This is a genomic window from Rhizobium sp. C4, assembly GCF_021026315.1.
Classification (GTDB): Bacteria; Pseudomonadota; Alphaproteobacteria; order Rhizobiales; family Rhizobiaceae; genus Ensifer_A.
In genome coordinates this window covers 1-114,449 of the sequence record NZ_JAJNCX010000004.1, presented here as the reverse complement: position 1 = coordinate 114,449, position 114,449 = coordinate 1, and the positions used below count along the sequence as shown (strand labels likewise).

Annotated in this window: 103 protein-coding genes and 1 other RNA gene; 30 read left to right on the top strand and 74 right to left on the bottom strand. The window is 61.5% G+C overall.

All coding sequences use genetic code 11. The features are described from left to right. Window positions 1-63 precede the first annotated feature (63 nt). The 4 genes from LQK84_RS09200 to LQK84_RS09185 all read right to left on the bottom strand — a co-directional run bounded on the left by LQK84_RS09200 (window position 64) and on the right by LQK84_RS09185 (window position 2,682). Window positions 64-1,059, bottom strand: coding sequence for a L,D-transpeptidase (locus LQK84_RS09200; RefSeq protein ID WP_230828411.1), 996 nt, complete (start codon window positions 1,057-1,059; stop codon window positions 64-66). 70 nt (window positions 1,060-1,129) lie between these two features. After that, entirely contained in the window at window positions 1,130-1,324 is a 195-nt protein-coding gene (locus tag LQK84_RS09195; RefSeq protein ID WP_230828410.1) for a hypothetical protein, read from the bottom strand. 110 nt (window positions 1,325-1,434) lie between these two features. Beyond that, window positions 1,435-2,028 carry a TMEM175 family protein gene (locus tag LQK84_RS09190; RefSeq protein WP_230828409.1) on the bottom strand — a complete coding sequence of 198 codons (594 nt, stop codon included), beginning with the start codon at window positions 2,026-2,028 and terminating at the stop codon, window positions 1,435-1,437. 75 nt (window positions 2,029-2,103) lie between these two features. Continuing rightward, on the bottom strand, window positions 2,104-2,682 hold the full coding sequence (locus LQK84_RS09185; RefSeq protein WP_230828408.1) for a TMEM175 family protein: 579 nt from the start codon (window positions 2,680-2,682) through the stop codon (window positions 2,104-2,106). A gap of 146 nt (window positions 2,683-2,828) precedes the next feature. Here LQK84_RS09185 and LQK84_RS09180 point away from each other — a divergent pair, with 146 nt between their 5' ends. Next, entirely contained in the window at window positions 2,829-3,320 is a 492-nt protein-coding gene (locus LQK84_RS09180) for a CreA family protein (protein ID WP_442966944.1), read from the top strand. Between the two features lie 111 nt (window positions 3,321-3,431). On the opposite strand, the gene LQK84_RS09175 is transcribed toward LQK84_RS09180, so the two are convergent. Next, on the bottom strand, window positions 3,432-3,896 hold the full coding sequence (locus LQK84_RS09175; RefSeq protein ID WP_230828406.1) for a chemotaxis protein CheW: 465 nt from the start codon (window positions 3,894-3,896) through the stop codon (window positions 3,432-3,434). Between the two features lies 1 nt (window position 3,897). Then, window positions 3,898-5,958 (bottom strand): methyl-accepting chemotaxis protein, encoded by a 2,061-nt coding sequence (locus tag LQK84_RS09170; protein ID WP_230828405.1) that lies wholly within the window; start codon window positions 5,956-5,958, stop codon window positions 3,898-3,900. Window positions 5,959-6,174: 216 nt separating this feature from the next. On the opposite strand from LQK84_RS09170, the gene LQK84_RS09165 reads away from it, so the two are divergent. Beyond that, on the top strand, window positions 6,175-6,774 hold the full coding sequence (locus tag LQK84_RS09165; protein WP_230828404.1) for an SCO family protein: 600 nt from the start codon (window positions 6,175-6,177) through the stop codon (window positions 6,772-6,774). A gap of 44 nt (window positions 6,775-6,818) precedes the next feature. Then, window positions 6,819-7,703: a 50S ribosomal protein L11 methyltransferase gene (locus tag LQK84_RS09160; RefSeq protein WP_230828403.1), complete on the top strand. Its 885-nt coding sequence runs from the start codon at window positions 6,819-6,821 to the stop codon at window positions 7,701-7,703. Between the two features lie 282 nt (window positions 7,704-7,985). Here the strand turns inward: LQK84_RS09160 and LQK84_RS09155 are convergent, their stop codons facing one another. Continuing rightward, window positions 7,986-8,138, bottom strand: coding sequence for a hypothetical protein (locus tag LQK84_RS09155; protein ID WP_230828402.1), 153 nt, complete (start codon window positions 8,136-8,138; stop codon window positions 7,986-7,988). 219 nt (window positions 8,139-8,357) lie between these two features. On the opposite strand from LQK84_RS09155, the gene LQK84_RS09150 reads away from it, so the two are divergent. Further along, a complete protein-coding gene (locus LQK84_RS09150) occupies window positions 8,358-10,190 on the top strand; it encodes an aminopeptidase P family protein (protein WP_230828401.1) in 1,833 nt (610 codons plus the stop codon). 48 nt (window positions 10,191-10,238) lie between these two features. Here the strand turns inward: LQK84_RS09150 and LQK84_RS09145 are convergent, their stop codons facing one another. The 30 genes from LQK84_RS09145 to mraZ form a co-directional block, all read right to left on the bottom strand. Next, a complete protein-coding gene (locus LQK84_RS09145; RefSeq protein ID WP_230828400.1) occupies window positions 10,239-10,550 on the bottom strand; it encodes an AzlD family protein in 312 nt (103 codons plus the stop codon). A 2-nt stretch (window positions 10,551-10,552) separates the two neighbouring features. Next, entirely contained in the window at window positions 10,553-11,260 is a 708-nt protein-coding gene (locus tag LQK84_RS09140) for an AzlC family ABC transporter permease (protein WP_230828399.1), read from the bottom strand. 92 nt (window positions 11,261-11,352) lie between these two features. Further along, window positions 11,353-12,426, bottom strand: coding sequence for a sensor histidine kinase (locus LQK84_RS09135; RefSeq protein ID WP_230828398.1), 1,074 nt, complete (start codon window positions 12,424-12,426; stop codon window positions 11,353-11,355). Then, window positions 12,423-12,869, bottom strand: a complete 447-nt coding sequence (locus tag LQK84_RS09130; RefSeq protein ID WP_230828397.1) for a response regulator — start codon at window positions 12,867-12,869, stop codon at window positions 12,423-12,425. Before LQK84_RS09130 ends, LQK84_RS09135 begins: the two co-directional genes overlap by 4 nt. A 10-nt stretch (window positions 12,870-12,879) precedes the next feature. Then, on the bottom strand, window positions 12,880-14,964 hold the full coding sequence (locus LQK84_RS09125; RefSeq protein WP_230828396.1) for a sensor histidine kinase: 2,085 nt from the start codon (window positions 14,962-14,964) through the stop codon (window positions 12,880-12,882). A 218-nt stretch (window positions 14,965-15,182) separates the two neighbouring features. Then, window positions 15,183-17,339, bottom strand: a complete 2,157-nt coding sequence (gene ligA, locus LQK84_RS09120) for an NAD-dependent DNA ligase LigA (RefSeq protein WP_230828395.1) — start codon at window positions 17,337-17,339, stop codon at window positions 15,183-15,185. Window positions 17,340-17,476: 137 nt separating this feature from the next. Continuing rightward, window positions 17,477-18,289 carry an endonuclease/exonuclease/phosphatase family protein gene (locus LQK84_RS09115; RefSeq protein ID WP_230828394.1) on the bottom strand — a complete coding sequence of 271 codons (813 nt, stop codon included), beginning with the start codon at window positions 18,287-18,289 and terminating at the stop codon, window positions 17,477-17,479. A gap of 18 nt (window positions 18,290-18,307) precedes the next feature. Further along, complete coding sequence (gene cls, locus LQK84_RS09110) at window positions 18,308-19,750, bottom strand: cardiolipin synthase (protein ID WP_230828393.1); 1,443 nt, start codon at window positions 19,748-19,750, stop codon at window positions 18,308-18,310. A 46-nt stretch (window positions 19,751-19,796) separates the two neighbouring features. Beyond that, complete coding sequence (locus LQK84_RS09105) at window positions 19,797-20,150, bottom strand: DUF2442 domain-containing protein (RefSeq protein ID WP_230828392.1); 354 nt, start codon at window positions 20,148-20,150, stop codon at window positions 19,797-19,799. A gap of 43 nt (window positions 20,151-20,193) precedes the next feature. Then, window positions 20,194-21,858: a DNA repair protein RecN gene (recN, locus tag LQK84_RS09100; protein ID WP_230828391.1), complete on the bottom strand. Its 1,665-nt coding sequence runs from the start codon at window positions 21,856-21,858 to the stop codon at window positions 20,194-20,196. Window positions 21,859-21,863: 5 nt separating this feature from the next. Next, window positions 21,864-22,736: an outer membrane protein assembly factor BamD gene (locus tag LQK84_RS09095; RefSeq protein ID WP_230828390.1), complete on the bottom strand. Its 873-nt coding sequence runs from the start codon at window positions 22,734-22,736 to the stop codon at window positions 21,864-21,866. 243 nt (window positions 22,737-22,979) lie between these two features. Beyond that, the gene (lpxC, locus tag LQK84_RS09090; protein ID WP_230828389.1) at window positions 22,980-23,936 is read right to left on the bottom strand and encodes a UDP-3-O-acyl-N-acetylglucosamine deacetylase; all 957 of its coding nucleotides are present in this window, start codon (window positions 23,934-23,936) and stop codon (window positions 22,980-22,982) included. Window positions 23,937-24,206: 270 nt separating this feature from the next. After that, window positions 24,207-26,060, bottom strand: a complete 1,854-nt coding sequence (ftsZ, locus tag LQK84_RS09085) for a cell division protein FtsZ (RefSeq protein ID WP_230828388.1) — start codon at window positions 26,058-26,060, stop codon at window positions 24,207-24,209. Between the two features lie 78 nt (window positions 26,061-26,138). Continuing rightward, entirely contained in the window at window positions 26,139-27,467 is a 1,329-nt protein-coding gene (ftsA, locus tag LQK84_RS09080) for a cell division protein FtsA (RefSeq protein ID WP_230828387.1), read from the bottom strand. Then, complete coding sequence (locus LQK84_RS09075) at window positions 27,464-28,396, bottom strand: cell division protein FtsQ/DivIB (protein WP_230828386.1); 933 nt, start codon at window positions 28,394-28,396, stop codon at window positions 27,464-27,466. The genes ftsA and LQK84_RS09075 overlap by 4 nt, the downstream gene beginning before the upstream one ends. Next, window positions 28,384-29,310, bottom strand: coding sequence for a D-alanine--D-alanine ligase (locus LQK84_RS09070; RefSeq protein WP_230828385.1), 927 nt, complete (start codon window positions 29,308-29,310; stop codon window positions 28,384-28,386). Before LQK84_RS09070 ends, LQK84_RS09075 begins: the two co-directional genes overlap by 13 nt. A 270-nt stretch (window positions 29,311-29,580) precedes the next feature. Then, on the bottom strand, window positions 29,581-29,865 hold the full coding sequence (locus LQK84_RS09065; RefSeq protein WP_230828384.1) for a MoaD/ThiS family protein: 285 nt from the start codon (window positions 29,863-29,865) through the stop codon (window positions 29,581-29,583). Further along, on the bottom strand, window positions 29,858-30,940 hold the full coding sequence (locus LQK84_RS09060) for a WD40/YVTN/BNR-like repeat-containing protein (RefSeq protein ID WP_230828383.1): 1,083 nt from the start codon (window positions 30,938-30,940) through the stop codon (window positions 29,858-29,860). Before LQK84_RS09060 ends, LQK84_RS09065 begins: the two co-directional genes overlap by 8 nt. A 112-nt stretch (window positions 30,941-31,052) precedes the next feature. After that, the gene (gene murB, locus LQK84_RS09055; RefSeq protein ID WP_230828382.1) at window positions 31,053-32,027 is read right to left on the bottom strand and encodes a UDP-N-acetylmuramate dehydrogenase; all 975 of its coding nucleotides are present in this window, start codon (window positions 32,025-32,027) and stop codon (window positions 31,053-31,055) included. 5 nt (window positions 32,028-32,032) lie between these two features. After that, on the bottom strand, window positions 32,033-33,439 hold the full coding sequence (murC, locus tag LQK84_RS09050; protein WP_230828381.1) for a UDP-N-acetylmuramate--L-alanine ligase: 1,407 nt from the start codon (window positions 33,437-33,439) through the stop codon (window positions 32,033-32,035). Continuing rightward, on the bottom strand, window positions 33,436-34,560 hold the full coding sequence (gene murG, locus LQK84_RS09045) for an undecaprenyldiphospho-muramoylpentapeptide beta-N-acetylglucosaminyltransferase (RefSeq protein ID WP_230828380.1): 1,125 nt from the start codon (window positions 34,558-34,560) through the stop codon (window positions 33,436-33,438). The genes murC and murG overlap by 4 nt, the downstream gene beginning before the upstream one ends. A gap of 6 nt (window positions 34,561-34,566) precedes the next feature. Continuing rightward, window positions 34,567-35,721, bottom strand: a complete 1,155-nt coding sequence (gene ftsW / locus LQK84_RS09040; protein ID WP_230828379.1) for a putative lipid II flippase FtsW — start codon at window positions 35,719-35,721, stop codon at window positions 34,567-34,569. A gap of 21 nt (window positions 35,722-35,742) precedes the next feature. Further along, on the bottom strand, window positions 35,743-37,134 hold the full coding sequence (murD, locus tag LQK84_RS09035; protein WP_230828378.1) for a UDP-N-acetylmuramoyl-L-alanine--D-glutamate ligase: 1,392 nt from the start codon (window positions 37,132-37,134) through the stop codon (window positions 35,743-35,745). 6 nt (window positions 37,135-37,140) lie between these two features. After that, the gene (mraY, locus tag LQK84_RS09030; RefSeq protein ID WP_230828377.1) at window positions 37,141-38,241 is read right to left on the bottom strand and encodes a phospho-N-acetylmuramoyl-pentapeptide-transferase; all 1,101 of its coding nucleotides are present in this window, start codon (window positions 38,239-38,241) and stop codon (window positions 37,141-37,143) included. A gap of 24 nt (window positions 38,242-38,265) precedes the next feature. Next, window positions 38,266-39,699, bottom strand: a complete 1,434-nt coding sequence (locus tag LQK84_RS09025; RefSeq protein ID WP_230828376.1) for a UDP-N-acetylmuramoylalanyl-D-glutamyl-2,6-diaminopimelate--D-alanyl-D-alanine ligase — start codon at window positions 39,697-39,699, stop codon at window positions 38,266-38,268. Further along, complete coding sequence (locus LQK84_RS09020) at window positions 39,696-41,159, bottom strand: UDP-N-acetylmuramoyl-L-alanyl-D-glutamate--2,6-diaminopimelate ligase (protein WP_230828375.1); 1,464 nt, start codon at window positions 41,157-41,159, stop codon at window positions 39,696-39,698. The genes LQK84_RS09025 and LQK84_RS09020 overlap by 4 nt, the downstream gene beginning before the upstream one ends. Before the next feature lie 61 nt (window positions 41,160-41,220). After that, entirely contained in the window at window positions 41,221-42,975 is a 1,755-nt protein-coding gene (locus LQK84_RS09015) for a peptidoglycan D,D-transpeptidase FtsI family protein (protein WP_230828374.1), read from the bottom strand. Continuing rightward, entirely contained in the window at window positions 42,975-43,415 is a 441-nt protein-coding gene (ftsL, locus tag LQK84_RS09010) for a cell division protein FtsL (protein ID WP_230828373.1), read from the bottom strand. Before ftsL ends, LQK84_RS09015 begins: the two co-directional genes overlap by 1 nt. A gap of 6 nt (window positions 43,416-43,421) precedes the next feature. Beyond that, complete coding sequence (gene rsmH / locus LQK84_RS09005; protein WP_230828372.1) at window positions 43,422-44,438, bottom strand: 16S rRNA (cytosine(1402)-N(4))-methyltransferase RsmH; 1,017 nt, start codon at window positions 44,436-44,438, stop codon at window positions 43,422-43,424. A gap of 38 nt (window positions 44,439-44,476) precedes the next feature. Beyond that, complete coding sequence (gene mraZ / locus LQK84_RS09000) at window positions 44,477-44,899, bottom strand: division/cell wall cluster transcriptional repressor MraZ (RefSeq protein ID WP_230828371.1); 423 nt, start codon at window positions 44,897-44,899, stop codon at window positions 44,477-44,479. Window positions 44,900-45,289: 390 nt separating this feature from the next. Here mraZ and LQK84_RS08995 point away from each other — a divergent pair, with 390 nt between their 5' ends. Both LQK84_RS08995 and LQK84_RS08990 read left to right on the top strand, forming a co-directional pair. Beyond that, window positions 45,290-45,571 (top strand): toxin-antitoxin system TumE family protein, encoded by a 282-nt coding sequence (locus LQK84_RS08995; protein WP_230828370.1) that lies wholly within the window; start codon window positions 45,290-45,292, stop codon window positions 45,569-45,571. Next, a complete protein-coding gene (locus LQK84_RS08990) occupies window positions 45,568-45,933 on the top strand; it encodes an HVO_A0114 family putative DNA-binding protein (protein ID WP_230828369.1) in 366 nt (121 codons plus the stop codon). Before LQK84_RS08995 ends, LQK84_RS08990 begins: the two co-directional genes overlap by 4 nt. A gap of 56 nt (window positions 45,934-45,989) precedes the next feature. Here LQK84_RS08990 and rnpB read toward each other — a convergent pair. After that, an RNA gene (gene rnpB, locus LQK84_RS08985) (RNase P RNA component class A) lies at window positions 45,990-46,382 on the bottom strand. A gap of 155 nt (window positions 46,383-46,537) precedes the next feature. Beyond that, entirely contained in the window at window positions 46,538-46,792 is a 255-nt protein-coding gene (locus LQK84_RS08980; protein ID WP_230828368.1) for a hypothetical protein, read from the bottom strand. Window positions 46,793-46,902: 110 nt separating this feature from the next. Here LQK84_RS08980 and LQK84_RS08975 point away from each other — a divergent pair, with 110 nt between their 5' ends. Then, entirely contained in the window at window positions 46,903-47,847 is a 945-nt protein-coding gene (locus LQK84_RS08975; RefSeq protein WP_230828367.1) for a LysR family transcriptional regulator, read from the top strand. On the opposite strand, the gene LQK84_RS08970 is transcribed toward LQK84_RS08975, so the two are convergent. Next, entirely contained in the window at window positions 47,833-49,011 is a 1,179-nt protein-coding gene (locus LQK84_RS08970; RefSeq protein ID WP_230828366.1) for an NAD(P)/FAD-dependent oxidoreductase, read from the bottom strand. The two genes, LQK84_RS08975 and LQK84_RS08970, sit on opposite strands and share 15 nt — an antisense overlap. Between LQK84_RS08970 and LQK84_RS08965 the strand changes: the two genes are divergently transcribed. After that, window positions 49,010-49,180, top strand: a complete 171-nt coding sequence (locus LQK84_RS08965; RefSeq protein WP_230828365.1) for a hypothetical protein — start codon at window positions 49,010-49,012, stop codon at window positions 49,178-49,180. The genes LQK84_RS08970 and LQK84_RS08965 overlap by 2 nt on opposite strands. A 13-nt stretch (window positions 49,181-49,193) precedes the next feature. On the opposite strand, the gene LQK84_RS08960 is transcribed toward LQK84_RS08965, so the two are convergent. The 3 genes from LQK84_RS08960 to LQK84_RS08950 form a co-directional block, all read right to left on the bottom strand. Continuing rightward, window positions 49,194-49,976: a glycoside hydrolase family 25 protein gene (locus LQK84_RS08960; protein ID WP_230828364.1), complete on the bottom strand. Its 783-nt coding sequence runs from the start codon at window positions 49,974-49,976 to the stop codon at window positions 49,194-49,196. 111 nt (window positions 49,977-50,087) lie between these two features. Continuing rightward, entirely contained in the window at window positions 50,088-50,753 is a 666-nt protein-coding gene (locus tag LQK84_RS08955) for a class I SAM-dependent methyltransferase (RefSeq protein ID WP_442966936.1), read from the bottom strand. After that, window positions 50,750-51,997, bottom strand: a complete 1,248-nt coding sequence (locus LQK84_RS08950) for a DUF3419 family protein (protein WP_230828363.1) — start codon at window positions 51,995-51,997, stop codon at window positions 50,750-50,752. Before LQK84_RS08950 ends, LQK84_RS08955 begins: the two co-directional genes overlap by 4 nt. 228 nt (window positions 51,998-52,225) lie before the next feature. Here LQK84_RS08950 and LQK84_RS08945 point away from each other — a divergent pair, with 228 nt between their 5' ends. Both LQK84_RS08945 and LQK84_RS08940 read left to right on the top strand, forming a co-directional pair. After that, entirely contained in the window at window positions 52,226-53,722 is a 1,497-nt protein-coding gene (locus LQK84_RS08945; protein WP_230828362.1) for a putative bifunctional diguanylate cyclase/phosphodiesterase, read from the top strand. Window positions 53,723-53,851: 129 nt separating this feature from the next. Beyond that, a complete protein-coding gene (locus LQK84_RS08940) occupies window positions 53,852-55,222 on the top strand; it encodes a serine hydrolase domain-containing protein (protein WP_230828361.1) in 1,371 nt (456 codons plus the stop codon). Window positions 55,223-55,321: 99 nt separating this feature from the next. Here LQK84_RS08940 and LQK84_RS08935 read toward each other — a convergent pair whose 3' ends face one another. The 4 genes from LQK84_RS08935 to LQK84_RS08920 all read right to left on the bottom strand — a co-directional run bounded on the left by LQK84_RS08935 (window position 55,322) and on the right by LQK84_RS08920 (window position 60,725). After that, window positions 55,322-56,293 (bottom strand): lytic transglycosylase domain-containing protein, encoded by a 972-nt coding sequence (locus LQK84_RS08935; protein ID WP_230828360.1) that lies wholly within the window; start codon window positions 56,291-56,293, stop codon window positions 55,322-55,324. A 132-nt stretch (window positions 56,294-56,425) separates the two neighbouring features. Further along, window positions 56,426-57,058, bottom strand: a complete 633-nt coding sequence (locus tag LQK84_RS08930; protein WP_230828359.1) for a LysE family translocator — start codon at window positions 57,056-57,058, stop codon at window positions 56,426-56,428. Between the two features lie 179 nt (window positions 57,059-57,237). After that, entirely contained in the window at window positions 57,238-59,334 is a 2,097-nt protein-coding gene (locus LQK84_RS08925; protein WP_230828358.1) for a methyl-accepting chemotaxis protein, read from the bottom strand. A 179-nt stretch (window positions 59,335-59,513) separates the two neighbouring features. Continuing rightward, window positions 59,514-60,725 (bottom strand): pyrophosphate--fructose-6-phosphate 1-phosphotransferase, encoded by a 1,212-nt coding sequence (locus LQK84_RS08920; protein ID WP_230828357.1) that lies wholly within the window; start codon window positions 60,723-60,725, stop codon window positions 59,514-59,516. Window positions 60,726-61,016: 291 nt separating this feature from the next. Between LQK84_RS08920 and LQK84_RS08915 the strand changes: the two genes are divergently transcribed. The 3 genes from LQK84_RS08915 to LQK84_RS08905 all read left to right on the top strand — a co-directional run bounded on the left by LQK84_RS08915 (window position 61,017) and on the right by LQK84_RS08905 (window position 63,925). Further along, window positions 61,017-61,754, top strand: coding sequence for a J domain-containing protein (locus tag LQK84_RS08915; RefSeq protein WP_230828356.1), 738 nt, complete (start codon window positions 61,017-61,019; stop codon window positions 61,752-61,754). Beyond that, a complete protein-coding gene (locus LQK84_RS08910) occupies window positions 61,751-62,530 on the top strand; it encodes an N-acetylmuramoyl-L-alanine amidase (RefSeq protein ID WP_230828355.1) in 780 nt (259 codons plus the stop codon). Before LQK84_RS08915 ends, LQK84_RS08910 begins: the two co-directional genes overlap by 4 nt. Before the next feature lie 249 nt (window positions 62,531-62,779). Beyond that, window positions 62,780-63,925, top strand: a complete 1,146-nt coding sequence (locus LQK84_RS08905; protein WP_230828623.1) for a lytic murein transglycosylase — start codon at window positions 62,780-62,782, stop codon at window positions 63,923-63,925. Window positions 63,926-63,934: 9 nt separating this feature from the next. Here the strand turns inward: LQK84_RS08905 and LQK84_RS08900 are convergent, their stop codons facing one another. The 6 genes from LQK84_RS08900 to ettA form a co-directional block, all read right to left on the bottom strand. Beyond that, window positions 63,935-65,221 (bottom strand): cation:proton antiporter, encoded by a 1,287-nt coding sequence (locus tag LQK84_RS08900; RefSeq protein ID WP_230828354.1) that lies wholly within the window; start codon window positions 65,219-65,221, stop codon window positions 63,935-63,937. A 716-nt stretch (window positions 65,222-65,937) separates the two neighbouring features. Beyond that, complete coding sequence (gene metF / locus LQK84_RS08895) at window positions 65,938-66,852, bottom strand: methylenetetrahydrofolate reductase [NAD(P)H] (protein WP_230828353.1); 915 nt, start codon at window positions 66,850-66,852, stop codon at window positions 65,938-65,940. Then, a complete protein-coding gene (locus LQK84_RS08890; RefSeq protein WP_230828352.1) occupies window positions 66,853-67,854 on the bottom strand; it encodes an ArsR/SmtB family transcription factor in 1,002 nt (333 codons plus the stop codon). Between the two features lie 158 nt (window positions 67,855-68,012). After that, complete coding sequence (locus LQK84_RS08885; RefSeq protein WP_442966935.1) at window positions 68,013-70,244, bottom strand: methyl-accepting chemotaxis protein; 2,232 nt, start codon at window positions 70,242-70,244, stop codon at window positions 68,013-68,015. A gap of 164 nt (window positions 70,245-70,408) precedes the next feature. Continuing rightward, window positions 70,409-72,598, bottom strand: coding sequence for a methyl-accepting chemotaxis protein (locus LQK84_RS08880; RefSeq protein WP_230828350.1), 2,190 nt, complete (start codon window positions 72,596-72,598; stop codon window positions 70,409-70,411). A gap of 356 nt (window positions 72,599-72,954) precedes the next feature. After that, a complete protein-coding gene (ettA, locus tag LQK84_RS08875) occupies window positions 72,955-74,604 on the bottom strand; it encodes an energy-dependent translational throttle protein EttA (RefSeq protein WP_230828349.1) in 1,650 nt (549 codons plus the stop codon). Window positions 74,605-74,757: 153 nt separating this feature from the next. Here ettA and LQK84_RS08870 point away from each other — a divergent pair, with 153 nt between their 5' ends. Both LQK84_RS08870 and LQK84_RS08865 read left to right on the top strand, forming a co-directional pair. After that, window positions 74,758-75,690 carry an alpha/beta fold hydrolase gene (locus tag LQK84_RS08870; RefSeq protein WP_230828348.1) on the top strand — a complete coding sequence of 311 codons (933 nt, stop codon included), beginning with the start codon at window positions 74,758-74,760 and terminating at the stop codon, window positions 75,688-75,690. Between the two features lie 96 nt (window positions 75,691-75,786). Then, window positions 75,787-77,433, top strand: coding sequence for a thiamine pyrophosphate-binding protein (locus tag LQK84_RS08865; protein ID WP_230828347.1), 1,647 nt, complete (start codon window positions 75,787-75,789; stop codon window positions 77,431-77,433). Here LQK84_RS08865 and LQK84_RS08860 read toward each other — a convergent pair. The 6 genes from LQK84_RS08860 to LQK84_RS08835 all read right to left on the bottom strand — a co-directional run bounded on the left by LQK84_RS08860 (window position 77,420) and on the right by LQK84_RS08835 (window position 81,416). Further along, complete coding sequence (locus tag LQK84_RS08860; protein ID WP_230828346.1) at window positions 77,420-77,776, bottom strand: phosphoribosyl-ATP pyrophosphohydrolase; 357 nt, start codon at window positions 77,774-77,776, stop codon at window positions 77,420-77,422. The two genes, LQK84_RS08865 and LQK84_RS08860, sit on opposite strands and share 14 nt — an antisense overlap. A 95-nt stretch (window positions 77,777-77,871) precedes the next feature. Then, window positions 77,872-78,861, bottom strand: a complete 990-nt coding sequence (locus LQK84_RS08855; protein WP_230828622.1) for a sensor histidine kinase — start codon at window positions 78,859-78,861, stop codon at window positions 77,872-77,874. A 152-nt stretch (window positions 78,862-79,013) separates the two neighbouring features. Next, entirely contained in the window at window positions 79,014-79,547 is a 534-nt protein-coding gene (locus tag LQK84_RS08850) for a hypothetical protein (RefSeq protein ID WP_230828345.1), read from the bottom strand. A gap of 165 nt (window positions 79,548-79,712) precedes the next feature. Next, the gene (locus tag LQK84_RS08845) at window positions 79,713-80,051 is read right to left on the bottom strand and encodes a TIGR01244 family sulfur transferase (protein WP_230828344.1); all 339 of its coding nucleotides are present in this window, start codon (window positions 80,049-80,051) and stop codon (window positions 79,713-79,715) included. Between the two features lie 102 nt (window positions 80,052-80,153). Continuing rightward, window positions 80,154-80,495 carry a RidA family protein gene (locus tag LQK84_RS08840; protein WP_230828343.1) on the bottom strand — a complete coding sequence of 114 codons (342 nt, stop codon included), beginning with the start codon at window positions 80,493-80,495 and terminating at the stop codon, window positions 80,154-80,156. An 87-nt stretch (window positions 80,496-80,582) separates the two neighbouring features. Continuing rightward, entirely contained in the window at window positions 80,583-81,416 is an 834-nt protein-coding gene (locus tag LQK84_RS08835) for a DUF4432 family protein (protein ID WP_230828342.1), read from the bottom strand. Window positions 81,417-81,539: 123 nt separating this feature from the next. On the opposite strand from LQK84_RS08835, the gene LQK84_RS08830 reads away from it, so the two are divergent. Then, window positions 81,540-83,024, top strand: coding sequence for a L,D-transpeptidase (locus tag LQK84_RS08830; RefSeq protein WP_230828341.1), 1,485 nt, complete (start codon window positions 81,540-81,542; stop codon window positions 83,022-83,024). Window positions 83,025-83,138: 114 nt separating this feature from the next. On the opposite strand, the gene LQK84_RS08825 is transcribed toward LQK84_RS08830, so the two are convergent. The 8 genes from LQK84_RS08825 to LQK84_RS08790 all read right to left on the bottom strand — a co-directional run bounded on the left by LQK84_RS08825 (window position 83,139) and on the right by LQK84_RS08790 (window position 91,527). Beyond that, window positions 83,139-83,855 (bottom strand): ParA family protein, encoded by a 717-nt coding sequence (locus tag LQK84_RS08825; protein ID WP_230828340.1) that lies wholly within the window; start codon window positions 83,853-83,855, stop codon window positions 83,139-83,141. Window positions 83,856-84,169: 314 nt separating this feature from the next. Then, complete coding sequence (locus tag LQK84_RS08820; RefSeq protein ID WP_230828339.1) at window positions 84,170-85,315, bottom strand: iron-containing alcohol dehydrogenase; 1,146 nt, start codon at window positions 85,313-85,315, stop codon at window positions 84,170-84,172. A gap of 1 nt (window position 85,316) precedes the next feature. Next, window positions 85,317-86,699 (bottom strand): aldehyde dehydrogenase family protein, encoded by a 1,383-nt coding sequence (locus LQK84_RS08815; protein ID WP_230828338.1) that lies wholly within the window; start codon window positions 86,697-86,699, stop codon window positions 85,317-85,319. A 15-nt stretch (window positions 86,700-86,714) separates the two neighbouring features. Further along, window positions 86,715-87,137 carry a type II toxin-antitoxin system VapC family toxin gene (locus tag LQK84_RS08810; protein ID WP_230828337.1) on the bottom strand — a complete coding sequence of 141 codons (423 nt, stop codon included), beginning with the start codon at window positions 87,135-87,137 and terminating at the stop codon, window positions 86,715-86,717. After that, the gene (locus tag LQK84_RS08805; RefSeq protein WP_230828336.1) at window positions 87,124-87,555 is read right to left on the bottom strand and encodes a helix-turn-helix domain-containing protein; all 432 of its coding nucleotides are present in this window, start codon (window positions 87,553-87,555) and stop codon (window positions 87,124-87,126) included. The genes LQK84_RS08810 and LQK84_RS08805 overlap by 14 nt, the downstream gene beginning before the upstream one ends. A 77-nt stretch (window positions 87,556-87,632) precedes the next feature. Then, window positions 87,633-89,000 (bottom strand): glutamine synthetase family protein, encoded by a 1,368-nt coding sequence (locus LQK84_RS08800; RefSeq protein ID WP_230828335.1) that lies wholly within the window; start codon window positions 88,998-89,000, stop codon window positions 87,633-87,635. Window positions 89,001-89,112: 112 nt separating this feature from the next. Next, on the bottom strand, window positions 89,113-90,663 hold the full coding sequence (locus LQK84_RS08795) for an amino acid permease (RefSeq protein ID WP_230828334.1): 1,551 nt from the start codon (window positions 90,661-90,663) through the stop codon (window positions 89,113-89,115). Between the two features lie 48 nt (window positions 90,664-90,711). Beyond that, window positions 90,712-91,527: an N-formylglutamate amidohydrolase gene (locus tag LQK84_RS08790; RefSeq protein WP_230828333.1), complete on the bottom strand. Its 816-nt coding sequence runs from the start codon at window positions 91,525-91,527 to the stop codon at window positions 90,712-90,714. Window positions 91,528-91,792: 265 nt separating this feature from the next. On the opposite strand from LQK84_RS08790, the gene LQK84_RS08785 reads away from it, so the two are divergent. From LQK84_RS08785 to LQK84_RS08765, 5 genes are all read left to right on the top strand, one after another. Next, window positions 91,793-92,695 carry a MurR/RpiR family transcriptional regulator gene (locus LQK84_RS08785; protein WP_230828332.1) on the top strand — a complete coding sequence of 301 codons (903 nt, stop codon included), beginning with the start codon at window positions 91,793-91,795 and terminating at the stop codon, window positions 92,693-92,695. Between the two features lie 305 nt (window positions 92,696-93,000). Next, window positions 93,001-94,104, top strand: a complete 1,104-nt coding sequence (locus LQK84_RS08780) for an ABC transporter substrate-binding protein (protein ID WP_230828331.1) — start codon at window positions 93,001-93,003, stop codon at window positions 94,102-94,104. A 94-nt stretch (window positions 94,105-94,198) separates the two neighbouring features. Continuing rightward, window positions 94,199-95,071, top strand: coding sequence for an ABC transporter permease (locus LQK84_RS08775; protein WP_230828330.1), 873 nt, complete (start codon window positions 94,199-94,201; stop codon window positions 95,069-95,071). Next, window positions 95,068-95,856, top strand: coding sequence for an ABC transporter permease (locus LQK84_RS08770; protein ID WP_230828329.1), 789 nt, complete (start codon window positions 95,068-95,070; stop codon window positions 95,854-95,856). The genes LQK84_RS08775 and LQK84_RS08770 overlap by 4 nt, the downstream gene beginning before the upstream one ends. A 7-nt stretch (window positions 95,857-95,863) precedes the next feature. Further along, on the top strand, window positions 95,864-96,928 hold the full coding sequence (locus LQK84_RS08765; protein ID WP_230828328.1) for an ABC transporter ATP-binding protein: 1,065 nt from the start codon (window positions 95,864-95,866) through the stop codon (window positions 96,926-96,928). A gap of 53 nt (window positions 96,929-96,981) precedes the next feature. Here the strand turns inward: LQK84_RS08765 and LQK84_RS08760 are convergent, their stop codons facing one another. Together LQK84_RS08760 and LQK84_RS08755 are read right to left on the bottom strand one after the other, a co-directional pair. Continuing rightward, window positions 96,982-97,872 (bottom strand): mechanosensitive ion channel family protein, encoded by an 891-nt coding sequence (locus LQK84_RS08760; protein ID WP_230828327.1) that lies wholly within the window; start codon window positions 97,870-97,872, stop codon window positions 96,982-96,984. 89 nt (window positions 97,873-97,961) lie between these two features. Next, complete coding sequence (locus tag LQK84_RS08755; protein ID WP_230828326.1) at window positions 97,962-99,734, bottom strand: chloride channel protein; 1,773 nt, start codon at window positions 99,732-99,734, stop codon at window positions 97,962-97,964. A gap of 238 nt (window positions 99,735-99,972) precedes the next feature. Between LQK84_RS08755 and LQK84_RS08750 the strand changes: the two genes are divergently transcribed. From LQK84_RS08750 to LQK84_RS08735, 4 genes are read left to right on the top strand one after another with little or no spacing between them, the layout of a single operon-like run. After that, window positions 99,973-101,004, top strand: coding sequence for a sulfate ABC transporter substrate-binding protein (locus LQK84_RS08750; protein WP_230828325.1), 1,032 nt, complete (start codon window positions 99,973-99,975; stop codon window positions 101,002-101,004). Window positions 101,005-101,007: 3 nt separating this feature from the next. Next, window positions 101,008-101,865 carry a sulfate ABC transporter permease subunit CysT gene (cysT, locus tag LQK84_RS08745; protein WP_230828324.1) on the top strand — a complete coding sequence of 286 codons (858 nt, stop codon included), beginning with the start codon at window positions 101,008-101,010 and terminating at the stop codon, window positions 101,863-101,865. Beyond that, window positions 101,858-102,727, top strand: a complete 870-nt coding sequence (gene cysW / locus LQK84_RS08740) for a sulfate ABC transporter permease subunit CysW (protein WP_230828323.1) — start codon at window positions 101,858-101,860, stop codon at window positions 102,725-102,727. The genes cysT and cysW overlap by 8 nt, the downstream gene beginning before the upstream one ends. 10 nt (window positions 102,728-102,737) lie before the next feature. Beyond that, window positions 102,738-103,769, top strand: a complete 1,032-nt coding sequence (locus LQK84_RS08735; RefSeq protein WP_230828322.1) for a sulfate/molybdate ABC transporter ATP-binding protein — start codon at window positions 102,738-102,740, stop codon at window positions 103,767-103,769. A 69-nt stretch (window positions 103,770-103,838) separates the two neighbouring features. Here the strand turns inward: LQK84_RS08735 and LQK84_RS08730 are convergent, their stop codons facing one another. Then, the gene (locus tag LQK84_RS08730; protein ID WP_230828321.1) at window positions 103,839-104,297 is read right to left on the bottom strand and encodes an RrF2 family transcriptional regulator; all 459 of its coding nucleotides are present in this window, start codon (window positions 104,295-104,297) and stop codon (window positions 103,839-103,841) included. A 343-nt stretch (window positions 104,298-104,640) separates the two neighbouring features. Here LQK84_RS08730 and LQK84_RS08725 point away from each other — a divergent pair, with 343 nt between their 5' ends. After that, on the top strand, window positions 104,641-106,860 hold the full coding sequence (locus LQK84_RS08725) for a caspase family protein (RefSeq protein WP_442966932.1): 2,220 nt from the start codon (window positions 104,641-104,643) through the stop codon (window positions 106,858-106,860). 303 nt (window positions 106,861-107,163) lie between these two features. Beyond that, window positions 107,164-107,991, top strand: coding sequence for a HEAT repeat domain-containing protein (locus tag LQK84_RS08720; RefSeq protein ID WP_230828320.1), 828 nt, complete (start codon window positions 107,164-107,166; stop codon window positions 107,989-107,991). Window positions 107,992-108,102: 111 nt separating this feature from the next. Here the strand turns inward: LQK84_RS08720 and LQK84_RS08715 are convergent, their stop codons facing one another. The 3 genes from LQK84_RS08715 to LQK84_RS08705 form a co-directional block, all read right to left on the bottom strand. Further along, window positions 108,103-108,786, bottom strand: a complete 684-nt coding sequence (locus LQK84_RS08715; RefSeq protein WP_230828319.1) for a DUF4852 domain-containing protein — start codon at window positions 108,784-108,786, stop codon at window positions 108,103-108,105. Between the two features lie 51 nt (window positions 108,787-108,837). Next, window positions 108,838-109,365, bottom strand: a complete 528-nt coding sequence (locus LQK84_RS08710) for a hypothetical protein (RefSeq protein ID WP_230828318.1) — start codon at window positions 109,363-109,365, stop codon at window positions 108,838-108,840. Window positions 109,366-109,524: 159 nt separating this feature from the next. Further along, window positions 109,525-110,253: a helix-turn-helix transcriptional regulator gene (locus LQK84_RS08705; protein ID WP_230828317.1), complete on the bottom strand. Its 729-nt coding sequence runs from the start codon at window positions 110,251-110,253 to the stop codon at window positions 109,525-109,527. A gap of 343 nt (window positions 110,254-110,596) precedes the next feature. Between LQK84_RS08705 and LQK84_RS08700 the strand changes: the two genes are divergently transcribed. From LQK84_RS08700 to LQK84_RS08690, 3 genes are all read left to right on the top strand, one after another. After that, complete coding sequence (locus LQK84_RS08700) at window positions 110,597-111,460, top strand: hypothetical protein (RefSeq protein ID WP_230828316.1); 864 nt, start codon at window positions 110,597-110,599, stop codon at window positions 111,458-111,460. A gap of 17 nt (window positions 111,461-111,477) precedes the next feature. Next, window positions 111,478-111,927 (top strand): hypothetical protein, encoded by a 450-nt coding sequence (locus tag LQK84_RS08695; protein WP_230828315.1) that lies wholly within the window; start codon window positions 111,478-111,480, stop codon window positions 111,925-111,927. 184 nt (window positions 111,928-112,111) lie between these two features. Then, window positions 112,112-113,191 carry a flagellin N-terminal helical domain-containing protein gene (locus tag LQK84_RS08690; protein WP_269071911.1) on the top strand — a complete coding sequence of 360 codons (1,080 nt, stop codon included), beginning with the start codon at window positions 112,112-112,114 and terminating at the stop codon, window positions 113,189-113,191. A 37-nt stretch (window positions 113,192-113,228) separates the two neighbouring features. Here LQK84_RS08690 and LQK84_RS08685 read toward each other — a convergent pair whose 3' ends face one another. Beyond that, a complete protein-coding gene (locus LQK84_RS08685; RefSeq protein ID WP_230828313.1) occupies window positions 113,229-114,290 on the bottom strand; it encodes a plasmid recombination protein in 1,062 nt (353 codons plus the stop codon). Window positions 114,291-114,449: the final 159 nt, after the last annotated feature.

Sequence of the window (114,449 nt, the reverse complement as noted above, 5' to 3'; positions counted from 1 at the left end):
GAGGATTTTATGAAAATCGATTCGGTGTCTCTGACCTGGGTCAGTTCCGCCGATAGATGAGGTCTACATCACCACGATGACAGCGCCGTCGCGCACCCGGTTATACAGATCGACGACATCCTGATTGTACATGCGCACGCAACCGGACGAGACCTGCTTGCCGATCGACTGCCAGTCAGGCGTCCCGTGGACGCGGTAGAGCGTGTCCTTGCCGTCCTTGTAGATATAGAGCGCCCTCGCCCCAAGCGGATTGTCGATGCCGGCGACCATGCCACCGCGAACCTTGATATTGTTGATATCCGTCGAGGCCTCGGCCATGCCGTCGGTCGGCGTCCAGCGCGGCCATTGCTGCTTGTAGCGGATGACGCCGCGGCCGGACCAGGCATAGCCCTGCCGCCCGAGACCGACGCCATAGCGCAGCGCCCGGCCGTTGCCCTCCACCAGGTAGAGGAACCGTGCGCGGGTATCGACCACCAGCGTCCCCGGCTTCTCCGTCGTCGGATAATCGACCTTCTGACGCAGCAGGTCGGGACCCACGCGCTCGATCGGAATGGCGGGCAGAAGATGCCCGGAATCATCCATCGGCCCGTAGCGGTTCCAGACATCCGCGTCGAGTTTTGCAACCTTCGTCTGCGGCTCGGGATCGGAGAGGCTTGGCTTGACGGAAGACTGTTCGCCGAGCGACGACGGCGCGGCGGGGTAATAGGCCGGTTGGCCCCTCACCCGCGACGGATCAAGCTTCGTCGACGTGGCCGGCGACTGATAGGTCGTCTGCGGCGGCTGCGATCCCTGCGGCTGAAGCGCATAGGGCGTGCCGGTCGGGCGCATGAAGACCGGGAAGGTCTGGTCGCCGAAGCGCTCCGCGTTCATCGACCCGGTATCGGGGAAGAACGGGATCTTCGACGGGTTGCGGGCATCGCCGACAATCGGCCTGCCATCATCGAAATCGACCGGACGTCCATCCGCACCGACACAGGCCGAAAGCGAAAGCGCCAGACCGGCAGCCACGAACAGCCTCGGCAGGGCAATTCCAAGCTTTGCGGTCACATGCTCGATCATGGGCGGTCTCCGGACAATCATCGTCGTCCGGCTTTATGCACCGCCCGGCTGGCGCGTGGCTTTCTTCGCGTCAGGCATTGCGCGTCAACGCGAAGACATGCCTGCCGACAAGCCAGGCAACCGGCAGCGCGATCACGGCACCGGCAAGCGCCGAAAGCGCGATGTCCGATCGCCCGAAATGGCCGAGCGACAGAACCGCCGTCACCGCAACCCCTGCAAAAACAGTGGCGACAAGCACGTAGAGAATGGCAATGAGCCGAAACATGGAAGCATCCCTTTCCTCTTGAAAACAGGGAAAAGGCTACGCCGTGGCACCCCTTCTGCGTTGATCCATCTCAACTAAAATATGATAATTCTAATGTGTCTTGTCGGCCGTCAAGTTTCGGGCGCCGAAGCGATGGAAAACCCCTCTTCGAAACGCTTGTCCGGAATGAACCACATCGCCGCAACCAGCACGAAGATGCCGAGCGAAAGCAGTGGAGAGATGAAAGCCGCCGGCACCGCGACGAGATAGGCCGCCGTCGACAGGTTGCCCTTCCAGTCTCCGCCGAAGGCCTTCGCAAAATCGGAATCACGGCCATGGATGGCAATGAGGCGATGCGCCAAGATGTAATAGGCGAACGCGGCCATCAGCATGACAACGCCGTGGATAGCGACCGGGATCGTCGAGAAGTAGCTCTCCCCCATCCACTCGGTGGTTGCAGGCACAAGGGAGAGCCAGAAAAGCAGATGCAGGTTCGCCCAGAGCGCGCGGCCCGTGATGCGCTTCACCGCATGCAGCATGTTATGGTGATTGCTCCAGTAGATCCCGAGATGCACAAAGCTCAGCACATAGGCGAGAAAGACCGGCCCGAGCGGCTCCAGATCCTGCAACGTGTATCCATGTGGCATCTTCAAATCCAGCACCATGATCGTGATGATGATCGCGATCACGGCGTCGGAAAATGCTTCCAGCCTGCCTTTCGTCATGTGCCGCCCCCAGCTCTTTGCAACCCAATGTAGCAGCAAGCGGAGTACGTGCAAGACGCATGCGGGAACGGCGCGTCAGGACGACGAAAGCGCCCGCTCGAAGCGCCGATCCGGGATGAGCCATACGGCGGCGACCGCGATATAGATGGCAATCGAGATATACGGACTGACGAAGGCGGCCGGGATCGCCAGAATATAGACGATCGCCGAAAACGTCCCCTTGCGGTCGCTACCCAGCGCCCGCGCAAACTCGGATTCACGGCCATGAATGGCGATGAGATGATGCGTCAGGATGTAATAGGCAAAAGCCGCCATCACCATCACGAAGCCATAGACCGCGACCGGCGTCTCGGCAAAATGGGTCTCGCCCATCCACTCCGTCGTCACCGGCACCAGTGAAAGCCAGAACAGCAGATAGAGATTGGCCCAAAGCGTGCCCCCGGTCACCCGCTTGACGGCATGGATCATGTGGTGATGGTTGCTCCAGTAAATCCCGATATGCAAGAAGCTCAGCACATAGGCAAAGCCGACCGGCCAATAGGGCACGAGATCCTGCAATGTCTCGCCATGCGGCACTTTCAACTCCAGCACCATGATCGTGATGATGATCGCGATCACGCCATCGGAAAATGCTTCCAGCCTGCCTTTTGTCATTTCCAGCCCCCAAAACCCCTGCAAACGACTGTAGCAGCAAGCTTTTCCCATGCAAGACGGATTGAAAGCGGCGTCCCCGCTTTCTATGTCTGATGCGAAGGCGACGCTTCGTCGCGACTATCGAGGAAGGAAAATCCATGAAGCGCATGGCACAAGTTGCGGCAGCAATGGCTGCGACAGTCGTTCTGTTCAGCCCTGAGGCCCGCGCCGAAGTCGTCGGCCAGGTCGGCGTCGACTGGATGGGCAACGATATCATGATCGACGCGCTGACCGATCCGAAGGTCAAGGGCGTGACCTGCCATGTCACCTATTTCGACCGCTCCGTCGTCGACCGCCTGAAGAACGGCAAATGGTTCGAGGATCCGTCGAACAACTCGATCGCCTGCCGCCAGACCGGCCCGATCGAGATCGGCGATATCGACCTCGGCAAGGGCGGCGAGGAAGTGTTCAAGTCGGGTCTCTCGCTGATCTGGAAGAAGCTGGTCGTCAACCGCATCTACGACAAGCAGAACGACACGCTGATCTATCTCGTCCACTCACGCCAGATCATCGACGGCTCGGCCAAGATGTCGATCTCGACCATCCCGCTCTATAACCAGAACGTCACCTGGGAAAAGGGCAAGCCCGTCGCCAAGTGACGGCACCCGCCTCGCCTTTGGCCTGAACCACAAATGGCAAACCCGCCCCCGGCGCCGACCAGGCGCTGGGAACGGGTCATCAGTTCAACCGATCTTCCTGACGGCGGCTGCTCAGGCCGCCATCGACAGTTCGTCGGCAATGACGGTGTCGAGGTTGAGGAAGCAGACCATGTTCTTTTCGAGCGCGACGATGCCGCGGCAGAAGGCGCGCTGGGCTTCCGGAATGATTTCCGGTGCCGGCTGCAGGTCTTCGGACTTGATCGACATCATGTCGGACACCTGCTCGACCAGAAGGCCGACGAGCTTGCCCTTGATGTCAGTGACGATGATGGCGGAGCGTTCCGACGGTTCCGTCATCGGCATGCCAAGACGGCAGGCCATGTCGATGACCGGGATCACCGCACCGCGCAGGTTGATGAGGCCGAGCACGTAGCGCGGCGTATGCGGCATCGGCGTCACCGGAGCCCAGCCGCGGATTTCGCGGATCGCCATGATGTCGATGCAGAATTCCTGTTCTCCGAGATGGAAGGAGACGATTTCCAGATAGGCTCCGGACTGTTTGATAACGTTGGACATTTCAGAACTCTTCCCATTGATCGGTTGAAGGAGAAGCTTGCGCGCTGACGCGCTGGCCGGAAGACTGGAGGGTCGACGACTTGGCCGGCGCCGGCGATCCGCCGAAGGCGTTTTCGAGACGACCCATGAGCTTTTGCGCCGGCGACGTGCGCGGCCGCTGCCCGGGCTGGGCCGGTGCGATCGCGGGCTTGAAGCCGGTGGAGACGACCGGCGCGCGCGGCGGGATCGGCGTGTTGGTATGCATGGAAGACCGTTCGGCCCGTGCCTGCGGCGCCATGCCGAGTTTGGTGCGGAACTGCGAGATGACGCTTTCCAGCCGTGTCGTGTCTTCGTTCAGCGTCTGGCAGGCAGCGTTGGTCTGCTCGACCATGGCCGCGTTCTGCTGCGTCACATGATCCATCTGGCCGATGGCCGTGTTGATTTCGGCAAGGCCGGCATTCTGTTCGCGCGCGGCATTGACGATCGAGATCATGTGTTCGTTGATCTTGACGACGTCCGCGCCGATGTCGCGCAGCGCCTGTCCCGTTGCGGTGACAAGCTCCGCACCCGTCTGCACTTCTGCACTGGAGCGGGCAACGAGCTGCTTGATGTCCTTGGCGGCAGTCGCCGCCCGGTTGGCAAGCTCGCGCACTTCCTGGGCAACGACCGCAAAGCCCTTGCCGGCATCACCGGCACGCGCGGCTTCCACGCCGGCATTCAACGCCAGAAGGTTGGTCTGGAAGGCGATCTCGTCGATGACGTTGATGATCTTGCCGATTTCGGCAGAGGCGCTTTCGATGCGCTCCATGGCCTGCATCGCTTCGCGAACGACGGCGGTCGACTTCTCGGCCTGAACCTTGGTGCCGCCCACCATCGCGCCGGCCTCTTCGGCCTTGCTGGTCGAGCCGCGCATGGTGATGGTGATCTGCTCCAGCGCCGAGGAGGTTTCCTCGAGCGAGGCCGCCTGCTGTTCGGTTCGCTTGGCAAGATCGTCCGCCGCCATGCGGATCTGGACGCTGCTCGAATGGATGGAGGAGGACTGGTCGGTAACATTGCCGATGACGGTGCTGAGACGCGTGACGGCGGCATTGTAATCCTGGCGCAGGCGTTCGAGATCTGCGCGGAACGGATCCTCGATCTGCTGCGTCAGGTCGCCTTCGGCAAGACGGGCCAGACCGCCAGCCAGAATGGTAACGCAACGGCGGATTTCTTCCTCGTCTCGCTGACGCTCGGTTTCGTTCTCGCTGCGCTCGCGGTCGACGCTGAGACGTTCAGACTGCGCTGCGGCTTCCACCCTCTCCTTCTCGACCGTCGCCTTGCGAAGGATATCGGCAACGCGGGCAATCTCGCCGATTTCATCGGCGCGCGTCGTCCCATCGACGGTGGAAGCGATATCGCCCTCGGCGATACGGTTCATGCTGCGCCGAACGGCGTTCAGGCCCTTCAGGATATTGCGGGACTGCCAGGCAATCAGGCTGCCCGCCAGGATGACGGCAATGACGCCGATCAGCAGCTGAATGAGCGCCGACTGCTGCGCCTGGTCCATGGCGACAGACACCTCGCGCTGCTGAGCCTTGCCGGTCGCTGCAGAGACGACATCTAGAACGGCCTGAATGCGGCTTCCCGTCGAGTCGATAACGTCATCAATCTTGTCGAATTCAGCATCCGGCGCTCCGCCGGTCACCAGCGCCGGCAACTGCTCTCCAGCCGCCTTCACAATAATATCCACGTCCGCATTCAGCGCACTTGCATCGATAGCAAGACCCTCTGACTTCGCGAAAGATGCGACTGTCGCTGAACCGCCCTTGAGCACCTTGATGCTCGTTTCAAGCATGGCTTTGCGCTCAGCGCTGACCTGCCGCTCGGCACGGTCGATAATGATGTCCATCGAGGCCAGCCGCAGCTCCTCGTTGGCAAAGCGCAGGTCCGTGACCTGCCGGTCGATCCCGTCGATGATCTGAGAATGCGCAAGCGCCCCCGAAACGGTGCTGCTGGAATACCAGCCGACCACGACAAGAGAGCCGATGCCGATGAACGCCGCAACACCAGACACCCACAATCTCTGGCTGACAGAAAGTTTCATATGAACGTCCTTAGCAATAGAGCCGCCCCGAGGCTCTGGATGTATCGACACTGACAAACAACTTTTAAAGATTTGCTAACTCAAACGCCCAGTTTTCCGACGTTGCAACGCAGGGGCGTACCAATTGCCCGCTGTGACAAAGTGGCTGTTTACCGCCGCCTGAAGGCGCACTAAAACGGCCTCTCAAGAAACCGAAGAAAACGGGAGAGCCGCGACATGAAAAAGGCCAGCCTCATCATCTGGATCGCGATCATCGCGCTTGCGGGCTTCCTTGGGTGGTTCACGCTGGAATATACGAAGGACAAGCAGCAGGTTGCCGACGGCCCCTATGGCGTCCCCTTCCAGCTCGTCGACCAGACCGGCAAGCCGATCACCGAAGCCGCATTCCGCGACAAGCCGGCAGCCGTCTTCTTCGGCTATACCCATTGCCCGGATGTCTGCCCCACCACCCTCTTCGAAATGGACGGCTGGCTGCAGAAGGTCGATCCGGATGGCACGAAGATGCATGCCTATTTCGTCACCGTCGATCCCGAGCGGGATACGCCGCAGATCATGAACGACTATGTGTCGAATGTTTCGAAGCGGATCACCGGCATCTCCGGCGACCCGGCAAGGATTGCCGAAGTCGTGAAGGGCTTCCGCATCTATGCCAAGAAAGTGCCGATCGATCCCGCCAAGCCCGACGGCGACTACACGATGGATCACACGGCCTCCGTCTTCCTGCTGAACAACGGCGGTCGCTTCAAGGGAACCATTGCCTATGGCGAGGATGCCGACGTGGCGGTGAAAAAGCTGGAAAACCTGATCAAGGGCTAGTAGAGCCTACCCCCGATAACCACCCGCAACATTGGGGGAATGCCGTGAGCGAAGTCCGTCTTTACATCAACGCCAGCGAGAACGACTGCGCCATCATCCTCGACCGCCTGGGCGCGATCTTCGAAGACGGCGAATATGCCGTGACGACGATGGAAATCGACGAGGCGAACGATGTGTGGGAAACCGCCGTCTACACGATGCAGGGCGACGAGGACGGCGCCAGAGCCGCCTTCGAACAGGCCCTGACCTCCGGCTACGAACATCTGGAAATCCAGCGCGAACTGCTGCCCGATACCGACTGGGTGGCAAAGTCGCTGGAAGGCCTGCAGCCCGTCCGCGCCGGCCGCTTCCTGGTCCATGGCTCCCATGACCGCGACCGCGTGATGCCGGGCGATGTGGCAATCGAAATCGATGCCGGCCAGGCCTTCGGCACCGGCCATCACGGCACGACCGCAGGCTGCCTCGAAATGCTCGACTGGGTTCTGCGCTCGCGCAAGATCAAGAACGCGCTCGATCTCGGCACCGGCAGCGGCGTGCTGGCAATCGCCGCCCGCAAGATCCAGCCGATCCCGGTTCTGGCGACCGACATCGACCCGATCGCAACCCGCGTGGCGCGCGAAAACGCCCGCAAGAACGGCGTCGGCGCCGGCCTTCGCTTCGAGACCGCTCCAGGCTTCCACCACGGCGCCTTCCGGCTGAACGGCCCGTTCGACCTGATCATCGCCAACATCCTGGCAAAGCCGCTGATGAAGATGGCGCCGGACCTCGTCCGCAACCTCGTACCCGGCGGGACGGTGATTCTGTCCGGCATTCTCGCCAGCCAGCGCCTCAAGGTGCTCGCAGCCTATAACGGCCAGCGCCTCGCCCATCGCCGCACCATCTGGCGCAACGGCTGGGTGACCATCGTGCTGGAACGCGGCGCGAAATAATAAAGCAATTCAACTTAGTTATGCGCATCAGGCATGCCATTTGGCGGGCCCGCAATCCTCTTGCGGGCCTGTTGCGGGCTAGCGATTTGCTGCAATGCACAAGACGATAGGCAAAGAAAAAGGGCGATGCCGGGAGGAGGTGGCATCGCCCTTGGATCAGCTAGGCTGATCGCGTCCCGGCATTGGGAGGAGGAGGTGCCGGGAACAAACCAGTTTCGGCATGTTGCGAGAGATCTTGGGAGGAGGAGCGATCTCTGGCTACCGAAACAGGAACTTAAACTGTCAGAACGGGCCCATCCGCAGGCCTTCGCGCGACTTGCCGAGGGAATTGAGGGCGATGTCGTCCATGCCGGCGAGAACACGAGCAACAGAACGCTGAGCATGACGCTCGCGCGATGCGATCATGGTCTTCTTCACCGTCCAAAGCGTGGACATTTTCACTTCCCTTCGTTTCCGCAGCACTTCTGCTTCGTTCGTGATTTTTTTATAGCTCGAATTATTGCGCCGCAACACAGTCGATTGCTCATGGGAGCTATGCGTTTTTTGCATGATTTTAACTATCTGGTCAAAAATCGCCGTCGAACCCTGCCCTTGGCGTCGAGCGCCCGAATAAGATAAACCTCATGGCCACATCAAAAGTCGATCGGTTGCATCATGTTCCAGAGCTTTGAAACCACCGCCAGCCCAGCCAATGGCGCCCCCCGCGTCCGCGCCCTGCGCGAACATCTTGCAAGCCTCGGCGTCGATGGTTTCCTCGTGCCGCGCGCTGACGAGTTCCAGGGCGAATACGTGCCGGCCTCTGCCGAGCGCCTTTCCTGGCTCACCGGCTTCACGGGCTCGGCGGGTGCGGCACTCGTAGCCCCCGGCATCGCGGTCGTCTTTGTCGACGGTCGCTATGTCACGCAGCTTGCCCAGCAGACAGACCCGGCCGTCTTCACCCCCGGCGATCTCATCAAGGAGCCGCCGGCGGACTGGATCGCCAACAATGCGGGTCAGGGCTTCCGCCTCGGCATCGATCCGTGGCTGCACACCGTCTCGGAAGTTCGCAAGCTGAAGACCGCGCTGGAAAGCAAGGGCGGTGCGCTGGTCCTGCTGGCCGATAACCCGCTCGATACGCTCTGGACCGATCGCCCGGCCGAACCGCTCGGCCGCGTCACCATCCAGAAGCACCAGCATTCGGGCACGCTCGCCCGTGACAAGATCGCCGCCATCGCCGAAGGTCTGAGAGTGCGCGGCGCCGATGCCGTCCTGATCGCCGACCCGTCCTCCGTCGCCTGGGCCTTCAACATCCGCGGTTCGGACGTGCCGCACACCCCTCACCCGCTTGCCCGCGCGATCATCCATGCCGACGGGCTCGCCGAAATCTTCCTCGACGCCCGCAAGACCGGGATCGAGGAAAAGGCCTATCTCACCCAGATCTGCGAAATTCGCGAGCCGGCAGAGCTGGCCGAAACGCTGGGTGCCCTGGGCGCGCGCGGCGCGACTGTCGAAGTGGACGCCGGCATCGTTTCCTATGAACTCGTTCGCCTCATCGAGGCGGCGGGCGGCACGGTGTGCGAAGCGACCGACCCCTGCGCCCTGCCCCGCGCCACCAAGAACGAGGCAGAGCTTGCCGGCACCCGCACCGCCCATGTCCAGGACGGCGTGGCCATGGTCGAATTTCTCGCCTGGCTCGATGACGCGGAACCCGGTGCGATCACCGAGATCAAAGCCGTCGAAAGACTGGAAGCCTGCCGCCGCCGCGTTGGCGAGCGCATGCAGAACCCGCTGGCGGACATTTCCTTCGACACGATTTCCGGCGCCGGCCCGAACGGCGCCATCATTCATTATCGCGTGACAGGCGAAACGAACCGGCAGCTGGCGCCCGGCGAACTCTTCCTGGTCGATTCCGGCGGCCAGTATCGCAACGGCACCACCGACATCACCCGCACGGTCGCCATCGGCGCGGTCGGCGAGACGGAGAAGCGCTTCTTCACCCTCGTCCTGAAAGGCATGATCGGCATATCGACAGCCCGCTTCCCGGCCGGCTCCCGCGGCGTCGATCTCGATCCGCTCGCCCGCATCGCGCTCTGGAAGGCGGGCGCCGACTATGGTCACGGCACCGGCCACGGCGTCGGCTCCTATCTGTCGGTGCATGAGGGGCCACAGCGGATTTCCCGCGCCGCCATGCAGGAACTGCTGCCCGGCATGATCCTCTCCAACGAGCCCGGCTATTACAGGCCCGGCGCCTTCGGCATCCGCATCGAAAACCTGATTGTTGTCGAGGCCGCCACGGACATTGCCGGCGGCGACCGGCCGATGCTCGGCTTCGAGACGATTACATGGTGCCCGATCGACCGGCGGCTCATCCTGCCCGCGCTGATGACGCGCGAGGAACTGGACTGGCTCAACGCCTATCATGCGAGCACGCGGGAAAAGCTGATGCCGCTGATCGAGGATGAAAAGGTCCGCGGCTGGCTGGCCCGGGCAACCGCTCCGATTGCCTGATAACGTCAGGATCGGATCATCCGAAAAGAGAGATATCCGGCATTCGAATCAAAGAACGAAATGCCGGATGCCCATTGCCACGGCCCAGCCGATGGCAATCAGCGTCAACCCCGAAAAGCGCAGTCCCGCGAGGAGCGAAACGATAAGGGCAACGGCCGTCTCCGGCCCGCCCGTCAGCGCGGCAGGCGCCACCAGCGTCGTCAGCACGGCCGCCGGCACGGCGTTCAACCCCGCCTCCACGCGCGGCGGAATGGTCTTGAAGCGCTTGATCAGCAGATAGCCGCCGATGCGGGTGAGATAAGTCGCAACTGCGCCACCAAGGATGATCAACAGCATTTCGGGCCGGAACATCGTCTCCATGGTCAGCCCTCCTCGATTTCGGAATGCGTGCCCGGCGGCAGCGGCATCAGCGCGGCAACGATGATGCCGGCAACGGCGCCGATGCTGACATGCCAGGGCGAACCGACGAACTTGACCGCAGCCATGGAGGCAAGCGAACTCGCAATCACCACCGGCAGCCAGTTGGCACGCTTGCGGAAACCCATGACGAGGCCGAGGAAATAGATCGGCAGCAGCACATCGAGCCCGATCGACTTGGGGTCGCCGATGAAGGCGCCAAGCACGCAGCCGGCATAGGTCAGGGCGAGCCACGGCAGATAGAGCCCGATCCCGAGCCCCATGACCCAGCCGAAGGTGATCGGCTCGCCGGAATGCGCCTGACGCTCGATCTCGGCATAATGCGGGTCGGTCAGCAGGAAGAAATTGGCCGCCTTCTGCCACGGCGACAGCAGCTCGATATGTCGTGCAATCGCCGCCGAATAGAGGATATGCCGGAAATTGACGGCCAGGATCGATAGGATCACCACCCAGGCCGGCAGATGCTGGTCAAAGAGATTGACGCCGACGAGCTGGCTGGCCCCCGCATAGATCACGGCGCTCATCAGCACCGCTTCACCGGTGCTCATGCCATGCTGAATGGCCACCGCTCCGAAGAGCACGCCGAATGGAGAGGCCGAGACGATGATCGGCGCAATCCGCCTGAGCCCGGCCTTGAAGTCATCGATGAACATGCCGCCACCTTGCTGGAAAGTGTTCTTAAGACAACCCATCCAACGCGCGTACAAGTCAATTCGCTTGATGAACGCTCAAATTTTTTTGAGCATCAGGCGGCGCTGAGCGTGAAACGGAAGATGCTGCCGCCGGAAGGCCGACCCTCGCACCAGATCCGCCCGCCATGGCGCTCGACGATCTTGCGGCAGATCGCGAGCCCCAGCCCCGTCCCCTCGATCTCCGACTGCCGATGCAGCCGGCTGAACGGCTGGAAGATCATGTGTTGCTGCGCCGGCGGCACACCGATCCCGTTGTCGGCGATCGACACGGTGATCATCTCGCCGTCGGTTTCCGCCGCAATCGAAACCTCGGGCCGCGCTGCCCCGCAATATTTGAGACTGTTGCCGACGAGGTTCTGGAAGAGTTGTGTGAGCAGCGAAAGGTTTCCCCGCGCCAGCGGCAGGCGCCCGCAGGTGATTTCGGCATCCCGCGCCGCGATCTCGCCGGCGAGGTTGGAAAGGCAGCCCTCCACGGCGCCGTCCAGCGGGATGACCGACACCTCGATCGGCTTGTCGCTCATCGTATAGTGCTGCAGCGTGTTGATCAGGTCTTCCATCCGCCGGGCCGTCGCCAGCAAGCGGTCGCGATTGACGCTCAGCTGCTCGCGATTGTCCTCGTCCAGATCGCGTTCGATGAACTGGAGGAGATAGCGGATCTGGTGGATCGGCGTCTTGAGGTCATGCGCGAGAACTTGGCCGAAGCGCTCAAGCTCCTCGCGCTGATCGGCAACGATCCGTTCCAGCTCGGCCTTGCGCAGCGCGTTCTGGATCACATGCGCCAGATAACTCTCCGAGAGTTGCGATTTCGGCACGTAATCGGCCGCCCCGAGCTTGATCGCCTCGCTGGCGATCAGCTCGTCCCCCTGCCCGGTCACCATGATGATCGGCAGGTGCGGGTGCTGATCCCGCAGCGCAACGATCCCCTTGAGCCCATTGCCGCCCGGCATGCGGTAATCGATGATGGCGCAGTCATAAAGGTGCGCAGCGCAGGCCGCCTCCGCCTCCTTCAGGTCCATCGCGTCGTCGATCTCGCAGACCAGCCCGCAGGCGCGGATCAGCCGCCGCAACTGCATGCGGTCGCCATCGTCGTCGTCGGCGATGAGGAGCCGAAGCTTTCCACTATTCATGTCGGCAGTTCCACGATCTTCCAGAAGCTGTCGATCATGCCGACGAGGTTCAGGAAATCGACGCCCGCGTTCTGCTTCACGATATAGCCGGCGACATTGAGGTCGTAGGCCGCCGCCATGTCTTCCTCGCGCTTCGAGGTGGTGAGCAGGAAGGCCACGGTGCGGCGCAGATCCGGATCCGCGCGCAGGGCCCGGATGAATTCGATGCCGTTCATTCGCGGCATGTTGAGATCGACCAGAAGCAGGATCGGCGGACGCGGCTGCGTGCTCTTGCCCTCGCCCTTCAGATAGGCCAGCGCCTCCACGCCGTCCTGCGCGCGAATGATAGGATTGCCGATATTGGCCTTGGCGAAGGCGCGGATCAGTGCCTTGGCATCGCCGTCATCATCCTCGACAAGGAGGATCTTGACGTCGGTCGTGCCCGATCGTGCATAAAGTGCCATAGCGCCTCCCCTATGCCTCGTCCCGAACGGACCGGGGATAGGTGAAGGCAAAAATGCTCCCCCTCTCGCCAGCCCGCTCGACAGAGAGGCTCATTCCCAGGACATCAATATGCTTGCGGACGATGGCCAGGCCCATGCCGCTGCCCTCGACGCGGTCGCGCGGGCGCAGGGTCTGGAACATCTTGAAAATCTGTTCGCGATACTCATCCGGGATGCCGGGTCCGTCGTCAATCACCGAGATCAGGTATGTGTCTTCTCGGGTCTGCGCCTTGACATGAATCTCTCCCGTCTCGCGGTCATGATGTTTCAGCGCATTGCCGATCAGGTTGATCAGGATCTGCTGCAGCGGCATGCGCGTCGCGGCAATGGCAAGGAAGGACGGATCGAAGGTCACGGTGAAACCGTCGCGCTGCGGCACAAGCGCCATCACCTCGTCGCGCAGCTCCGCCCCGTCGAGAACCTGGCGCCATTGCTCGTTCGTCTTGCGGCCGATCCGCGAATATTCGAGAAGATCGTCCAGCAGCCGGTCCATGCGCCGCACGCGGCTGCGCAGAAGCCCGAGATTCTCGCGGCTCTCCGCATCCAGCCGGTCGGCCAGATCCTCTTCCAGCCAGCTGGAGGCGTTTTCGATGACGCGCAACGGAGCCTTCAGGTCATGCGAGGCCACGAAGGCGAACTCGTCCAGCTCCCGATTGGAGCGGGCGAGCGCCTTGATCAGCCGTTCGCGCTCGGCCTCCGCCGCCTTGCGCGCCGAGATGTCACGGACGTTTCCGGTAAAGCTCCTCTGGCCGTTGACGATCGTCTCGCTGACGGAAAGCTCGGCCGGGAAGCGGGATCCGTCACGTCGCCGCGCAGTGACCTCCTGCACCTGGCCGATAACGTGGCGGATACCGGTCTTCTTGTAGCGTCCCAGATAGACTTCATGCGCGCCCTGGCCGCCGACGCCCATCAGCGTGTCGATGCCCTGGCCGATCAACTCGCCGGGCTTGTACTGGAACACCCGCTCGACCGCCGGGTTGTCCGAGAGGATGCGTCCCTCTTCATCGATCGAAATGATGGCGTCGAGCGCGCTGTCAATCACCGCACCCGAGCGGGCAGCCACATCGACGACATAGTCGGCAAAACGGCGCGAGGCGAGAAGCGCAACAAGCAACACGCCAATGAGGATTGCCGCCCCGATGACAAGCGTCTCGCGCCGCGCCTCCCAGGCCAGCGCCAGCAACCGGCTTTCCGGTTCCCGCAAGGCCACGCCGACAAAGCCGTAGGGCTGCTGGCCGCTGAAATAGCGTCGGACGATATAGGAGATCGCGCCATCCTGGCGGACCGCCGCTTCATTCTGGCCCGGGCCGATCGTCCGGGGGTCGATGAAACTGCTTGAACCCTCCTGATCATGCCGGAAGAAGCGCACGGTCTCGGAGTCCGCAAGGCGTTCCAGCCTGTCGCCGTCGCTGTTGAACAGGAGAATGTCACGCCGCGGCGGGGCATCACGCAGCACGCCGCTCAGCATCTTCACGTAGTCGACGTCGATGATGGCGAAACCGATCACCTTTCCCGCCGCATCCGGCACCGGATAGACCACGCGCCACACGGCCGGCCCCGCAAGCGCGGGACCATCCGATTTCGCCGGTATCTCGACATGCGAATAGTAGACAGCCCCCACAAGCGCCTCGGATGCGGCCTCCTTGAAGAACCGCTCGCCCGCAACCGAGGCAAGTTCCGCAGGAGCCACAGCCCTGGTCTCGATCCCGGTCTGGATCACCCGGACGACTTCCCGCCCACCGTCGAGCGCAACGACGCGAACCTGCAGATAGTCCGCCCGGCGCGCCAGAAGACGCCCGAAAACAAGGGCGGCGGCAGCCTGGAAACGCGCGTTGCCGGCATCCTGGATCAGCGCCGCGGCAAGTGGCGATTCCGCCGCAAAAGCCGCCTCGCGCTCAACCGCGCCATCGGCAAATTCCACCCGCTGGGCAAGAAGCCGCGTCTCGGAGGCAAGTCGCTCCATCGCCGTGTTGATCACCAGATCCACCGCGCGGCGATCGTAGAAGAACGCCACCACCGACACCGCGACAAACGCAATGCCCACAGACAGGACCATGATCCTTGTCTGCAACGAACGCGACAATTTCAGAGCGCGATTCGGCAAGTCTACCGCCCCCACGGCATGACGAAACAGACGACAGTGTTAGCCGACTGCGAGGGCGATGAATATCATGCCTTTTAGGGGTTATATATTTGACTTTTCTTATATTTAAGCAGTTGCGAAGACACGGGACGGCGTGCCGATCCCCATCGACGCCACCTTCCGTGAGCCCGTCACAGTCCCTTGATCAGGTCCAGCCAGCCGTCCTCGTCCATGACCTGAACGCCCAGTTCCTGCGCCTTGGCGAGCTTGGAACCCGCGCCCGGCCCGGCCACCAGAATATTGGTCTTCGACGACACCGATCCGGCGACCTTTGCGCCAAGGCTCTCAGCCTTGGCCTTGGCTTCATCGCGGGTGAACTTTTCGAGCGACCCGGTAAAGACGACCGTCTTGCCGGCAACCGGTGAGCCGGTCGTGTCGGCCACCGCCATCGGCTCGGGCGTGACCTCGGCCAACAGCCGGTCGATCACCTCGATATTGCGCGGCTCGTGGAAGAATTCGACCACGGCGCGGGCAACCACCTCGCCGATCCCGTCGATATTGTTGAGGTCGTTCCAGGCCTCGCCCGCAAACGTGCCGGCCGCCTGCATCGCCGCCAGAAACGCTTCGACCGTGCCATAGGACCGCGCGAGCAGCTTGGCCGTCGTCTCGCCGACATGGCGGATGCCGAGCGCGAAGATGAAGCGGTTGAGCGCGATCGAACGGCGCGAATTGATCGCGGCATAAAGCTTGGTGACGCTGGTCGCGCCCCAGCCATCGCGGTTTTCGAGCTTGGCCAGCGAGCCGCGCTGCCGCGCCTCCAGCGTGAAGATGTCGGGCGCCACGCGAATGGACAGCGCCGGATCGTCAGCCGTAAAGAAGAACTCCACCTGCTTCGTGCCCATCCCTTCGATGTCGAAGGCATTGCGGGAAACGAAATGGCGCAGATGTTCGATGGCCTGCGCCGAGCAGACGAAACCGCCGGTGCAGCGACGCACGCTGTCTTCCTTGCCGGTCTTTTCGTGGATCTCGCGCACCGCATGACTGCCGCAGACCGGGCATGTCCGCGGGAACTGATAGGGCCCCGCCCCTTCCGGCCGCTTCTCCAGGACGATATCGACGATCTGCGGAATGACGTCGCCGGCGCGCTGGACGATCACGGTGTCGCCGACGCGAATGTCGCGGCCCTCGCGGATCTTCTCGCCGGAATTGCCGATGCCCTTGATGTAATCCTCGTTGTGGAGCGTTGCATTGGTCACGACGACGCCACCGACGGTGATCGGACGAAGACGCGCGACGGGGGTCAGCGCGCCGGTGCGGCCAACCTGGATGTCGATGCCGAGAAGCTCGGTCGTCGCCTGCTCTGCCGGAAACTTGTGCGCCGTCGCCCAGCGCGGCGAGCGCGAGCGGAAGCCGAGACGCTCCTGAAGTTCGAGCCGGTCGACCTTGTAGACGACACCGTCGATATCGTAGTCGAGGCCGGCGCGCGCGAGGCCAATTTGGCGATAATGTTCAATGAGTTCCGCCGCAGAGTGGAATCGCTTCATCAGCGGATTGACCGGAAAGCCCCAGCGCTGGAAGACCTCGACATTGCCAAGCTGCGTTTCGGTCAGCGGCTCGGAAAGCTCGCCCCAGGCATAGGCGAAGAACCTCAGCTTGCGGCTCGCCGTCACCTTGGCGTCAAGCTGGCGCAGCGACCCGGCGGCGGTGTTGCGCGGGTTCACATAGGTCTGCTTGCCTTCCGCCTCCATCTGGGCGTTCAGCGCCATGAAGTCGCTCTTGGCCATATAGACCTCGCCGCGCACCTCGACGACGGCCGGCGCATCGGCGGGCAATTGCTGCGGGATTTCCGAGATCGTGCGGATGTTGGCGGTGACGTTCTCGCCCACCGCGCCATCGCCACGCGTGGCGGCGCTGACCATCTTCCCATTCTCGTAACGAATCGACATCGAAAGTCCGTCGATCTTCGGTTCCGAGGTGAAGGCGATGGAATTGTCCGGCAACCGGCCGAGGAAGCGATAGACGCTGGCGACGAAATCGGTCACGTCCTCATCGGTAAAGAGGTTGTCGAGCGACAGCATCGGCCGGGCATGGACGATCTGCTGGAAACCGGCGGCGGGCGCCGCCCCCACCCGGCGCGACGGACCATCCACGCGCACGAGATTGGGGAAAGCTTCCTCGATCGCCTCGTTGCGGCGCTTCAGCGCGTCATACTCGGCGTCCGTGATCTCCGGCTGGTCCTTGCCGTGATAGAGCGCGTCATGATGGGCCAATTCCCGGGCAAGACGCTCAAGCTCCTGAGCTGCCTGCTCTGCGGTCAGTTCCGCAACGGAAATCGGTTCGTTCGCCATGCCTGCCTCCAACGGGATTTGTGCCTTGTCTTAATGCGCCGGGCGAAAAAGTGGAGTCCGGTTTTTCGATAACCCGGCGCGGCAAACAAGAAACCAATTTCTGACGAATGAAAAGATGCCCTCGGCCGCCATCCCTGTCACGTCGTGGCAGCATCGAGATCGATGACGGCCGCCAGCGGCAGATGATCCGAGGCAAGCCGCGCCAGCGGCGTGTCATGCACGGCGATATTGGCGATCATGCCCCGGCGATTGCCGATGATGCGATCCAGCGACAGGACCGGCAATTGTGCCGGAAAACTCGGCAGCGCCGGCGGCAGAGGCCCCACAGCGGCCTCGAAATGCTTGAGCGCCGAGCGCTTGCCGAGCCGCCATTCGTTGAAGTCGCCCATGAGCAGCGTCGGACAGTCACCCCGTCGGGACATCAGCTCCAGCAGGAACTCCGCCTGCTGCTGGCGCGAGCGGCGCAGCAGCCCGAGATGGGCGGCGATGATCCTGAGCGCAGAGCCGTTGTCGAGTTCGAGTTCAGCCACCAGCGCGCCGCGCGGCTCCAGCCCCGGCAGCGCCACCTCATGCACATCCTTCAACGCCCCCTTGCGCACAAGGATGACATTGCCGCGCCAGCCATGCGATTTGCTGACCGTCTTCATCGGCACGGCGACAAGCCCAGTTTCGAGCCGCAGACGGGTGAGATCGAGAAGCCCGACGCGCTCGCCGAAGCGCATGTCGGCCTCCTGCAGCGCCATGACGTCCGGCCCGATCTCGCGGATCACATCCATGATCCGCCCGGGATCGAAGCGCCCGTCCGTGCCGACGCATTTGTGAACATTGTAGGAGGCGACGACCAGCTTGTCGTCGGCATCGCCAAACGCATGGCGAACGGACATTTCCGTCCGCTTGCGGCGCAGCGAAGAGACCAGGACCTCGGCGAGATTTCGATGTGTTTTCGTCACGGGATCACGCACGGGCCACTAGAGATAAGGGGAGGCAAGCCAGAAGATACGGTCAAGAAGCCGGATCGGAAAGGGTCGCTTGCGCAGCATCTCCTGCGTCACCTCGCTCGCGCCCTCCATCGCCTCGTCGAACCGAGCGTGAAGATCGCGCACGAACGCCCGGTCGTGCACTTCCATGTCGATCTCGAAATTGAGCCTCAGCGACCGCGAATCCATGTTGGAAGAGCCGATATAGGCCCATTTGTCGTCGACGATCATCAGCTTGGAATGGTTGAACACCGCACCAGCCTTGAAGATGCGGACACCGCTGCGGATCGTCTCGCCAAATTGCGCCGTCATCGCGCGCGCCACGACGCCGAGATTGTTCTTGGCCGGCACGATGATCTCCACCGCCACACCGCGCAGCGCTGCGGTCGCAATGGCTCCAAGAAGTATGCCGTCGGGCAGGAAATAGGGTGACATGATGCGAACAGAACGCTCGGCGACGGAAATTGCTCCCATGATGACCTTGTGATTGGTCTCGAGATTGGCATCCGGCCCGGAAACGACGACCCGCGTCATCATCGAAGCCTCATCCGACGGCTCGCCCTCCACCCGCCACGCATCACCCTCCAGCAATTCGCCGGTGTCGAAATGCCAGTCATCAGCCGCCACGGCGAGAAGATCGCCAACGATCGGTCCCGTGACACGGAAATGCGTGTCGAGCGCCGCACCCGGCCCGCTGAACGCCGCGCGGATGTTCATCCCACCCATGAAGCCGATCCTGCCGTCGATCACGGCGATCTTGCGGTGGGTGCGCAGGTTTGCGTAAGGCAGGCGCAGACCGACGATGACGTGACCATTGAAGTCAGCAACCGGAATGGCCCTGTCGCGCAGGTAAGGCACGATGCTGGGCACCGAATAGCGCGCGCCGACCGCATCGATCAGCACCCTCACCTCGACGCCCCGCTGCACGGCCGCCGCCAGCCGCTCGGCAATGCGCAGGCCGACGCGGTCGCGGTCGAAAATATAGGTTTCGAGAATGATGCTGCGCTCGGCCGTGTCGATCGCGGCACAGAGCGCATCATAGGTCTCGTCGCCGCTGGCCAGAACCGTGACCAGATTGCCGTCGCGAAGCGGCCCGGCAACCCGGTCGCCCAGCATTTTCAGCGCGCCGAAATGAGGGCCGAAGGCCATCTCGTAATCATCTTGCGACACCGGCAGCGAAACATGTCCACCCCGCAGCCTTTCATTGCGCAACGTGCCGCGCGCCATGATCGACTGCCGGCGCATCCGGTTGATGCCGGCCACCGCATAGATGACGGCGCCGAGAATGGGAGACAGGAGAATGACGCCGACCCAGCCGATCGCCGAGCGCACGTCCCGCTTGCTCATCGTCGCATGAATGGCCGCAACACCACCCATCAGGAAGGAAAGCACGAGGAGAATATGCGGCCAGTAGGTCGTCAGAACGGCATACACACGCGAACTCCTGGTAGATGGGCAAATGATCTCTTAGGGCTGAACTCTAGCTGTCGGAAGGGGCATAGAAACACTTCGCCTCCACCCACTCGTTTGCTTCCGTCTCTCGACCTCGGTCCGCTGCCATCTCGCGATAACCGTGCTCCAACCTATCTCTCAAACCAGAAGAGGTCAGCAAAAGCGCATAAAGTTCGGCGGGGTCGAGATCTGCCCCATTCGGCCAAACGACGGCACCGAAGGAATCGACGCGGGCACATGCAAAGAATGCCAGATCACGAAGCGGTTCAAACATGACACCGAAAAGCCGGTTCTTCAGTTCGACAACGCCGCACAGTCCACCATCAAAGATGCCTTGAAGCTCATATTCAGGCCTTGCGACCACATCCTTGAGCTTTCTCATCGTCCGACTCCAGTCATGATCTCGTATGTCGAAATTCGTAGCCCTACCCGCCGAGAAGACTTGCCGCCGCCGCCCTCGCCTCGTCGGTCACGGTCGCGCCGGCCAGCATGCGGGCGATTTCCTCGCGTCGGGCTTCCTCATCCATGCGGTGAACGCGGGTGGCGATCGTCCCGGCATCTCCGGTCGGCCCCTTGGAGATGAGGAGATGTGTGGCCGCACGTGCGGCGACCTGCGGCGCATGGGTGACGGAGAGTACCTGCACCTTTTCCGAAAGACGCTTGAGCCGCTGGCCGATGGCATCCGCCACGGCCCCGCCAACGCCCGTGTCGATTTCGTCGAAGACCAGCGTCGGCGCCGAGCCGCGATCGGCAAGCGCCACCTTCAGTGCCAGGAGGAAGCGCGAGAGTTCGCCGCCGGAGGCGACCTTCATGATCGGGCCGGGCCGTGTGCCCGGGTTCGTCTGGACATGGAATTCGATCAGATCGATGCCGGACGACGCCGCGTTGGCGTCGTCGCTCGCGACATTCGCGAAGAAGCGCGCGCGCTCCAGCTTGAGCGCCGGCAGTTCCGCCATGACCGCCTCGCCCAGCGCCACCGCGCCATTGTGCCGCTTCTCCGACAGAACGCGAGCCAGCGCAAAATAGTGCTGCTTTGCCTCGGCGACTGCGGCCTCCAGCTTGCCGAGCTTCTCCTCGCCGGCATCGAGATCAGCGAGATCGCCAATCATCCGCACGGCAAGCGCCGGCAGTTCGGAAACCGGGACATTGTACTTGCGCGAGGCAGCGCGAAGCGCAAACAGCCGCTCCTCGACGCGCTCCAACTCGCGCGGATCGAACTCCGTCTTGCGCAGTGCCGCCTCGACCGCCATCTGCGCGTCGGAAAGCTGGTTCAGCGCGCCATCAAGCAGCGCCACCGTGTCTTCAAGAAGGCCGGGAACTTCATGGCTCTTGCGCTCCAAACGGCGCAACATCGAGGCGATTTCCGGAACGGGCGAATGATTGCCGTTGAGGAATTCGGACGCCTCGGAAATGTCACCCGCAATCCGCTCGGATTTCTGCATGGCGGTGCGGCGCTCGGCCAGCACATCCTCTTCGCCGTCCTCGGGCGAGAGCTTTTCCAGCTCCTCGACGGCAGAGCGCAGGAAATCGGCCTCGCGGGCGGCGGCCTCGACCTTCTGGCGATGCGTCTCGAAGGCGCGCTCGGCCTGTTTCCAGGACCGCCACGCCTGCCCCACGCGCTCTGCTTCGGTGGAAAGCCCGGCAAATGCATCGAGCAGCAGCCGGTGGGCATGCATGTCGACCAGCGCGCGATCGTCATGCTGCCCGTGGATCTCGACCAGCAGCGCGCCGGCATCGCGCATCAGCTGCACGCTGACGGGCTGGTCGTTCACATAGGCTTTGGTGCGGCCATCGGCGGATTGCTGGCGGCGGAAGATCAGGTCGCCATCGTCGTCGATGCCGTTTTCCCGCAGCATGAGGCGCGCGGGATGATCCATGCCGACATCGAAGGAGGCCGTCACCTGCCCCTTCTCCATGCCGTGACGCACGAGAGAGCCGTCACCGCGCCCGCCCAGCGCCAGCGACAGACTATCGAGAAGAATGGATTTGCCGGCACCCGTTTCACCGGTCAAAACCGACAGGCCGGCAGAGAACTCGAGGTCCAGCCGTTCGATCAGAACGATATCGCGGATCGACAACTGGGCAAGCATGGGGATCAGCCTTCGCCGAGCACCAGCTTCTTGGCAGCGCGGGAAATCCACGAGCCGGAATTCTCGCGCGGCTCAAGGCCACCGGATTTCAAGAGCTTGAAGCTATCCGCATACCACTGGCTGTCGGGATAGTTGGCGCCGAGAACGGCGGCAGCCGTCTGGGCTTCCGTCGTCACGCCCATCGCATAGTAGCATTCGACCAGACGGGCGAGCGCTTCCTGAACCTGATTGGTGCTCTGGTAGGTCTCGACAACGTTGCGATAGCGCGAGACGGCGGCAATGTATTCCTTGCGCTCCTGATAGTAGCGCCCGACCTGCATTTCCTTGCCGGCCAGCTGATCCTTCGCCATACGGATCTTCGAGCGCGCGTCATCGGCATATTCGGAGGTCGGATAGTTGTCGACGACGGCCTGCATCGCCTTCATCGTTTCGGCCGCATAGCGCTGGTCCTGCGTCACGTCCGGGATCTTCTTGTAGAAGGAAAGCCCGACCAGATACTGGACGTAAGCGGCATCCTTCGATTCCGGGTAAAGCTTCATGTAGCGACTGCCGGCGACGATCGCCTCGTCAAACTGGCCGTTGCGATAGTTCAGGAAGGTGCTCATCACGAGTGACTTGCGGGCTTCTTCCGAGAAGGGATCCTGCTTGTCGATGGCCGCGAACTTCGCCTTCGCCTCGCCGACATTGCCGGCGTTCAGGTTCGCCAGGCCTTGAGCATAAAGCTTGTCCGCCGGATCCGTATTCGCCTTGATCTTGGTGATGTCGATATCGGGATCGCTGTTGCAAGCCGAAAGACCGGCGCCGGCCACGGCAAGCGCAACAGACAGCAGGGCAAATCGTACTTTCTTGTTCAGCGCGGCGGTATTCGCAAATTCCATCGGAAAAGTCCCATTTGAAGCGGTCATGCCAAGGTTGCCAGAACCGCCAGTGACGCGTTTCTATCTCCAAACGCATGCCAAGAGCAACGCCATGATCGGCCTTTGCCGCAAATTTGTGGCGTTTATAACAAAGAACAGCCCAATCGGGCTGTCCATCAACGAAGAATTTTTGAGATGATTGTCGTTCGATGCAAATCTAGTGGAGCGCATCGGCAAGTCCGCGCGAAGCGAAGTCGCCTCGCCTCACGCGCTCCAGGGCGCGAATTCCGGCGCGTTAACCGCGATCATCTCGAAGGCGCGAACGCGCTGGCGGCTGACAGGGGCTTCCACGACTTCGTAAGCCGACGGATCCTGCAGCAGTGCCTTGAGCGCCAGCGCATTCATCTTGTGGCCACCGCGATAGGAGCGGTAGCAGCCGATGAACTGCGCGCCGGCCAGCGCCAGATCGCCAACGGCGTCGAGCGTCTTGTGACGCACGAACTCGTCACCCTTGTAGCGCAGGCCTTCCGGGTTCACGACAGTGTCGTTGTCGGAAATGACGACCGAATTTTCGAGCGACGAGCCGAGCGCGAGGCCGGCGGCCCACAGGCGCTCGACATCGCGCATGAAGCCGAAGGTGCGCGCGCGGGACAGCTCGTCCTTGAACGAAGCGGCCGTCAGTTCGCCCTTCCAGGACTGCTTGCCGATCAGCGGCGTCGGGAAGTCGATCTCGACTTCGAATCGCGTACCGTCATGCGGAACGAACTCGCTCCAGCAATTACCGGCCTCGATGCGGACAGGCTTGATCACGCGAATGTAACGGCGCTTGACGCCGAGCGTCTGCGTGCCTGCAAGTTCGATCGCTTCGATGAACGGAGCCGAGCTGCCATCCATGACCGGGATTTCCGCACCCGTCACCTGGATGACGACATTGTCGACGCCCATCGCATAGAGAGCCGCCATCAGGTGCTCGATCGTGGCGACGGACGTGGCCGGCGAAAAGCCGAGCATGGTGCAGAGATCGGTATTGCCGACCTGCGAGGACACGGCCTTCAGCTCGGTGACATCACCATTCTCGTGCATGCGGTGGAAAACGATGCCGGTACCGGCCTCAGCGGGGATAAAGGTAACGCTCACCTCGGACCCAGAATGGACGCCTACGCCCTCCAGCGTAAAAGAGTTTGCAATGGTTGTTTGCAAGCCCAGGAAATCAACGCCCATCAGAACCTTCCGATCATTACCCGCGGCCGATGCCGCCATCACGCATACTCGCTGACACCTGGAGCATTTGCTTCATGTCGGCGCGGACTCACATACATGAACCCGTTGTCATGAAACTAGATAGTCCCCTCGCCAGAAAAGGCCAAATCACTGTTTTTATCGCTTTGTAACGTTTTGAAGCGAAGTCGAGATCGAAATGTTTCCAATGTCTTAAAACGAAAACGCCCGGCCATGTGACGGCCGGGCGTGGGTAAGCTTGGGTGAACCGTCTCAGTTCGACTGACGGCGCAGGAAGGCCGGGATTTCGAGCTGGTCGTCTTCATGCGAAGAGACCGGCTTCGGAGCCGAACGACCGAGGTCATCGAGCTGGCCGCGACGCGGAGCGTAGAGGCTGGCTTCTGCCGAAAGACCACGACGCTGCTGCTGGGCGGCCTGCGGCGCTGCCATCTCGGCCGGAGCTGCCGGCATCTCGTCTTCCTTGCGGCCGAGCGAGTTCGTCAGGCGCTTCAGGAGACCCATCGGGCCACGCTCGTCACCATGCGACGGCACGTCACGCGTACGATGATCCATCTCGGCCTTCACGACCGGCGGGAAGTCCTCGATGCGCGGCATGCGGGCCATGTCGGGCTCGCGGCGTTCCATCACCGGCTGCATGACGGGCTCAGGCGCGACGGCGGCGACCATCGGCTGCGGCGCGACCGGCATCGGAGCGGGCTGCTCCATGCGGGGCGACATGTCCATCATCGGCTCGGCGCGACGCGGCTCCTCGACGCGGGGAGCAGCGGCAACCGGCTCGAAGCGCGGCTGCGGAGCCGGCGCTGCGACGGGTGCGGCAGCAACCGGCTGCGGAGCGGGACGCGGAGCAACCGGAGCAACCTCTGCCGGCGGTGCCGTGAAGAGACGGCTCTGCGGGCGGAACGTGTCCTGCTGGGCAGCGGGCTGCGGTGCAGCGGCCGGAGCCGACTGCGTTGCAATTTCAAGCTCGCGCTCCATGGCGACTTCCGCCTGGCGGATGGTTTCGGCGACCGGATCAACGGTCTTGGCGGCCGGCTGCTGATAGGCCGGCGAGATGGCGGCAACCGGAGCGGAAGTCACGGCTGCCGCCGGACGAGCGATCGGGCGCACCGGAGCGGCCGGGCGGACGTCCTCGGAGGAAACATTGCGGTCGATGCCGGTGGCGACGACCGAAACGCGGATGATGCCTTCCAGCGATTCGTCGAAGGTTGCGCCGAGGATGATGTTGGCGTCCTGGTCGACTTCTTCGCGGATGCGGGTCGCTGCTTCGTCAACTTCGAAGAGCGTCATGTCGCGACCGCCGGTGATGGAGATCAGCAACCCTTGCGCACCCTTCATCGAGGTTTCGTCGAGCAGCGGGTTGGCAATGGCGGCTTCTGCTGCGGCCATGGCGCGGCCATCGCCCGAAGCTTCGCCGGTGCCCATCATCGCACGGCCCATTTCGCGCATGACGGAACGGACGTCGGCGAAATCGAGGTTGATGAGGCCTTCCTTGACCATCAGGTCGGTGATGCAGGCAACGCCCGAATAGAGCACCTGGTCGGCCATCGCAAACGCGTCTGCGAAGGTCGTCTTGTCGTTGGCGATGCGGAACAGGTTCTGGTTCGGGATAACGATCAGCGTGTCGACCGACTTCTGCAGTTCGGCGATGCCCTGATCGGCGAGGCGCATGCGGCGCTGGCCTTCGAAGTGGAACGGCTTCGTGACGACGCCGACGGTCAGGATGCCCTTGTTGCGGGCGGCCTGGGCGACGATCGGTGCCGCACCCGTGCCCGTGCCGCCGCCCATGCCGGCGGTGACGAAGCACATGTGGGTGCCGTTCAGGTGATCGATGATTTCATCGATGCATTCTTCAGCGGCGGCGCGACCGACTTCCGGCTGCGAACCCGCGCCGAGACCTTCGGTGACCTGCACACCCATCTGGATGATGCGGTCGGCCTTGCTCATGGTGAGCGCCTGGGCGTCGGTGTTCGCGACAACGAACTCCACACCCTGCAGACCGGAATTGATCATGTTGTTGACTGCGTTACCGCCGCCACCGCCGACACCGAATACGGTGATGCGTGGCTTCAGCTCAGTGATATCCGGCTTCTGCAACTTGATAGTCATGGTACCCGTTCCTTCCTGGTTCTTGCCGTTTCGCCGTAACGGCAAATTCATGTTGTTCACTCACGACCGCCTTGGCGGTCAGAAACTGTCTTTGAGCCACTGCCCCATGCGGGCGATCCGGCCACTGCCGTTGCCGAACCCGCTGAAGAGGCCGCTCTGGGTCGCGAGCTGCTCGAGCTCTGCGACCTGCGGATAGATCATCAACCCCACGGCCGTGGAGAATGCCGGCCCCTTGGCTGCCGCCGGCAGGCCCGAGACACCCAGCGGACGGCCAACGCGCACGTTGCGGGCCAGGATCTTGCGCGCCGTTTCCGGCAGGCCGATCAGCTGGCTTGCGCCGCCTGTCAGCACCACCCGCTTCCCCACGACCGGGGAGAAACCCGACTTGTGGATGCGGTCGCGGATCAGCTCCAGCGTTTCCTCGATGCGGGCGCGGACAATTCGCGAAACGAGCGCACGCGGTACATTGACCGGCTGGCTCTCGATATCGCCGTCCATCGGCGGCACCGACAGGATTTCACGCTCGTCCATGGTCGTCGCAATCGCCGAACCGTGGACCGTCTTCAGTCGTTCTGCATCCTCGATGCGGGTCGAAAGACCGCGCGCCAGATCCGTCGTCACATGATGGCCGCCGAGGTTGACGGCATCCGTGTGCACAAGCCGGCCTTCCGCGAAGACCGAGATCGTCGTCGTGCCGCCGCCCATGTCGATGGCCGCGCAGCCGAGTTCAGCCTCGTCATCTACCAGCGCAGCAAGGCCGCTGGCATAGGGTGTTGCGATCATGCCTTCGACAGACAGATGCGCGCGGTTTACGGCCAATTCGAGATTCTTCAGCGCCGGGCGTTCTGCGGTGACGACATGCATGTCGACACCGAGCAGGTCGCCATACATCGAGACCGGGTCCTTGATGCCGCGTTCGCCATCGAGCGAATAGCCCGTCGGCAGCGCGTGCAGCATGGCGCGATCCTGCTTCATCGACGACTGGCTGGCGGCCTGGAGAACACGACGCAGGTCGGTTTCCTGGACTTCCTGGCCACCCAGATCGATCGAGGCGGTGTAGATGTCGCTGCCGAGACGGCCGCAGGAGACGTTGACGATCAGGCTTTCGACCGTCAGGCCCGCCATGCGCTCGGCCGCATCGACGGCGAGACGGACGACGCCTTCGGCGGCTTCCAGATCGATGATGACGCCATTCTTGACGCCACGCGACTTGTGATGGCCGATGCCGAGGATCTCGACATTGTGCGTGCGACCCGGAAGCACTTCGCTTTCCGGACGCGGCGTCAGCTTGCCGATCATGCAGACAATCTTCGTCGAACCGATGTCGAGCACCGAGACCACATGCGAACGCTTCGAAGAGAGCGGCCTCAGGCGGGGTAGACCGAAGGAAGAACCAAACAGACTCACGCGCCCTTCTCCATCAGCTTCTTGAGCATTTTCGCGCGATCGGCGACAGCCTTGTCGCGGCGCACTGCTGCATCCTGCGTCAGCTGGATCGTGGTGCGATCGGGCAGACGCAGATCAACAGTTTCAATATCGCGCTCCAGAACCTGCTGGTCCTGCTCGAGCGTCGAAAGGGCATGCATGGCACGGGCGATATTCTCTTCCGGCAGACGGACAACGACACCGTTGTCCATGCGCAGATCCCAGCGGCGACCGCCGATGCAGATATAGGCCTTGATGCGGGCCTGCAGGTCGGGCCAGTTGGAAAGCTGCTCTGCGAAAGCCGCAGCTTCAAGCTGGGCACCATCGCCAACGAAGAGCGGCAGGCTCGCAAACTTGTTGTCGCGCAGCGGCGCAATGACCTTGCCATCCTTCTCGATCAGCGAAAGCTCGTCGCCATGCTGCCAGATGCCGTAGGCAACGCGCTCGGAAAGCTTGATCTCGACCGTGTTCGGATAGACCTTGCGGACTTCCGCATTCTCCACCCATGGCAGCGAGATCAGCCGCTCGCGGGCATTGGCGGCGCTGAGAAAGACGACCGAGGACGACCCGTCGAGGCCGAGCTGCTGCAGGATGTCGATTTCGGAGGTCTGCAGGTTGCCGGAGACCTTCACATTGTCGATGGAAAAACCGATGGCCGAGGTCGTTGCTTCCGCAACGGCACCGGTGTGGCCACCAAGCACCATGCCGTAGAGACCCGTCGCAGCAAAAAGCGCCAGCGCGCCGGCAATGCCGGCAAAGCGCGGAACGGTGACACGGCCATCCGCCAGCGAGACCGCCAGACGGAAGGCGCGGCGGACCGGACGCGGCAGCACGCCCGCAGCATCCGGATCGGATACAGCCGCGCCGCCAAGACCGTAATATGCCCTGCCCCGACGTCTCAACGCAAACACGACGCGTCCTCCACCATCCACTTGAGGAATTCACCAAAGGAATGACCCGCATGCGCGGCCATTTCAGGCACAAGAGAGGTCGGGGTCATGCCCGGCTGCGTGTTGATCTCAAGCCAGATAAGCTCTCCGTCTTCCGAAAAACGGTCGTCATACCTGAAGTCCGATCGGCTCACGCCCCGGCAGCCGACCGCCTGATGTGCCTTCAGCGCCAGTGTTTGTATTTTTTGGTAAATTTTCGGTGAAATCTGCGCAGGAAGAATGTGCTCAGAGCCGCCGGCAGCATATTTCGAATCATAATCGTAGAAGCTGTTCGCCTTCGAGACGATTTCGATGACGCCGAGCGCCACATCGCCCATCACGGCGCAGGTCAGCTCGCGACCATAGACATAGCGCTCCGCCATGACGCGATCGCCATAGCGCCATTCCGACGAGGTGATGACCTGCGGCGGATGCGACTGGTCTTCCTTGACGATGACGACGCCGAAGGACGAGCCTTCCGCGACCGGCTTCACGACATAGGGCGGCTTGATCGGATGTTCATGCGTAAAATCGAATCGGCTAAGCACCTTGGCTTCGGCGACCGGCACGCCGGCAGCCTTGACCACCGTCTTGGCAACAGCCTTATCCATGGCAAGCGCAGAGGCAAGAACGCCGGAATGCGTGTAGGGAATCTCCAGATACTCGAGAACACCCTGGACCTTACCATCCTCGCCGAAGGGGCCATGCAGGGCATTGAAGACCACGTCGGGCTTCAGATCGAGCAGAACGCTTGCGATATCGTGACCGACATCGACCCGCGTAACACGATAGCCCACGGCCTCAAGCGCGTCAGCGCACGCGCTTCCCGACGAGAGGCTTACCGGCCGCTCGGAAGAAAACCCGCCCATCAGAACTGCGACATGCTTGACGCCCACGATACACCCCAATCTCTCTACACGATATTTTCCCGCCGGAGGCTTGCACGAGCCTTTTGTGAACCCCGAGCGCAATACCGCGAAAATCGTTAACCAATAGACCTAGGAATGGTTAATGAAGCGTTTACTTTCGTTAACCGCAGGGCTTTGCCGACAAAAATATTTTGGAAATGGCAAGAAAGGCACGAGCGTCGAACCCCCATGAAATCAGGGCTTTGAGGCGTGGGTTGAACGCTGTCCAATGTGACCCTCAGCGGCGTGCGCCGGACATCAGCCGCCGCTGACGGCAGTCAGCACGAAGACCGTTGCACCGGGTACGATTTTCGTCTCCAGCGCCGTCCTCTCTCCGTCAATCATGATGGAAATGTGCTTCCGGACGGACGGGCGCGAATCTTTGAGACACGCGCCCATGCCCGGCCAGCGCTGATCGAGCGCATCGATCAGCGCGCCGACATCGGCGGCGGCAACAGTCAGACGCCGCTCCGCCTCCGGATAGAGCCTCAAAAGCGCGTCGGGCAAAACGACTTCGCACGACGCGGCAGACGGTTCAGTCATGAATCACCATGGTCTCCACCGAATGGATCACCGGCAGGTGCTGCGCGATCACGCCCCAATCATCGCCCTCATCGCGGCTGCCGTAAAGCGTGCCGGTGTTCGTGCCGAAATAGATGCCGGCCTGATCGAGATTGTCGGTCGCCATTGCCTGCCGGAGCACGCCGAAGAAGGCATTCTCCTGCGGCAAGCCGCTGCGCAGCGCAGACCACGTCGCCCCCGCGTCACGGCTCCTCCACACCGCCGCCTTGCCATCCGGCACATAGCGACCTTCGATCGCACCGTTCAAGGGAATGAAATAGACAGTATCCGCATCATGGGGATGGGCGGCGGCCGGAAAGCCGAATTCGGACGGAAGCCCTTCTTCGATGCTAACCCACTGTTCCCCGCCATCGTCGCAGCGATACATGCCGGTGTGATTCTGCTGGTAGAGCCGATCGGGCCGGCCGGCCGCCATGACGATGCAGTGCACGCATTGCCCCGTTTCGGGATATTGCATCCCCTCCGGCATGAAGCCGGCGCGGGTCCCCTTGTTGCGCGCATCAAACGTCTTGCCGCCATCGGCCGTATGGAAAACGCCCGCCGTCGAGATCGCCACCCAGAGCTCGTTCGGGTCATCAGGGTGCGGAACGATGGAATGGAGGATCAGCCCGCCCGCGCCCGGAACCCATGTCTCACGTGAAGGATGCGCACGAAGTGATTCAACCTGTTCGAAATTATCGCCGTCGTCAGCGCTGACGAAAAGCCCCGCCGGCTCGACGCCGACATGCAGGCGTCCATGCGACTTGGCCAGGCTCCAGGCCGATTTCACAGGCTCCTCGCCCTCCGAATAGTTGAACCCGTTGCCGGAGCGCGTCCATATCTGCCCCAGATCGGTCGACTTCCAGACAGACGGTCCGAACCATTCGTTGCCGCCGGCCGCATAGATCGTACCCGTGGCAGCATCGCCGATCACATGGTTGATCGGCCAGGCATCGCAGTAAGGCCCCCTCAGGGCCCAGTCCTGCCGCGTTTCATCGCTTTCCGCAATGAACGTGCCCTTCTTCGTACCGATCAACAGGATAACGCGCTTGGCCATGATGTCCCCCTCTCCACTGGTCAGGAATTACCATAGCGCAAGCTTTCGATATGTTGAAGTCAACCTTTGTGAAAAAGACAAACGCCGGCGTCTCCGCCAGCGCTCGATGTTTTCAGTCGGTGGTCACGCCCAGAAACGGCTTGATCTCCAGCCCCGGCATGAAGTTGCCGAGCCGCTTGATCTCCCATTCCAGCTTGATGCCGGAATGTTCGAACACGCGGGCGCGGACCATCTCGCCGAGATATTCGAGATCATGGGCGGTCGCCTGCCCCGTGTTGATCATGAAGTTGCAATGGAGCGGCGACATCTGCGCGCCGCCATTCATCAGGCCGCGGCAGCCGGCCTCGTCGATCAGCACCCAGGCAGAGTGGCCTTCCGGGTTCTTGAAGGTCGAGCCGCCGGTCTTCTCGCGCACCGGCTGCACCGTCTCGCGGTGATGGCGCACGGCGTCCATTTCCTGTCGGATCTTCGTCTTGTCGTCGGCATGGCCTTCAAACACGCCATGCGTGAAGATCAGGCCTTCCGGCGCGGAGGAATGGCGGTAGGCATAGCCCATCTCGGCCTTGGAAAGCACATGGAGGTTGCCCTTGCGGTCCACGGCATGCGCCTCGATCAGACGTTCGCTCGTGTCGCCGCCATTGGCACCGGCATTCATGCGCAGTGCGCCGCCGATGGAGCCGGGAATGCCGTAGTAGAAGGCAAAGCCACCGATGCCGTTGTCGAGCGCCATGGCGGACAGGTTCTTGTCCGGGCAGATCGCGCCGGCCTTGATGCGGTTCTCGCCGACCAGTTCGACATCGCCGAAGCCCTTGGCCGACAGGCGCACGACGACGCCCTTGATGCCGCCATCGCGCACCAGAAGGTTGGAGCCGACGCCGACAACCGTCAGCGGCACCTCGTCCGGCAGCCCCTTGAGGAAGGTGACGAGATCTTCGACGTCATGCGGCTGGAACATCAGCTCGGCAAGACCGCCGGCATGGAACCAGGTCACACGGTCCATCGGTGCGTCCGGCGTCATGCGGCCGCGCACATCCTTCATGGCATCGCCGAAGGACTCCAAGAGTTTCTGACCGTCAACCTGTTTCATGCAAATTATCCTGCAATCTTCTTCAATTCTTCCGGCAATGCTGCCGCCCAGCTTGTGATGTTGCCAGCCCCCAACATGACTACGAAATCACCCGGCTTGGCAAGGGCTGCGACCACGGGCGCGATATCTGCAGCACCCGAGACGAAGCGCGCATCGCGATGGCCGGCGGACTTGATGCGCGAGACAAGCTCTTCCGCGCTCACGCCCTCGATCGGGTCCTCGCCCGCCGCATAGATCGGCGCGATCATGATCGTGTCGGCGTCGTTGAAGCAGCCGGCAAAGTCTTCGAAGAGGCTTGCGACGCGGCTGTAGCGATGCGGCTGGTGAACCGCGATGATGCGGCCCTGGCAGGCCTCGCGGGCCGCACGCAGCACCGCCTTGATCTCGACGGGATGGTGGCCGTAGTCGTCATAGACCGAGACGCCATTCCAGTCGCCGACAAGGGTGAAGCGACGCTTGACGCCGCCGAAGGACGAAATGCCCTTGCGGATCGCGTCCGTCGAAATCCCAAGCCTGTGGGCAACGGCAACGGCAGCCGTCGCATTCGACACATTGTGTCGGCCGGGCATCGGCAGGCGCAGATTGTCGATCAGGATCGTCTCGCCGGTGCGGCGGCGGCGGATTTCCACGTCGAAGACCGAAACCGGCCCTTCCATGCGGATATTCATGAAGCGTACGTCGGCCTGCGGGTTGGCACCATAGGTCACGACCTTGCGGTCCTCGATGCGGCTGACCAGCGCCTGCACTTCCGGATGGTCGAGACACATCACGCCGAAGCCGTAGAACGGCACGTTCTCGACGAACTGCTTGAACGCCGCGCGCACGGCATCGAAACTGCCGTAGTGATCGAGGTGTTCCGGGTCGATGTTGGTCACGATCGCCACATCGGCGGGAAGCTTCAGGAAGGTGCCGTCGGATTCGTCGGCTTCCACCACCATCCACTCACCCTCGCCCATGCGGGCGTTGGTGCCATAGGCATTGATGATGCCGCCGTTGATGACGGTCGGGTCGAGCCCGCCGGCTTCGAGAAGGGCCGCCACCATCGAGGTGGTCGTCGTCTTGCCATGCGTGCCGCCGATGGCGATTGCATTGCGGAAGCGCATCAGTTCGGCCAGCATCTCGGCGCGGCGCACGACCGGCAGCAGCTTCTCGCGCGCGGCGATCAGCTCGGGATTGTTCTTCTTGATGGCGGTCGAGACAACGACGACTTCGGCGTCGCCCAGGTTCTCCGCCTTGTGACCGACGAACACGTCGATCCCCTTGGCGCGCAGACGCTGCACGTTGGCGCTGTCGGACTGGTCGGAGCCCTGCACGCGGTGGCCGAGATTATGCAGCACCTCGGCAATGCCGCTCATGCCGATGCCGCCGATGCCGATGAAATGAACGAGCCCGATGCTCTGGGGCATTTTCATGTGCGCTGACCCTTGAATTGTGAAACCGTCTTGCCCGCCGCAATAGCCTCCACGAGATCGGCAAGCAAGTTCGCCGCATCAGGTTTGCCCGCCTGTTTCGCAGCATAGGCGGTCTCGAGAAGCCGCATCGGCTGTTCCATCGCAATCTTCAGCACATCGGCCAGCTTCTCCGCAGAGAGCTTCGATTGCTGGACGACCCTCGCACCGCCCTTTTCGACCAGAAGGGCTGCATTGGCCGCCTGGTCGTGATCAAGCGCGAACGGATAGGGCACGAAGAGCGCCGGCCGCCCGATCACCGCGATTTCCGAAACGGTGGACGCGCCCGAACGGCAGATGACGAAATGCGCGGCACCAATGCGCTCCGCCATGTCGGTGAAGAAGGGCGCAATCTCGGCATTGATCCCGAGCTTGGCATAACAGGCCTTGACGCCCTCGGCATCTTCAGGCCGCGCCTGCTGGGTGATCACGAGGCGCTGCTGGAGCTCAGCCAGCAGAAGCGTGACGGCTGTCGGAACGGCGGTCGAGAAGAATTGCGCGCCCTGGCTCCCGCCGAACACGACGAGCTTGAACGGGCTTGAGCCTGCGGATGGCACATAGGGATGCGCCGCCGCCTTGAGCACGGCCGGACGAACCGGATTGCCGGTCGTCACCGTCTTCGACGCATATTGCCCATCCGTCTCGGGCAGGAAGCCGCCAGCAATCGCCTTGACCTTCGGCGCCAGCATCCGGTTGGCCCGCCCCATGACGGCATTCTGCTCATGGATCATCGTCGGCAGGCCGAGACGCGAGGCCGCCAGAAGCGGCGGAACGGTCGGGTAGCCGCCGAAGCCCGCAACGGCAACCGGCTTGATGCGCCGCATCAGTGCCTTGGCCTGGTTCGTCCCCTGCCACAGCGTGAAGAGCGCCTTGGCGACGGCGATCGGGTTCTTCGAGCCGATGGTGGCCGAAGGCACGATATGGATCTCATCGGCCGGGAACTTGCCGGCATAACGCTCGGCGCGCGAATCCGTCACCAGATGAACCGAATAGCCGCGCGCCTTCAGGCTATGCGCGAGCGCTTCTGCGGGGAAAAGATGACCGCCGGTTCCCCCGGCAGCCAGCATGACGATGCCTTTGCTCATAAAACCTCACTCGGCGGGATGACCATGGGCGATGCTGAACAGGCGGCGCTCGCGAGAGCGCGTCTCGGGCCTGTGCCGCGTCAACGCCAGGATGAAACCGGCCGTGATACAGATCGCGATCATCGACGAGCCGCCATAGGAGATGAAGGGCAGCGTCATGCCCTTTGCCGGCAGCAGCTCGAGATTGACCCCGATGTTGATGAAGGACTGGATGCCGAACTGCAGCACCAGACCGGAAATGGCGAAACGGTTGAACGGGTCCTTCTCGCGATAGGCAATCGACAGACCGCGCATCACGATGAAGGCAAAGAGCGCAACCAGCGCCATGCAGAAGATAATGCCGAATTCTTCCGCCGCCACGGAGAAGACGAAGTCGGTATGGGCGTCGGGGATGATCTTCTTCATCTGCCCCTCGCCCGGCCCCTGACCGAACCAGCCGCCGCGAAAGATCGCCTGACGGGCGGTATCGACCTGGAACGTATCGCCCTCGCCGGTCAGGAACTTGTCGATACGCGCCGCCACGTGCGGCAAGAGGACGTAAGCCGACGTCAAACCACCGACTGCGAAGATCGCCAGAAGCGTGATCCACAGCCACGGCATACCGGCCATGAAGAACATGCCGCCCCAGACCGAGGTCGTCAGGATCGTCTGCCCAAGGTCGGGCTCGGCAACAAGAAGTGCCACGACGATGCCGTAGAGCAGGATGGCGAAGAGATTGCCCGGAATTTCAGGCTGTTTCTGATGCTCGGCAAACAGCCAGGCGCAGACCACGATGAAGGCGGGCTTCATGAATTCGGAGGCCTGGATGCCGAGCGGCCCGAGCGAGATCCAGCGCCGCGAACCCTTCACTTCAACACCGATGAAGAGAACCAGCACCATGAGCGTCAGCGAGATGATCAGCATGATCACCGCGGTGCGCCGCACCGTCTTCGGCGTCATGAAGGAAAAGCCGATCATCACCGCGAGCGCCGGCAGCAGGAATTCCGCATGCTTGGTGACAAAGTGGAATTCTCCGGCCCCGATGCGCTCGGCCACGGCCGGAGAGGCCGCGAAGGACAGCATGAAGCCGATGCCCATCAGCAGAACGAAGACGAACAGAAAATACCGGTCGATCGTCCAGAACCAGTCTGCAACCCTACCCCTGTCCGCGCGGCTTACCATTCGACCGATCTCCCGCTGTGCTCAAACCAGCATCGTGATGCCATTGAGGCCGGACACGATCGCAACGAACGAATCACCACGGACCTCAAAATTCTTGTACTGGTCGAAGCTTGCGCAAGCCGGGGAAAGCATGACCGCCACAGGGCCGGTCTTGTCTTCCGCTGCATCCTTCGCCGCATGCGCGATCGCCAGGTCCAGCGTGCCGGAAATCTCGTAAGGCACCGCCTCGCCGAGCGTCGCGGCGAATTGCGGCGCAGCCTCCCCAATGAGATAGGCCTTGGCGATCTTCGAGAAGAGCGGCTGAAGCGCGGTGATCCCGCCCTCCTTCGGCAGGCCGCCGGCAATCCAGTAGATCCGATCATAGCTCGACAGCGCGGGCGCTGCGGCTTCGGCATTCGTCGCCTTGGAATCGTTGACGAAGGTGACGTGGTCACGCTTGCCGACCGGCTGCATGCGATGATTGAGACCCGGGAAGGAGCGGATGCCGGCGCGAATGTCGTCAAGGCTGACGCCAACGGCAAGGCAGGCACCAATGGCCGCAGCCGCGTTCTGGGCATTGTGCCCGCCGCGGAGCGTTTCGACGCCCTTGAGGTCCAGAAGCTCGGAGACCTGGCCAGCTTCCGCCCTCAGGATGCGGCTGCCATCGGCGAAGATACCATCCTTCAGCGCCAGCCGCCGCGAAATACGCGTCACGGCCACGCCTGCGCGCTCGATGCGGTCGGCAATCTGGCTGCAATAGCTATCATCGACGCCGACAATGGCGTTTTTGCTACCCGCGACCAGCCGTTCCTTCACATCCGCATAATGCTGCATCGTGCCGTGACGATCGAGATGGTCGGGAGTCAGGTTGAGCAGGATGCCGGCGGACGGATTGATCGAGGGTGCCAGATCGATCTGATAGGACGAGCACTCGACCACATAGAAACGATTGGCTGCCGGCGGAGCGAGCGTCAGAACCGCCGTCCCGATATTGCCGCCGAGCTGCGTATCGCGGCCCGACGATTTCAGGATATGGGCGATCAGCGCCGTCGTCGTCGATTTGCCGTTCGTGCCGGTGATCGCGATGAAGGGGCAATCGGGCGAAAGCCGGATGCGCTCGCGCACGAAGAGCTCGACATCGCCGATGATCTCGACGCCGGCGGCATGCGCCAGATCGACCGTCCAGTGGGGCTTCGGATGTGTCAGCGGCACCCCGGGCGACAGCACGAAGCAATCCATCACCTTCCAGTCGATGCCATGGAGATCGGCGGTCGCAATGCCCGCCGCCTTCGCCTTCTCGACGCTGGCAGGATTGTCATCCCACGCGGTCACATCCGCGCCGCCCGCCATCAGCGCCTGCGCCGTCGCAAGGCCGGAACCGCCTAGCCCGAAAAGGGCGACCTTTCGGCCGCCGAGTGAAGTGACCGGCATCATGGCAAATTACCTGAGCTTGAGCGTGGCAAGGCCGACCATGGCAAGGCCGACGGCGATGATCCAGAAGCGGATCACGACCTGGCTTTCCGTCCAGCCGAGCTTTTCGAAATGGTGGTGGATCGGCGCCATCAGGAAGACGCGCCGGCCGGTCCGCTTGAACCAGAAGACCTGGATGATGACCGACAGCGTCTCCATGACGAAGAGACCGCCGATGATCGCCATGACGATCTCGTGCTTGGTGGCAACAGCCACCGTGCCGATCATGCCGCCGAGTGCGAGCGAGCCGGTGTCGCCCATGAAGATGGCCGCCGGCGGCGCGTTGAACCAGAGGAAGCCGAGGCCCGCCCCGATGACCGCGCCCATGATGACGGCAAGTTCACCCGTGCCGGGCACGAAGTTGATCTGCAGGTAGTTCGCGAAGACCGCATTGCCGGCCAGATAGGCAATCACGCCGAAGGAGGCAGACGCAATCATCACCGGCACGATGGCGAGCCCGTCGAGGCCATCTGTCAGGTTCACGGCATTGCCGGCGCCGACGATGACGAAGCCGCCGAAGAGCACGAAGAACATGCCGAGATTGACGAAGAAGTCCTTGAAGAAGGGAAAGGCGATCGAGGTCCCGATGATCGAGCCGTTCGGCGCAGACGCCATTGCCGAGCGCATCATGAAATAGACTGCGATGCCGGCGATCACGAATTCGATGCCAAGGCGCGCCTTGCCGGAAAAGCCCTTGTCCGACTGCTTCGTGACCTTGAGATAGTCGTCATAGAAGCCGATCGCGCCAAAGCCGAGCGTGACCAGCAGCGTCGAGACGACATAGACATTCGACAGATCCGCCCACAGCAGCGAAGAAACGACGATGCCGGCGAGAATCATGAGGCCGCCCATGGTCGGCGTGCCGGCCTTCTTGAAATGCGTCTGCGGTCCGTCAGCACGGATCGGCTGGCCCTTGCCCTGGCGAATGCGCAAGGAAGCGATGATGCGCGGACCGAAGAGGAAAACGATGAAGGCGGAGGTGAAGAGGGCTGCGCCGGCTCTGAAGGTGATGTAGCGGAACAGATTGAAAAACTGGATATGATGCGACAGTTCCACAAGCCAGATCAGCATAGCGGCTCTTTCTAATTAAAGTTGTCAGACCCCAGCCGCGTTTGCAGGCTGGAATGCATTGAGAAGGGCCGCCGTGATCTTGCCGAATCCTGTCCCCAGCGACGATTTGACGACCAGCACATCGCCGTCGGATACATGAGAAACCGCATAGTCTGCAAGCTCTTCGGCAGTCTTCCTATAGGCAACGTCGGCCGAACCCGACATGGCTTCGGCAAGCATGCGCATGTCGCGCCCTGCAAGCCACAGATGCTTGATGCCGGCCTGCCGCAGCGGTTGTGCCAGATTGCCGTGAATGGCGGGCGAATTTTCACCCATTTCCAGCATGTCGCCGAGAACGGCAATCTGCCGCCCCTCGCCCGTTGCCGGCGTGCCCGCAAGCAGGCCGATCGCCGCACGCATGGAGGCAGGATTGGCATTATAGCTTTCGTCGATCAGCGTGAACATGCCCTTGCCCTCGCCGAGCGACAGGATATGCCGCTGGCCCCTGCCCTTTTCCGGCGTGAAGGAGGCAAGCGCTTCGGCCGCGCGATCGAGATCGGCGCCGGCGAGCGACACCGCACCGAGGACTGCCAGCGCATTTTCGGCAATATGCCGACCGGGCGCGCCGATCGTCACTTCGATCGTCCGTCCGCCGATGACGGCCCAGAGATTCGAACTCGTCGGATGGCCGTTGAACTCCGCAAGGCGGAAATCGGCACGCGCATTGTTGCCGAACGTGTGGATATGCGCGACGCGGTTCTCGATCGCCACCTTTTCGAGGATCGGAAACTGTTCGATATCGCGATTGAGGATCGCATGACCATCGACCTCGATGCCTTCGAGGATTTCCGACTTGGCATAGGCGATTTCTTCAATGGAGCGGAAATTGCCGAGATGCGCGCCTGCGACCGTCGTGATGATCGCAATGTCCGGCCGCACCATCGACACCAGGGCGCGGATTTCGCCCGGATGGTTCATGCCGATTTCGAAGATGCCGTAGTCGACATCCTTCGGCATGCGGGCAAGCGTCAGCGGCACGCCCCAGTGATTGTTGAACGAGGCGACGGAGGCGTGGACCGTGCCGGAGGATTCCAGCGCCTTGCGCAGCATTTCCTTGGTCGTCGTCTTGCCGACGGACCCCGTGACCGCGATCACCTTGGCCGCCGAGCGCAGCCGAGCGGCACGACCGAGGCGTTCAAGGCCCGCGAGCACGTCATCGACCACGATCATCGGCGTCGTTACGCGCCCCAGCGCCGGCAGCTTCGCCTCGCTGACGACCAGCAGCGCAGCACCATTGGCAGCGGCGACCGAGGCATAGTCATGCCCGTCCACCCGGTCGCCCTTGATGGCGAAGAAGGCCTCACCCTTGCCGATGGAACGGCTGTCGATGGAAATGCCGGTGACGCCAGCGGGCAGCGAGCCAAACGGCCTGCCATGCATCGCGCTGACGAGCTCATCGGACGTCCAGAGAGTGGTCAAGCCTGCATTCCTCCCAAAGCCTTGTCGATCTCGGCCTGATCCGAGAACGGCAGCACCTTGTCCCCGACGATCTGGCCTTCTTCATGTCCCTTGCCGGCGACAATCAGCGTATCCCCGGATTTCAGCATGCCGCAGGCGGTGCGAATTGCCTCCGCGCGGTCGCCGATTTCCAGCGCGCCGGGCGCCGATGCCATGATCTCCGAACGGATGACCGACGGCACTTCCGAACGCGGATTGTCATCCGTGACGATGACGACATCGGCAAGCCGAGAGGCGATCTCGCCCATCAGCGGCCGCTTGCCCTTGTCGCGGTCGCCGCCGCAACCGAAGACGACGATGACGCGGCCCGTCGTGAACGGACGAACCGAGGTCAGCACATTCTCCAGCGCTTCAGGCTTGTGGGCATAGTCGACATAGGCAAGCGCGCCATCGACCGTGTGGCCAACCAGCTCAAGCCGGCCCGATGCTCCGACCAGCTTGCCAAGCGCCGCCATCACTGCCGCCGGGCTGACCCCGGTCGACATGGCAAGACCAGCGGCAACCAGCGCATTGGCGACCTGGAAATCACCGGCGAGCGGGATATCGACTTCGTAGATATCGGCGCCGCAATGGATCTCGGCCGTCTGCTTGTGACGGAAATGCTCGACACGCTTCAGAGTCAGGAAGGTTCCCTTGCGGCCCACCGTCAGCACTTCGCAGCCGGCGCGGCCCGCCGCTTCGATGGCATGCAGCGAATAGGGATCATCGGAAAAGATCACCGCCGGCGCGCCTTTCGGCAGCAGGCTGAACAGCCGCATCTTGGAGGCGAGATAGTGCTCGATCGTCGGATGGTAGTCCATGTGATCGCGGCCGAGATTGGTGAAGGCCGCCGCGGCCAGCTTGACGCCGTCAAGCCGATGCTGATCGAGACCATGGCTGGAGGCTTCCATGGCGGCATGCGTCACGCCCTCGCGCGACAGTTCGGCCAGAAGCTTGTGCAGCGACACCGGGTCCGGCGTCGTCAGCGTGCCGTAATCCGTGCGACCGGGAGCGATGACACCCGTCGTTCCGATCATGGCCGCTGCAAATCCGGCATGCGCCCATATCTGGCGGGTGAAGGAGGCAACGGATGTCTTGCCGGCCGTTCCTGTGACCGCGGTCATGACTGCCGGCTGGGCACCGAAAAAGCGCGCGGCGGCCAGCGACAGGAAACGGCGCGGCTCGTCCACTTTCAGAACCGGCACGGACGCCTCGAAGGAGGCATTGCGGGAAATGACGATGGCGCTAGCGCCCTTGGTCACAGCCTCACCCGCAAAGGTCGAGCCATCGGCCTTGGAGCCTGCGATCGCCACGAAAAGTGCGCCATGGGCCACCTGACGGCTGTCGGCAGTGATGGATGTTACTCGAACGTCTCCGGCAGAGCCCGCAAGCAATGCATCGATTTCCGGAAAGTCTGAACCTGCGAGGTCACGAAGCTTCATCGATGATATTCGCCTTTCACGCCCGCCGTCCGGACGCCTCGAATCGGGTATTCGCCCTATATTAATATGAAACGAGCGTTGCCGATCCATCTGGGCCAAATTTCGGCTGAACGCCCAGAAGTGGCGCAATCCGGCCAATGACCCGGCCGACCATCGGGGTCGCGGTATTGCCGGCAAGATTGGAATTATGCTCGCCGGTGCGCGGATCGTCGATAAAGACCAGAACCACATATTGCGGATCGCTCATCGGGAAGGCAGACAGGAAGGCGTTGAAGTTGTGGCCGTTGACATAACGTCCACGGACGAGCTTTTCAGCCGTTCCGGTCTTTCCGCCGACATCGAAGCCCGGAACGCCGGCCTGTTTGCCGGAACCGACGGACTGAACCACGTTGTCGCGGAACAGTTTGCGCATATCGCGGACCGTCGTATCCTTGACCACCTTGACGGCAATCTTGTCCGCTTCCGTCCGCGTCCGCGGCAGGAAGGTCGGCTCGATAAGGTAGCCGCCGTTGACCAGGGCCGCGCCAGCCACAGCCGTCTGCAGCGGAGTCGTTGCCACACCGTGACCATAGGCAATGGTCATCGAATTGATGCGTTTCCAGACGCGCGGCTGCGAAGGCGTTGCCACTTCAGGAAGTTCGGTGTCCATGCGGGTCAAGAGGCCCATGCGCTGAAGAAACGCCTTGTGCGCGTCGATCCCAACGGAATCCGCCATGCGGGCGGCACCAATGTTCGAGGAATGCACGAACACTTCATCAACCGTCAGAACGCGGCGCGTGCCGTGAAAGTCATGGATGGTGAAGCCACCGATATAGAGCGGCTTGGTGGCGTCGAAGGTCGTTCCCAGCGTCATCGTGCCATAGTCGAGACCCATGGCGATGGTGAAGGCCTTGAAGGTCGAGCCCATTTCATAGGTGCCGGCCGAAACGCGGTTCAGGCGATCGGGGTCGAGCGCATGGGTCGGATCATTCGGATCGAAATCCGGGTAAGAGGCCAGAGCCATGACCTCGCCGGTATGCGCGTTGAGAACGACGCCACCCGCGCCGATCCCCTGATAGCGCTGCATCCCGTCGACCAGAACATCATGCAGCGCATTCTGGACGCGCAGGTCGATCGACAGCTTGACCGGCTCCAACTTGGCATCATTCGTCATGCCGACGGCAGCGAGATCGGCAAGCCCCTGGCTGTCGACATATTTCTCCATGCCGGCAATGCCGCGGTTGTCGATATTGACGAGGCCCAGAACATGCGAGGCGATGGAGCCGCCGGGATAGAAGCGGCGCTTCTCGGGCCGGAAACCGATGCCGGGAATGCCGAGCGCCAGGATCTGGCTCTGCTGGCGTGGCGTCAGCTGGCGGCGCAGCCACTGGAAATGGCTCTTGGAGGAAAGCTTGCGATAGGTCGACTTGGCATCGAGATCGGGCAATACACTGGAGAGCTCCTCCAGCGCCTCGTCCGGATCGATGATCTTGGACGGTTCGGCGTAGAGCGAGACGGTGCGGATGTCGGTCGCCAGAACCTGGCCGTTGCGATCCAGAAGATCGGGACGCGAGGCCAGAAGGTTGTCCGACGGCATGATGCTGGACACCGTCTCGGGCTTCGCCATGCCATACTCGACCAGTCGCCCGCCGATGATCACATAGGCGACCGTAAAGCCGGCGAAAATGATGCCGACGCGGCTCTTGGCCTGCGCACCCGAACGCTTGAGCGTACCCTCGAAACGGGCCTTGCCATCATTGGCACGACGCGCTCCGCGAGGCGTCGCAGAAAAGTGCGCCTTGCTCTTGATGTTCATGATGCGGGACAGGAATGACATCAGCGCTTCACCGATCCGGTCTTGATAGTATCTGTCTTGGTTGAGGGAGCCTTGGCCGTATCGCGCTTGGCAGGCGCGGGCCTGACCACCTCGTCGGTCTTGCGCGCATCCGGAGCAAGACCTGCCGCCTCTGCGTCAGCCAGCCCGACTTCCGCCTTCAGCATCGGCAGCTCCTTCGGCTGGATGATCTGGTTGGAATCCGTCTGCTGCAGCTTGAGATCGCCCTTGAACGTGTCGGCCAGCCGCGCCAGCCGGTTCGGCTGCGTCGCCAGCGCCCAGTCGGCCTTCAGCAGATCGATCGTATCCTTCTCCAGCTTGATCTCCGCATCGAGCCTGTGAACATCGTCAAGCACCGTCTCGGCCTTGTGCTTGATCGAATAGGTGATCGTCGCCGCCACCGTCATGATCACGATCAAGATGATATCGAATGTGCGAAACATGGACGGTCAGCTCCCCAGTTTTGCAAGACTTGCCAGATCAGGCAGATCGAAGATCGCCATGTCGGCAGGGCCGGCCGCAGCAGTGGTACGAATGCCGGCGCGAAGCTTGGCGGAGCGGGCGCGCGGATTGACCTCCGCCTCCGCATCGCTCGCCTGCAGCGCCGATTTGTAGACGAGATCGAAATGAGACGGCTTGTCATGCACCTGCGGCAGATGCCGCGAGCCCGCAGCCTTGCCGGAACGGTCGGAAAAGAAGCGCTTGACGATCCGGTCCTCGAGCGAATGGAAGGTGACGACGACGAGACGCCCGCCGGGCTTCAGGCTCGCTTCGGCCGCAAACAGCGCCTTGGCGAGTTCGCCCAGTTCATCGTTGACGAAAACGCGCAGCGCCTGGAAGACACGGGTCGCCGGATGGATCTTGTCCTTGGCCTTGCGCGGGGTCACGATCTCGATGAGACCTGCCAGATCGCGCGTCGTCTCGAACGGCTTCTCAGCTCGGCGCTTTTCGATGGCGCGGGCAATGCGCCCCGCCTGCTTTTCCTCACCGAGAAAGCCGAAGATGCGGATCAGATCGCCAACCTTGGCGCGATTGACGACATCGGCCGCACTGACGCCCGCTGACGACATGCGCATGTCGAGCGGCCCGTTCCGCTGGAACGAGAAACCGCGCTCGGCCTCGTCGATCTGCATGGAGGAAACACCGATGTCGAGCACCACGCCATCAAGCCCCTCGGCCGGCGCATGCGCCGCCAGATCGGAGAAACGCGAATGGACGAGCGTCAGCGCGCCAGCCGACTTTTCGACCAGAGCCTTGCCGCCAGCAATCGCATTCGGATCACGGTCGAGCGCGATCACGCGTGCGCCCGCACCCAGGATCGCGGACGTGTAGCCGCCTGCACCGAACGTGCCATCAAGAACAACCTGCCCCGGCTGAACCGCGAGCGCAGCCAGAACTTCCGGCAGCATGACCGGGATATGCGGACAGCCGTCCCCGTGAACGCCGTCAAACTCGTCCACCGACATGAAATATCCCCTCGTCGCGGGGCCTTGCCTTGTCAGCGTCAGCGCCCCAGCCCCTCGCGGGCCGCCTTCTGCGCAGCTTCCCACGCCTCCGGCTGCCACAACTGGAAATGATCCCCTCGCCCCACAAAGGCGACGTGATCGGTAATGCCCGTGAAGCTGCGGATGAAGTCCGTGACCATCAACCGCCCCTCCTGATCGAGCCGCATGAAGACGCCGCCACCATGAACCAGCAGCGACATCCGATTGGCTTCCGGCGAGAATGGGTCCGCCACCTCGATCCGCTTTTCGAGGCGCGTCAGCAGCTCGGGGCCACCAACGCTGATCGCCGGAAACACAAAGTCCTGGAAACAATAGAGATCCTGCACATCCGCCGAAGCAAGAATGGAACGGAAGCTCGCGGGCACCGAGACGCGCCCCTTGGCATCGATCCTGTTCACCGAATTCGACAGGAAGCGGATCATGACGCGATACAACCGTTTCCGAAATGGAAGAGCGGATCATCCGCCCAACCTCGCCCGCCTCAAGTCTCCCGCATGAGACCCGGCAGGCAAACCGCCGCTGCAGAGCAAAAAGGGTACTAAACCCTTCCACCTTCTGCATTTTTCGGACGCTTACAGGCATCCTTTCGGCTGACTTATGGGATAGCATGGGACCACATGGGCGTCAATGGGAAACGGCATTTCGAGCGGCGCGCGCACTCGAAAAATTATTAAGCCGTTAAACTTAATGAAGTTTTAAACGCGGGAGGATGCGAGTCGCAGCATGGGGGAGAGCAGCGGCAAATCAGCATCCGAAAACATGTGCCGTTGTTGGTATTGACAACACCTATCTATGTTGTCACGATGAACAACATGAAGGCCATTCTGCTTCAGAAATATCGGGAAGTCCTGTCCGACGAGGCCTTCTACGAGATTGTGCTCTGGCACTTGCCGGACCCGATGCCAGGCAGCGAGCACCGCTATAAATACCGCTTAGCGCTCGTCGTCAGAGGCGACTGCGTGCTGCGCTACGACAATGAACGCGGCAAGGGCGATCACCGCCACATCAACGGCCGCGAAGAGCCGATCGCGTTCACCGACCTGAAGGCATTGCTTCGCAGCTTCCGCGACGACATGGAAAGGATCATGACATGACGACACTGACGGTCCGGCTGAGCAATTTCGAGGATGCTGAGGCACGGCTTCTGGAAGCCGCGGAACGTGCGGAATCCGGACGTGCATCCGAAGCGACACCGACACTCGGCTTTTCGAGCTATGAGGTCATGCATCGCATTCTCGCGCCGTCCCGGCTTGAAATCGTCAAGACGCTTGTCGGTACCGGCCCGCTTTCGATCCGCGAGGTCGCCCGCCGGCTGGACCGCGACGTCCAGGCCGTCCATCGCGATGTGATGACGCTCATCAACAGCGGCGTGATCGACCGCGGCGAAAAAGGGATCGAATTCCCCTACGACGGCATCCGTTTCGAATTCGACATCAAGGCGGGCAAGGCCGCCTGACGCCACGCCCTGCCCTCGCGCAGCGCCGGCGCGCCGAGCACCCGTCAAAAGAAAAATTCGCCAGTTGGCCTGTAAGCCGGGTTCTGTATGGCTCCGGCGAACCGGAACGTGGCAGCCATTCATCTGGGACGACATTTGCACGTCGCCTCTCGCAACCCACCCGGATGACTGGCCCGGAAACAGGCTGACGGGTTGCCCCGCCGCGTCATCCCTATTCGGTCTTGCTCCCGGTGGGGTTTACCGTGCCGCCCCTGTTGCCAGGGTCGCGGTGGGCTCTTACCCCACCCTTTCACCCTTACCTTCCAATGGAAGGCGGTTTGCTTTCTGTGGCACTTTCCCTAGGGTCGCCCCCGCCGGACGTTATCCGGCACCGTGTTTCCGTGGAGCCCGGACTTTCCTCCCGCCATCGCCTTTCGGCATTGATGACGCGCGGCTGCCCGGCCAACTGGCGCGCGGGTGATAGCGTCTTTGCGCCGAAAAGACCACAGCAAATCCGCTGATCTGAAAAACAGCCGCCAAGACGGGATCGGCCCGAACGCCGTCTCTGGCATTCGGGCCGACAATCTACCGATAGGGGCGCGCCATGAGCGAGTGGCGCCGGAACTCATGCCCGCCAGAACGGCTTGCGGGCTTCCCGCTCGGCCTCGCGCCGGGTGTAGCCCGCGTCTTCGAGCGTCGTCTCAGTCATCGTTTCCAGGTCGCGGAGCATTTCGCGCCGCATTCTACGCCGCTCCTGCCAGACCTTGAATATGGCCAGCAGCGCATCGAAATGAGTGGCGTGACGCGAACCTTCCACCAGAAGCGCGGCAAGCTGCCGCTGTTCGTATCGTCTGTAGTCACCTTCAATTGCGTGCCGCATGGCCCATCTCCTTTTTCCACGCTTGGGAAGATAGCTTCTTTCGTCACCCGGAAAAATTGAATAATGAGAACAGACTATGTGAGAAAAATTCCAACAGTTGGAACCGCCCCATGGACAAGCTGCCGCCGCTGACCTCGCTTTCCGCGCTGGAAGCATTCTTCCGCACAGGCTCCGTCGGCGGCGCTGCCGATATGCTCGGCCGTACACACAGCGCGGTCAGCAAACAGCTTCATCAACTGCAGGACCATGCGGGAACCGAGCTTTTCATCAAGCGCGGCCTGCAGCTGGAACTGACCGACGAGGGCCGCCAGCTTGCCGAAACCGTTGCCCGCAGCATGGACGAGATGCGCCGCACCTACACGGCGATCACCGGCGGCGGACGCGCCTCGGTCACGGTCGCGGCAAGCTCGACCTTCGCCCGCCAATGGATGATCCCGACAATCGCCCGCTTCAATGTCGATTATCCCGATATCGACGTGCTGATCCGTCTCACAGGCCCGCATGGCAGCCGCCGGCTGGAAGGCCCGGTCGATCTCGTCGTCTCCTGGGATCGGCTTCTGAGCCCGAATGTCGAACATCCCGACGCCCGCCCGCTGGGCGACGTGCATATCGGCGTCGTTCTTGCGCCCGGCTATCCCTACGAGATGACCGAGACCACGCTGAAGGTCCCGGCAGTGATCCATCGCCGCGAGGGCGAGGCTGCCTGGAAACGCTGGTCCGAGCTTGCCGGCCTGACGATCCTGCGCGAGCGCGAACTGACCTTCGATCTCTCCTCGCTCGCCTTCGAAGCGGCCGAGCGCGGCATGGGTGCGACGCTGGCGCCGAAATTCCTGATCGAGCGGGAGCTGAAGAACGGCAGCCTGATTGCGCCCGCCGGTTTCCTGACATTCGAGGACGGTCTGCTGGTGCGCCCGTCCAGCGAGCGGCCGAAGACATCGAAGCCCGCGCAGGTCTTCATGAACTGGCTGGTCGAGAACGCCCAGCTCGGTCCGGATGGCTTCATGACGGTTGCCGAGCGCGACTGGCCATTCGCCTCGCTCTCACTCGACTGGTGAGAAATCGAAATCGAACGAACTGATCCTGTCCTCGAAGACGAGCTCGGCACCAAGCCGGCCGATCTCGTCGGAGCTTTTCGCCGCCGCCCCGCAGCCGCCCGTCACCACCGCAATCCGCCCCGGCACCACCCAGCCGATAGCCGGATATCCGGTAGAGGTATACGAAGTGACGCAAGAGGCCGACGAGACAGACAGAACGTTCAGCCCCGGCACCAGCGCCTTCATCCGCGCCACCAGATGCTCCCGCGCATGCGGGCGCCCATCGCTGCGGAACCATTCGCCCAGCTGTTCCGGTTGAAGCTGCATCTCATCCGGATCGCCGCCGATCTTCAGATAGAACTTGCCATCCGGATAGCGGATCGGCGGAAGCATGTAGATGTCGCCGCGCGCCTCCACGGCCTTGTGGATCATCGACGGCATCGCGCTCATGGCGGCAGCATCCGCCTCGCTCACCTCGAAGAAGGTGACCGTGCGGCCATAAACCTTCAGATCAAGAGGCCGCGGCAAGAGCCCGTCCTGAATCGAGAAACCGCCCGCGGCGCAGAGCACGCGCTCCGCCTCGACCACTTCGCCATCGGCAAGCGTGATCACCACATGTCCGCCCGCCTCGCGGATGGAGGAAACCGCTGCATCGATGCGCGTCGCCCCTGCCCGCTCGGCCAGTTGCGCCTGCGCCATCACCAGCCGGCGCGGGCTGATATGCCCCGCCCCGCTCGCCTCGAAAATGCCTTCGGTACCGGCTGGAAACGAAAACCACGGAAACCGGGATTGCATCTCAACCTGCGAGAGCCGGTCCGCCGCCACATCCGCAACGCGCGCGGCGTTCTCCGTCCGCTCGACATAGTGCCGCCCCTCCTCGGTGCCCGCCCCGGTCAGCAGGCTGCCAACCTCGCGGTAGAAGGCAATGCCGGTCGCCGCCTCGATATCGCGATACCGGCTGATCGAATTGCGGGCGAGCTGTGCCCAGACCGGATCGGGATCGATCGTCCGGGTAATGCGCCCCTCGTCGTAATGGCTTGCGAAAACGCCCTGATGATGCGCCTTGTCCGCCGGCTCAGAAGGCCCGATCAACGCGACGCCTTCGGACATGTTGGCAAGATGCCGCGCCGCCGCCGCGCCCATCAGGCCGCAACCGATGACGGCATGGCGAAAACGTGTGGGCATGGGCATCTCCTTCGCAAAATCAAAAGCTTGCGGCGAAAAGATGAATCAACCTGCCAAGCCGCTCAGGGCTTTTCTTAGCAAGTCTTGCGCCCGGCTTGAAGCAGACAGCCGCCGAAAACAGACCACCCGCGACACTATGCGCGTCGCGGGTGGCTTTTTGTTCGTCTGATCAGGAAAGCGCCTCAGCGCGCATCCGCATAGGCCAGCCAGGACTTCCAGTTGTCCTGCGTGCCGGCAAAGACGTTGATGTCGGTCTGACCGCCAACGCCCGGAACGATGCCGGTGGAAGTGTACTGCCAGAAGGCCCATTTGCGATCGGCATATTTCTCTTCCGGATGCGAGGCAACGGAGCGCAGCCAGAACTGGTAGTCCTTGAAATAGCCGACGAAGTTGTCGCGATGGAAATCGACGGACGTGTAGATGATCGGCTTCTTGCCGTAATAGGCTTGCAGCCGGTCCATGAAGCGCTTCATGTCGGCGCGGACTGTCGCCGGATCGGGCCTGAGCTTGCAGGTCGGCGACGCCGGGTTCCACTCGGCATCAAGTACCGGCGGCAGCTTGACCGCCTCGCGCGGCACGTTGGCGATGAACCAGTCGGCCTGCTGGTCGGGTGTCGAGCAGAAATAATAGAAGTGATAGGGCGCATAGGCGACGTTCGCCGCCCTCGCCCCGCGCCAGAATTCGTCGAACTTCGGATCGATCCGGTCCTTGCCTTCGGTCGCCTTGATGAAGGCGAAGGAGATGCCGGACTTCTTGGCCGTCTGCCAGTCCACGCGTTCGTTGTACTTGGAAACGTCGACCCCATGGATCGGATGTTTGTGCGGACTGCGCGCGCCGAAATCCTGCGGATCGGCGTCCTTGAACTTCGAGGACAGCGCAGCTGTCTTCATCAGGTCGTAGTCGGTGCTCGTGCAGCCGGCAACGAGGGCAGCAAGCGGCAGCAAAGCCAGGGCGAAACGGCGCATGAAAGTCCCGCAAATCAACGAGTCGGAAGGATGTTATCCTCTTCGGGCACGTTGTAAAGAAGGCCCGTCAAGACATGACGTTCAGCCAATCATGACAGGGTAAATAAAACGTTACGCGGCGGGCTTGGTGATGCAGGCCGACCACGCATAACCGCGATAGAGCGGCCGGAATTCCGACTGGCAACCATGACGCTCCGCCACGGCCCGAACGGCGCTGGCAAGCTCGGCGCGCGGATCGACGTGGAAACGCGCCAGCCACGCTTTCAGCATGCGCCGGAACCAGCCCGGCAATTGCTCCTGCTGGCCGAAATCGACGATGTGAAGCCGTCCACCGGGATTGAGCGCGGCAACCGCCACGTCGATCGTCGCCTCCCAGGCCGGGATCATCGACAGCGCATAGGAGATCATGATCCGGTCGAAACCGGGACGTCCGAAATCCTCGGAAGCGAAGGCAGACGCGTCGCCGGCCTTCAGGACGGTATCGGACGGCAGCTTGGCACGCGCCGAGATCAGCATTTCCTCGGAAATGTCGAGCCCATAGAGCCGGCAGCCGGGAAAGAACGCCCCTGCCAGCGCGAGATTGCGCCCGGTGCCGCAGCCGAGTTCCAGAATGCTCTGGCCGGGTTCTGCCGCCAGTTCGCGGATCGCCCGGTCGCGGCCCAGCAGGTAGTATTTCCGCGTCAGGTCATAGATGTGGCGCTGGGTGCGATACATCCTGTCCATGCGCGCGGCATGCAGGGCGTCCGCGGCGACGTCAGCGTTTCCCAGCACGCTCACGAGGCTTTCCTGTAGACGTGGAAGCCGCCATAGATCGCCGAGCGGTCACGGGCGAGCAGTTCATTCGAAAGATCGGGCAGATAATCCCAGGGCTCCAGCGTGCGCGGATCGAGCTTGGCTTCGAGCGGGCTGGCGACGGCCGCCGTCCGGAAGATCACGCGGGCGCCGGGGGCTGCGGCCCGGTTGATCTCGGTCCACAGCTCGTTGAGCTGCCCCGCCGTCATCCAGTCCTGCGCGTCGAGGAGAACGAAGCGATCGACCGAGCCAGCGCGCTTCTGCTTCAGAAGCTCCGTGAAGCTCTTGTGATGCACTTCAACCCGACGGGCATTGGCGCGGATCTTCGAGAAACTGTCCGGATGCAGATAGAGCGGCAGGCTGCCCTCGTGCGACGAGGGATAGCGGCGCGAGAAGGCCTGCCAGGCGAAATAATTGTCCTTGAGCGGGAAGCCGCAGGCGAGCTTTTCCAGCCGCTCGCGCAGCACGTCGGCGACATGGCCGGAGGCACTGCTGGCGGCGAGCTCGTCATATTGTTGCGGCGGAATGCCGAGACCGAAGAGCGAGCTCTTGCGGCTGGTGATCCAGCGCACCAGACCGCTGTCGAACATCGGCGCGATCTCTCGATCGAAGATCTCCCGCTGCTCTTCGAGCGTGCGCGCCGCCATCAGCCGGTCGAAGGTCTTCCCATGCAGACGCGCAGCCAGATGCCCTGCCCCGATGAAACGACCGAGAAGGCCGGTGCGATAGATGTTGCGGTCGAAGGTCGAGATCCGGCGGCGGCCGAGCTTGTCGCGACCGTTCCAGTACTGGAAGGTCTCCAGATCGAGACCGGGCGCGATGAACCGGTCAAAGGCGTCCGAGTTGGCGGCATTGCCGGGCTCGGCAAACATGCGGCGGACGTCGGCGTAAGACGGCAGCGTCTCGAAGGCGGCAAGCTTCAGCCGGTTCAGCGCGACGTGATGGTGATTGAGGTCGACGACGTCGATCCGCGCCGGGCCCTGGGCGAGATAGGCCAGCATGTTGCAGCCGCCCGAACCGATGGTGACGATGCTGTGATGGGGCTCAAGCCGCATCGCCTCGATATCGACAGCCGGGTCCTCCCAAATCTGTGGATAGACGAGCCCGGAGAACATCAGGCCGAAGAGCCGTTCCGACAGGCCTTTGCCGCTCAGCGCACGATGCCTGATGAAGGCTGACTTGAGCCTTGTATTCTTTAAGTATCCGGTAATCGGAGCGATACCCGTCATCGGCGCTGAACCCCATTGAAATCATTCAAAGCGGGCGCAGTCTTAGTCACGATTCGCTACAGTTTCATGACCCTTCACGATGCATTAACCGGATTGGATAAACACTCATTAACGCCTCTCGCTCTAGAGTCCGCGCACAGACCAGGAGCGTTTAACATGATGTTAAATTCGTTTCTGCCGAAAATTGAGCAACGTTATGTTTTCGTTGGTTCGGCAGTTGGTGCGGTTTTGCCTGCATCATTCTTTTTCATTGCCAGATATGCCGGATACAGCGGATCGTTCCTGACATGGGCGTTTGAAAACCCGTCGCAGTTCACGCTTGCCGCGATGCCTGCCTGGATGGGGCTCGTGGCGCTGCAGTTTGCGCGCAACCGCCGCCGGCAGATGGAGGCAGACGATGCACGCCGCCAGCAGGAGCAGCGCCTGCTTCACGATGCGCTGCACGACCACCTGACCGGCATGAAGAACCGCGCCGCCTTCCACACGGCAGCGCGCCGGATAGCGGTGGAGAGCCAAAACTACGCGCTGCTTCTGCTCGACCTCGACAAGTTCAAACTCGTCAACGACACCAAGGGCCACCAGGCCGGCGACCAGCTGCTCATCGAGATCGCCACGCGCCTGAAGGCGCTGGAAGCCAGCCATGACAACATCTCGGCCTACCGGCTGGGCGGTGACGAGTTTGCGGTCTTTGTCCATGCCAGCGTCAGCCACGATCACCTGTCCGGCCTCGGCGAAGCGATCGCGGACCTCGTCTGCGAGCCGGTCAAGCTCGACGATAGCACGGTGGACGTTGGCGTCAGCATCGGCATAGCGGAGGCCTTGCGCCCGACGGAACCGATCAAGGATGTGATGCAGCGTGCCGATCTTGCGCTCTACAGTGCCAAGGACCGCCCGGGCTCCTCTGTCATGTTCTATGACAAGGTGCTGGCCGAGGCCTCGCTGAGCCGTCTCGAAATGGAGCGCGATCTGGTCAGCGCCATCGCACAGGGCGAACTGATGCTGGAGTTCCAGCCGATCCTGTCGTCCGGCGACGGCCACATCGTGGCGATGGAAGCACTGCTGCGCTGGCTGCATCCGCAAAAGGGCCTGATCAGCGCCGAGCGCTTCCTGCCCGCCGCCGAACGCTGCGGCCTGACGCGCAAGATAGACGCCTGGGTGCTCAATGCCGCCTGCATGGACGCCGCAGGCTGGCCAGGCCAGGTGGCCGTATCGGTCGCCATTTCAAAGGCCGAATTCGAGGACGACAATTTCCCCGCCCGTCTCGTGCGCTGTCTCGACCGCTCGGGCCTTCCGCCGCAGCGCCTGACGATCGAACTTTCCGAAAGCGTCATTTCGCTTGGGATGGAGCGCGTGCGCGAACGTCTGGAGCAGCTTCATGCACTTGGCGTCCGGGTGACCCTGCATGATTTCGGTCTTTCCCTGCACGCCCTTCATCAGGTCATCAAGATGGACGTCGACGGCCTCAGGCTTGAGCGCTCGCTGACGCAAAGCGTACTCACCAGCACCGAGGGTGCCGGACTGATGGACGCGATGATGCAGTTCGGTGCCGCCATCAAGGTGGCAAACGCCAACATCCCCGAAAGCAACGACAACACGATCGACTTCGTCCGCCACAGGGGCGCGACACAGGTGCAGGGCTATCTGTCGTCCACGCCGCTGGCCGCATCGGCCGTGTCCGAGTTCATCGCCAACCGAGCAGGTCCGGACACCGCGCGCCGCGCCTGAAAGATTCCCCCTGCACGACATTGTTCAGCAATGGACAAGCCTGTCTCTTTGCTGTTCATTCTGGGTTTGCAGCCCTCAATGAACGGCGCGCCGTCGCGCGCATGAAAAGCCCCGGCTGCGGGAGGCTCCATGCGTATCATCTTCAAGCTGTTGAAATGGTTCTTCGGCGCGCTTGTCGCCGCCGTCATCGTTTTCCTCGTCACCATTCGGGTCGCCCCGCCGGAACTGCTGCAGGTCGGCGACAGCTATGCGGCCAAGATCGCCTGCTCCAACGTCTTCCTTGCCGGCCGTGACGCACAGAAGGTGCTGGCCGACGACGTGCAGGCGCCGGGCAACCCGATCCTCAAGGCCGTCATGCTCGATGTCGACAAGGACAAGGGCAAGGTGACAGCCCGCCTGCTCGGCTATGCCGCCCCGCGCAGCTCCGTCTACCGCCCCGGCTACGGCTGCATGAACCTTGCCGACGAGGCGATTGCGCCGACCGCCCTGCCCGCGCCGCCGCAGCCGACGGTCCCCGACGCCAATGCGGAATGGCCGGTCGGCAACCATGCCGGTGCCAGCTTCGATCCGGCACTCGCCGGCATTCTCTCGGACGACGCACTGCGCGGCCCCGGCATGCGCGCCATCGTCGTCGTTCACCACGGCAAGATCGTCGCCGAGACCTATGGCGCAGGTTTCGATGACAAGACGCCGCTGATCGGCTGGTCGATGACGAAGACAGTGAATGCGATCCTCGCCGGCCGCGCCGCGCAGATGGGCCTGCTCTCGTTCGACGAAAAGAACCTCTTCCCCGAATGGGCGAAGGACGATCGCAAGGACATCAGCTTCAAGAGCCTTGCCGGTATGCAGAGCGGGCTCGTCTTCAACGAGGATTACGGCGACGTGTCCGACGTGACGCGCATGCTCTATCTGCAGCCGGACATGGCGAAATTCACCATCTCCCAGCCGCTCGCCGCCAAGCCCGATACGCAGTTCAACTATTCGACCGGCACGTCGGTCGTGATTGCGCGCTACTGGATGAACAAGATGCCGGACAAGGCGACGGCGCTGGCCTTCCCGCGCAAGGAACTGTTCAATCCGCTCGGCATGCAGTCCGCCGTTCTGGAAGTCGACCAGACCGACACATTCGCCGGCGGCTCCTATCTCTACGCCTCGGCGCGGGACTGGGCGCGCATAGGCCAGTTCCTGCTGCAGGATGGCGTCTGGAGCGGAACCCGGCTGGTCGGCGAAGACTTCATGAAGATGATGCGCACCGCCAACTCGACTTCGGACGGCGTCTATACGCAGATGCAAAGCTGGCTCGCGGGGCCAGGTGAAGAACCAAACGCCTCGTTTGGTGCGCCCGCTGATGCCTTCTGGCTGCAGGGCCACGATGGCCAGACGGTGGCTGTCGTCCCCTCTCGCGATCTTGTCGTCGTCCGCATGGGCCTGACGCCGAGCCGCCTTGGCTACCGGCCGCAGAAGCTGCTGGCAGCGGTCGCCGGAAAGCTCAAGGACTGAGGCCGTCTTTCGAGCGCGAGCGCCCTCCCCGAACAGAAAGGCTCCGGACTTGATCCAAGTCCGGAGCCTCTTTTCATTCAGGCGACGACGCCGAAGTGCTTACTGGATGTCGTCCAGAAGCCCCTTGCGCTTGGCGTCATAGTAATAGCCGGTGCGATAGAGCCAGTCGGCGGCCTTCTCGTTCTTGCCGGCGACGATCCAGGCGCCACGGAGATATTTCACCGCGTATTTCAGATTGGTCTCGGCATCGAGCAGGCCGGTCGGCGCACCGTCGTAACCCAGGCTCTTGGCCGTGTTGTAACGGATCTGCATCAGGCCGTAATTGCCGCGATGCTGGGCACGCGGATTGTAGGTGCTTTCGCGCTTGGCAACGCGATGAACCAGCGTTTCCGGTACACCATAGATGGACGCGTATTTCGTGATCAGCAGATTGATTCGATCGCTGTTGCCACCCGGGGCCATCGCGATGGTCATAGAGGCCGGCGCGTCGGCCATGACAAGACCGGAGCCCTGCATGGCCTGGGTCTGTGCGGCAAAGGCGTCGCTGCTCGCCGGCAGCGGCGGTGCGGCATAGGCGAGCGAGGAATTGACGCTCGTGGCCGGTGTGTTGACGGCTTCGGCCAGTTCGACGGTCGGGCCGGACTTTTCGGCAGCAGCCGTCACCGGGTCACCCGCCTTGGCCGGGCAGTTGACCGCCGGAGCGGCAGCGGACGCTGCCTTTGCGGTCGGTGCTCCGGCAGCAGGCGCCGTCGCGTTTGCAGCGCCAGCGGCGCAAAGAGCCGCCTGTTCGCGGGCTGCGGCCGCGGCGGCTGCCGCAGCGATACGCTTTTCTTCCATAGCCTTGGCGCGGGCGTTGGCGACTTCGGTCTCCATCTGAGCCATGGCCTGAATATCGTCAGCCGACGGAATGCCTGCGATCTGCGTTCCGGGCTTGGCCGAGGGAACAACAATCTGTTCCGACATCAGCTGGTCAACCGGTGTCTGGACGACCGACGTACACCCTGCTGCAAACAGCGCTGAGAGTACACCAGTGGCGGCCAGGCCGGTTTTGACGGTCTTCTTCAAAATCACGCGGTCATGTTCCCCGTTGATCCCACGGCCGATCACAAGTTTGTGACCGCTCCGATAATACTCTCTTAACCACGAATAAGGCAAATTCGTGTTATGCTTGTGGCGAAATTTCGCCAAGGACTTACAGAGGCCTCAAGCGGCACGGCTGTAAATGGCCGTTACGGTGCCTGCCGAGATCAGCATGGCACCGCCCGTACGATTGACCGTCTTCTGCACCGAAGCCTTACGGATGAGGCTGCGGGCGCGGTCAGCCAGGAACGCATAACCCAGCGCGTTCAGTGTGGCAAGGGTGACGAATGTCAACTCCATGACGACCATCTGCGGCAGGAACTCGGCATTCCGGTCAATGAACTGCGGGACGAAGGACACGAAAAAGATGAGGCTCTTCGGGTTCAGCGCGGTCACCATGAAGGCGTGAATGAAGATCCGGTGGGACTTCCGCTCCGGCAGATTGTCGTTATCGCTGATGGGTCCGGTCTGGATGGGGGCGCGCCAAAGCTTGATGCCGAGATAGATCAGGTAGGCCCCGCCTATCCAGCGCAGCACGGTGAAAAGCTCGGCCGAAGTGGCCAGCAACGCCCCGAGCCCGAGCATCGAGGCCGTCATCGCCACAAAGTCGCCGAGCGCCACGCCCGATGCCGTCACTGCCGCGGTCTTTCGGCCATAGCCGAGCGAATAGGACACGACGAGAAGGATGGTCGGGCCCGGAATGACAAGGATCACCGCGGCCGCAGCCGCGAATGCCAGCCAGGTTTCAACGGACATGATTGCCTCCAAATGTCGGCCGCAACTTCAGGCGGCGCTCATTAACAGAAAGTGAAGCCACCATTTGGCAGCGCTGTCAACGCCGCATTTCTCGAGACTTGACGAACGAAAAGAGCCCCGGCGATCGAAAAGCATCGCCGGGGCTCCAGGATTTCAAGTCAGATCGTGAGGTGCCCGCCTCACGCAGCCGTGGCTATCACGCCATGCCGGTTGGCCATGTCGCGGAGCTGGAACCGGCCGACAAGATCGCGCAGCTTGATGGCTTCCTGCGCCAGCGACGACGACGCGGCGGTCGACTGCTCGACCATGGCGGCGTTCTGCTGGGTTGTCTGGTCCATGCTGTTGACGGCAACATTCACCTCGTTCAATCCCACCGACTGCTCCTTCGACGAGATGGCTATGGCGTCCATGTGGGCATTGATGTCGATGATGAAGCCGCCGATCATACGCAGCGCCTCGCCGGCATCGCGAACGAGCGTCACGCCGCCCTCCACTTCCGTCGAGGAGTTGTGGATCAGCCCCTTGATCTCCTTGGCAGCGGTCGCCGAGCGCTGGGCAAGCTCGCGAACTTCCTGGGCGACGACGGCGAAGCCCTTGCCGGCCTCCCCTGCCCGTGCCGCCTCGACACCGGCATTGAGAGCGAGAAGGTTTGTCTGGAAGGCGATCTCGTCGATGACACTGATGATATTGGCGATCTGCTTCGAGCTCGCCTCGATGCGATGCATCGCCTCGACCGCATTGCCGACGATTGCGGCGGATCGATCGGCAGACTGGTTGGCCTGCGCCGCCAGCTGCCGGGCTTCTTCGGTGCGGCGGTTGGAGCTTGAGACATTCGAGGTGATCTCATCGAGCGCGGCGGCCGTCTGCTCCAGCGAGGCAGCCTGCCGTTCGGTCCGCTGCGACAGATCGTTGGCGGCGGCGGCGATTTCCTGCGCGCCGCCATCGATCACATGGATCGAGCCGATGATGGCGGCCAGCGTTTCGGCCAGACCGGAAACCGAGTCGTTGAAATCGACCATCAGCCCCCTGAACCCCTCCGAGAAGCGCTCGCCGATCCTGACCGTCAGGTCGCCCTTCGCCAGGCGACGCAGGCCATGGCCAAGTTCCTCGGTCACATCCGCCATTTCCTGGGCGCGGCGTCGGTCCTCTTCGATACGCGCATTGCGCTCCTCTTCCTGGATGCGGCGGCTCGTGTTGAGCATGCTCTCGCTTTCGATCCTCGCCACGGCTGTCTCGCGGAACGAGCTGATGGCGCGCGACATCTCGCCGATCTCGTCGCTGCGCTCGGTATCCGTCACGACGAAATTCGTGTCCCCCTTCTCCAGCCGGCGCATCAGACCGATGCTTCTGCCGAGCGGGCCGGCGATGGAGCGGCCAATGAGCCAGATCACCCCGCCGAGAAGCAGGCTAATGAGCGCCGCCACGGACCAGGTCACCGCGGACGCAGTTGTTTCCGTCTTCTCCTTCTCCCGCGTGACCTCGGCGAGAATGCCCTCAACCGAAGTCCGGATCGAATCGAGCGCCGGCTCCACCGGCTTGAAGGTGGTAGACAGTTGCTTGCGCATGTCCGCCTCGCTCAGCAACTTGTCAGAGAGCTGCTTGAACGCATCATAATAGGCATTGATGGAGGCGACCGCCGCATCCCGGGCAGCAGCGCCACCGAAATCGGCTTCGGGGCGCTTGAGCAGCTTGGCAACCACTTCGCCCAGCTGCTTGCGGCTCTTCTCGTCGAGCCGCATGATGAAATCCTTCTCATGCCGGCGCAGCATCAGCAGAACGGTCAGAATGGCCTCGTGGTCGCCGGCCGACACCTGCTTTTCGAGATCGTGCGCCGCCTTGCGCATCTTGCCCTGCAGGCCCTCGTCCGGCGTCAGGCCGATTTCTGCGTCGAGGGTCGCGATCTGGGCGAATTCCGAGCCATAGGTCCGCAGCGCCGTCGATACGGTATCGATGGCGTCTCGGCTGGCGCTTTGCGGGAGATTGGCCTTCAGGACCTGGAGATCATCCTCGGTTCGCTTGAGATACTGCGCATGTTTCTCGGCATAGGAATTATCCTTGCGGAGCAGGAAATCCTTCTCGTGTCGGCGCAGTTGCAGAAGGTCTATCTCGGCGGTATCCACCGCCCGGCTCAAGGTCAGAGCCTGCGTCTCGCGGGCAACCTGCTCGTCGATCACGCCATCGCGAACATTGTATATCTGCGTGACGGCAACGATCCCGCATATCGCCAAGGGCGCAACCGCCATCAGCTTGGTGACAATCTTGAACTGAACTCTCATAAGCCACTCCCCCATCGAGTTTGAGCAACCTGTAGTTTCATGCGGCATCGTTAACATAGTCATAACGAGATACTCCGCGCAGCGGTTGTGACCGTCACGCGGAGTAGCTAGATTTGACTAATGAAAAGAACAAGGGCAGGCGCCGGCCTCGCCGCGCCCACCCGGCCGTGAGTTGGCGGTCAGACCGCCTTCCAGCTCTGGCCGACGAAGTCCATGACGTCGGAGAACCACTTGGCCGACGTGTCGAAATGCTTGCCGCCCTTGATGCGCGGGAATTCGATCGTGCGGAGCTTGCCGCCCTGGTCTTCGTCGTGGCCGATCACGCCCGAAACCTTGTTCAGTGCGCTTTCGACGGCGGAATCGACCATGGAATGGATGAGGTGGCGGTCGCGGGCATTGGCCGGTGCCGATCGGGCATAGTAGCCCGACTTCTGCACCATGGCGCGTTCCGCACCGATCAACGCGCCGAACTGCTTGGAGAACCAGTTGCCGACATTGATCGTGTCGATCTTCACATGGCCGAAGGCATCGCGCTTGACGCTTTCGCCGGCAGCCTCACGCTCGGCAACGATCGCATCGAGGCAGGCGCCTTCTGACACGAAGATGGTGACGAATCCGGTCTTGTCCATGATCGCCTTGAGGCGGGCGGCTTCCTTGTCGAGATCGAAGTCGATCTCCGGCAGATAGACGCCGTCAATGTTCTTGAGTTCCGTGTTCATCATCAGGCCTTCGATATATTCGTGGCCCTTGGTGCGATCGATATAGGCAAGCGCAGTGGCCGCCGTCAGCCAGCCGCAGTGGCGTCCCATGACTTCATGGACCACGAGCGTGCGCGGAGCCGCACTCTGTTCGTTCGAAACATGGTCGAAGAAATGCGCGCCGACTTCGGCAGCCGTCCAGGCGCCCAGCGTCTGGCGGATCGGCACGACGTCGTTGTCGACCGTCTTCGGCAGGCCGACGACGGTGAGGTTATAGCCATTGGCGCCGAGATAGGCGGCAAGATCTGCCGCCGTCGTGTTGGTGTCGTCGCCACCGATCGTGTGCAGGATCGTCACGCCATCCTTGGCGAGCCGGTCAGCCGCAACCGCAAGCGGGTTCTGCCCTTCCTTGACGAGGCCGCGCTTGACGCAGTCGGCCGCGTTGGTCAGCTTGACGCGGCTGTTGCCGATCGGCGAACCGCCATGATGGTGAAGGATATAGGCCTTTTCGCGCATGTCCTGGTTGATCGGAATGATGTCGCCAAGGAGAAGACCATGGTAGCCGGAACGATAGGCGATCATCTCGAGATCGGGCGCAACATCGTTATAACGCTCGATCAGACCACCGACGGCCGAAGACAAACAGGGCGCAAGGCCCCCGGCGGTGAGCATTGCGACTTTCTGTTTGGCCATGAAATCCTCCGGATGACTGAACGCGACTGCGCATGAATTGGCGTTACGGCATTGCCTTGTAAAGTGACATTTTGAAGAAAAGTCCTTGATTTGGCGGGATTTTCGAGGCCGCGCACAATAAAATCGATTCAATTTCCGCACCGCATTCGCCGACGGTCGCCGGAACGGCATGGATTGCGTCGGATACATCCGTCCGGAGTTTGAATCCGTAAACCGTGAACAGTCCTTTTGATGAAACGATGAGGAAAACTGACTTGAAATGGTCCGGATTATTTGGTCAACCTCGTTGCCATGATCGTTGATTTTCTTTGCGAACAGGCTTCGTCCTTCCTGGAACGTGTTGCGGCCGCCGTGGCGGACGCCGCAAGCAACGCGCTGTCCGGCGTGATCGAGGCCGTGCGCACGCTTTTCGAGGGTGATCCCGAGACCCGCCGGAAGGTCGCCTTCTCGATCGCCATGATCGCGCTTTCCGCCAAGATGGCGAAGGCCGACGGCATCGTGACCGAAAAGGAAGTCGACGCGTTCAAGGACATTTTCGAGTTTCCGGACTCGGAGGCCAAGAACGTCGCCCGCCTCTACAATCTCGCCCGCCAGGATGTCGCCGGCTATGAGGCCTATGCCGAGCGCATGGCCGTGCTGTGCGGCTGCGGCGCGCCGGACTGCCCCGTGCTCACCGAAATCCTCGATGGCCTCTTCCACATCGCCAAGGCCGATGGTCTGGTGCATGAAAACGAAATCGCCTTCCTGCATCGCATCGCCGAAATCTTCGACATCACGGAGGAAGGCTTCGAGCGGATTATGGCGCGCCATGTCATCGTCGGCCATGACCCCTACAAGGTGCTCGGCATCGCCCCGGAAGCCGACTTCGCGGAAATCCGCAAGCGCTACCGCTCGCTCGTCTCCGAGCATCATCCGGACCGGCTGATCGCCCGCGGTGTGCCGGAGGAGTTCCACGGCATCGCCAACGAGCGCATGGCCGCGCTCAACCAGGCCTATGCCGCCATCGAGAAAGAGCGACGCGCCGCATGAGCGCCACCGATACGCAATCATTTGCCCCCGACTACAAGTCCGCCATCGTCCGCCCCTCGCCCAATCACACGGAGCGCCGCGGCACCGACCGGCCGGACATGATCATCCTGCACTATACCGGCATGCCGACCGAGGCCGGTGCGCTGGAATGGCTCTGCACGCCGGAAAGCGAAGTCTCCTGCCACTATGTCGTCAACATGGACGGCACGGTCTATCAGCTTGTCGCCGAAGACCGCCGTGCATGGCATGCCGGCAAGAGCCACTGGAAGGGCGAGACGGATATCAACTCGCATTCCATCGGCATCGAGATCGCCAATCCCGGCCACCCGTCCCTGCCCGATTTCACCGATCAGCAGATCGCTGCCGTGATCGAACTCTGTCGCGACATCATCGCCCGCTGGGATATCGCGCCTGAACGCGTGCTCGCCCATTCCGACGTCGCCCCGGTGCGCAAGATCGATCCAGGCGAACATTTCCCGTGGGGGACGCTCCACGAGGCCGGCGTCGGCCACTGGGTTCCGGCAGCACCCGTTGCCGGCGGCCGTTTCTTCCAGTTCGGGGAGGCCGGCCCGCCGGTCGAAGCCATCCAGTCCATGCTGGCTCTCTATGGCTATGGCGTTCCGGTCTCAGGCGAATTCTGCGACAAGACCAAGGGTGTGATCGAAGCCTTCCAGCGCCATTTCCGGCCCGAGAAGATCGACGGCGTTGCCGACATTTCGACGCTTGATACGCTGCACCGGCTGCTTGCCGGCCTGCCGCGTTTCAGGAACGCCTGAGAAATTCTGCATCTCGCCACGCGTTCACCTCATTCCTAACATTTTGCGCTGTTCAAAGGCTTTGCCGCCGCAAGACGCGACATCCGCCCGATTGTGCTGAAAAAATCGATCAGGTGCGGGTCGAATCGCCAAAGGCGGCGTTTGCTCTTGGCCGGACCTGCGGTATAGAGCGTCCATTCTTTCAACTGTCGGGAAAGTTATCGTATGTCGTCCGTTCGCCTGCCTGCCCTCTTCGCCGTCGCCGCACTCATGTCCAGCACGGCCTCGGGATACGCGGCCGAATGCGGCTCTGACCTGTCGACCTTCCTGCAAGGCATCAAGACCGAAGCGGTTGCTTCCGGCATCGCACCCGAAGCCGTAGACAAGGCACTCGCCGGCGCGCAGATCGATCCGAAAGTGCTGAAGATGGACCGCGCCCAGGGCGTGTTCCGCCAGACCTTCCTCGAATTTTCCAAGCGCACGGTCAGCGGCGCGCGCTACCAGATCGGCAAGAAGAAGATCGAGCAATATGCCAGCGTCTTCGCCAAGGCCGAACAGGAGACCGGCGTGCCGGCCGCCGTCATCACCGCCTTCTGGGGCATGGAGACAGACTTCGGCGCCGTCCAGGGCGATTTCAACACGCGCAACGCGCTCGTCACGCTCTCCAACGACTGCCGCCGTCCGGAAGTCTTCCGCCCGCAGCTGATCGCGCTGATCAAGCTTGCTTCGCTCAACGACATCGACCCGCAGACGACGACGGGCGCCTGGGCCGGTGAAATCGGCCAGACGCAGATGCTGCCGGCCGACATCATCAAGTATGGCGAAGACGGCGATGGCGACGGCCTTGTCCGCCTGAAGGATTCCGCCCCCGACGTCATCCTGACGACCGCCCGTTTCCTGGCCGGCCTCGGCTTCAAGCGCGGTGAACCGTGGCTGCAGGAAGTCAAGCTCCCGGAAACCCTGCCCTTCGAGAAGTCGGGCCTTGGCGGCACGCTGACGGCAGGCGACTGGTTCAATCTCGGCGTGACGCCGCGCAATGGCGACAAGTCGGCAGCAGGCCTCAACGCCTCGCTTGTGCTGCCGCAGGGCCGTTTCGGGCCCGCCTTCCTCGCCTATCCGAACTTCAACGTCTATCTCGAATGGAACCAGTCGCTCGTCTATACGCTGTCGGCTGCCTATTTCGCGACCCGCCTGTCCGGCGCCGAAGCCTATGATCCGGGCAATCCGGAACCGGGCCTTTCGGTCGAGGACATGAAGGTTCTGCAGGAAAAGCTCGACGCCAAGAGCCATGATGTCGGCAAGATTGACGGCATTCTCGGCTCCGGCACCCGCGCCGCCGTCCAGAAGGTTCAGGCCGAACTCGGCATGCCCGCAGATGGCTGGCCGACGGCCAAGCTCCTTGAGACGATGAAGTAATCAGCTCTTTTACGAGTGCTTCCGCTTGACCGCCTTGCGATGATAGATCGCGAGGCGCAGCGCACGATAGCGCACATGTGCGCCATGCCTGAATCGGGAAAAGGCGGCTGTTCCCCGATGGACCTCGTAGAGTTCGTGCGCATAAGCCGCAGCCAGCGCGTCGCGATAGGTCTCCATCCCCTGGCTCGCCACGCTTTCCAGCCGGTGCATCACACCCACCCAGACCGGTGACACCAGCAGGGACACCGCAGTGACCGCGATCGAAAGCCGGTAGAGATCGCTGCCGAGCACGCCGGTCGCATGGCCGGCGGACGCCAGCACGAAGGAGAATTCGCCGATCTGCGCCATCGAGAGGCCGGCAATCAGCGCCGTCTCGGTCGAGGAGCCCGTCTTGCGGATGAGGAAGATATTCAGCACCGACTTGGCGGCAATCACGATGATGGATGCGGCCAGCACCTGGAAGAGATTGGCTCGGATGAAGGACAGATCGATCAAGAGCCCGATCGACAGGAAGAAGACGACGACCAGCACGCTCTGGATCGGCTCGATCACCGGGATGACGCGGCTGCGCAGCGTCGAGTTGCCGGTCACGATGCCGGCGAGAAACGCCCCATAGACCGGCGACAGCCCGGCATAACCGGAAATGGCTGCGGCAGCAAAGCAGACGGCAAGCGCGCCCAGCGCCAGCAGCTCCGTCTTCTCCGCGATTTCCTCGGCAAAGGGAACGCGGATCTTCTTGTGCCCGCCGAACCACCAGAGAATGCCGCCCAGCAGTCCGACCGCGACCAGCATCTTCAGTGCAACCTCGCCGAACTGCCCGCCCCCGCCGGAGAGGCTTGAGACGAAGATCAGCATCGGCACGACGGCGATGTCCTGCGCGATCAGCACACCGACCGCGATCCGGCCCGCGTCACCACGCAAGACGCCCATGTCCTCCAGCATCTTCATCGCTACCACGGTCGAGGACAGCGCGATGATGAAGCCCATGATCACCGCCTCTTCCGGCCCGGCGCCGGTGACGAGCACGATCGCACCGCCGGCAACCATGGCCGCGAGAAGCTGCCCTCCAGCAACGGTGAGCGCCTGTCTGAGCGTCAGGATGAACGCCTTGATCGAAAGCTCCATGCCGATGAAGAAGAGAAGAACGACGACGCCCATTTCGGCGAGAAGCGACACGGAATCATTGCTGGAAATCAGCCCTACGCCTGTCGGGCCGAGTGCCACGCCTGCGACGATGAAACCGACCAGCGGAGGCTGTCGCAGCCGCATGAAACCGAGGCCAAGGATTGCCGCCACTGCAATCACCAGGGCGATCGCCGTCAGCGCAGAGCCATGATCACCGGGTGCGGCCTCGATCGATCGCGTGATGATGTCGTCCAGCTCCGCCTCCTTCGATTCCCACCGGAATCGCCATGCTCCTGTCGCTCGAAACTATGCGCCGATTCACGCCGACATGCCAACCGCAACGCAGCAAAAACCGGGAGCCAGCCTCCCAAAACGCAACAGCCAAAACGTCCAGCAATGGAACAGACGTTTCAACATCGCGGAAACGTCAACGCTTTCAAGAATTTGTCACAATGTCCCAAAATGATGCATCGCAACAAAGCCGTTAACCCAGGTTTAATTCGCCCACAAATTTTCTCAACTTAAAAAATCAAGCCATTTCATTGGCTTGACGAATTGAGGCGGTCCTGAGGCACACATACATGCGGCGGCGCAGCACAAGTTTCGCTTTTCAACGGACCCGAGTGCTGCCTATGATGACGCTCGTTAACGCGAAGGAGGTCAGCAATGGGACTTATGCAATCGCTCAATGTCCTGATGATCGGTGCAGCGTTTTTGTTTGTGGCGTCGATGCTGTTCATTTGAGATGACAGGACGCCTTGCCGGTCCTTGTAGGAGGGGTCCGGGGGTGAGCTTGAGGCTCTAATAAGAAAATTGAAAACGCGCGGAAGAGAGTTACCTTCCGCGCGTTTTTCCGTTCTAAAGACCGGGTGGTTCTGCGGGCCGTGTCAGGCCGCAGCGCCGTTCTGCGAACGGCGTGCCTCGACCTCGACGCGCTGGAAGCCGGAAAGCTCCAGCACGCGGCTGACAAGCGCCGAGCGGTTCATCGTGTAGAAATGGAACTCGCTGACGCCGCGGTGGATCAGATCCCGCACCTGCTCGGCGGCGAGCTGCGAGGCCGCCTTGAAGCGCTCGTCCGGCAGGTCGTCGATCGTGCCGAGGCGCGCAATCACGTAGTCGGGAACGCTCGCCCCGCACATGCCGGCAAACTTGCGGACCTGCGCCAGATTGTGGATCGGCAGGATGCCCGGCACGATCGGAATGGTGATGCCGGCAGCAACGACCTTTTCGAGATAGCGCTCGTACTGGTCGTTCTCGAAGAAGAACTGCGTCAGCGCCCGCGTCGCACCCGAATCGACCTTACGCTTCAGCATATCGATATCGGCGGCAACGTCGGCGCTTTCGGGATGCTTTTCCGGATAGGCCGACACGCTGATCTCGAAATCACCGAGCGCCTTCAGGCCTGCCGTCAGTTCGGCCGCATTGGCGTAACCACCCGGATGCGGCTGATAGACCGTACCGATGCCCCCCTGCGGGTCGCCACGCAGCGCCAGAAAGTGGCGAATGCCGGCAGCGCGGAACTCTTCAACGATGGCATGGGTCTCCTCCCTGGTGGAACCCACACAGGTGAGATGCGATGCCGAGGGAATGTGAGAACGCTGGATAATGCCCTTCAGCGTGTTGAGCGTCGGCGCGCGCGTCGAACCGCCGGCGCCATAGGTCACCGAAACGAAATCCGGGTCCCAGGCCGAAAGGTCCTCGAGCGTTTCCCAGAGCTGGCTTTCCATTTCCGGGTTTTTCGGCGGAAAGAATTCGAAGGACAGGCGGACGCCCTCGGCGCCGATCGTGGGGTTGACGGTCATTCACGCTCTCCTTGCTTCATGCAGACCTTCGACATCCGCCATCAGAAGACGGGGGTCGCGCGCCAGCCAGAGCGTGACGGTCAATGCACCCTTCCCTGCGGCCTCGTCCTGCAGGTCGACAGTCTTTTCAACCTCAAGGCCCGCCTTGGCGAGCCAGGAGGCCATGATCTCATGCGAAAATCCGAGACGCCGGTGGGCATGCGCCTCGCGCAGATATTCCAGCTCGTGCGGCGCGAAATCGATGATCGCCAGCCGGCCACCGGGACGCAGCACCCGCGCTGCCTCGGCAACGGCGGCCTGCGGATCATCGAGAAAATGCAGAACCTGATGGATGGTGATCAGGTCGAAATCCTGCCCTTCGAGCGGCAGGTTGAAGATGTCGCCGTGGCGGACGCTGGCGCGCGAGGTGCCCGACTTGTCGAGATTGGTACGGGCGACCGATAGCATGTCGCGGCTGGCATCCACGCCGACCGCCTTGCGATACTTGCCGTCAAGAAGCTGCAGGATGCGGCCGGTTCCGGTTCCGAGATCCAGCAGCGAGTCGATCGGCTTCTCGCCGATGAGACCGACCAGCGCCGACTCGACCTTTTCCTCGCTCACATGCAGGCGGCGGATTTCATCCCACTCCGCGGCATTGCGGCTGAAATAGGCGCTCGCCTGCGCGGCACGCTCGCGCTTCACGGTCACCAGCCTTTCGGCATCACGGGCAATCACGGCATCAGCGAAAGAGAGCGCTGCGAGAAGACCGTTGGCCACGCCCGCTTCCTCACCCTCGCGCTTCAGGCGGAAATAGGCCCAGGCCCCTTCCTGGTAGCGCTCGATCAATCCGGCCTCGAGCAGAAGCTTCAGATGGCGCGAGATGCGCGGCTGCGACTGGCCGAGAATATCGGTCAGGTCCGTCACCGTGAGGTCGCCGGCCGAAAGCAACGCGATCAGCCGCATGCGGGTCGTCTCACCCGCAGCCTTCAACGTTTCCACCAGTTGGTCGAGACCCAGCGACATCAAACCTCCATCAAGATATAAAGATATCTTTATATCGCTTGAAAGGCGTGTGCAAGGAAAAATCTTGGAGACCGGAAAGGAAGAACGCCAGCGACTGAAGGCCGCTGGCGTCATCTGGCAGAACAGAGCTTGCGCATCAAGCTCTTTGTCGACAATCCTCAGGCCGCGCGGCTGCGCGACTGGGAACGCTGCGCATCCGCGGTGCGGAACTGGTTCAGGAGGCTCGCCAGCGTGCTTGCCTCATGGGCAAGACCGGCAGACGCAGCATTCATCTCCTCGACCATGGCGGCGTTCTGCTGGGTCGCCTGGTCCATGTGGTTGACGGCGGTGTTGACCTCCGCCAGGCCCGAAGACTGTTCCTGTGCGGCAGACGCAATTGCATCCATGTGGCCGCTGATCGACTGAACGACCTCGGCAATCGCAGCAAGACCGGAGCCGGTGTCGCTGACGAGTTTCACGCCTTCGTTCACCGCAGTCTCCGAATTGCCGATCAGCGCCTTGATCTCCTTGGCCGCATTGGCCGAACGCTGGGCCAGCTCGCGCACTTCCTGCGCGACGACGGCAAAACCCTTGCCGGCATCGCCTGCACGCGCTGCTTCGACACCGGCGTTGAGTGCCAGGAGGTTCGTCTGGAAGGCAATCTCGTCGATCACGCCGATGATCTGGCTGATCTGGCCCGACGCATGCTCGATGCGATGCATGGCCTTGACGGCGTTGTCCACCACGACGCCGGAATGGTCCGCCTTGCCGCGGGCATCGCGCACCAGATCGCGCGCCTCGACCGTGCGCCGCGAGGTCATCTTGACGTTGGCCGTGATTTCTTCAAGCGCGGCAGCGGTTTCCTCAAGCGAGGCCGCCTGCTGTTCGGTGCGCTTGGCCAGATTGTCGGAGGCGGCCGAAATCTCGCCCGAGCCGCCATTGACCACGGCGGCCGACTGGCCGACCGACAGCAGCACATCGCGCAGCTGCGAGACGGAGGTGTTGAAGTCGTGGCGCAGGGCCTCGAACTGCGGGGCAAACTCCTCGTGGATCTCGCAAAGCATGTCGCCGGAGGCCAGACGCTTCAGACCCGATGCGAGCGAGCTCGTCGCCCGGTTCAGGCGGTCGTTCGCATCCTCTTCGGCGCGGCGCTGCAGATCGACCCGCTCGGCCTCGGTGCGGCGGCGGTTTTCTTCGGCTTCCGTCTCCAGCTGCGCATTGCGGATCGCCGCCTGGCGGAACACTTCCACCGAGCGCGCCATTTCGCCGATCTCGTCGTGACGGTCGGCGCCGGGAACGACAACATCGCGATTGCCTTCGGCAAGGCTGTTCATGCAGCGCGTCAGGCGACCGACGGGACGAACGACGCGGAGAACGACGGTCGCCATGCCGCCCACCCCGATGGCCAGCACGAGGACGAGGAGCACTGAGAAGCCGATCAGCTGGACCTCGGCATTCGACCGGCTGGCGGCAGCGCTTTCGTTCAGGCTGTCCATGGCCAGCGACGCCACGTCGGCCACCAGGCCGAGAGCCGCCGTGACCTTCGGACGCCACTCGTCGATGCTGACGGGTGAAGGCTCGCCGGCGACCAGCTTGGCAATGATGCCGGAGCGCCAGGTGGCGAAGTCACCCTTGAAATAACCCTCGTTGGCCTTGAGATAGCGTTCCTTCAGCGCTGCCGGAGTGGCCGGATGATTGACCAGCGTTTCGACGGCGCGCCACGCGAAGGCGGCACCGGCGTCGGACGACGTCAGGTTCGTCGCCTCCGTCGCATCCGGCTTGCGGTTCTGGACGATGACACCATTAAGGATGACAGCGGCCGAACCACCCAGCGAGCGGGCAGACCAGGCATAGGAGCGCGTCTGGATCAGCGCGAGCTTCGTTTCATCGAGGCTGCGGATCGCGCCTTCAACGATGGTCGAGGTCTTTTCGAGGCTCGCGATCAGGTCGTTGCCCTGCGAGAGCACCGTCTTGTCGAGCCCCGCCTCGCGCTTGTCGAGCGGCAGGTCGACATTGCCGTCCACCTTGGCGCGGAGTGCATCGAAACCGCCATAGACCGCCTTCAGGTCGGACGCCGCCTTCTTGAGGTCGGCATCGTCGAAACCGGCTGACAGCGTCGTCGCATCAGTCATCGCCGCCTGAACCTTGGCGCGCATCGCCTTGAAGCTGGCGATGGAAGCCGCCGCCTTTTCAGGCGCCAGTGTGAGAGCCGTCGCGCTGTCGCCGCGTTCGCTGCGGAAACTCAGGAGCGCTGTAAACAGCGCCTTGTCATAGCGCGCCAGCATCTCCACCTGGTCCGAGCTCTGGAATTGGCGAAACGCCATAAAGGTCGAGTTTCCGACCATGACCGCCAGCACAAAGCTGACCACAAACAAGGCTGCAACAAGAATGTTTCTGATCGACAAGGCCAATACCCCTTAAGAATTCAGGGCAAGCGTGTACGATTTAGTTAAAAATCGGGTAAAGCGGCGATCGCTAGAGTTAGCAGGCCTCAAGAACGGGCTACAAACCGGCGCCTGCGTGGGGCGCCGGTGATAGCGGTAACGACAAAGAGCCGTATCTCGGCGAGCTGCTGTCAGGCAGCCCGGTTTTGGAAACCCTGCCGGATGTCCGCAGCCGTGCGGAACTGGCTGAGCAGGGCGGCGAGATTGCCGGCCTCATGGGCAAGCCCGGCAGACGCAGCATTCATCTCCTCGACCATGGCGGCATTCTGCTGTGTGGCCTGATCCATATGGTTGACGGCGGTATTCACTTCGGCAAGCCCGGATGACTGCTCCTGCGCTGCAGACGCGATCGCATCCATATGCCCGCTGATCGACTGAACCACCTCGGCAATCGCCGAGAGGCCGGAGCCCGTGTCGCTGACGAGCTTGACGCCTTCATTGACCGCCGTTTCGGAATTTCCGATCAGGACCTTGATCTCCTTCGCGGCATTGGCCGAGCGCTGCGCAAGCTCGCGGACTTCCTGCGCCACAACGGCAAAGCCCTTGCCTGCATCGCCGGCGCGCGCTGCTTCGACGCCGGCATTCAACGCCAGCAGGTTCGTCTGGAAGGCAATCTCGTCGATCACGCTGATGATCTGGCTGATCTGGCCAGATGCATGCTCGATGCGTTGCATGGCCTTGACCGCGTTATCCACGACGACGCCGGAGCGATCCGCCTTGCCCCGCGCATCGAGCACCAGATCCCGCGCCTCGACGGTACGCCGCGAAGTCATCTTGACATTGGCGGTGATCTCTTCGAGCGCGGCAGCGGTCTCCTCAAGGGAGGCGGCTTGCTGTTCGGTGCGCTTGGCCAGGTTGTCGGACGCGCTGGAAATCTCACCCGAACCGCCATTGACCATGGCGGCTGACTGACCAACCGCCAGCAGCACGTCGCGCAGTTGCGAAACGGAGGTGTTGAAATCTTGACGCAGCGCCTCGAACTGGGGCGCAAATTCCTCGTGGATCTCGCACACCATATCGCCGGCCGCCAGGCGCTTCAGGCCTGACGCAAGCGAACTGGTTGCCCTGTTCAGGCGATCGTTGGCGTCTTCTTCGGCGCGACGCTGCAGCTCGACCCGTTCGGCTTCCGAACGACGGCGATTGGCCTCTGCTTCGGCTTCCAGCTCACCATTGCGGATGGCCGCCTGGCGGAACACTTCAACTGCACGCGCCATATCGCCGACCTCATCCTTGCGTTCGGCACCTGCCTGGACGGCATTGAGATTGCCGTCAGCAAGCTGCCTCATGACAGCCGTGAGAACCTTCAGGGGTTTCACGAGGCTTCCAACCAGGAGTGTCGAGATGAGCAGCATGGCAATGCTGCCGCAAAGTGTCAAAACAGCACCCACCAGGAGTTTGCTGAATGCGTCTCTCGCCGATTGCTCGGCCATCTCGGCCAAACGAGAAAGGCTCTGGTTCTCAAGCGAGCGCATCGCCTCGATGCGCTGTGTCGTCGCGGCAAACCAAGCTTTGGCGTCGAGGTCCGAAAGGCTGCCGGTGCCCTGGCTTCCCAGTATCAGTGAGCGCGCCAGCTCGATCGTATCAGCCGAAGGTACCTTGAGACCGCTGGTATAGGAGGATTGCAGTTCCTTCGGCTGCAAGGTCACGAAATTATTGAGAAGAGCCTCCTGGGCGCCTGCCAGTCTTGTGAAGGCGAGCGTCTGGTTGAGTTCGGATTTACCCGCGGTGATGATCCCGTTGCCTGACCCGCGCTCCTGCCCTGCCATTTCCTTCGCCTGCATCAACTGCGTATACGCAATGAGCTCGGCGGCAATTTGTGAATCAATTCCCTTCAAGGACAAGGACCTGGCAAAATCCATGAGTTGCGCGATGGTCGATGTGTAGGCTTGGAAGGATTGTTTCCCGGACATGGCAAGCGTGTCTATCTGCGCCCGGTTTTGACGCAAAACCTCCAACTTGGGGGCAAGGCCTGCAACCTCGTTGTCAATGTCATTATCTCCTAAGCGGCTGAGAGCAGACCGAAGCTCCTGCATTCGGGACACAGCTTCATCTGACGCTTTTCTTGCGGCCACGAGCTCCACCGCGCCGTTCTTTCCGCCTGAAGCCAGAAATCCGGCGCTGAGACCTCGTTCGACCTGGAGGGTGTGGGCGATAGCCCCGACGACCTTAATATTCTCGCTGGCAAGCGCGATATCGCTCATCCGCCGATATGTGGATGAAAGGTCTGTGATGACGCTCCCCGCAAGAGATACGGCAACGACAACCGGTATAAGAACTGCGAGCCAGAGCCGCTTGCCTAAGGTGATGTCTTTCAAGGTCATGTTGCCCCGCCCGTTTCCCCACATGCTCGTCTGATGAGATGCAGGAACTTGATCAATGCACCTATGAAGGGTGCAAGATATATAAGAATGTCTTTAAATTCGATCCGAGAACTGGCTACTTTCAGGTTGCAGGGAGGCCAGCAATGGTGTCGGCCAATCACAGCTTTCCGCTCAAGGCACGGCAGCTCTGTATGGCATTCAACCTCTGGTGAAGCGAACTCTTCGACGTGTGGCCTGCACCAGAACGTTCATTTGTTACCCGGCCAAGCGAGCGACGACACCGACGAGCGGCCGCGAAACGCAAGCGGGGCCTGCTTCAAGGAAGCAGGCCCCGTCTTTCTGGATTCAGGCTGCTGTCAGCGGGTCAGTCGCTTGTAGGTCGCCCGCTTCGGGTTCGCCGCTTCGGCGCCCAGACGACGGATCTTGTCTTCCTCGTAGTCCTCGAAGTTGCCTTCGAACCATTCCACATGGCTGTCGCCTTCGAAGGCGAGAATGTGGGTGGCCAGACGGTCGAGGAACATGCGGTCGTGCGAGATGATGACGGCGCAGCCTGCGAAATCCTCAAGCGCATCTTCGAGCGCGCCGAGCGTTTCGGTATCAAGGTCGTTGGTCGGTTCGTCGAGCAGCAGAACGTTGCCGCCGGACTTCAGCATCTTGGCCAGATGCACGCGGTTGCGCTGACCACCCGAGAGATTGCCGACCTTCTGCTGCTGGTCGGTTCCCTTGAAGTTGAAGGCACCGCAATAGGCGCGCGAGTTCATTTCGAACTTGCCGAGCTTGACGATGTCGGTGCCGCCGGAAATTTCTTCCCAGACATTCTTCTCGCCATTGAGCGAGTCGCGGCTCTGGTCGACATAGCTGAGCTGCACGGTGTCGCCGATGCGGACCGAGCCGCTGTCGGGCTTTTCCTGGCCGGTGATCAGCCGGAACAGCGTCGACTTACCCGCACCGTTCGGGCCGATGACACCGACGATACCGCCCGGGGGCAGCTTGAAGGAGAGGTTTTCGAACAGAACGCGGCCGTCATAGGACTTCGAGATATTGTCTGCCTCGATGACCACCTGGCCAAGACGCTCGGCGATCGGGATAATGATCTGCGCTTCGCCGGGACGGCGGTTTTCGGCCGCTGCCACCAGCTCGTCATAGGCGCGGATACGAGCCTTCGACTTGGCCTGACGGGCCTTGGGGCTGGATGCGATCCATTCCTGTTCGCGCGACAGTGCCTTGCGACGGCTGCCTTCTTCGCGCTCTTCCTGCGCCATGCGCTTGGCCTTGGCATTGAGGTAGGCCGAATAGTTGCCTTCGTACGGAATGCCGCGACCACGGTCGAGCTCGAGGATCCAGCCCGTCACGTTGTCGAGGAAGTAGCGGTCGTGGGTGACCATCAGGATGGCGCCCGGATATTCGCGAAGGTGCTGTTCCAGCCACGCAATCGTTTCGGCGTCCAGGTGGTTAGTCGGTTCGTCGAGGAGCAGCAAGTCCGGCTTGCGCAGCAGCAGCTGGCAGAGTGCCACGCGACGACGTTCACCACCCGACAGGCCGTCGATCGGGGAATCGCCCGGAGGGCAGGCCAGCGCGCTCATGGCCATTTCGACCTGCTGTTCCAGATCCCAGAGGTTCTGGCTGTCGATGACGTCCTGAAGCCTCGCGCCCTCGTCCGCCGTCTCGTCGGAATAGTTCATCATCAATTCGTTGTAGCGATTGAGGATCGCCGTCTTGTCGGCCACGCCTTCCATGACGTTTTCGAACACGGTCTTCGTCGGATCGAGCTGCGGCTCCTGCGGCAAATAGCCGAGGGTGGCACCTTCGGCGAGCCAGGCTTCGCCCGTCCACTCCTTGTCGAGACCGGCCATGATCTTCAGGATCGTCGACTTACCGGCCCCGTTCGGGCCGAGAATGCCGATCTTGGCGTCGGGATAGAAGGAGAGATGGACGTTCTCGAGGATCTTCTTGTTGCCATAGGCCTTGTTGAGGCCGGACATGTGATAAATGAACTGTCGCGCCATGGTCGTGCTCGCTTGCAAAATGCGGGGAATTGAGATTTGGCGCCTATGTAGGCGAATTCGCGCTCAGGGGCAATGCAGGCGGGCGGGGTTTCCCATGCGCGTCTTTCCAAGCAGACCTGAATTTGCTAGCGCTCGCCCCACCGGAGGCCAGCCATGTTTGAGACAACCCAGTTCCTGAAGAGCCCGACGGGTGCCACCCTCGCCTTTCATACCGTCGAGGCGAGCACCACCGCGCGCGGCATTGTTCTCATTGCCCATGGCATGTCTGAACATTCCAGGCGCTATGCCCGTTTCGCAAACCATCTCGCCGCGCAAGGCTACCACGCCTATGCCTGGGACCATCGCGGCCATGGCGAAACAACGGCGCCCGATGCCGTGAAGGGCCAGTTTGCCCGCCGCGACGGGCTGGATATGGTGATCGCCGATACGATGGCCATCCGCGATATGGCCGCCGCGAACCATCCGGGCCTGCCCATCCTGCTCTTCGGCCATTCCATGGGCGCGATGATCTGCCTGAACACGGCGCTGAAGCATCCCGACGGTTTCGCAGGCTTCGCCGTCTGGAACTTCGACTTCGGCACCGCCTCCTCCGTGCCACTCATGCGCCTGCTTCTCGGCATCGAAAAATGGCTCAAGGGTTCGGACGTGCCGAGCAGCATCTTGCCGCGATTGACGTTCGAAGCCTGGGGCAAGGCGATCCCCGGCCACCGCACCCTGCTCGACTGGCTCTCCAGCATCCCGGCGGAGGTGGACGCCTATATCGCCGATCCGCTCTGCGGCTTCCCCTGCACCGTCTCACTCTGGTCCGATGTGGCGGATGGCGTCGTGCGCGGTGCGGACAAGGCCCATCTTTCCCGCATCCCGAAGGACAAGCCGATCATGCTGGTCGGCGGCGGCAAGGATCCGGCAACACGCGGCGCGAAGGGCATGCACTGGATGGAAGCTCGGATGCGGGCGCTTGGCTTTGCCGATATCTCAAAGCAGGTCTATCCCGACGCTCGACACGAAACGCTGAACGACACCGTGTCGGACCTTGCCACTGCTGACTTTCTGGCCTGGGCGAACCGCATCTGTCCTTCGCGTTGAGCCATCAAATTTCCTGATGGCGCCCGCTCAATGCTTCACGCAAAGCGCGATGATTGCTATTGGATTTCACGAAACGAAATGATCTGGAGACCGGGAATGAAGACGGGCGGCCAATTGATTGTCGAAGCGCTGGAAGCCAATGGCGTCGAGCGCGTGAGCCTCGTGCCGGGCGAAAGCTTCCTTGCGGTGCTCGATGCGCTGGCCGATAGCCCGATCGAGCAGATCATCTGCCGCCAGGAAGGTGGCGCCGCGATGATGGCCGACACCTGGGGTCGCCTGACCGGCAAGCCCGGCGTCTGCTTCGTCACCCGCGGCCCCGGCGCAACCAACGCTTCGGCCGGCCTGCATGTCGCACGGCAGGATTCGATCCCGATGATCCTCTTCATCGGACAGGTGCAGCGCGACGCCCGCGAGCGCGAGGCCTTCCAGGAAATTGAATATCGCCGCGCCTTCACCGAGGTCGCCAAATGGGTCGCCGAAATCGACGACGCCCGCCGCATCCCGGAATTCGTCACCCGCGCCTTTGCGGTCGCCACCTCCGGCCGTCCCGGCCCGGTCGTGCTGGCGCTGCCCGAAGACATGCTGACCGACACGGTCGACGCTGTTGCCGCCCGCCCCGCAACGCCCGTCGCAGCCTTCCCCGGTACAAGCCAGGTCGAAGAGTTCCGCAACCGGCTTGCCAAGGCCGAGCGCCCGTTCTTCATCCTCGGCGGCACGCGCTGGGACGAGACCTCGGTCGAGGCCTTTGCCGGTTTCGCCGAGCGCTGGGCCGTGCCTGTCGGCTGCTCCTTCCGCCGCCAGATGCTCTTTGATCACCTCCATCCCTGCTATGCCGGCGATATCGGGCTCGGCATCAATCCGGCACTCACCAAGGCCGTGAAGGACGCGGACCTGATCGTGCTGCTCGGCGGCCGCTTCTCGGAATCCCCCTCCTCCGGCTATACGCTGATGGATATCCCCTATCCGGCGCAGTCGCTCATCCACATCCACCCGGACCCGTCCGAACTCGGCCGCGTCTATCGCCCGGACCTCGCCATCTGCGCATCACCCACCGATTTCGTCGCAGCGATCCGCGATATCGAACCGGCCGCCGCCCCCGCATGGTCCTCACGCACCGAGGCGATGCACGGCGCATACCTTGCGTGGTCGACCCCGCCGGCTGCAGGCCCTGAAGGCGTCCACATGGGGGCGATCATGTCCTACCTCGAAGAAAACACCGCCGCCGACACGATCTTCACCAATGGCGCCGGCAACTACGCGACATGGCTCCACCGCTTCCGCCGCTTCCGGAAGTTCGGCACGCAATCTGCCCCCGCCTCCGGCTCGATGGGCTACGGCCTGCCGGCTGCGGTCGCCGCGAAGGCGCTGCATCAGGACCGCGAAGTCATCTGCTTTGCCGGCGATGGCTGCTTCATGATGCACGGCCAGGAATTCGCGACCGCCGTGCGCTACAATCTGCCGATCATCACGCTGCTGGTGAACAACTCGATGTATGGCACGATCCGCATGCATCAGGAGCGTGAATATCCCGGTCGCGTCAGCGGCACGGGCCTGACGAACCCCGACTTCGCGGATCTGGCCCGCGCCTATGGCGGCCATGGCGAGAAGGTGACGAAGACGGAAGACTTCGCAGCAGCGTTTGAACGCGCGCGGGCAAGCGGCAAGCCGGCGATCATCGAGATCATCCAGAACCCGGAAGCCATCACGCCGACCCGGACGCTGAGCGAAATCAGGGGGCAGTGACCGAAAGGTCGCCGCCACCCTCGTTCTGGTAGGCTGCAAGATGGCGCAGCCATTTGCGCTCGATGGCCGCTTCGATGTCGATCTCGTTGGCGCGCAGATAAAGCACGAACTGGCCGAAGAGATCGGCCGCTTCGTTTTCCAGCGCCTCGCGCGTGCCGCCGGAACCATCCTTGTTCGGCCGCGCCTGACCATTGAGCAGCAAATGCTCGGCCGTCAACTCGCCAAGCTCCTCAGTCAGCTTCAGAAGATACCATTCCGGCGTGCGGGTGATGTTGTGCGCGCGGGCGTAAAGCTCGCCCACTTCGCCAATCCGCTCGCTCAATTCCGCAAAGGTCGCGCTCATGTCTGCCCCTCGTGGGCCCGAATCTCTTTCGTTCCAGGAAGACTAGCCGCGCTTTGCGTCAGATTTGTTCAGCGACGCGCGGAGACTGACAACGTTCAGGCCGTGGCCGGCACGCGGCTCAGCGCCGCAAGCGAGGCGACCATTTTAAAACGCAGGCCGCCTTCGTCAAACTGCAAATCCGCATCGCCATCGATATAGCCGGAAAGCGCGCGCTTGATCATCTTGGTCCCGAAACCGGCATGTCGGGGCGCGGCCACGGCAGGCCCGCCCTTCTCAGTCCAGTTCAGCTCCAGCAAGTCGCGCTCGCCATCGCGCGCGGTCGTCCACACGACGTCGATATGGCCGCTCTCGTTGGAAAGCGCGCCGTATTTGATGGCATTCGTGACAAGTTCATGGAAGGTCAGCGCAAGCGCCAGACCGCATTTCGGAGACAGCGCCACATGCGGGCCCTCGATCGTGAAACGGCCACCCGCGTACCCCTCGAACGCCGCCTCGACGATCGCCTGCAATGTCGCCAGATGGTGATCCGTCTTCAGCAGGATTTCATGCGCGCGGCCGAGGCTTTGCAGCCGGGCAAGCAACGCCGACTTGGCGGTCATGATATCGTCGCCCGGCTTCAACGTCTGGTTTGCCGCCGCCTGAACCAGCGACAGGATATTCTTGATCCGGTGCGAAAGTTCCTGCCGCAGAAGGTTCTGCTGGTCCTCGAATTCCTTGGTCTGGGTGATGTCGCGCGACACGGAAAGGAGGTTTTCAACAGAGCCGTCCTCGGCAAAGATCGGCGAGACCTTCACGTCCCAATAGCGCCTCCGACCCTTGGCCGTGTTGGCATAGCCGCTGAAGCGATAGCATCGGCCCGCCTTCGCCTCCTCTATCGCCTTGGCGATATCGCCATGCGATGGGTCGGGCCAGAATGACGGCCAGGAACAGCCCTTCATGACATCGAAGTCATCGACATCCATCACACGCTGACCGCCCTCGCTCATGAACAGAAGGGCGCCGTCGAGACCGATGATCTTGATGCAGTCTTCCGACGCGGCCAACGCCGCGCTGACGAACCGTTCGTTTTCAATAGACGCTGACATCACGTTGGGGCACCCGGCAGACACTCACTGTGATGTGGTTTATATCTTGCATAAAATCAAGTATATAATTAGCTGCATTCATTAGGAGCCTCTTGTGAGCTTCACAAGACTGTCCCAATACAGGCACTTCTCCGCTTAAAAGGCTATTTGCGTCAACCAGCTGCGGCGGCAAATTGATAGGCGCCGATCTCATCGAACTGCACGCCGAACACCCCGTTTCCGCCCTGCTGCAGGGCATATTGCGTATTCGCGCCCTGGCTTTGCTTGGCGAAGATTGCAAAGCCTGAATCGTCGGCGTCGCCGTCATTTTCCGTATCGGATGTGCCGGTTTCGCCCGAAAGCAGGGAGAGGATAGAGGCAGCACTTCCCGACCCATTGCCGCCGTTCAGCCCTTCGCCCTGTGCACCCTGTGGCGGCGGACCGGGAGGCGGGCCGCCAATGGGCATACCCGCGGGCGGCATGCCGTCCGCGCCAGTCGGGCCGGATACGGCAGAACCGGCATCGCTGGACTGGGAAGCCTTGTTTACCAGGAAATCGCCGACGCGGGCAGCAAAGCCCTGCGACTGGGCCGCCGTCACCTCGACTGAGGGGATGGAAATCTTCTTCTGCTTCTCTTCCTGCTCGCGCGGGGAAGCAACGGACGTGCTGACGCCCTGCGCGCGCTGCACGGAGACAGAATTCAACACGGAAGAAATAGCCGAAATCACCCGACGCCCCCTCGCCGGACAAAGCCGGCGCCATCACGATGCCGACGAGCCTTCATGGCCCGGCCGGAACCGCGACACATCATGCAACCGGTTGATTAAAACTTTATCAATCGGCCGGATTGCAGGGACTTCAAAGGATGACTTTCAGCCGCGCAGGTGCTGCGTCTGCTGGTAAACCGCCGTCGAGCGGGCGCCGGAGCGGCAATAGCCGAGCATCGGACGCGGAAATTCATCCAGCGCATCGACCATCATGCGCACGGAATCCGCCGTCACGCCGGCAGGGCCAACCGGGATATGAGCGATCATCAGGCCAAGCTCGTCGGCGCGCGCCGCGATGTCGGCGAATTCCGGCTGATCGGGTTGCTCATGGTCGGGGCGATGGCACACGATGGACTTGAAGCCCTGAGCCTTGATCGAATCGAGGTCCTCGACAGAAATCTGACCGGTGACCGAATATTCGTCGTTGATCTGCCTGATATCCATAACGCGTTCTCCCTGCCCTGCTGCGTAACGCCGGGCTCGACGAAGTTCAATTCAGTTTGCCGACCGCTGCACATTTGCTGCGGCCGGCAGAAACGTCAATGCTCAGAGAGCAGCCGTGACGATGAATTCGACCTTGTAGTCCGGCGTGGCCAGCGCTGCCTGGCTGGTCGCGCGCGCCGGCGGATTGGCCGGATCGATCCAGGCTTCCCACACAGCGTTCATTTCGCCGAAGGTCGACATGTCGGAGAGGTAGATGATCGTCTGCAGGATCTTCGACTTGTCCGAGCCGGCAAGAGCCAGCAGACGGTCGACTTCAGCCAGGGCCGACTTCGACTGATCCGTCACGGACGTGCCTTCGCCAACCTGGCCGGCGAGATAGACCGTGTTGCCATGGACGACAGCTGCGCTCATGCGCTTGCCGGGCTCGATACGCTTGATGGACATTTCGTCTCTCCTGAATGCGAAAAAAGATGCGGAAAGCGGCCTAGCCTTCCTTCCGCCCGGCGTCAACCATATGCCGCGCGCAGCACCTCACGCAAAGGCAAAACGCAGGCCATAGTCGCGAGATTCCCCGGGCTGCAGCAGCGCCATGGCATCGGCGGCGGCAAGCTCGGCGCGCGGCTTCCAGTCATGCGAGGCGGGCTCGATGCCAACGACGCAAGCCGGACGGCTCTCGTTACGCCACATCTGCAGATAAGGCAGCGTCGCGGTGTCGAAATCAACGCGCAGCGTCAGCCCGCCTGCCCCGGCAATCGGGCCGAGACGCAGCGTCGCATGCCCCTGCTCGCCGCCGGCCGGCACGCAGAACACGTAATTGTCACCCTCGCCGAACTGCCAGGAAACCGGCACCTTGCCGACCATGTCACCGGACACTTGAGTCCTGGCGTCGAAATTCTTCGCCCCGAGGTTCATGTGATACATGAGCATCGGCGCAAACGGCTTCGAGCCAGCATTGGTGACGCGGTCGTTGAGCGAAACAGCCCCTGTCACCCCATCGATGTGCCAGCGCCGCTCCAGACGGGCGAGGCCGCCATCGGCCAGCCGTACCATCACGGTGGCGCGTGCCGTCGAGGAAAGCCGCCCGTTGCGAAACTCGGTCACCTCCGCGGGACAGGCCGAGAACGAGCCATGCAGAGGATATTTCTTGCCTTCGACACTCTCAACCGGTTCCGGGTGACGGATATGGTCAGGCCCGCAGGTAAAAAGAAAGCCTTCCAGCGAATGATCGATGCGCGGGTCGCCGTCATCCGGAATGGCCCGACCGGGCGACAAGTCGGCCCCGCCGACAATCAAACTGCCAATATCGAAGACGGAGTTTTCGTCGAGAAAAAGGCGCGGCCCCCGCGCGGCATAGAGTTCCAGCATGGCAGTGTTCCCTCGAAATAAGGGCCCTTGATAAGCCAAACCGGCAGCCCTGCAAACGGCCTTAACGAAAAATTGATGGTCAATATTTCCTTAACATGTTGAAAATACCATATAAAGGTCGAAATGTCCGGCTATCAGGCCTCAATATTGTCACGATTCACGGTGTTCTCTGTGCGCTCCTTCCGTCTTGCTTTTGCAGTTTCAGCCCTCACGCTCGCCGGCCTTGCCGCCATTCCGGCTCAGGCACAGCAGGCCTCTGGTCGTGGCGATACGGTGCTGGTGACGCCGGAAGGCGACATTCTCGACTATATCCCAGAACAGGGCGCCGTGACGTTTCGCCGTGACGCCTATGGCCGACGGGTGCTTGTCGACCGCGATGGCTACATCGTTGCCACCGAAATGCCCGCATCCCGGGTCGCCCCGCGGGCCGCGAACCCGCGCGACCGTGGTTTCGGCATGGATGCCGCACCGTGGGATCCGGGCTATGATGACAATCGCCGCGCCAGCCAGGGCGGCCTGAACGACGACAATCTCGCGACCGGCACCATCCCCCGCGGCCGTTTCGGCAATGACGGCGATGTGTCGCGCCAGCCGCTTCCGAATGACCCCGCGACCCTGCCGGGCGATCGCCAGCGCCAGTCGGTCGACGGTTTCGACAATCCCGACAACACCCAGACCGCATCGATCGGTCCCAACGATGCACCGGCCAACGACCTGCCGGAAGCGCTGGAAAGCCCTGCCCCGAAGCTCAACCTCACCGGCAAGTCGCGCGCCGAAATCGCTGCCCTTCAGGTCTATCTCGACCGCATGGGCATGTCGCCGGGCGTGATCGACGGCAAGAAGGGCTCGAATGTCGACAAGGCGCTGCATGCCTATGAAGTGACCACGGGCGACAAGATCGATCCGCGCAATTCCGAGGACATCATGAACCGGCTCGCCACCGGCGGCGGCCTGCCCTTCATGGACTACACGATCACCCCGACGGATGCCGCCGGCCCCTATGTCGCCTCGATCCCGGAAGACTATTCGCAGAAGGCGACCATGCCCTCGATGGGCTACACGTCGGTGACGGAAATGCTCGCCGAACGCTTCCACATGGACGAAGACTATCTGAAGGAACTGAACCCCGGCGTCGACTTCAACACGCCCGGAACGATCGTCAAGGTCGCCAATCCGGGGCCGGTCAAGACCGGCCAGGTGACGCGCATCGTCGCCAACAAGGCAATCAAGGAAGTGCAGGCCTTCGACGCGCAGGGCAACCTCGTCGCCGTCTACCCGGCCTCCATCGGCTCGGCTGACACGCCCTCGCCGTCCGGCACGCATACCGTGGCGCGCGTCGCCTTCAATCCGAATTACACCTATAATCCGAAGATCAATTTCACGCAGGGCAACAACACCAAGGTGCTGACCATTCCGCCGGGTCCGAACGGCCCGGTCGGCAATGTCTGGATCGCCCTGGACAAGCCCACCTACGGCATCCACGGCACGCCCGAACCGTCCAAGATCGGCAAGACCCAGAGCCATGGCTGCGTGCGCCTGACCAACTGGGATGCGCAGGAACTTGCCAAGATGGTCAAGCCCGGCACGATCGTTCAGTTCATCGACTGATCGAAATAAAAGAGCGCCGAAACCCCATTGAGGTTCCGGCGCTCGGAGAATTCACGGTCATCAAGCACCTGGGTTCATCGCCCTCAAACAGTGCTTCGCGTCATGGAGCGGCTATCACGCCGCCCGCTGCCGCATGCGCGCTGCAAGACCCAGCGGCTGTTCGCGGCGCTTGGCCGGCAGCAGACGCTTCAGTTCCAGCGCCAGCACGCGGGCATTCTCGCGTGCCTTGTCGAGATTGGTGATGCGGGCGGGATCGGCCTTGTGCAGCATCGTTCCGAGATCGAAGATGTCGCGGAAGGCGGAACGTTCGAAGATCGGTGTCTCCAGAACATTCACGCCGCGCGAGACCAGCAGGTCCTTGATCGCCGTGAGCGCCCGGGTCGTTGCAATGGAACTCACCCGCGTCAGCACGACGGAATGCGGGATCGAGATCTTCGCCTGGTTCTTCATATGCGCCAGCAGTTCGATGACCTGCGCCGCCCCCTTGGCGTCCATCGCACAGCCCTGAACCGGGATCAGCACATGGTCGGAGAGACCGAGCGCGGTTGCCAGCAGCGGATCGCGCTGGCCGGGAAGATCGATGATGAAGAAATCGATCTGGTCGCGCATCTCGCGGATATGCGTCTGCAGCGAAGCGACCGTCACTTCGGAGATGACCGTCAGGCTCGGATCCTTGCCGCCGGTTTCGTACCAGTTGGTGATCCACTTCTGCGGATCGGCGTCGAGAACCGCGACACGATAGCCCTGGCGGACATATTCAGATGCCAGCAGCAGTGCCGCCGTCGTCTTGCCTGCGCCGCCCTTTGTATTTGCAAGTGAAATGACTGGCATTCCAAACCCCCTAATCGGTCCGCCGGAACCCCATCCGGCTTGAAGGACCATGCATGTCGATCGCTGCTTCGCGACAGGTATACATTGCGTAAATCATGGTTAACGGAGACTTAAGGCCGACTGCAGCAATTAACGATCCGCCAACGAAATGCCGACGCAACACACGAATCTCGAACAAGCTGGAAAAGCCTGTGCAGATTGGCTTACGCAAGGCTGGAGCAACATGGGAGAAGCGCGGTCCAACACTCTCCATCCACAACGAAAAACGCCCGCGCGTGAGCACGGGCGTTCAATTTTGCGCAGGAAAACGCCGATCAGATGGATTCGAGGAAGAGCTTCTTCGCCGCCTCGACCGTCAACTCGACCGGGTTGCCACCCGTCGACGGATCGGCCACGGCCATGACGGACATCTCGTCAATGCGGTCCGTCTTGACGCCGAGGGCTGCCAGCTTGTCCGGAATGCCGAGCGTTTCGCGCAGTTCCAGCACCAGATCGTAGAAGCCGTTGAAGCCCCCTGCGATGCCGAGATAGGCAGCAGCGGAAGCAATCCGATCCTCGATCGCCGGACGGTTGAAGCGCAGCACCGGCGGCATGACGACGGCATTCGTCGTGCCGTGATGCGTATGGTAGATCGCGCCGACCGGGTGGCTCAGCGAGTGGATTGCACCAAGACCCTTCTGGAAGGCGACGGCCCCCATGGCGGCGGCCGACATCATGTGCGTGCGGGCCTCGATATCCGTCCCGTCCTTGTAGGCGCGCGGCAGATATTCCTTCACCAGACGCATGCCTTCGAGCGCAATGCCCTGGCTCATCGGATGGTAGAAGGGCGAGGAATAGGCCTCGAGGCAATGCGCAAACGCATCCATGCCCGTGCCGGCCGTGATGTGCTTCGGCATGCCCACCGTCAGTTCCGGATCGCAGATCGTGACACCCGGCAGGAACTTCGGATGAAAGATGATCTTCTTCGTTTCCGTCACGGAATTGGTGATGACGGAAGCGCGTCCGACTTCCGAGCCGGTTCCGGCCGTCGTCGGCACCGCTACGATGGGGGCAATGCCCTCGACAGACGCACGCGTCCACCAGTCGCCAACATCCTCGAAATCCCATACCGGACGCGTCTGGCCGGCCATGAAGGCCACGCATTTGCCGAGGTCGAGGCCCGAGCCGCCGCCGAAGGCGACGACGCCGTCATGACCACCATCCTTGAAGGCCTTCACGCCGGCTTCGAGGTTCTTCTCGTTCGGGTTCGGATCGACGTCGGCGAAGATCGCCCGGCCGAGACCGCCGGCTTCGAGAATATCGAGCGCCTGTTTCGTGATCGGCATGGTCGAAAGACCGCGATCAGTGACAAGAAGCGGCTTCTTCATGCCGAGCGACTTGCAGTGATCGGCCAGTTCCTTGATGCGCCCTGCCCCCATCTTGACGAGGGTCGGGTAGCTCCAGTTTGCAGTAATCGACATCTTAAAGTGCCTTCTTGAGGTGATAGGATTTCGGGCGGGTCAGGTTGTGGAAGCCTATGATGGAGAGCGAGCCGCCACGGCCCGTATCCTTGCAGCCTGTCCAGCACAGGCCCGGATCGACATAGTCGGCGCGGTTCATGAACACCGTGCCGGTTTCCAGATCGCGGCCGAGACGGGCAGCGCGTTCCGCATCCTTCGTCCAGAGCGAAACGGTGAGACCGTATTTGCAGTCGTTCATCAGTTCGAGCGCTTCGGCATCATTCTTCACCTTCATGATGCCGACAGCCGGACCGAAGGTCTCTTCGCGCATGATCTCCATCGAGTGATCGACATCGACGAGGATCTGCGGCGCGATATAGGCGCCGCCATCGTCAGCCGGGAAGAGCTTCGGATCGACCAGCGCCTTGGCGCCCTTCGACACGGCTTGAGCGATCTGCTCGCGCACGGTCGCGGCAAAGCGCTTGTGCGCCATCGGGCCGAGCGTCGTTTCCTTGTCGAGCGGATTGCCGAGCTTGTAGTTGGACACCCAGGCGACCGACTTCTCGACGAATTCGTCATAGAGGTTTTCGTTCACATAGATGCGCTCGATGCCGCAGCAGCACTGGCCGGAATTGTAGGTCGCGCCATCCATCAGCGTATCGACGGCCGCATCGAGATCCGCATCTTCCATCACATAGCCCGGATCCTTGCCGCCAAGCTCAAGGCCTGTACCAGTGAAGGTGCCGGCAGCCGCACGCTCGATATTGCGCCCACCTTCGACGGAGCCCGTGAAGTTGATGAAGTTGAACGAGCTGGCAGCAATCAGCTTCGTCGTCGTGTCATGGTCGAGGAAGACATTCATGAACACGTCTTCCGGAACGCCCGCCTCATTGAAGGCCTGAACGAAACGTTCGCCGACCAGCAGCGTCTGCGACGCATGTTTAAGCACGACCGTATTGCCCGCCATCAGCGCAGGTGCAATCGTGTTGAGCGCGGTCATGTAGGGATAGTTCCACGGCGCGATGACGAAGACGACGCCATGAGCTTCACGCTCAATATAGCGCTCGAACTTGTCCGAGCTTTCGACGACCAGCGGCGCCAGCGCATCGGCGGCAATGGTCGCAACATAGTTGGAACGCTCGTTGAAGCCCTTGAACTCGCCGCCATAGCGAACCGGGCGGCCCATCTGCCAGGCGAGTTCTTCAACCACGACATCGGCCATTTCATTCAGCCGCGCCACGCCCTTCAGCACCAGCTGCACACGCTCTTCCAGCGGGCGCTTCGCCCAGGACTTCTGCGCCTTGCGGGCGCGGGCGACTGCTGCAGCCGCATCGTCGTAACTCATCGCCGGACGTTCGGCATAGACCGAACCGTCAACCGGCGAAATGCATCGGATCATCGTCATCTTTCACTGCTCCAGTTAACAGGCCAAAACCTTCACATGGCCTGCCGCGCCATAGGCAAGAACTGCCCGGTCGCGGGTAATAATGGTCAAATCATGTTCGCGCGCGGTGGCGACGAGAATTCGGTCGGCTGGGTCACCCTGCAGCGGCTCTGGCAGGAAACAGGACGCCACCAAAATTTCCGCCGTCGCCGGCAAGACATCGGCTCCGAACCGTGCGATTGCCTCGTCGAACCAGGGGAGCGGTGCACGTGTCAGATGAAGCCGGCCTTTCGACACGAGTTTCGCGACCTCCCATGCGGAAAATGCTGAAACAAAAATCCCTATCGAGTCCGGCGTTCCGGCAGATAATACCCGCACGACCTCCTCGCTAACTTGTTCTCCGTTCGCCAGGAAGATGACGGCGCACGTATCCAGCAGATACCTCTCATTCGTCATCATAAAGCTTCGCCCATTCGGGATCGGCCGGTTCCGTCAAGTCCACACCCGGGGGAATCGTGATCGTTCCCTTCATGCAGCCGCGAACACGCTCATAATAACTCTTGGGCTCTCCATCCTCCTGCCCGCGACGCAGAAGTGCGCGTTTCTCGGTGTAGCCACCGACTGGCTCATCCACCACAAACCCCTCCTGCCCCTTCTCCGCGAAGCCAGCCACCTCGCCACGCCGACGTGCCGCCACCTCGTTGATGGAAACCCCGAGATAGTCGGCAATGCCGTCCTGCTCATCCGCACTCATCTTCCGCTCACCCTTGAGCATCCGCGACACCGCGCTGGGATCGAGTCCAAGGGCGCGCGCCATGGCGCGCACCGATCGCCCGTCCTTCTCCAGCTGACGATAGAACCATTCGCTATCGATCATGCGACACCTCCTTCGGGTTCACTCATGACATTGCGAAAATAGCATCGCGTGGAGATTTCAGCAACGCTCCGTTGCGATTATGCCCGTTCGAAGCCGCGCGCCACCTCCCAGTCCGTGATCTTGCGATCGTATTCTTCCTGCTCCCACTCGGCCGCGCGCACATAGTGATCGACCACACCATCGCCGAATGCCGAGCGCAGCAGCTGAGACTTGTTGAGCGCATCCGTCGCCGCGCGAAGCGTCTTCGGAACCTCGCGGATCTCGCCCGCCTTGTAGGCATCGCCCGTGAAGGGATCTTCGAGCGTCATCTGCTTTTCGATGCCGTCGATGCCGGCGGCCAGAAGCGCTGCGAGCGCCAGATAGGGGTTGAGGTCCGAGCCACCGACGCGGCACTCGATACGGATCGACTTCGAGCCCTCGCCGCACAGGCGATAGCCGGCGGTGCGGTTGTCCTTAGACCAGATCGCCTTGGTCGGAGCAAACGTGCCGGCCACAAAGCGCTTGTAGGAGTTGATATAGGGCGCGAGGAAATAGGTCACCTCCTCGGCATGCGCCAGCAGGCCCGCCACATAGTGCTCCATCATCTTCGACATGCCATAGCGGCCGTTCGGATCGTAGAACATCGGCTTGCCGTCGAGCGACCAGAGCGACTGGTGGATATGGGACGAACTGCCGGCCGCCGCATTGCTCCACTTGGCGAGGAAGGTGATCGCCTTGCCGCGCGCCCAGGCGATTTCCTTGGCGCCGTTCTTCACGATCGCATGCTGGTCGGCGGTCACGACCGCTTCGTCATACTTGACGTTGATCTCTTCCTGCCCGGCAGATGCCTCGCCCTTGGAATTCTCGACCGTGATGCCGGCGCCATAAAGCCCGTTGCGGATGGCCCGCATCACGTCTTCTTCCTTGGAGGTCTGGAAGATGTGGTAATCTTCGTTGTAGCCGGAGGCCAGCCGCAGGTCGCGATAGCCGCTTTCCCGCGCGTCGTCATAGGTCTGGTCGAAGAGGAAGAATTCGAGTTCGGTCGCCATATAGGCCTTGAGGCCCATCGCTTCGAGCCGCTTCACCTGCTTCTTCAGGATGGCGCGCGGCGAATGCGGAACCTCTTCATGCGTGTGATGATCGAGCACGTCGCAGATGACCATGGCGGTGCCTTCGAGCCACGGAATGCGCCTGAGCGTCGAGAGGTCGGGCTTCATCGTGTAGTCGCCGTAGCCCGCTTCCCAGCTCGTCGCCTTGTAGCCCGGGACCGTCTCCATCTCCATGTCGGTCGCCAGCAGATAGTTGCAGCTATGCGTTTCATGCCAGCCGCTGTCGAGGAAATACTGCGCGTGGAAGCGCTTGCCCATGAGCCGACCCTGCATATCGACCTGCACGGCCAGAACGGTATCGATCCGGCCCTCCGCAACGTCCGTCTTCAAGGTCTCGAAATCGTATTTGGAGCTCATCAGAAGCTGTCCCTGTTCCCTGTCGGCCGCTCGCGGGCCCGTTTTGTCATTCTTGATTGGATGCGCTCCGGCCAGCGATGGCCGGAGCGCTCTTTGTTATCGAGACGTAGTCTCAGGCTTCGCCGACGGCGTGCTCGGCCGCAGCAATGTCTGCCTGACGCTTGGCCACTTCCTCACCGATCGGCGGGCCCTTGAAGCGCTTGTTTTCAAACGCAAGCCAGACGATCGCCGTCAGGACAAGGAAGCCAACCGTGATCGGCAGCGCCCAGTCGTTCGGTGCCTGGATCCCGATGAAGAAGATCAGCACCATGGCGATGATGGTCAGGAAAGCCACCAGCTTGTAGGCCCCGACGCCCATGTTCCACTCACCCATCTTCGACCACTTCGGACCGCCGATGGCGACAATGCCGAGTGCGATCGGCAGCGCGAAGGAGAGGAAGAGGAAGATGACGGTGCAGGACACCACGATCGAGTAGGCAGGCGTGCCGGCAATGGTGATGGCCGACGTGAACCAGACGAACAGAACCGAGAGGATCGAGCCGACCCAGATGGCGGCAACCGGCGTGCGATACTTCGGGCTGACCTTGGCCAGCGCCGAGGAACCCGGCAGGCCCTTGTCACGCGAGAAGGCGAACATCATGCGCGACAGCGACGTGACAGTCGCAAGACCGCACAGGAACTGCGAGATGAAGATCAGGAAGTAGAGAATATCCTTCATGATCGGGTTCATCTGGCTGTCCATGGCCCAGAAGAAGACGTTCCAGCCCTGCTTGGCAGCATCATCCATGTTCGGGATCATGAGCACGAACGAGCACAGCATGATGTAGCCGAAGAGCGACGACCACAGCACGGCGGAGATCATGCCGCGCGGCACCGACGTGGAGGCCTTGATCGTCTCTTCAGACGTGTGCGCCGAGGCGTCGTAGCCTGTAATCGTGTAGATCGGCAGCAGCAGGCCAAGACCGAATGCCATCAGCGTCGAGACCTGGTTCGGCCAGACCCCGCTTGCGCCTTCCGTGCCGGTGTAGTTGGCGAAGGTGAAGAGACGGCCGATGTCATAGCCGGGTGCGGCAACCAGGCAAGCCACGGTCAGAAGGATCGCGGTTGCGAAGATGAGATAACCGGAAAAGTCGGTGAGCTTTGCCGTCAGGCCGATGCCGAAATGATTGATCAGAGCCTGAAGGGCGGTGATGGCCGCAACGAAGAGCACGCGCACAAGCAGCGTATCCTGCATGCCGAAATAGCCGCCGAATGCACCGAAGAAGAAATAGTACGTGCCGACGTTGATCGCGCCAAGCACCGTCACGAGACCAAGAAGGTTCAGCCAGGCGGCAAGCCAGCCGGTAAAACGGTTACCGAGGATCGAGGCCCAGTGGTAAAGGCCGCCGGCCGTCGGATAGGACGATGCGATCTGGGCGAGCCCGAGTGCGAAGATGCCGGAAATGGCGCAGCCGACAAGCCAGCCGATGCCGATAGCCGCTCCGCCAACGCCCGAAGTCGCCTGTCCGAGCGAATTGATGCCGCCGGAGAGGATGCAGATGATCGAGAAGGAAATGGCGAAGTTCGAGAACGAACTCATTCGCCGTTCGAGTTCCTGGGCATAGCCCATGGAATGCAGAACCGCGAGGTCCTGCTTCTTGTCTGTTTCTGAGTAGTCACCCATGGTTTCAGTTCCCCTGTTTGCGTCGTTGCGACGCCAATGTCGTCCAGTTCAATTTTGGTGGCTTCTGACATTCACGAAGGTCTTGTTGTTCTTGTCCTGCTGGCCGATCGCTGCGGCGATCAGCTCCGACAGGTAACCAGCCATGACCCCTTGGCCGGTTTGATCTGCAATAAGGTCATTTCTGACCTCGATCATCACATTCGGAATTCCGCGGGAAATTCCGTGGAGAATGAGACTGTGCGTCACACCGTCAGCCGGGCCGTAAGGCTCGTTGCGGCGCACGTCATGACGGTTGCCTGATGCAGCGGCCGACAGAATATCATCGGCAAACCGTGCATCGGCATCATGCAGAATGCCCACTTCGACCGCACGCGGCTTGCCGAAGTAGACAGGCGTGAAACTGTGAACAGTGATCAGCGAAGTTGCAAGCCCCGCGCCCGTTCGCTCGTCGATCAGCGTCGAAACAGCAGAATGGAAGGGCCGATAGAGCGCCCGGGTTCTGGCAAGGCGCTCGGCCCCGTCGACGTTTTCATTGGCGGGAACCGTGTAGATCTCGCTCTTCATCGGCATCGCAGCTGAAGATTCCGGTGGGCGGTTGCAGTCATAGACCAGGCGGGAAAACTTCTGGAAGACGAGCGGACTGTCGAACTGCTGGGACAGAAGACGGGCCACGGCAAGCGCACCCGGGTCCCAGGCGATGTGGGAGCGAAGGGCCTCCTCGCTCAGCCCCATATCCCCCATGGAGCGCGGCAGCGTTGCGGATGCGTGTTCGCAGACGATGACGAAGGGCCCCCTGCCCCCGGCCAGCTCGATGCCGACAGGCTCTCCCTCGTCCGGTGAAAGAACGCATTCCCACTTGCGCATCGTCAAATCCCAGAACCCCAATCCTGAAAAATGTTCTTCAAAAAAAGATCGATGTCAATTCGCTTTTGAAATTATCTTTTCAAGAAATTGCTCGTTGACTTGGTGGACGTTCATGCGTTTAGTTTTGTGACAATGTCGGCGTAAGATCGGCTGAGGGCGACGACCAAGGTCCAGACCATGGTCGGGTCCGCCAAGGCTCAAGAAAAACGGTGGGGACCGGCACGCATTCCATTGCGGCACGCTTCGCCAGAGGGTGAACATATCTGTGACCGGAAACTTGAAAACAGTTTCGGACATCATCGGCGCGAGCTACGACACGCTCACGCGGGCCGAGAGGCAATTGGCTGAAACGCTTCTCGACAACTACCCGGTGTCCGGTCTCGTGTCGATTACGGCGCTTGCGGAGAACGCACGCGTATCGACCCCGACGGTTGTCCGCATGGTCCAGAAGCTCGGGTTTTCGGGCTTTCCCGATTTCCAGTCGCGCCTGCATCACGAGCTGGAAGAGACGATCTCCAACCCGATTTCCAAGCATGACCGCTGGGCGGCCAATGCGCCGGGAACGCATATCCTCAACCGTTTCGCCGACGCCGTCGTCGCCAACATGCGCGACAGCCTCGCCGACATCTCGATTTCGGACTTCGACCGCGCGGCGTCCGAGCTTTCGAACAGAAAGAAGCCGGTCTATCTCGCCGGCGGCCGCATCACGCATGCGCTGGCCGACTATTTCTTCACGCATCTGCAGGTGATCCGCTCGGGCGTCACGCTGATTTCGACCAACCGCAGCACATGGCCGCAATATGTCTTGAACATGCGGCCCGGCAACATCCTCGTCCTCTTCGACATCCGCCGCTACGAGCAGGAGATGGAGACGATGGCGAAGATCGCCGCTGAGCGCGGCATCTTCATCATTCTCTTCACCGACACCTGGGGCTCGCCGATCGTCAAGCATGCCAAGGTCGTCTTCCGGCTGAATATCGAAGTCCCCTCCGCCTGGGATTCCTCCGTCATGACACTGGTCCTGGTGGAAGCGCTGATCGAGGCGGTGCAGAGCGCCAACTGGGATTCGACGCGCGAGCGCATGAGCGATCTGGAAGAGCTTTTCGACACGACAAGCCTGTTCAGGAGACCAATCAGGAGAGAAAAGCGGGGGAAGCAACAGAACTGACTTTAGAGCAGTTCCAGCGAAAGTGGAAACCGGTTTCGCGTCCGGAACTGCGCAAAAACAAAGAGTTAGAGCGTTTCAGTGTTTCCGTTGAACACTGAAACGCTCTAGAGCAATTTCCAGCAAAAGTGCGAAGCGGTTTTGCGTCCGGAATTGCGTTCAGCGAAGAGATGGAGCGCTTCAACGTTTCGAATAAACACTGAAGCGCTCTGGGACAGGCTTTTGGACTGTCACACAAACGTTATGCATAACCAATATTCGACCGACAACCGTGCGGGCAGACCGCCGGCATCCAAGAGGAGAAGAACATGTTCGAGACGTCTCTCAAAGTCCTGTCGCTGACGACTGCGATTGCCATCGCAACCGGCAGCGTCGCGCAGGCTGGCGCCATGGAAGATCTGGTTGCAGCAGCCAAGAAGGAAGGCACGCTGACCACGATCGCGCTTCCGCACGACTGGTGCAACTACGGCGGCGCCATCGAAGGCTTCAAGAAGAAGTACGGCATCGCCGTCAACGAACTGAACCCCGATGCCGGCTCGGGCGACGAAATCGAAGCCATCAAGGCCAACAAGGGCAATACCGGCCCGCAGGCTCCCGACGTGATCGACGTCGGTCTCTCCTTCGGCCCGCAGGCCAAGAAGGACGGCCTGATCCAGCCTTACAAGGTCTCCACCTGGGCTGAGATTCCGGACACCGCCAAGGATGCCGAAGGCTACTGGTATGGCGACTACTACGGCGTCATGTCGCTGCTGGTGAACAAGGACCTCGTGAAGAACATTCCGAAGGACTGGGCCGACCTGCAGAAGCCGGAATATGCCAACATGGTTGCCCTTGCCGGTGACCCGCGTCAGGCAAACCAGGCCATCTCCGGCGTCTTCGCCGCTGGTCTTTCCGCATCGAACGGCGACGTTGGCAAGGCTGCCGACGCCGGTCTCGAGTTCTTCAAGAGCCTGAATGCTGCCGGCAACTTCGTTCCGGTCATCGGCAAGGCTGCTCCGTTCGCTCAAGGAACCACGCCGATCATCGCCGCCTGGGACTATAACGCCATGAGCTGGGGCGAAAGCCTCAAGGGCAACCCGCCCTACCAGGTCGTCGTTCCGGCCTCGGGCGTCGTCGCCGGCGTTTACGTTCAGGCGATCTCGGCTTACGCCCCGCACCCGAACGCTGCCAAGCTCTGGATGGAATATCTCTATTCGGACGAAGGCCAGATCGAATGGCTGAAGGGCTTCTGCCACCCGATCCGCTTCAACGCCATGGCAAAGGCTGGCAAGATCCCGGCTGACCTGCTGGCCAAGCTGCCGCCGGCTGAGGCCTATGCGAAGGCCGTGTTCCCGACGCTCGAAGAACAGGCTGCCTACAAGAAGACGATCACCGAAGGCTGGGACAAGGTCGTCGGCGCCAACGTCAAGTAAGGCCTGATCACTCAGGACAAGGCTTCCCCGGGACACCGGGGGAGCCGATCAAACGACCCGAAACGGGTCGACAATCATAAAAACCGGGGACCGCATGGCAGCAACGCAACCTCTCCTGAACAGGCGATTGATCACCGATTGGCTGGGCATTGCGCCTTTTGCCATCTTCGCGGTCATGTTCCTGATCGCGCCGACCGTCTATCTGGTAAGCGGCGCCTTCGTGGATCCGAACGGCAATCTCACACTGCAAAATCTGATCGACCTGTTCCAGCCGAACATTCTTGCTGCCTACGTCATCTCCATCAAGATTTCTGCCGCCTCGGCCATTGGCGGCGCAATCATCGGCTTTGCGCTTGCCGCTGCCATCTCGCTCGGCGGCCTGCCCTCCTGGGTGCGCTCGGCCGTTCTGACCTTCTGCGGCGTCGCCTCCAACTTCGCCGGCGTGCCGCTCGCCTTCGCCTTTCTGGCGACGCTCGGACGCCTCGGCCTGCTGACGATCGTCCTGCGCGACGTCTTTGGCTTCAATCTCTACGGCGCCGGCTTCAACCTCCTGAGCTTCCTCGGGCTGACGCTGACCTACATGTATTTCCAGATCCCGCTGATGGTGCTGATCATCACGCCGGCGCTCGACGGCCTGAAGCGCGAATGGTCGGAAGCGGCCAGCGTGCTTGGTGCCACCAGCTGGCAATATTGGCGCATGGTGGTCATCCCGATCCTCTGGCCGAGCGTCTTCGGCACGCTGCTGCTGCTCTTCGCCAATGCCTTCGGCGCAGTTGCGACCGCCGTGGCACTGACCGGCTCGTCGCTGAACATCGTGCCGATCGTGCTCTTCGCGCAGATCCGCGGTGACGTGCTGCACAATCCGAACCTCGGCTATGCGGTGGCCTTCGGCATGGTGGTCATCACCGGCATTTCCAACTTCATCTACATCTGGCTGCGCATGCGCGCCGAAAGGTGGCAGAAATGACGGCCAAAAAATTCTGGTCCTGGCTCGCCGTCTTCGTCGCCGCCTTCTATTTCATCGTCCCGCTGCTGGCGACGCTGGAATTTTCCATGCGCATGCGGCGCGGCACCTATTCCTTCGACGCCTATCGCTCGGTCTTTGCCGATGACCGGTTCGCCTCGACCTTCAGCTATTCGGTCGTCATGGCGTTGATCACGATCGTCGTGGGTGCGCTTCTCATCGTTCCGACAGCCTATTGGGTGCGGCTGCGCATGCCGTATCTCCGCCCCGTCGTCGAATTCGTGACGCTGCTGCCGCTCGTTGTTCCGGCCATCGTCATCATCTTCGGCTACTTGCGCCTCTACAATTCCTCGTCCTGGCTGCCGCTGACCAACACGGATATGGGCGCGAATGCGCTGCTGGTCTTCGGCTTCATGACGATGTCCCTGCCCTACATGTACCGGGCCGTCGATACCGCCATGCGCACGATCGACGTCGCCGTGCTGACCGAGGCCGCAGAAAGCCTCGGCGCCAGCTGGCCGACCATTCTCTTCCGCTGCATCTTCCCGAACGTGCTGACGGGCGTGCTTTCCGGCGCCTTCATCACCTTTGCGATCGCGGTCGGCGAGTTCACCATGCCGTCCCTTCTCAACCGTCCGGCCTTCGGTCCCTATCTCGCCCTCATCGGCGCGAACAAGGCCTATGAGCCGCCGGCGCTCGCCATGATCGCCTTTGCCATGACCTGGGTTTCGATCATTCTCATCAATATCACCACCCGCCTGCAAAAGGGCGCCGCTGGCGCGCGTTGAGGTCCATATGTCCTATCTCGAACTCTCCCACGTCCAGAAGTCCTTCGGCATCGTCAAGGTGGTCCACGATTTCAACATGTCGATCAACGAAGGCGAATTCGTCTCGTTCCTCGGGCCATCGGGCTGCGGCAAGACGACCGTGCTGCGCATGATCGCTGGCTTCGAAAGCGTAACCGGCGGCACGATCACCATTGGCGGCGTCAACCAGAATGGCCTGAAGCCCAACAAGCGCAATATCGGCATGGTCTTCCAGGCCTATGCCCTCTTCCCCAACATGACGGTGGCCGAAAACGTCGCCTTCGGCCTCAAGGTCGCCGGCACCTCCAAGGCCGAGATCGAAGACCGCGTGAAGGAAATGCTCGATCTGATCAGTCTGGGCCACCTCGCCGACCGCTATCCCTACCAGATGTCGGGCGGCCAGCAGCAGCGCGTCGCGCTCGCCCGCGCGCTTGCCAACAAGCCGAAGGTGCTGCTGCTCGACGAGCCGCTTTCCGCACTCGACGCCAAGATCCGCGTGTCGCTGCGCGAGGAAATACGCCTCATCCAGCGCAAGCTCGGCATCACGACGATCTTCGTGACGCATGACCAGGAAGAAGCGCTCTCGATCTCGGACCGTATCGTGGTCATGAATGCCGGCATCGCCGACCAGATCGGCACGCCGTCGGACATCTACAATCGCCCGGCAACCCGCTTCGTCGCCGGCTTCGTCGGCACGCTCAACATCCTGGAAGCCAAGGTGGAGAACCGCGAGGCCGCGACTGTCCGCGTCGCGGGCCGCAGCATCAACATTCCGCCGGCCAATCTGAATGGCGCAGGCGACGGCGCGGCGATTACCGTGGCGCTTCGTCCGGAGGCGCTGTCGCTGTCCAAGACGCCTTCAAGCGATGTCGCCCTCGACGGCCGCGTGACGAGCGTCAACTTCCTCGGCTCCGTCATCCGCACCCGCATGGATGTCGAAGGTCAGCAGGTCTCGTTTGACATGTTCAACAATCCGGGCCTTCAGCCTCCGCAGATCGGCGAAATCGCAACGGCGCATTTCAAGGCGTCCGATGTTCTGGTGATTCCGAACTGAGGCAGGCTCAAGGGGCGGCAGCCGCGGGGCTGCCACCCCAAGACCATTGGCTCTCAGCTCTTTTGCGGCTCGACGCCCTTTGGATGCTCGCCCGGCGCATTCGCGTGGTGCGCTGCTTCCGCCGCAAGCGGCGCGACCGGAAGCGTGACGCCAGCGGTTGAGAGCGTGGGCTTCACCTTCCTGACGACATCGCGGCTGGTCGCCCAGTAATCCCCCGCCGTCGTCCAGTATCGAAGCGTCACCATGACCGCGCCATCCGTCAGCTCGGCCACGAAGGTTTCCGGTGCCGGGGCCTTCAAGACACGCGTGTCATCGGCAACCAGCGACGTCAGGGCTGCGCTGACGGTATCGATGTTCTCCTCATAGCCAACCTTGACGTTGAGATCGAAGCGCCGCGTCGGCAGCCGGCTGAAATTGGTGATCGGCACATTCCAGAGCAGCGAATTGGGCGTCATGCGATAAAGCCCGTCGGCCGTTTCCAGCTCAGTGGTGAAGATCCCGATGAAACGCACCGTGCCCGAGATCGCGCTCGTCTCGATCGCATCCCCCACCCTGAACGGCCTCAGAACAAGAAGCATGATGCCGGCCGCGATGTTCTGCAATGTCCCCTGCAGCGCCAGACCGATGGCCAGACCGACGGCACCCAGTGCGGCCACGATCGAGGCCGTCTGCACGCCGAACTGGCCGAGCACCATGACGATGACGATCGCCATCAGCGCATAGCGCAGGAAGTTGGAGACGAAGCCGGCAACCGTCGCATCGAGCCCGCGCACTCGCGACAGCGCCGCCTGGCTCCAGCGACCCAGAAGATGCGTCACCAGCCAGCCGAAGAACAGAATGACCAGGGCGCCGACCACCGAGAAGGCATATTGCACCACCAGTGCCTCGATCTGCGCATAGCCAAGCTTGGTGTAATCGATCACATCGGTCAGTCCGTCTTTCATGCGCTCACGTCTCGTCCGTTGTTTCTGGTTCTATCAAAAGCCCAAAACGACGCGATGACGCAATGGGTTCCCCACGAGAATGACCGCCCTCACCCCTCGCCGGTCAGATCCCGCCGCGCCTTGTCCAGCTCTTCGGCATAGCGGCGCAGCAGATGCTGCTCGGTCAGAAGACCCATGACCTTCTTGTTCGAAAGACTGTCAACCACCGCCAGTTCTTCGGCATAGGCAATCTGGAAGGTCTGGGCGGCCTCGCGCGCATTCATGAAGGGCATCAGCATCGTGTCGCGGTTGCGCGCAAGATCGGCCACTGTCGTCTTGCCCGACTGATCGATTTCCGGCGCATAGGCATCCGCCACGATCACCATGCCGGCATAGCCGCCATCGCCGTCGACAGCGATCACGCGTTGCGTCGCGCCGAGCGGAAATTGCGCGCGGAAATCCGCCAGCGAAAGACCAACGGAAGCCGTCTTGACGTCCGGGCGCATCATGCGGCCGACAGTCAGGTTGCGCATCCAGCCGACATCGTGCGCGCTGCGGATCGTCTCCCCGCGCAAGTGAAGACGCCATGTCGAGAACGAATAGCCGAAGGTCTCGCGCACCACGACCGCAGAGACGATGGAGGCGACCAGCACGGCCCCGGTGATCCCCAGATCGCGCGTCGTCTCCAGTACAAGGAAAGACATCGTCAGCGGCCCACCAACGACGCCCACCGCCAGCGACGCCATACCGACCAGCGAGGCATAAAGCGGCGAAAAACCGTGGATGAGCCCAAGCTCGCCCAACGCCAGCGCCACCGATTTGCCGAGGATCGCCCCGAGATAGAGCGAGGCGAAGAACAGACCGCCACGAAAGCCGGAGCCAAGCGAGACCGCCGAGGCCAGCAGCTTCAGCGCGAAGAGCACGGCGAGGAACTGCCAGGTGGCTGGACCGACAAGATCGAGATGCAGCGCGCCATGCCCCGATGACATCACATGCGGCGAAATCAGGCCCAGAAGTCCGACGATTCCCCCGCCGACGATCGGCCGCAGCCAGACCGGGCAACGCGACAGGCGAAAGAGGTTTTCAGTGGCCGTGACAAGCTGCATGACGGTCACGGCGGCAAGCGCCCCGAGAATGCCGAGAAACAGATAGGGCGCGAGTGCTGCCGCGCTCATCGCCTGCGTCAGGCCGATTTCGATGGGGTTCTGTTCCGCCCCCAGCCAGCTGGCCGTCAGGCTTGCGGCGAGCGATGCCGTCATGACCGGCGCGACGGCGGCCACCGTATAGGTGCCGATGATCAGCTCGAACCCGTAAAACGCCCCTGTCAGCGGCGCGCCGAAAGCCGCAGAGATTGCCCCGGCGGCGGCGCAGCCAACCAGCGTGCGCGTTTCCGCGCGGCGCAGCCCCAGCCGTCCGGCCACATGCGACACGAGACCGGAACTCGCCTGCGTATAGCCGGCCTCCAGCCCCACCGACGCCCCATAGCTGCTCGACACCATGGTCTGCAGCGAGACCATGAGACTTTCACGCACCGACATGCGCCCGCCATGCAGCGCATTGGCTTCGATGGGGTCGACGGGCGGACGCGTGAACAGCCGGCGCGACAGCGCCGCCAACACCGCCATGATCACGCCGCCGGCGACGGGTACGAGCGCGAACCAGGGCGAGACAAGACTGTCTTGCCCACTCAGACGCTCATTCAAAGGAATCTGGAAAAGGATGCTGTGGGCGTGGTTGGTGATCCAGCTCATCGCGGTCACCACCGCGCCGGCAAAGACGCCGGCAAGCGCTGCAAGCCCCAGAAGCCAGATCTCGCGAAACCGGACAAGCTTGTCCCGGAGGTTCAAAACATAGCGGGATGCTGTCTGAGAGGGCACTGACACCGGAGGCTCCTCGGCATGCGTCTTGCTGCGCGTCCCCTATAAACGCCCTCTCCGGAGGTGGCAACGGCAGAAAGAATATTCCCCACGAAGCACAAGATCACACAGGCTTCGTTCCAACAATCACGCGCTTGCCAGAACAAGCGCATCGTCGGCAGATGCCCAAAGGAATGAGTTTTGCGTTCGCACAATTCCAAATTGACTATGTCTATTTCTTTTATAGACTTTAACCATCAACTCAATGGAGGTACGAATGGTTCTCAGATCTTTCAAAGCCGGACTAGTTGCCCTTTCGCTTGTGCTTGCCGCAGGCCCGTCGCTTCCGGCCTTTGCTGGACAGGAAATCCTCAACGTCTCCTATGACCCGACGCGCGAGCTCTACAAGCAATATAACGCGCTCTTCGCCAAGCACTGGAAGGAAACCGGCGGCGAGGCCATCAAGATCAACCAGTCGCATGGCGGTTCGGGCAAGCAGGCCCGCTCGGTGATTGACGGCCTGGAAGCCGATGTCGTGACGCTGGCGCTCGAAGCCGATATCGATGCGATCGCCGAAAAGACCAAGAAGATCCCCGCCGACTGGAAGACGCTTCTGCCGTCCAACAGCTCGCCCTACACCTCCACGATCGTCTTCCTCGTCCGCAAGGGCAATCCGAAGGGCATCAAGGACTGGAACGACCTGATCAAGGACGACGTCCAGGTCATCACCCCGAACCCTAAGACGTCGGGCGGCGCACGCTGGAACTTCCTGGCCGCCTGGGCATGGGCCAAGAAGACCTATGGCGGCGATGACGCCAAGATCCGCGATTACATCACCAAGCTCTTCCAGCATGTTCCGGTTCTCGACACCGGCGCCCGTGGCGCCACCCAGACGTTTGCCGAACGCGGTCTCGGCGACGTGCTAATCGCCTGGGAAAACGAAGCCTATCTGGCGCTTGACGAACTCGGCGCCGGCAATTTCGACATAATCTCGCCCTCCGTCTCCGTGAAAGCAGAACCTCCGGTCGCCCTCGTGAAGGGAAATAGCGACGCGCACGGCACGACGAAGGTTGCCCAGGCCTATCTCGAATATCTATACTCGCCGGAAGCCCAGAAGCTGATCGCCAAGAACTACTATCGTCCGAACGACCCGTCGAAGGCAGACCCGGCTGATATTGCCCGCTTCGCAAAGATCGACCTCGCGACGATTGAAGACTTCGGCGGCTGGAAGAAGGCACAACCCGAGTTCTTCGGCGATGGCGGCATCTTCGATCAGCTCTACAAGCCTGCGAAGTGATCCATGGCAGCAACGCAATCCTCCCAAGGATGGCAGTGGAAACACCCGAGCGTCATTCCAGGATTTGGAATGGCGCTCGGGCTTTCCCTGACCATGCTCACCCTCATCGTGCTCATCCCGCTCGCAGCGCTCGCGCTTCGGGCGGCTGCACTTGGACCCACCGGCCTCTATGAACTGGTCTTCGATCCGCGCGTCTTCGCGGCCTTGAAAATCAGCTTCCTGACCGCACTGGCCGCTGCCATCGCAAACGCGATCTTCGGCACGCTCACCGCCTGGGTGCTGGTGCGCTATGATTTCTTTGGCCGGCGCATTTTCGATGCGCTGATCGACCTGCCCTTTGCCATGCCGACGGCTGTCGCCGGCATTGCGCTCACAACGGTCTATTCGCCCAAGGGCCTGATCGGCGAATGGTTGACGCCGCTTGGCATCAAGGTGGCCTATACGCCGCTCGGCATCATCGTGGCGCTGATTGCGGTCGGCTTCCCCTTTGTCGTGCGCACGGTGCAGCCGGTGCTGGAGGAAATCAGCCGCGAGACGGAAGAGGTCTCGGCCACGCTCGGCGCAAACCGTCTCCAGACGATCTTCTTCGTCGTCCTGCCACCGCTGATCCCGGCGATCCTCACGGGCTTCGCCCTGGCGCTCGCGCGCGGCGTCGGCGAATATGGCTCGGTCATCTTCATTGCCGGCAACCTGCCGTTCAAATCGGAGATCGCCCCCCTCCTCATCGTCATCAAGCTGGAAGAGTTCAACTATGCGGGCGCAACGGCCATTGCCGCCGTCATGCTGGCGATCTCCTTCCTGATGCTTTTCCTGATCAACGGCATCCAGAGCTGGAGCCAGAAGAGGTTCGGTCATGGCTGATCAGCAAACCGCACCCCATCGCGGCCGCAACGCCGTCAGCGAACCGACCTTCGTCCGTTGGCTTCTGATCCTCATCTGTGCCCTTTTCCTTGCGCTGTTCCTCGTCGTCCCGCTTGGCACGGTCGTGGGGCGCGTGATCATGGCCGGCTGGGGCAGCTTCGCCGAAACGCTTTCCGAAAGCGACACGCAATCGGCCATCCGCCTGACGCTTGCCGTCGCAGCGCTTGCCGTGCCCTTCAACCTCATCTTCGGCATCGCCGCCGCCTGGGCGATCGCCAAGTTCGAGTTCAAGGGCAAGACCTTTCTGACGACGCTCATCGACCTGCCCTTCTCGGTCTCTCCGGTCATTTCCGGTCTGGTCTATGTCCTGCTCTTTGGAGCCGATACATGGCTCGGGCCGCAATTGAAGGCCATGGGCTTCCCCATCATCTTCGCCTTTCCGGGCATTTTCCTCGCCACCGTCTTCGTGACCTTCCCCTTCATCGCGCGCGAACTGATCCCGCTGATGCAGGCGCAGGGCACGGCAGACGAGGAAGCCGCGATCTCGCTCGGGGCTTCCGGCTGGCAGACCTTCTTCAGGGTGACGCTGCCCAACATCAAATGGGCGCTGCTCTACGGCGTATTGCTCTGCAATGCCCGCGCCATGGGCGAGTTCGGCGCCGTCTCGGTCGTGTCCGGGCATGTTCGCGGCAAGACCGAAACCATGCCGCTGCATATCGAGGCGCTCTACAACGACTATGCGACCGATGGCGCCTTCGCCGTCGCCTCGCTGCTCGCAGCTCTTGCCCTCGTCACGCTTATCCTGCGCACGCTGCTCGAAATGAAGTTCGGTGCGGAAGTCGGCAACGGCCAGCATAAATAGGAATACATTCATGGATATCCGCATCGACAAAATCCGCAAGGAATTCGGCGACTTCCCGGCCCTGCACGATGTTTCGCTGAACATCCGCTCCGGCGAACTGATCGCGCTGCTTGGCCCCTCCGGCTCCGGCAAGACGACTCTATTACGCCTCGTCGCCGGCCTGGAATATCCGAGCCAGGGCCGCATCCTCTTCGGCGAGGAAGATGCCTCGTGGAAGAGCGTGCAGGAGCGCAATGTCGGCTTCGTGTTCCAGCACTATGCGCTCTTCAAGCACATGACCGTCTTCGACAACGTCGCCTTTGGGCTCCGCGTGCGCGGCTCCAAGGACCGTCCGCCGAAGGCCGAGATCCGCCGCCGCGTCGAGGAGCTGATCGACATGGTGCAGCTTTCCGGCATGGAAAACCGCTATCCGGGCCAGCTCTCCGGCGGCCAGCGTCAGCGCGTGGCGCTCGCCCGCGCCATGGCGATCGAGCCGCGCGTGCTGCTGCTCGACGAGCCCTTCGGCGCGCTCGACGCCAAGGTCCGCAAGGACCTGCGCAAATGGCTGCGCGAGTTCCACGACCGCACCGGCCACACCACCCTTTTCGTCACCCATGACCAGGAAGAAGCCCTCGAACTCGCAGACCGCGTCGTCGTCATGAGCCAGGGCAAGATCGAACAGGTGGGCTCGGCCGACGATATCTACGATCGCCCGCAATCCGACTTCGTCTTCTCCTTCGTCGGCGACAGCGCGAAGCTTCCAGTGACGGCCACCAATGGCGAGGTGCTGTTCAAGGGCGCCCAGACAGGGCTGCGCACCTCGGCCGCAAATGGCGAGAAGCACATCTTCTTCCGTCCGCGCGATATCGTCTTGCAGGAAGACGGCCCGGCCTTCGAGGGACGGATCCTGTCCATGCGGCGCCTTGCCGGCGCACGCATTGCCGAAATCGATGCGGGTCTTGGCGAAGGTGCGGAACGCGTCGAGATCGAACTGCCGCTCGGCGTCCCTGCAGAACAGGGCAACGTCATCCGCTTCCTGCCGCATCGCTACGCGATCTTCTGAAATCAGGTCAGGAAACAGCTCCGGGGCGGCTCTCAGCAGAGGATCGCCCCGGACAATCCGGCGACAGCGTCAGGACGCGTCGAGCAGATGTTCGAAGCCGGAGCCTTCGCGTTCGACCATCTCGCGCATGTCGGACAGGGATTTGTTGTCGAGCACCGAGGCGATCGCCTCGCGTACTTCCAGCATCGTCAGGCGGACGGGACACACCGTCTCGTCCACGCAATCCTGACAGCGATGATAGGCCGTGCGGCTGGCGCAGGCAATTGGCGCGAGTGGTCCGTCGAGCACGCGCAGCGCCTGGCCGACCATGATCTCGTCCGCCGGGCGCGACAGGCAGTAACCGCCCGAACGTCCCTTCTTGGCATAGACGAAGCCGCCATTGCGCAAGTCGGCGAGGATCGCGTCGAGAAACTTCTTCGACATGCCATGCGCGGTCGCAATCTCGCTCGACTGCACCACTTCGCCCGCCGGCAGGCCCGCCAGATGGAACAGGGCCTTCAGCCCATACTTACCCTTCATCGACAACATTGCCGCAGTTTTCCCGTCATGCGCATGTGAATGGCGGCCCGGATGCAGGACTCAACACCAGTCTGCCTCGCCATCGATTTGTGGGATTTCAAAGACTTAATGCGGATTTGTCTACGGACCTGATTAAATTTATCTCTACGCCACGAATCATAAATGTCAACACCGACGTGAGCGCGCATCAGTTGCGGCGAAATGGACGTTGTCGCAGCACCATCACAAAAAAGCTCAAGTCGCATCCGAGAGGTGAGCGCAAGGGACAAACAGAACCGCGCGGCGCCATCATCGATGCTGTCGCGCGGTGATGCCATGCAATGACAACAAGGCAATTGCGCGAGCCCTCATCATGTCCCTTCGCTTCCCTGACTTGCAAGCCCTTTCCAGAAAGGCCGTCAGCCTGGTCCTGACCGCCACGCTGATGCTGGCGGCCCTCGCCGCCGGCAATCCGGCAGCAGCCCAGACCGCGCCCGAAAAGCGGCTCGCCTTCGTGGTCGGCAATGCCGCCTACAAGACGGGCGCACTGGCCACACCCGCCAATGACGCCGGCCTGATTGCCCAGACCCTTCAGGCCGCCGGCTTTGATGTCGTCGGCGCCCGCGATCTCGACCAGAATGGCCTGCATGATGCCATGCGCGACTTCATCACCAAGGTGAATGCGGCTGGCCCCAATGCGGTCGCCTTCGTCTATCTCGCGGGCTATGGCCTGCAATATCAGGGCGACAACTATTTCGCGCCGGTCGACGCACAGATTGCCAATGCCGCCGACGTTCCCGTCGAGACCCTGCGGCTTTCCGATTTCACCAAGGCGCTTGCCGCCATCAACAATCGCGGCAGCATCGTCGTGCTGGATGGTGCGCGCACCAACCCCTTCGTAGCCAACGGCGAACCGCTCGCCGGCGGCCTTGCCCTCGTCGATCCCGACGCCAGCCAGCTGATCGCCTTCAACGCCACGCCCGGCACCATCGCTCCGCCGGAAAACGGCGCCTACGGCGCCTATGCCCATGCGCTCGCCGAAACCATCCGCACGGGCGGACTTTCACTCGCCGACGTCTTCGACCGCACGCGCCTGCGCGTCGGCGAACTGACGAAGGGCGCCGAAGTATCCTGGGATGCCGACACGTTCAAAGGGCCGTTCAACTTCTTCACGCGCGCGCCAGGCGCCCCGGCGGCGGACACGCCGACCTATGACGCGGCCAATATCCGCAGCAAGCCGATCCGCGATTTCGATGAGCGCGATGCCTATTTCGCCGCCCTCTACCGCGACACGATCGCCGGCTACGAAGACTTCCTCGCCGCCTATCCGGATGATGCAATGGCAAGGCGCGTGCGCGCCATCGTCGCCTCGCGTCGCGAGGCCATCACCTGGCGCGAGACCTGGGTCGCCGACACCCCGCAGGCCTACTGGTCCTATCTGAGACGCTATCCGCACGGCCCCCACATGTGGGACGCCCGCCGCCGGCTTGCGCATCTCGAAGCAGCCCTCGAACCGCCGCCGGCCTTCACCGTCTTCGCCTATGACGTGCCACCCCCGCCGCCTACGGAAATCGTCTTTGTCGAGCGCCGCGTGCTCTATTTCGACGACGCCGATTTCGGCTATGCGCCGCCGCCTCCGGTCGTGTTCCTGGCCCCGCCGCAGCGCGAATTCATCTCGCTCGCCCCGCCACCGCCGCCCGTCGGGCTCTATGTGCTGCCGGCGCCGGCCTATGTCCCGGTCCCGGCCTGGGTGGAGGCACCGGCCTATGTCGAGCCGCCGCATAACAACGTCATCTTCAACAACATCCACAATACGGTGGTGAACAACACGGTGATCAACGAGCCCGCGGCCACCCCGCCGGCTCCGGCCGCAGGCGCGGCACCGCAAGGCGTCCCGCTCGGCCAGAAACTGGCAGGTGCGGCACTCGCCGCCGGCGCCGGCGCCGCCGCCCTGCATGTCGCGCTGCCCCCCTCGCTGCAGCGGAAGGTGCTGAATGTGCAGAACACCACCCCCGGTGCTGTGACGCAGGGAAATCCGGCAAGCCTGCTGGACAACAAGGCCGCGGCGCCGACGCTTGCCACCAAGCAGCCCCTGACCGGCGCGAAGCAGCCGGCAACGCCTGCCCTGCCAAACGCCGAGACGAACGCCCACGCCCTGCCCGGCGCCAACGGCAAACCGCTGCCCGTCATCGCCAACATGCCGCCCCTCAAAGGCGAGGCACCAATGCAGCCGCCCAAGGCAATGTCCAATCAAAAGGCCTCGGCCAGCAAGGCGATGCAAACCACCGAGCCAGCCAAGCCGAGCCAGCCAAAACCGCAGGCTGATCTCCGCCCACAGGCAGAGCCCCGCCCGCAGCCTCAGGCAGCCGCGCCCAGACATCAACCCCAACCCCAGGCCCTCCAGCCCCGCCCCGAACAACACGCCTTCGCCGCCCCGAAAGCGATGCAGCCAAAACCCATGGCACAGCCGAAGATGGTGGCCCCGAAGGCGCCAAAGCCCGCCCATGTCTCGGCACCCAAGCCACCCAAGATGCCCAAAATGCCAAAGCCCCCGAAAATGAAAAAGTGCCACGGCAAGGGCGGCTGCCACTAAGCAACCCAAATCGCAATCGGAGGGCTCTCTTGCCAACGCAAGGGAGCCTTTTCGGTTTCAGACTTCGGAATTTGAAGTTTGGAAGATGGATAGTGGTGGGCCCGGAGGTAGGGCAAGTCACCAGTCGCACTCGCGATTGATCTAAGATAATTCAGTCACTTACAGCGTATTTGGATACGTAATTGAGCCAATCCGGGTGTACATTCTCCGATGAGAATGTCAACACTCGCCCCGCAGTTCGCAGGACTGCGATTTGTTCCTTGCATCGCCGCCGCCGATCATCCTGTCAAAAGGAGATCGCCCATGCAACCGCCACTGACACCTGAAGAGATCGCAAGAATTAGAGCGGCCAAGCGCCGCCGTAAAGAACGCCGGGAACGCACCGACGAGGCTCTGCGACAGCAGCAAGACGATATACTTCGTCGTATCGCCGACGCGCGGGCGCGCAAGAAAAGGTTCCTGCTTTGGCTGCTGATGGCGATGCTGATGACACAGATGATTGCGAATTTGTTACTGCCCCGTCATTCCGGCTATCGAACAAAACCAGCGCCGAAACCGCCACGCCGCCGCAAGAAAGAAAAGAAGAAAGAGGCCAAAGCGAAGCGCGACTGGCAGCCCACCCCTGAGAACGACTTTGCGCCCCGACCGGGTTCCGATGACTATTGCGACGGCTACAGCCGCGCCGAGTGGGATCAAATGGCGAAAGCGCGAGGATGGAGGCAGCACAGAACGGAAGCGATACAGAACGAATGGACCACCGACCCACAGCGCAGCCTGTTTCCTGCACGCTACCAGGACTGGGACCACCGGCCGTCGCTTTTCGAATTGGCGAGAGAGTTTTCTGATCCGTACCAAAGGAGCGTTGCGTTTGACGCACTGAAGATTGTTGCGACGCCCGAAGTCAAAGACTGGCTTGAAGAAGCGTACGCACTGGACCCAGGAGAGATCAGGCGCGCGTTCTCCTTCAAGAGCAGCGAGATTGCGGAGAATTTCAAAGCGTCTGCCCTGCGATGGCAGGAACAGAAACGCAAGGACCATGAGGAAGCTATGCGATGCGAGCTGAAAGCCGCTAAGGCAAAAACGCCTCCCGATGACGAGGACACCGGACCGGGCACCCCTTCGGCGAAGTAACGATCTTCTGAGCCTTCACGCGAACGATTAGGTTGGGTCGGAGGAAAAAGAAGAGATGATCGCTTGCAGGCTCTGCCGCAAGCGATCATCTGATAATGATGCGCAGAGCAATTAGTTGGCGGCAGCAGTCTGCTGCTGGCCGAGCGTCGCGATCACATTTCGGCCCTGGTTATCCAGTAGTTGCACCTGATCGATCTGAGCCACCAGCTCGCCGCGCGTTTTGACGGCGGTCATATGAATCTTGATCCGTGCGAAGATGTCGCGGTTGACATAACCGCCAGAAGATTTGCGCGATGAAAGAAATTGCTTCGCCGCCGCCTTCTCCATCGGAATGCCGTCGATTGTTTCCGGATTTGCGAACGAAACCTTGATGCTGTTGAGCAGGCTTGAGCAGCACTGGGTCACGCTGAAATACAGGCCTTCAGAGAAGGGATGAAAATCGAATTGCTGTTTTTCGAAATTGTACTCGCCGAATTGGAAGCGCGTCTGGATCGTGAAGGTTTCGTCGGCGCGGGCGGATGAGATAACATCCTTCAGCATCGCCAGCGACTCTTTGCGCTTCGTATCCATTTCGAATTCGTCGTCCTTGTATTTCGACCAGACCTCTGGACGGTAGGTTTGCATGTAACCATCGACGATATCTTCCGGCATCATGGTCTTGTCGAGCTTGAGATAGACGGGAAGGATCGAATTGTAGGTGAAGTCGGCAGCGAAGGACGCAACCGGTATCGCCGAAGCGGCGAAAAGAGCAGACGCGCCGATTAACGAGCGGAGGGGACGAAGAAGTGCTTTCATGTTTGAAATCCGTTTCCGAGTTTTGAAGCATTGAAAGAGGACAGGAATTGCTCAGCGCTGCTTGAATGCGTCACGTACATTCCACAGGGTCAGCAGGATCATGGCGGCAAAAGTGAACGCGCCGATAGACGGTGAAAGAATGCCGCTAAACAGGATATCATGGAGGCCGAACTGTCCTCCAAAAGCTGCAAGACTGCGGTAACCGTCCACCAGCGAGAGAAGTCCCCACAGCAGAAACAGAACATTGACGCAGGCGGCCCCCATGTCGATGACGCGGATCAGCGGACGCATTTGCTGAACAAAGGGCGCAGCAAGGGCAGCTGCGGCCACGGCCGGGAGAAGATAAGCCACGCCGCCAGCTAGCAGCGGCAAAGATATGCCCTGGCTATAGAAACCGCGCACGGTCACGAGGGGAAACATCACCGTCATCAACGACAACATGAAAAGCGCTGCGCGCAATTTGAAATCGGGCGCAACTGCCGACAGATGCGACGGGTCCAGGGCTGGCGTTGCAGCTAGGGACGGCGACCGCTGTTCATCGTTATGATCTTTCGAGGCAGGTGGAAAAGCGTCAGTCATTTAGGTATTCCTCGCTGTTTGTTGCAGAACGAGGAAAGCGCTCAAGAATTAACCGACTTAACTTTGAGAAACGGTATTTTTACCCGAAATATATTCCAAACCCATACGCAAAAGGAATAGAGTGAAGCTTTCGTTAAGGGAAAGAACCCAAAAGCCCGCCTAATGCTGTGAAGGATCAAAACGCTCCCCGCTGCAGGCTCTCGTTTCGCCCTTGGGGGAATCCGAGGGAAAGTCGATGCGGGAATGAAATCCAGTCGTCACAAGATACGCAATCAGCTGCGGTAGCGTCTTGGAGCCGCTCTGTTGTTTCATTCGCTCTATTCTGTGCTCGACAGTTCTATGTGAAAGCTTGACTTCGCGCGATATTTCTTTTGCGGAACAACCATCCATAATCAAGAGAGCTATATCACGGTCTACACTGTCCATTCTGAAATCACTACCCGGCTCACGGGACATAAAGCGCCCCTCAGAGCATGTGATCAGCCAGTTAGGCTTCGAGGCGGATTTTTGCGGGAGAACGATTCTATCGTAGACAACTCGAAACCCAACCAGTGTGGTATTGACCGTTTCAAATTTCGGTTGCTTCATGCGCAGCGCAGCGTCATAGGTCGGCAACACTGCGGACTTCAGAAAATCCTGATCGGGAATATCCCCGAGCCTGCCATGTTTGAAAATGCCGCTCCAATCGAAGAGCCAGCGCAAAGCAGTAAACGACCGGATGGGTTCCAACACCCAATCCTCCGGTAGCTCAGCGTTTGTATGCACGATGCAAAGGTTGGAGCGGAGAGAGAGCTTTGAAAGGACGCCCTCGTAAACGTCCTGGGGAGTTGGATCGTCATGCTTCAGCCAATTGTCGAGCAACTTTTGGCCAATCGTATTCACGAACATTCGCTGCCTTCCCTATCGCCATTCTCTGTTATCAAACGCACGCGTTTGCTCTACACAAATCTGTAGGACGAAATCGCCAATACCTCCCACTTCGAAAGGAGGTAAAAATACCCTCGATAGGGCGTACGGTACAATGCACGCGCCCTAAAAGTTGTCGCCCTAATTGCCAGTAGTCAAATACAATTTCCGCTATACATTTCTTGCCCGCTGAATGTCGAATTGCGAATCTAATATGCCAATTCCTCCATTCCAAATATCTCGTTAGGTAATAATACCCGGCTCGCACACCCTCTAAATTAAAGGTTAATGCCAAAAATAACCGTGATTAAACGGGGATAAGCCTTTGCGTACAAAACTTTCCTTTCGAGCCCTGAAACTTGCAGCGGCGGTCCTTTCGGTTCATGCGCTCTCCGACATTCCCGCCGCGATGGCGGAACCGGGCCTGACCTCGACCTATTCCGACATCAGCAAATGCCGCAACGTGGACGAAGGCGAGGACGAGTTTGTTCTCGAATGCAAGGGACCCGGCGGGGCGAGCGCCCTGCTGCAATATGTTGAAGGTCGTGTCGGGCTGCTTTTCAAACCCGCGATGAATGGTCGCCGGATCGAGGCGGACGACTTGTTCGAACTCAAGCCGAACGCCGGAAAGCCGTTTCCTGGGAAGCTCGAATGGCGCATTGCGCCTGGGTCAATTGCGCCCTGTGCTGCGATTATCCGCGTACCCACCAAAGAAGGTGAGCCACTACTCGTCTTCAATCTTTCCACAGGGGTTCTTGAAAGCCAGGCAGCAAACAACAAGACAGCTCGCGTGATCGCAGACGGTATTTGCGCGAATGGAAAACGGTCGGGACAAAAAGACAGGTCTCCGAGAACCCAAACGAGCGACTTGGCTATAGCGGACGCGATTTCCAAGGCAAGCGAGGAATTCGAAACAGCATTCCGGGAAACCGGCATTTGGGGCGTCTCTGAGCTTGTGCAAAATTGCTACGCCGAAGCATCGTCTGCTTCGGATGTTGCGAGATGCGCTCAACTCGATTTTCTCGGAAACGTGAATAACAAGATTTTTGCAGATAGGTACGGGATGCCCCGTTACCCCTATTTCCGGGGTCATAATCCACAAAACAGAATGGCAGCAGCTATCCTCCGTCTCAATGTGTCGGATGAGCAGGCGCGTGCCCTTCAGAAGATATTCGAAGAATCCATCTGACCCGCAGGAGGCAAGAGATGAAAACGATCCAAGGGCGCGTGACAGAAATAAGCCCCTATACATTGATGCAACGAGGATCAACTGTGATCGAAGAGGTGCGCATAGAGGGCCAGAACGGAACCACATATGCCATCCGGAAGGTGGCTATCGACGCGCGCCTGGCGAACGCGCTGCGCCCCGGAAATCAGGGCACTTTCCACATTTGCAAGATATTTCTCGGGAACAACTTCCTAGTCGCAGCCGAATTCGACGGCAGAGCGGAATTCACCGCCGTAACTCCATACTCTTTGTTCATTTACGGGATATTCTTCATATTAGTCGGAATACCGACAATTCTGCTATTTGGGATGGGGATTCTCCTGATCCTTTTGGGGATTTCCTACATCCACGGAGGTCTGCAGATCATGCAAACGACCAGTAGGCTCCGCAGTACCGGTGTCAATATTCGAAAATTCGAAATGGTGTGATCCGCGCGAAGCCGATAACTCGGCATGTTCTCCAATCACATGGGGCGTCGGTGGCATTCATGACCGCCGACGCCGATACGCCAACAGGCACCGGAGGGTATTTTCCCCCTCTCGCAACATCCACAACATTAACCTAGTTTTTACAAATTGATCCTGCCCCCTGAAACGCTCTTAGCCCGTGCAAATGACGTCCATTGTTACAAACACAAGTGCGATGGCCGCCCTTCAGACGCTGAGATCGACATTCTCGGATCAGGATAAGGTTCAGCAGCAAATGTCGAGCGGGTTGCGTGTTTCTAACGCTTCCGACAATGCGGCTTACTGGTCTATTGCGACAACGATGCGTTCAGAGAAGCTGGCAATGTCCGCCGCATCGGATTCCATAGGTTTAAGCAAATCGATCCTTGACGTCACCTACAACGGCCTCGAAGAGGTTCGATCTGAGATGACAAAAATACGCGACCTGGCTATTTCTGCTTCCAACGCACCACCTCCTGCATACGGCCAGTATGCTTTGGTGGGCGGCAATCTGATCGATCAAGCTTATGAAGCATCGTCCGTTGGCAAGATTGACGCGGAGATGCGTCAGCATTGGGCTCAGATCATGTCTACGGTTAAAAGCTCCTCATTCGCTGGGGTCAATCTCCTAACAAACACGACTGGTCCAGCTGACCTGAAAAATGGGTCGCTCGATCTTGTGACCGGCTATGCTGATGGGCATATTATTACCAGCAATGTATCATTGCTTGATACAGTCGTTGTCAACTACAAACGTACGTCGGACGCGATATACAGTCCATTCACTGGCGCTCGCGGCACAGAAATGGGCTATTCAGATGGCGTGCTTGTTTTCGCGGTAGGATATCAACCTATTACATATTACAAATCAGCTTCGAATTCTGTTGAACCTGCTATACCTGACTATCTTCTTCTTTATGGCGAGCAAAATATTGCGCACAACAATCCTCAGAACCGGAGTGATTGGTATGAAAGCATGGTTAATGACCTCGATGCGCGTCTCTCAGCCTTAACAAACGGCATGGCTAATGTCGGTGCACTGCAGAAATCAGTCGACATGGCCGACGACTTCAATGTGAAGCTTCAGGACACGCTCGCAAAAGGTATCGGAAGGCTTGTCGATGCGGATATGAATGAAGTATCTGCTAAGGCAAAAGCTTTGGAAACCAAACAGCAGCTGTCGATACAAACCTTAAACATTGCCAATCAATCGCCCAATACAATTCTGACCTTATTCAAATCGTAAATCTTCAGTCGCTGATGACCTCAATGTCGCAGCGCACTCATGTGCGCTTCTCGTCCTCCTCCTTCCGCAAATTCGGCTTCAAATCCAATCGTGGCGACCTGTCCACTGCCATGGTTGATGCAAAACTATCGGATTTCGCCAGCAGTGCTCTCAGCCTGTCTCGCTCGATACCAGCTCTCATAGCTTCGTCGCGGGCTTGACGTTCGCGACGTTCGGCTTCGTATAGCTTGCTTTCGGCTTCGATGCGCTTTTCATCCGCATTACGTGCTCGATCTTTCCAGTGCTGGATTTCCTTTTCAAATTCAGCCCTGAGTTTTTTGATCAGCTCGGATTCTTTGATTTTGTCCCACATCGCGCGGGCTCTCCCGGCCAGCCCGGAATATTGGGCGGCATCGGCCATAATCATGGTTGCTTCAAGCTTTTCCTGTCGCGCTTTCTCTTGATCACGATGTGCGGCGGCGGCAGCCTGTTTGGCGGCTTCCTGTTCTTCTTGAGCGGCGGCAGCGATGGCGGCAGCCTCAGCTTTCGTCTTCTCGATGTAGTTTTTGCCTTGATCCTTGACCGCTTGAGCGCGCTCGATGGTCTTCTGAAGGGCTTTTGCTTGCGCCTGTTCCCGCTGCCATTCATCGCGCGTCAAGCGGCGGCGTTGCGGACCGAGGCGGGTCAGTCCAGAAGGGATTGCGACCATCTCGTGGTACGAATCTTGCCACTCTCGCATCGCGGCGCGATACGCAAGATCGCCTCGCTTGTTCAGCGCCTTTGTGTCCTCTCCTTCGGCGGGACCGGCAGCCATGATTGCGGCTTTCGCGCACTGACCTGGATGCAGCGCAGTAGCGCGCATGGCCGGATCGTCCGGCAGGACATAGGCGTGTATATGGTAATGCGATTCGTCTTCATGCCGAACCACGGAGACAAGCCTGTCTCGATACTGTTGACGTAGCCATCCTATGGTCCGCCTCTCCCATTCCGCAACCTCACGCTTCTTTCCCGTATCGGTCCTCACCTCCTCCATCGTCGCCGGATGTGACGCGACGACGGTCATGAGCGTGTGCTGTGTCTTCTGAATGCGCCGGGGCTTTCCGCCCTTCGGCGTTGTCATGGCAGCATCGGCGGCGGCGGCATGCAACCGTTCCACTGACCTGCCACTGAGAATTTCCTCCAAAATTGATTAGAGTTCGGCCCATTGAGGACGGACTTATGAAGAAGCAGAGATTTACAGAAGAGCAGATTATTGGGGTGCTGCGCGAGCAGGAGGCTG

Bases quoted from the DNA above. Each gene is read 5' to 3' on its own strand.
- LQK84_RS09065 (WP_230828384.1), bottom strand. From the start codon at position 29,865: ATGACTGAACCGTCTGCCGCGTCGTGCGAAGTCGTTTTGCCCGACGCG.
- LQK84_RS08720 (WP_230828320.1), top strand. From the start codon at position 107,164: ATGCAACCGCCACTGACACCTGAAGAGATCGCAAGAATTAGAGCGGCC.
- murB (WP_230828382.1), bottom strand. From the start codon at position 32,027: ATGAAACAGGTTGACGGTCAGAAACTCTTGGAGTCCTTCGGCGATGCC.
- LQK84_RS08890 (WP_230828352.1), bottom strand. From the start codon at position 67,854: ATGTCGCTGGGTCTCGACCAACTGGTGGAAACGTTGAAGGCTGCGGGT.
- murG (WP_230828380.1), bottom strand. From the start codon at position 34,560: ATGAGCAAAGGCATCGTCATGCTGGCTGCCGGGGGAACCGGCGGTCAT.
- LQK84_RS08860 (WP_230828346.1), bottom strand. From the start codon at position 77,776: ATGAGCGCGACCTTTGCGGAATTGAGCGAGCGGATTGGCGAAGTGGGC.
- LQK84_RS08835 (WP_230828342.1), bottom strand. From the start codon at position 81,416: ATGCTGGAACTCTATGCCGCGCGGGGGCCGCGCCTTTTTCTCGACGAA.
- ettA (WP_230828349.1), bottom strand. From the start codon at position 74,604: ATGGCGCGACAGTTCATTTATCACATGTCCGGCCTCAACAAGGCCTAT.
- LQK84_RS09020 (WP_230828375.1), bottom strand. From the start codon at position 41,159: ATGAAGCTTCGTGACCTCGCAGGTTCAGACTTTCCGGAAATCGATGCA.
- LQK84_RS09170 (WP_230828405.1), bottom strand. From the start codon at position 5,958: ATGAAACTTTCTGTCAGCCAGAGATTGTGGGTGTCTGGTGTTGCGGCG.
- LQK84_RS08930 (WP_230828359.1), bottom strand. From the start codon at position 57,058: ATGTCCGTTGAAACCTGGCTGGCATTCGCGGCTGCGGCCGCGGTGATC.
- rsmH (WP_230828372.1), bottom strand. From the start codon at position 44,438: ATGTCGGTGGACGAGTTTGACGGCGTTCACGGGGACGGCTGTCCGCAT.
- ftsW (WP_230828379.1), bottom strand. From the start codon at position 35,721: ATGGTAAGCCGCGCGGACAGGGGTAGGGTTGCAGACTGGTTCTGGACG.
- LQK84_RS08750 (WP_230828325.1), top strand. From the start codon at position 99,973: ATGGAGGTACGAATGGTTCTCAGATCTTTCAAAGCCGGACTAGTTGCC.
- LQK84_RS09175 (WP_230828406.1), bottom strand. From the start codon at position 3,896: ATGTCCAACGTTATCAAACAGTCCGGAGCCTATCTGGAAATCGTCTCC.
- LQK84_RS08980 (WP_230828368.1), bottom strand. From the start codon at position 46,792: ATGCGGCACGCAATTGAAGGTGACTACAGACGATACGAACAGCGGCAG.
- LQK84_RS08870 (WP_230828348.1), top strand. From the start codon at position 74,758: ATGTTTGAGACAACCCAGTTCCTGAAGAGCCCGACGGGTGCCACCCTC.
- LQK84_RS08800 (WP_230828335.1), bottom strand. From the start codon at position 89,000: ATGAGCTCCAAATACGATTTCGAGACCTTGAAGACGGACGTTGCGGAG.
- LQK84_RS09185 (WP_230828408.1), bottom strand. From the start codon at position 2,682: ATGACAAAAGGCAGGCTGGAAGCATTTTCCGATGGCGTGATCGCGATC.
- lpxC (WP_230828389.1), bottom strand. From the start codon at position 23,936: ATGGGCGTTGATTTCCTGGGCTTGCAAACAACCATTGCAAACTCTTTT.
- LQK84_RS09155 (WP_230828402.1), bottom strand. From the start codon at position 8,138: ATGTCCACGCTTTGGACGGTGAAGAAGACCATGATCGCATCGCGCGAG.
- LQK84_RS08825 (WP_230828340.1), bottom strand. From the start codon at position 83,855: ATGCCAGTCATTTCACTTGCAAATACAAAGGGCGGCGCAGGCAAGACG.
- LQK84_RS08975 (WP_230828367.1), top strand. From the start codon at position 46,903: ATGGACAAGCTGCCGCCGCTGACCTCGCTTTCCGCGCTGGAAGCATTC.
- LQK84_RS08735 (WP_230828322.1), top strand. From the start codon at position 102,738: ATGGATATCCGCATCGACAAAATCCGCAAGGAATTCGGCGACTTCCCG.
- mraY (WP_230828377.1), bottom strand. From the start codon at position 38,241: ATGCTGATCTGGCTTGTGGAACTGTCGCATCATATCCAGTTTTTCAAT.
- LQK84_RS08905 (WP_230828623.1), top strand. From the start codon at position 62,780: ATGTCCAGCACGGCCTCGGGATACGCGGCCGAATGCGGCTCTGACCTG.
- LQK84_RS08990 (WP_230828369.1), top strand. From the start codon at position 45,568: ATGACGACACTGACGGTCCGGCTGAGCAATTTCGAGGATGCTGAGGCA.
- LQK84_RS08760 (WP_230828327.1), bottom strand. From the start codon at position 97,872: ATGAAAGACGGACTGACCGATGTGATCGATTACACCAAGCTTGGCTAT.
- LQK84_RS08965 (WP_230828365.1), top strand. From the start codon at position 49,010: ATGGGCATCTCCTTCGCAAAATCAAAAGCTTGCGGCGAAAAGATGAAT.
- LQK84_RS08840 (WP_230828343.1), bottom strand. From the start codon at position 80,495: ATGTCCATCAAGCGTATCGAGCCCGGCAAGCGCATGAGCGCAGCTGTC.
- LQK84_RS08830 (WP_230828341.1), top strand. From the start codon at position 81,540: ATGTCCGGCTATCAGGCCTCAATATTGTCACGATTCACGGTGTTCTCT.
- LQK84_RS09095 (WP_230828390.1), bottom strand. From the start codon at position 22,736: ATGGAATTTGCGAATACCGCCGCGCTGAACAAGAAAGTACGATTTGCC.
- LQK84_RS08940 (WP_230828361.1), top strand. From the start codon at position 53,852: ATGCGTATCATCTTCAAGCTGTTGAAATGGTTCTTCGGCGCGCTTGTC.
- LQK84_RS08685 (WP_230828313.1), bottom strand. From the start codon at position 114,290: ATGACAACGCCGAAGGGCGGAAAGCCCCGGCGCATTCAGAAGACACAG.
- LQK84_RS08865 (WP_230828347.1), top strand. From the start codon at position 75,787: ATGAAGACGGGCGGCCAATTGATTGTCGAAGCGCTGGAAGCCAATGGC.
- LQK84_RS08730 (WP_230828321.1), bottom strand. From the start codon at position 104,297: ATGTTGTCGATGAAGGGTAAGTATGGGCTGAAGGCCCTGTTCCATCTG.
- LQK84_RS09130 (WP_230828397.1), bottom strand. From the start codon at position 12,869: ATGGCACTTTATGCACGATCGGGCACGACCGACGTCAAGATCCTCCTT.
- LQK84_RS09200 (WP_230828411.1), bottom strand. From the start codon at position 1,059: ATGATCGAGCATGTGACCGCAAAGCTTGGAATTGCCCTGCCGAGGCTG.
- LQK84_RS08820 (WP_230828339.1), bottom strand. From the start codon at position 85,315: ATGTCGATTACTGCAAACTGGAGCTACCCGACCCTCGTCAAGATGGGG.
- LQK84_RS08795 (WP_230828334.1), bottom strand. From the start codon at position 90,663: ATGGGTGACTACTCAGAAACAGACAAGAAGCAGGACCTCGCGGTTCTG.
- LQK84_RS08770 (WP_230828329.1), top strand. From the start codon at position 95,068: ATGACGGCCAAAAAATTCTGGTCCTGGCTCGCCGTCTTCGTCGCCGCC.
- LQK84_RS08995 (WP_230828370.1), top strand. From the start codon at position 45,290: ATGAAGGCCATTCTGCTTCAGAAATATCGGGAAGTCCTGTCCGACGAG.
- metF (WP_230828353.1), bottom strand. From the start codon at position 66,852: ATGACCGTCAACCCCACGATCGGCGCCGAGGGCGTCCGCCTGTCCTTC.
- LQK84_RS09145 (WP_230828400.1), bottom strand. From the start codon at position 10,550: ATGGAGACGATGTTCCGGCCCGAAATGCTGTTGATCATCCTTGGTGGC.
- LQK84_RS09195 (WP_230828410.1), bottom strand. From the start codon at position 1,324: ATGTTTCGGCTCATTGCCATTCTCTACGTGCTTGTCGCCACTGTTTTT.
- LQK84_RS08790 (WP_230828333.1), bottom strand. From the start codon at position 91,527: ATGCGCAAGTGGGAATGCGTTCTTTCACCGGACGAGGGAGAGCCTGTC.
- LQK84_RS09105 (WP_230828392.1), bottom strand. From the start codon at position 20,150: ATGAGAAAGCTCAAGGATGTGGTCGCAAGGCCTGAATATGAGCTTCAA.
- LQK84_RS08880 (WP_230828350.1), bottom strand. From the start codon at position 72,598: ATGACCTTGAAAGACATCACCTTAGGCAAGCGGCTCTGGCTCGCAGTT.
- LQK84_RS08960 (WP_230828364.1), bottom strand. From the start codon at position 49,976: ATGCGCCGTTTCGCCCTGGCTTTGCTGCCGCTTGCTGCCCTCGTTGCC.
- LQK84_RS09140 (WP_230828399.1), bottom strand. From the start codon at position 11,260: ATGTTCATCGATGACTTCAAGGCCGGGCTCAGGCGGATTGCGCCGATC.
- cysW (WP_230828323.1), top strand. From the start codon at position 101,858: ATGGCTGATCAGCAAACCGCACCCCATCGCGGCCGCAACGCCGTCAGC.
- LQK84_RS09190 (WP_230828409.1), bottom strand. From the start codon at position 2,028: ATGACGAAAGGCAGGCTGGAAGCATTTTCCGACGCCGTGATCGCGATC.
- LQK84_RS08925 (WP_230828358.1), bottom strand. From the start codon at position 59,334: ATGAGAGTTCAGTTCAAGATTGTCACCAAGCTGATGGCGGTTGCGCCC.
- murC (WP_230828381.1), bottom strand. From the start codon at position 33,439: ATGAAAATGCCCCAGAGCATCGGGCTCGTTCATTTCATCGGCATCGGC.
- LQK84_RS08695 (WP_230828315.1), top strand. From the start codon at position 111,478: ATGAAAACGATCCAAGGGCGCGTGACAGAAATAAGCCCCTATACATTG.
- LQK84_RS08710 (WP_230828318.1), bottom strand. From the start codon at position 109,365: ATGACTGACGCTTTTCCACCTGCCTCGAAAGATCATAACGATGAACAG.
- recN (WP_230828391.1), bottom strand. From the start codon at position 21,858: ATGCTTGCCCAGTTGTCGATCCGCGATATCGTTCTGATCGAACGGCTG.
- LQK84_RS09060 (WP_230828383.1), bottom strand. From the start codon at position 30,940: ATGGCCAAGCGCGTTATCCTGTTGATCGGTACGAAGAAGGGCACGTTC.
- LQK84_RS09135 (WP_230828398.1), bottom strand. From the start codon at position 12,426: ATGAATAGTGGAAAGCTTCGGCTCCTCATCGCCGACGACGACGATGGC.
- murD (WP_230828378.1), bottom strand. From the start codon at position 37,134: ATGATGCCGGTCACTTCACTCGGCGGCCGAAAGGTCGCCCTTTTCGGG.
- LQK84_RS08805 (WP_230828336.1), bottom strand. From the start codon at position 87,555: ATGATCGATAGCGAATGGTTCTATCGTCAGCTGGAGAAGGACGGGCGA.
- ligA (WP_230828395.1), bottom strand. From the start codon at position 17,339: ATGGCGAACGAACCGATTTCCGTTGCGGAACTGACCGCAGAGCAGGCA.
- LQK84_RS08920 (WP_230828357.1), bottom strand. From the start codon at position 60,725: ATGGCCAAACAGAAAGTCGCAATGCTCACCGCCGGGGGCCTTGCGCCC.
- LQK84_RS08910 (WP_230828355.1), top strand. From the start codon at position 61,751: ATGAGCGCCACCGATACGCAATCATTTGCCCCCGACTACAAGTCCGCC.
- LQK84_RS08970 (WP_230828366.1), bottom strand. From the start codon at position 49,011: ATGCCCACACGTTTTCGCCATGCCGTCATCGGTTGCGGCCTGATGGGC.
- LQK84_RS08690 (WP_269071911.1), top strand. From the start codon at position 112,112: ATGACGTCCATTGTTACAAACACAAGTGCGATGGCCGCCCTTCAGACG.
- LQK84_RS08855 (WP_230828622.1), bottom strand. From the start codon at position 78,861: ATGTCAGCGTCTATTGAAAACGAACGGTTCGTCAGCGCGGCGTTGGCC.
- LQK84_RS08780 (WP_230828331.1), top strand. From the start codon at position 93,001: ATGTTCGAGACGTCTCTCAAAGTCCTGTCGCTGACGACTGCGATTGCC.
- LQK84_RS08815 (WP_230828338.1), bottom strand. From the start codon at position 86,699: ATGACGATGATCCGATGCATTTCGCCGGTTGACGGTTCGGTCTATGCC.
- mraZ (WP_230828371.1), bottom strand. From the start codon at position 44,899: ATGATCCGCTTCCTGTCGAATTCGGTGAACAGGATCGATGCCAAGGGG.
- LQK84_RS08725 (WP_442966932.1), top strand. From the start codon at position 104,641: ATGTCCCTTCGCTTCCCTGACTTGCAAGCCCTTTCCAGAAAGGCCGTC.
- LQK84_RS09150 (WP_230828401.1), top strand. From the start codon at position 8,358: ATGTTCCAGAGCTTTGAAACCACCGCCAGCCCAGCCAATGGCGCCCCC.
- LQK84_RS09165 (WP_230828404.1), top strand. From the start codon at position 6,175: ATGAAAAAGGCCAGCCTCATCATCTGGATCGCGATCATCGCGCTTGCG.
- ftsL (WP_230828373.1), bottom strand. From the start codon at position 43,415: ATGTTTCGCACATTCGATATCATCTTGATCGTGATCATGACGGTGGCG.
- LQK84_RS09125 (WP_230828396.1), bottom strand. From the start codon at position 14,964: ATGGTCCTGTCTGTGGGCATTGCGTTTGTCGCGGTGTCGGTGGTGGCG.
- LQK84_RS08765 (WP_230828328.1), top strand. From the start codon at position 95,864: ATGTCCTATCTCGAACTCTCCCACGTCCAGAAGTCCTTCGGCATCGTC.
- LQK84_RS08705 (WP_230828317.1), bottom strand. From the start codon at position 110,253: ATGTTCGTGAATACGATTGGCCAAAAGTTGCTCGACAATTGGCTGAAG.
- LQK84_RS09180 (WP_442966944.1), top strand. From the start codon at position 2,829: ATGGCACAAGTTGCGGCAGCAATGGCTGCGACAGTCGTTCTGTTCAGC.
- ftsZ (WP_230828388.1), bottom strand. From the start codon at position 26,060: ATGACTATCAAGTTGCAGAAGCCGGATATCACTGAGCTGAAGCCACGC.
- LQK84_RS08810 (WP_230828337.1), bottom strand. From the start codon at position 87,137: ATGATGACGAATGAGAGGTATCTGCTGGATACGTGCGCCGTCATCTTC.
- LQK84_RS08950 (WP_230828363.1), bottom strand. From the start codon at position 51,997: ATGACGGGTATCGCTCCGATTACCGGATACTTAAAGAATACAAGGCTC.
- cysT (WP_230828324.1), top strand. From the start codon at position 101,008: ATGGCAGCAACGCAATCCTCCCAAGGATGGCAGTGGAAACACCCGAGC.
- LQK84_RS08845 (WP_230828344.1), bottom strand. From the start codon at position 80,051: ATGGATATCAGGCAGATCAACGACGAATATTCGGTCACCGGTCAGATT.
- LQK84_RS08915 (WP_230828356.1), top strand. From the start codon at position 61,017: ATGATCGTTGATTTTCTTTGCGAACAGGCTTCGTCCTTCCTGGAACGT.
- LQK84_RS09015 (WP_230828374.1), bottom strand. From the start codon at position 42,975: ATGTCATTCCTGTCCCGCATCATGAACATCAAGAGCAAGGCGCACTTT.
- LQK84_RS08715 (WP_230828319.1), bottom strand. From the start codon at position 108,786: ATGAAAGCACTTCTTCGTCCCCTCCGCTCGTTAATCGGCGCGTCTGCT.
- LQK84_RS08775 (WP_230828330.1), top strand. From the start codon at position 94,199: ATGGCAGCAACGCAACCTCTCCTGAACAGGCGATTGATCACCGATTGG.